Below are 109,322 nucleotides of genomic sequence, written 5' to 3'. Positions count from 1 at the left end.
ACACCCTCCCCTCCCTGGTTTTTCGGGTGGACCTCGCCCCCGAGGCCGTCCCTCTTCCCCCCCCCCCCCCCCCCCCCCCGGTACCTGACGGCGGGTCTGCTCACCAACTACAGCGGGGGCCGCGACGGCCCGCAGGTCGGCGAGAAGTACGCGGTCGAGGGCGCCTGGCCGGTCTTCCGGGCCGAGATGGCCGCCCACGCGCCCGCCCTGGTCGTGGACGACTCCCAGGGCAAGCCGTACGCCCCCGCCCGCGTCCCGAGCCTGCGCAGGCTGCTCGACGCCGGGTACGAGGAGGTGGGCAGGGTGGACGGGGCGGTGCTGTACGCCCGGACTCCGCGTGAATGAGCTGCGGCGGAAGGGGAGTCGGCGGGTGGGCGGCGTTTCACGGCGTTCGCCGCCTTGAGCCTGTCTTCCGGATCGGGCCGGCCCCGGGCCACGGCGCCTGCCGGCCGCCCCGCGTCCCCGGCCAGATCCGGAAGACGGGTTGGTGGCCCCGCGGTCAGCCGAGGAGCGTGCGTGGCCCGGTGACCTCCGCCCCCAGGTCGCCCACACGGCGCCGCAGTTCGCGGTCGGCCGTGACGACCAGGCGGGGACGGCCGGCGTTCGCCGCGGCCAGCTCCACGATCCGGTCGTCGCCGCTGCCGGGCGCCGCCTCCACCCGCACCCCCGGCACGGACTCCACCCCACGGGCGGCGCCCTCCACGACGAGCACGATCTCCACGGCGTCGTCCCGGCCCGGCAGGCCCTCGCGGGCCAGCCGGTCCCGCAGCCGTTCGGCGGCCGCCCTGCGGTCCCGCCACCAGCCGTCGGGCCGGGACCCCACGACGTTCGCGCCGTCGACGATCACGAGCAGAGGGCCGTCCGCGTCCGGGGAGCCGAAGGGGGCGTTCATGGGCTCAGGGTCCCACGCCACCCCGACGGGGCGGGACCCGGCGGTGTTCGGCGGCGGCTTAGAGTGAACCGGTGAACGGCGACTGGCTCCTACGCGGCCGCGACGGCCGGCTCAGTGTCTACCAGCAGTCGGGCGACGCCGTCCTGTGCCGGGCCGAGCGCGGGCCGGGCGGCCCCTGGACGGACCCGCACAAGGTGGGCGGTGACCAGCGGCTCCACCCCGTACTCGCCGTCGGGCAGGGCGCCGACGGCTATGCGCACCTCGTCTCCTGGCGGCCCACGACGAAGGGCGAGTCCGGGCTGGTGCACTCCACCCACTTCCGCCCCCACCTCGCGGCGCTGGACTGGAACCCGGTCGGCCACCCGAACAAGAAGGGCGACCGCACCGGCACGCCCGCCGTCGCCGTCGACGCACAGGGCCGCGCCCATGTCTTCGTGACCGACAAGGGCGGCGGGGTGAGCCTGCTCGCGCAGAAGGAGAAGGGCGGCTGGGAGCCCTGGCGGGACCTGAAGGGCCACGAGGTGCGCGACGGCCTCGCGGCGGTGACGGGGGAGTCCGGCAGGGTCGAGCTCTACGCGGCGGCCCCTGGGGCCGTCCTGCACTGGCGTCAGGAGGAGCCCGGCGCCGAACCGGTCCTCCATGAGGCCCTGGAGACCGGGGTCCGCCCCGGCACCCTGCGGGCACTGGCCACGTCCCCGGACCGCACGACCCTCTTCTACACCGACCAGGCGGGCGACCTGTGCGCCTGGCGCCCCGGTACCAAGCCCGCCACCCTCCTCCCCGCGGCGGGCACGGGGCCGGTCGCGGCGGTCCGCTGCGAACTCGACGGGCACGACTGCACATTGCTGGCCCAGCGTTCGGCGGGCGGCCGCGTCGCCTTCGCCGCCTACCCCACCGAGCTGGAGTCGGCGGGCGCGTGGTGGGCGGAGTCGGGCCCGCGGCTGCCGGTGGACGCGACGGTGTCCCTGACGACGGACGAGGACGACCGGGTGGTCGCGGCAACGCTGTCACCCTCGACCGGCTAACTCCTCCTGACCCGCCGCAAGGACGAGCCCGGGTTGGCCCTGGAGGCGTGGCTGCAGGTCTGAGTGCGCGATGATGACCGCCGTGGACACCGAGACACTCATCGACGCATGGCGGCGCCTCCTCAGCGGCTCAGGGAAGTCCTGGGTGCTCTTCGAGCACGGAACCTGTGTGGTGCTGGAGGAGCCCGAGGGACGCCCGGCCGAGCTGGCCACCGAGATCCTGCGCGAGTTCGGCCCCGTGAGCGTGGGCGGCCCGGCGGGCGACTTCCGCGTGCTCGAACTCAAGAGCGGCGAGGGCTGGCTGGTGACGGGCCATCACCCGGACGTCGTCACCTTCGTCGCGCTCGAGGAGTCCGAGGACCCCTCGCACCTGGCCGTCGGGATCCACGGGCGGTCCAAGCGCGACCGGGACGGCAGGGAACTGCGCGTCGTCCATGTCGAGGACGCCCGTCCGTCCGCTCCCTGAGACGCCGACGCCCGGCGCACCACTCGGTGCGCCGGGCGTCGTACGACCGTACGGAACGGGTTACGCCGGGACGCTCGCCACGCCCGGAGCCAGGAACTTCTTGCCGTTCACGCGCTCCGAGACACCCTCGCGGTCCAGGTACGGCGTGATGCCGCCCAGGTGGAAGGGCCAGCCGGCGCCCGTGATCAGGCAGAGGTCGATGTCCTGGGCCTCGGCGACGACGCCCTCCTCGAGCATCAGGCCGATCTCCTGGGCCACCGCGTCGAGCACCCGCGCCCGCACCTGCTCCTCGGTCAGCACGACGTCGCCCTGCTTCAGCAGCGCGGCGACCTCCGGGTCCAGCTCCGGCTTGCCGCTGTCGTAGACGTAGAAGCCGCGCTTGCCCGCCTTGACGACGGCCGCGAGGTTCGGGGAGACCGTGAAGCGGTCCGGGAAGGCCCGGTTGAGGGTCTCCGAGACGTGCAGGCCGATCGCCGGGCCGACCAGCTCCAGCAGCACCAGCGGGGACATCGGCAGGCCGAGCGGCTCGATCGCCTTCTCGGCGACCTCGACCGGGGTGCCCTCGTCGATGACGTTCTGGATCTCGCCCATGAAGCGGGTCAGGATGCGGTTCACGACGAACGCCGGGGCGTCCTTGGTGAGGACCGCGGTCTTCTTCAGCTTCTTGGCGACGGCGAAGGCCGTGGCCAGCGAGGCGTCGTCGGTCTTCTCACCGCGGACGATCTCCAGCAGCGGGAGGATCGCGACCGGGTTGAAGAAGTGGAAGCCCACGACCCGCTCGGGGTTCTTCAGCTTCGACGCCATCTCCGTCACGGAGAGGGAGGAGGTGTTGGTGGCGAGGATCGCGTGCGCAGGGGCGACCGCCTCGACCTCCGCGAACACCTGCTGCTTGACGCCGATCTCCTCGAAGACGGCCTCGATGACGAAGTCCGCGTCGGAGAAGCCCTCGGCCTTGTCCAGGACACCGGTGACCAGCGCCTTGAGGCGGTTGGCCTTGTCCTGGTTGATCCGGCCCTTGCCGAGCAGCTTGTCGATCTCGGCGTGGACGTAGCCCACACCCTTGTCGACGCGCTCCTGGTCGATGTCGGTCAGCACGACCGGCACCTCGAGGCGGCGCAGGAAGAGCAGGGCGAGCTGGCTGGCCATCAGACCGGCGCCGACGACACCGACCTTGGTGACCGGGCGGGCCAGGTTCTTGTCCGGGGCGCCGGCGGGGCGCTTGCCGCGCTTCTGCACGAGGTTGAACGCGTAGATGCCCGCGCGGAGTTCGCCGCCCATGATCAGGTCGGCGAGTGCCTGGTCCTCGGCGTCGTAACCCTGCTGCAGGTCGCCGTTCTTGGCGGCCGCGATGATGTCGAGGGCGCGGTAGGCGGCCGGAGCGGCCCCGTGCACCTTGGAGTCCGCGATGAAGCGGCCCTTGGCGACGGCCTGGTCCCAGGCCTCGCCGCGGTCGATGACCGGGCGCTCGACCTCGATGTCGCCCTTGAGCACCTGGGCGGTCCAGAGCAGCGACTGCTCCAGGAAGTCGGCGCCCTCGAAGATGGCGTCGGCGATCCCGAGCTCGTGGACCTGCTTGCCCTTGAGCTGCTTGTTCTGGTTCAGGGAGTTCTCGATGATGACCGAGACGGCCTTGTCGGCGCCGATCAGGTTCGGCAGCAGGGCGCAGCCGCCCCAGCCGGGGACCAGGCCGAGGAAGACCTCGGGCAGCGAGAACGCCGGGATCGCCTTGGAGACGGTCCGGTAGGTGCAGTGCAGGCCGACCTCGACGCCGCCGCCCATCGCCGCGCCGTTGTAGTAGGCGAAGGTCGGGACCGCCAGCGTCGACAGGCGCTTGAAGACCTCATGGCCGCCCTTGCCGATGGCCAGCGCGTGCTCGTGCTGCTTCAGCAGCTCGACGCCCTTGAGGTCGGCGCCGACCGCGAAGATGAACGGCTTGCCGGTGATGCCGGCGCCGACGATCTCGCCGTCCGCGGCCTCCTTCTCGACCTGGTCGATCGCGGTGTTGAGGTTCGCGAGCGACTGCGGGCCGAAGGTGGTCGGCTTGGTGTGGTCCAGGCCGTTGTCCAGCGTGATCAGGGCGAAGCGCCCGGCACCGAACGGCAGGTCGAAGTGGCGTACGTGCGCCTGCGTGACGACCTCGTCCGGGAACAGCTCGGCCGCGCCCTTCAGGAGTTCAGCGGTGGTGCTCACTTGTCGCCTCCGTCGAAGTGCGGGTTCTCCCAGATGACCGTCGCGCCCATGCCGAAGCCGACGCACATGGTGGTGAGGCCGTAGCGGACCTCCGGCTGTTCCTCGAACTGGCGGGCCAGCTGCGTCATCAGACGGACGCCGGAGGAGGCCAGCGGGTGACCGAAGGCGATCGCGCCGCCGTACTGGTTGACGCGCGCGTCGTCGTCCGCGATGCCGTAGTGGTCGAGGAAGGCCAGGACCTGGATGGCGAAGGCCTCGTTGATCTCGAACAGGCCGATGTCGGAGATGGACAGACCCGCCTTGGCGAGGGCCTTCTCCGTGGCCGGGATCGGGCCGTAGCCCATGACCTCCGGCTCGACGCCCACGAAGGCGTAGGAGACCAGGCGCATCTTGACCGGCAGGTTGTTCTCGCGGGCGAAGTCCTCGCTCGCGATGATCGAGGCGGTGGCGCCGTCGTTCAGACCGGCCGCGTTGCCGGCGGTGACCCGGCCGTGCACGCGGAACGGCGTCTTGAGGCCCTGCAGGTTCTCCAGGGTCGTGCCCGGGCGCATCGGCTCGTCGGCCGTGACCAGGCCCCAGCCCGTCTCGCCGGCGTCGGCGCTGGTGCGGCGCACCGAGATCGGCACCAGGTCCTGCTGGATCTTGCCGTTGGCGTACGCCTTGGCGGCCTTCTCCTGCGAGCGCACCGCGTACTCGTCGGCGCGCAGCTTGGTGATGTGCGGGTAGCGGTCGTGCAGGTTCTCCGCGGTCATGCCCATGAACAGGGCGGACTCGTCGACCAGCTTCTCGCTGACGAACCGCGGGTTCGGGTCCACGCCCTCGCCCATCGGGTGGCGGCCCATGTGCTCCACGCCACCGGCGATGACGGCGTCGTAGGCGCCGAAGGCGATCGAACCGGCGGTGGCCGTCACGGCGGTCAGGGCGCCGGCGCACATGCGGTCGATCGAGTAACCGGGGACGGACTGCGGCAGGCCCGCGAGGATGCCGGCCGTGCGGCCGAGGGTCAGGCCCTGGTCGCCGATCTGCGTGGTCGCGGCGATGGCGACCTCGTCGATCTTCTTCGGGTCCAGACCGGGGTTGCGGCGCAGCAGCTCCCGGATCGCCTTCACGACGAGGTCGTCGGCGCGGGTCTCGTGGTAGATGCCCTTCGGGCCCGCCTTGCCGAACGGGGTGCGGACGCCGTCGACGAAGACGACGTCCCTGACGGTACGAGGCACGATGGCTCTCCTCCAGGGTGCGGGATGGCACTGCTGCGTTGCGCTGAGCGCGCGCTCAGGGCCCATGCTACTTATGAGTAACGTAGCTGCACAGTCCTGCCGGCTGGAGCGGCGAACGTCACACCGGCGGAGTCGCCGTCGCCTCTCCCGAAGTCGGCACGGGCGTCGGCCTGCCGGCCCGGGCGATACGTGGACCGCTGCCCTGCCCGCGCTCGCAGGATCTTGGCGTGATCTCGACGTCGATGTTCCGCTTCCGGGTCCGCGAGGTGCCCGCTGCGGGCTCTGTCCGCAGCGGGTTCACGCGAGGAGCGACCAGGGAAGCGCGCCCCGAAGGGGGGGCGGGGCTGTGCTGCGCCGACAGGGGCGCCGCCAGGGCCTCTCTTTCGGATCTTGCCGGGCACGCGGGGCCTGGCACGAGCATCTGCCGCGTTGTCGTCACTCGCCGACTCCCCCACGCTCAGTTTTCGCTCGCGGGGGCACCCTCATCCACGCTCGGTTTTCGCTCGCGCGGGGCACCCCCATCGCGTTGACGCACTCCTCCGCCTTGCAGCTGCACGCACCGGACCCCGCTCGGGACGGACACAAGGCGCCGCCGCTCCGAGCCGGCCAGATCCGAAGGAAAGGCCCTTGCTAGGCGCTCTTCGCCGAGAGGGCTGCCACCAGTACCGGCGTCACCAGCTCGACCTGCCACGCGCGGGCGCCGTAGCCCGCGAGCGCGGCCTCGACGGCCGGCGCGTCGGCGGTCGGCGGTTCCCAGCAGATCCGCCGCACGGTGTCCGGGGAGACCAGGTTCTCCTGGGGGGTGTTGAGCCGCTCGGCCAGGGCGGACACCCCGGCCCGCGCCGCGGACAGCCGAGCCGCGGCCGCGGGGTCCTTGTCGGCCCAGGCGCGGGGCGGCGGGGGTCCGGCGACCGGCTGTCCCGGCTGCGGCAGTGAGGTGTCAGGGAGGGCCTTGGCCCGGTCGACGGCCGCCTGCCACTGCTCCAGCTGGCGCCGCCCCGTCCGGTGCCCGAACCCGTTGAGCGCGGACAGCGCGTGCACGTTGGACGGCAGGGCGAGCGCCGCCTCCACGATCGCCGCGTCGCTCAGCACCTTGCCCGGCGAGATGTCCCGGCGCTGCGCGATGCGGTCCCGGGTCTGCCACAGCTCCCGTACGACGGCCAGCTGCCGGCGCCGCCGCACCTTGTGCATGCCGGACGTACGGCGCCACGGATCCTTGCGGGGCTCGGCGGGCGGCGCGGACGCGATCGCGTCGAACTCCTGTTGCGCCCACTCCAGCTTGCCCTGCCGGTCCAGCTCCTTCTCCAGGGCGTCCCGCAGGTCGACGAGGAGTTCCACATCCAGGGCGGCGTAGCGCAGCCACGGCACGGGCAGCGGCCGGGTGGACCAGTCGACGGCGGAGTGCCCCTTCTCCAGGACGAAGCCGAGGACGCCCTCGACCATGGCGCCGAGGCCGACCCGGGGGAAGCCGGCGAGCCGGCCGGCCAGCTCGGTGTCGAACAGCTGGGTCGGCACCATGCCTATCTCGCGCAGACAGGGCAGGTCCTGGGTGGCGGCGTGCAGATCCCACTCGACGCCGGACAGCGCCTGACCGAGGAGGGAGAGGTCGGGGCAGGCGACGGGGTCGATCAGCGCGGTGCCGGCGCCCTCACGGCGCAGCTGCACCAGGTAGGCGCGCTGGCCGTAGCGGTAGCCGGAGGCGCGCTCGGCGTCGACGGCGACGGGGCCCGAGCCGGCGGTGAAGGCGGAGATCACCTCGGCGAGGGTGGCCTGGTCCGCGATCACGGGCGGAATGCCCTCGCGGGGTTCGAGAAGTGGAGTCGGCGCCCCCGTCACAGAAGATCCGGCGTCGTCCGGAGGGGTGCCTCCGGGGGTGCGCAGGGAACTGTCTGCTGCGGTCTCTTGGGCGTCGGTCACCTGTCAAGGGTATCCGTGTGTGGACAGCGCCCGTCGACGGAACGTTCCGTCGACGGGCACCGGGGGGTCGTAAACCAGTCAGGGCGGTGAAACTTCCGCTTCACATGAGTGAACCGGCTCGTCCGCCGGGCGGGACGGCGGAGGGGATCTGGGGCAGCAGTGGAATCAGGGGATGGGATCAGTGGGGGGCGGAGTCAGTGGGCTCAAGAGGGTCAGTGGGTTCAAGGGGGTCAGTGGATGATTCCGGTGCGCAGGGCCACGGCCACCATGCCGGCCCGGTCGCCCGTGCCGAGCTTGCGCGCGATGCGGGCGAGGTGGCTCTTGACGGTCAGGGCGGACAGGCCCATCGAGACGCCGATCGCCTTGTTCGACTGGCCCTCCGCGACCAGTCGCAGCACCTCGACCTCGCGTCCGGACAGCTCCCGGTAGCCGCCCGGGTGGCTCGGGGCACCCGGGGGGCGGCGGTGCATCCGGGCGGCGGCCCCGAGGGGAGTCGCGCCGGGCCGGGCGGGGAGCCCGATGTTCGTCCGGGTACCGGTGACGACGTAGCCCTTGACTCCGCCCGCCAGGGCGTTGCGGACCGCGCCGATGTCGTCGGCGGCGGAGAGCGCCAGGCCGTTGGGCCAGCCGGCGGCGCGGGTCTCGGACAGCAGGGTCAGGCCGGAGCCGTCGGGGAGGTGGACGTCGGCGACGCAGATGTCGCGGGGGTTGCCGATGCGGGGACGAGCCTCCGCGACGGACGAGGCCTCGATGACGTCGCGCACACCGAGCGCCCACAGATGGCGGGTGACGGTGGAGCGGACGCGCGGGTCGGCCACGACCACCATGGCGGTCGGCTTGTTCGGGCGGTAGGCGACCAGGCTTGCGGGCTGCTCGAGGAGAACGGACACCAGGCCTCCTGGGGTGGGGGGACGGGGCCGGCTTGTGGGGAAGAAGCCGGGACGAACCGTGCTTTCAAGGTCACAGTCGTCTTCGGCAGCAAACGCGTCCGCCTTTAGAGAATGATCACGATCTAGTGAGTAACAATCCGTGCAATTCGGACACGCGATCGATCATCCGAAGATCGAGTCGGTTCGAGCTGATGCCATTCGAGTACGGAAAGTGGCCGTATCGACAAAGAGATGGTCAATAGGCCGTCCAGGAGGATTACGCCGGAACGATCCGGGACCGTGTCACCGGGACTGTGGACCCCTGCGCTGCGGCAGGGTCACCACCGAGGCGTCGCCCGGACCGGCCGGGGGCAGCCCGCCGACCTGGGCCAGCAGATCGCACCAGGAGGCCAGGTGAGCCGCGGTGTCGGGCACTCCGCCGAGGCCCTCGCGGGGCGTCCAAGAGGCACGGATCTCGATCTGCGAGGCGGACGGGCGTTCCGCCAGGCCGCCGAAGTAGTGCGAGCTCGCCCGCGTGACGGTGCCGCTCGGCTCCCCGTACGACAGCCCGCGCGCCTGCAGCGCGCCGGTCAGCCACGACCAGCACACCTCCGGCAGCAGCGGATCGGCCGCCATCTCCGGCTCCAGCTCCGCGCGCACCAGCGTCACCAGCCGGAAGGTGCCGTGCCAGGCGTCGTGCCCGGCCGGGTCGTGCAACAGCACCAGCCGCCCGTCGGCCAGGTCCTGGTCGCCGTCGACCACCACGGCCTCCAGCGCGTACGCGAACGGCGCCAGCCGCCGCGGGGCGGGCGTGGGTTCCACCTCGACCTGCGGCCGCAGCCGGCCGGCGCGCAGGGCTTCGACCGCGGCACGGAACGCCGGCGGACCCGAGGCACCGGAGTGCCGGTCCGCCTCCCCGGTGTCCTTCGCGTCGTCCGTTCCGTCAGCGCCGTCCGACATTCGTCCCTGAGCCGCAGCCATGCGGGAAGGGTAAGGGGAAGCGGTGCTCCGTGCTCTGCTAGACACCCCGCTCCGGTGTCGCCGTGCTGTCCGAATACCACCGCCGGACGGGTCGACTTCTGCCGTCCGGCGTCGTGCGAGACTTGCCCCGTGACCGCGAACGACACCCCTTCGGGCAAGCAGCCGACAGCGACGTACGACAGCGCCTTCCTCAGGGCGTGCAGGCGCGAGCCCGTGCCGCACACGCCCGTGTGGTTCATGCGCCAGGCCGGCCGATCGCTGCCGGAGTACCGCAAGGTGCGCGAGGGCATCCCCATGCTCGAGTCCTGCATGCGGCCCGAGCTGGTCACCGAGATCACCCTGCAACCGGTGCGGCGCCACAACGTGGACGCGGCGATCTACTTCAGCGACATCGTCGTCCCGCTCAAGGCCATCGGCCTCGACCTCGACATCAAGCCCGGCGTCGGCCCGGTCGTCGAGCAGCCGATCCGCACCCGCGCCGACCTCGCCCGGCTGCGCGACCTCACCCCCGAGGACGTCCCCTACATCACCGAGGCGATCGGCCTGCTCACCGGCGAGCTGGGTGCCACCCCGCTGATCGGTTTCGCGGGCGCGCCGTTCACCCTCGCGAGCTACCTGGTCGAGGGCGGTCCGTCCCGTACCTACGAGAACGCCAAGGCGATGATGTACGGCGACCCCGAGCTGTGGGCCGACCTGCTCGACCGCCTCGCCGACATCACGGCCGCCTTCCTGAAGGTCCAGATCGAGGCGGGCGCCTCCGCCGTCCAGCTCTTCGACTCCTGGGTCGGCGCGCTGGCCCCGGCCGACTATCGGAAGTCCGTGATGCCCGCCTCGGCGAAGGTCTTCGAGGCCGTCGCGGGGTACGGCGTTCCGCGCATCCACTTCGGCGTCGGTACCGGTGAGCTGTTGCGGCTCATGGGCGAGGCCGGCGCGGACGTCGTCGGCGTCGACTGGCGCGTCCCGCTGGACGAGGCCGTGCGCCGCGTCGGCCCGGGCAAGGCGCTCCAGGGCAACATCGACCCGACCGTCCTGTTCACCGACAAGGACACCGTCGAGGCCAGGGCCCGCGAGGTGCTGGACGCGGCCGCCGGTCTCGAGGGGCACGTGTTCAACCTCGGGCACGGCGTGCTGCCCAACACGGACCCGGACGCGCTGACCCGGCTCGTGGAGTACGTCCACACGCACGGCGCCCGCTGAGCGGATCCGTTCACCACACCTGACGGGGCCGTGCCTGCCTGCCGAACAGCAGGCGGCGCGGTTCCGGCGGGGCCGGGGTGCCGGGCTTGAGCGGCCAGGCCAGCAGCATCCCCACCACGAAGCCGACCACATGGGCCGTGTAGGCCACCGTTCCGGCGCCGGAGACACCGTGGCCGGAGGAGTACACGGCCTGGAGCGCGAACCAGAAGCCCAGCACCAGCCAGGCGGGCAGCCGCAACGGCAGGAAGACCAGGAACGGGACGAGGACCCAGACCCGCGCCTTCGGATACAGCACCAGATAGGCGCCGAGGACTCCGGCGATGGCCCCGGACGCGCCGATCAGCGGGTCGCCCGAGCCGTCGTTGAGCAGCGCGAAGCCGTAGCCGGCCGCGTAGCCGCATATGACGTAGAAGAGGAAGTAGCGGATGTGGCCCATCCGGTCCTCGACGTTGTTGCCGAAGATCAGCAGGAAGAGCATGTTGCCCAGCAGGTGCAGCCAGCCGCCGTGCAGGAACATCGCCGTGAAGACGGACAGGGCCGGATCCTTGTCGTAGGTCGGCGGCGCCACCACACAGCCCGGCCCGTGCGGGCCGAGTCCCACGGCACCCGTCGGGACGACCCGCGGCATCTGATGGTGGATCAACTCCCTCGGCACCGCGGCGTAGTGGTCCATGAAGGCCTGCAGATGACACAGCTGCGCGAGGTCGCTGCCGCCGGCCACGGAACCGGCTGTGCCGGGGGTGGTGAGGAAGACGAGGACGTTGGCGGCGATGAGCGCGTACGTCACATAGGGGGTGCGGCGTGCCGGGTTCACGTCATGGACGGGGATGACCACACAGGAGTAGTGCCCCCGATGCGGCCCGCGAATCGGTGAACGGCTTCGGTCGGGCATGCGTATCTCACGTCAACCGACGTGAGGATCAGGCGATGAGCGAACGAGTTACTCCTCCGATGCATGCCCTGCCCGACGGAGAGGCGGAGATCTCGCTGGTCGTACGGCTTCCCTGGGAGGATGTCGCACGGCTCGGCCAGGAGGCGGGACGGCTGGCCGCGCAGATGCAGCGGCCCGTGACCCTGGACGAGGCCGTGAGTCACCGGCTGCGGTCGGCCCGGCCCGGCGCCGCGCACGCGAAGCCGGCCGGGGAGCAGCCCGCCGCCGCCGTCACCTCCAGCGCTTCCGTGGCGTCCCTGCCCCGACTCAGCGGCACGGCCTAGGTGTATTGACCCGCAGCGTTGTTGACGCGGCTGATGGGCGGGTGTCCGGCCGGTCGGACGGGGGCTGCTCGTCGGTCGGTGGCGGCCGGTCAGGCGGCGACCAGGTCCCCGGTCAGCAGTCGTGGCAGAGGCGCCGGCCGCGCCCAGGGACGGCATCGAGCACATCCATGTCGCCCCCGGCCCCGGAAACGCGGTGATCACGTACTTCCCGCGGGCCCACGACGACCGTACGGCCCTCAGCACCGCCCGGCGTGTGACGGACCGGGCCCTCACCCGGGCGCCGGCCCCGCGGGGCCTGTGACGAGCCGTCGCCTACACGGCGCCCGCGCGTACCTTCGCCGTCGCCTTGCGCGCCGCCACCAGAACCGGGTCCCACACCGGTGAGAAGGGCGGGGCGTACCCCAGGTCCAGGGACGTCATCTGTTCCACCGTCATACCCGCCGTCAGGGCCACCGCCGCGATGTCGACGCGCTTGCCCGCGCCCTCCCTGCCGACGATCTGCACGCCCAGCAGGCGGCCCGTACGGCGTTCGGCGAGCATCTTGACCGTCATCGGGGAGGCGCCGGGGTAGTAGCCGGCGCGGCTGGTCGACTCGATGGTGACGGTCTCGTACTGGAGGCCCACCCGGCGGGCGTCCTTCTCGCGCAGGCCGGTGCGGGCGATCTCCAGGTCGCAGACCTTGCTGACCGCCGTGCCGACCACACCCGGGAAGGTGGCGTAACCGCCGCCCGCGTTGGTGCCGATGACCTGGCCGTGCTTGTTGGCGTGGGTGCCGAGCGGGACGTACTGCTCCTGGCCCGAGACCAGGTTCAGCACCTCGACGCAGTCGCCGCCCGCCCAGACGTTCTCGTGCCCGCGCACCCGCATCGCGAGGTCGGTGAGCAGACCGCCGTGCGCGCCGAGAGGCAGGCCCGCCGCCCGCACGAGCCCGGTCTCGGGGCGCACCCCGATGCCGAGGACGACGACGTCCGCGGGGAACTCGGCGTCCTCCGTGGCCACCGCGCGGACCCGGCCGTCCCCGCCCGTGAGCAGCTTGGTGACCTCGGCGTCGTCCACCATGGTGATGCCCAGGCCCTCCATGGCCCTGTGCACCAGGCGGCCCATGTCCGGATCGAGGGTCGACATGGGCTCCTTGCCGCGGTTGACGACCGTCACCTCGAAGCCCCGGTTGATCAGCGCCTCGGCCATCTCGACCCCGATGTAGCCCGCTCCCACGACCACGGCTCGACGGCCTCGCGTGCGGCCGAGCGTGTCCAGCAGGGCCTGACCGTCGTCCAGGGTCTGCACGCCGTGCACCCCCGGGGCGTCCGCGCCCGGCATGTCGGGTCGGATCGGGCGGGCGCCGGTGGCGATGACGAGTTTGTCGTACGACGTCCAGGACTCCGCGCCGGAATCGACGTCACGCGCGCGTACCCGGCCGCCCGCCACGTCGATCTCCGTGACCTCCGTCCGCATCCGCAGCTCGATGTCCCGCGCGCGGTGCTCCTCGGGCGTGCGGGCGATCAGCCGGGCCCGCTCGGGCACGTCACCGCCGACCCAGTACGGGATCCCGCACGCCGAGAAGGAGGTGAAGTGGCCGCGCTCGAAGGCCACGATGCCGAGTTCCTCCGGCCCCCGCATCCGGCGCGCCTGCGACGCCGCGGACATGCCCGCGGCGTCGCCACCGATCACGACCAGCCGTTCCCTGCCGCTCCGCCCACCACTGATGCTCATACCGACACGCTACGGGCCGAAGCCCTGTCAGCTACGTCCGGGCTCGCTCGGGGAGTCCGGCGCGGGCCGGGCCTGCGGCAGCGGGCCGAGTGCCGTCGTCGCGGGTCCGGGGTCCGCGCGGCGCGGCAGACGCGGTCGTACGACCCGCAGCCACACCAGGACCAGCAGCGCCGCGAGCGCGACGAACGGCAGGGTCGCGCCCAGGGCCAGGGCGATCCAGCGCAGCATCGTGACGAACACGTGCCAGCCGCCCGCCAGCGCGTCCACGAAGCCCGGGGTGTCGTCCCCGGCGTCCCGGTGCACGGGCGTCCCGGTCAGCGACAGGGTGATCGTGGCGAGGCTGGTGCGGTCCTTCAGGGAGGCCTGCCGGGCGAGCAGCGCCTCCAGGTCCGCCTCCCGGCTGCTCAACTCCCCTTCCAGGGTGACGACGTCGCTCAGCTTGGTCGCCCGGCCCATCAGCTCGCGGATCCGGGCCACGCTCGCCCGCTGCGACCTGATCCGGCTGTCCACGTCCACGACCTGGTCGGTGACGTCCTCCGCCTTCGCCGTGCGCTCGACCAGCCTGCCCGAGCCCTGCAGGTCGGCGAGGACCTCGTCGTACTTCGCGGTGGGCACGCGCAGCACGACCCGGGTCCGCTCGTGGCCCTCGGCGTCCCGGCCGGTGCTCTCCCTGCCGACGTAGCCGCCCGCGCTCTCGGCGGTCGTGCGGGCCTCCTCCAGGGCCTTGGGCACGTCCTTGACCTCGACGGTCAGGGAGGCGGTGCGGATGATGGCGCTCGGGGTGAGCTCGGGCGTCCCGCGGGTGGACCCGGTGTCGCCCGCCTTGCCGCCGCCGGCGTCCGCCTGCCGCTGCGCCGCGCCCTCCGCGGCGGACTTGGCGGAGTCGCCGCTCGAGTCGTTCGCGCCGCTGCACCCGGCGAGCGCGAGGGAGGCGGCGAGCAGGAACCCCGTCAGGGCCCGGACGGATCGTGCGGAACGTACGGAACGTGCGGAGCGCGGTGTGCGCATGGGTGGTACCCCCGGGTGACGGTGACCGATGACGTTCCTTCGACGCCGGGGCGGTCCGGGACGTTGGCGGCCGCCGGTTCCGATGCGGTCACGGTCCGGACTCGTCCCGGACACCGGGCCGGACCGGTGGTGTCGGTGGGGTCTGAGAGAGTGGGGCCATGAGCGCAACGGGTACGAGCACGAGGCACGCAGTCGTCGTCGGAGCCGGTATCGCCGGGCTGGCCGCCGCCCACCGGCTGCTCGGGCGTGGCATGCGCGTGACCGTCCTGGAGGCCTCCGACCGGATCGGCGGCAAGCTGCTGCCGGGCGAGATCGCCGGCGTCCGGGTGGACCTGGGCGCCGAGTCGATGCTCGCCCGCCGCCCCGAGGCGGTGGCCCTCGCGCGCGAGGTGGGCCTCGCCGGGCAGCTCCAGCCGCCGGCCACCGCGACCGCCTCGATCTGGACGCGCGGCGCCCTGCGCCCGATGCCCAAGGGCCATGTGATGGGCGTCCCCGGCACCGCGGCGGCCCTGGCCGGTGTCCTGTCCGACGACGGCCTGGCCCGGATCGAGCGCGACACCGAACTACCCCGCACCGAGGTCGGCGACGACGTGGCGGTGGGCGAGTACGTGGCGGCGCGGCTCGGCCGCGAGGTCGTCGACCGGCTCGTCGAGCCCCTGCTGGGCGGTGTGTACGCGGGCGACGCGTACCGCATCTCGATGCGCTCGGCCGTCCCGCAGCTCTTCCAGGCGGCGCTCACGCACGACTCCCTGACGGAGGCGGTCCGCGAGATCCAGGCGAAGGCGGCGGCCCGGCAGACCGGCCCGGTGTTCATGGGCATCGAGGGCGGCGTCGGCAGGCTCCCGCTCGCGGTCGCCGAGTCGGTGCGGGCGCGCGGGGGCGAGATCCTGACCGGGACGCCGGTGCGGGAGCTGCGCCGGGACGGCACGGCGGAACCGGGCGCCGCGGACCGGTCGCCGACGGCGGCGTGGCGCGTCGTGGCCGGTGACCGCGTGCTGCACGCGGACGCCCTCGTCCTCGCCGTACCCGCCCAGGTGGCCGCCGGCCTGCTGCGCGCGCAGGCCCCGGCCGCCGCGAGCGAACTCGCGGCCGTCGAGTACGCCTCCATGGCCCTGGTCACCCTCGCCTACCGCCGGGCCGGCCTCGCCCTGCCCGAGGGAAGCGGGTTCCTGGTGCCGCCCGTCGACGGGCGGACCATCAAGGCCTCGACGTTCGCCTCCCAGAAGTGGGGCTGGATCGCCGAGGAGGACCCGGACGTGGTCGTCCTGCGCACCTCGGTCGGCCGGTACGGCGAGACGGAGGTCCTCGGCCGCGACGACGCCGACCTGGTCGAGGTCTCCCGGCACGACCTGCGCGAGGCCACCGGCCTGGACTCCGTACCCCTCGAGACCCGCGTCACCCGCTGGACCGACGGCCTGCCCCAGTACCCGGTGGGCCACCACGCGCGCGTGGCCCGCATCCGCGAGCACGTCGCCGGGCTGCCCGGCCTCGCCGTGTGCGGCGCGCAGTACGACGGCGTGGGTATCCCGGCGTGCATCGCGAGCGCGTACGCGGCGGTGGACCAACTGGACGGCGACCTGCGCGGTGTCGAGGAGCTGACGGCCAACCCGGTGCAGAGCCTGCACGGCGGAGCGGGAGAATAGGGACCATGAGTGACGACGCCCCCACCACCGAGACCGGCAGGATCCCGAACAAGGGCAAGCTGGCCAAGGACCTCAACGAGGTCATCCGCTACACGCTGTGGTCGGTCTTCAAGCTGAAGGACGTACTGCCGGAGGACCGTGCGGGTTACGCCGACGAGGTCCAGGAGCTGTTCGACCAACTCGCCGCCAAGGACGTGAAGATCCGCGGCACGTACGACGTCTCCGGCCTGCGCGCCGACGCCGACCTCATGATCTGGTGGCACGCCGAGACCAGCGACCAGCTCCAGGAGGCGTACAACCTCTTCCGCCGCACGAAGCTCGGCCGCGCGCTCGAGCCCGTCTGGTCGAACATGGCGCTGCACCGGCCCGCCGAGTTCAACCGCTCGCACATCCCGGCGTTCCTCGCCGACGAGACGCCCCGCAACTACGTCAGCGTCTACCCGTTCGTGCGCTCCTACGACTGGTACCTGCTGCCCGACGAGGACCGCCGTCGCATGCTCGCCGACCACGGCAAGATGGCCCGCGGCTATCCGGACGTCCGCGCCAACACGGTCGCCTCGTTCTCCCTGGGCGACTACGAGTGGATGCTGGCCTTCGAGGCCGACGAGCTGTACCGCATCGTCGACCTCATGCGCCACCTGCGCGGCTCCGAGGCCCGCAGGCACGTCCGCGAAGAGGTCCCCTTCTTCACCGGCCGCCGCAAGTCGGTCGCCGAACTGGTCGCGGGTCTCGCCTAGGCCGACTTGCCCTTCAGGGAGTCCCTCAGGGACGTTCCCGGGGTGCCGGCGGCCGGGGGCTCGGGGGCCGGTTCCGGGTGCGGTGCGCAGGACGCGCGCCGCCCCGGCAGGCGGCCTTCCAGCAGGTAGGCGTCCAGGTAGGCGTTGACGCACCGGTTCGGGCCACCCCCGATCCCGTGCGTGCCCGCGTCCCGTTCGGTCACCAGCACCGAGCCGGCCAGCCGCCGGTTCATCTCCAGCGCGCCCGCGTACGGCGTGGCCGCGTCCCGCTCGGCCGCCAGGATCAGCACCGCCGGCAGCTCACCGGGTCCGGTCCGCACGTCCACCGGCCGCTGCCGGGGCGCCGGCCAGTAGGCGCAAGGCAGGTTCATCCACGCGTTGTCCCAGGTCTCGAAGGGCGCCACGCGCGCCAGCCGCGTGTTGTCGCGGTCCCACATCTTCCAGTCCGTCGGCCAGGCCGCGTCGTTGCACTCGACGGCCGTGTACACCGCGCTGCCGTTCTCGGCCGCGGCTGCCGCCCCCGGGCTCGGCGCGGCCAGCCGGACCAGCGGCTGTGCGTCGCCCTTGAGATAGGCCGACAGCGCGGCGGCCCGGCCCGGCCAGTAGTCGTCGTAGTACCCGGCGGTGAGGAACACGTTCTGCAGCTGCCCGGGGCCGACCTTCCCGCCCGCGGCCCTGGCGGCCAGCCGGCTGCGCACGGTGTCGTAACTGCGCTGCACCTTCGCCGCCGTGTCGCCGAGCCGGTACACGTCGTCGTGCCGGGCGATCCACTCGCGGAAGTCCGCCCAGCGCTCCTCGAACGCGGCCGACTGGTCGAGGTTGTTCTGGTACCAGATCTTCTCCGGGGCCGGGTTCACCGCCGAGTCCAGCACCATCCGTCGCACGTGCGAGGGGAACAGCGTCGCGTAGACCGCGCCGAAGTAGGTGCCGTACGAGGCCCCCACGAAGGTCAGCCGGTCCTCGCCGAGCGCCGCCCGCAGGACGTCCAGGTCGCGGGCGTTGTTGAGGGAGTTGTAGAACCGCAGCTTGCTGCCCGATCGCTGGGCACAGCCGCGCGCGTACGCCTTCGCGTCGGCGATGCGCTGCCGCTTGTACTGCTCCGAGGGGTGCGTCGGCGACTGGGTGGGGGCCCGGAAGAAGTGCTTGGGGTCCACGCACGACAGCGGCGCCGAGCGGTCCACCCCGCGCGGGGCGTAGCCGATCAGGTCGTAGGCGGCGGCGATCCGCTTCCACTCGGGCAGCGCGCCGATCAGCGGGAAGGCCATGCCGGAGGAGCCGGGGCCGCCCGGGTTGTAGACGAGGGCGCCCTGCCGGGGAACCTTCCGCTTGCTGTTGTGCGGGTCCTTGTGGGTGGCCGGCATCCGGCTGACGGTCAGCTTGATCTGCTTGCCGTCGGGGTGCGTGTAGTCCAGCGGGACGCTCACCGTGCCGCACCGCAGGCCGCGCGCGTCCATGCCGGCGGGGCACTTGCCGAAGGCGACGCCTGCGGCACCGGCGCGCGCGGCGGCCACCGCCGCCCCACGCGACTCGGCCGTGCCGGGCGCCCCGGGGGCGCCGCCCGCCGGGGCCGCGGCCAGGGTGGTCACGAGCAAGGACCCGGCGGCCGAGTACAGGGCGGCAGCTCTCATCGCGTATCCCTTCGGTGCACGGAGGCGATGGCACGGCTGCCATCGCCCGGTGATCACAAAAGGGATGTTTCGTTCGGTGATCGGTGAAGGCAAGCACCGCCCGGCGGTGTCGCCGTGAATGCTCCCTGTGCGCCCCGGGAGTGGCCCTACTCCCGCCAGGTCCTGTCGATCTGGTCGCGGTGGGTGAAGGCCGCGCGCAGCTGCGGCTCACCGATCGCGCGGATGCCGCGCACGGCGACGGACGTGAGGAAGGACCGCTCGTCGCCGTCCCGGGCCGGCCGCCGGGTCAGCCCCCCGAGCAGCCGCTGTCCGGCGGGCGAGGCCCAGCGCGAGTAAGGATGCGCCTCGACCCGGGCGATGACCAGACAGCTCAGGGTGAGCGTGAGCGGCAGCGCGAACCACAGCGCGACCAGGTAGCGGGGCATCCCGGTCTGCGCGGGCATCAGCAGCGCGGTCAGGCCCAGCGCGAGCACGGCCAGCGCGGCGGCGCGCACCTGGCGGACCCCGGCCGCCACGGTCGCGTGGGTGCCGTCGGGCACCGCGAGACCCGCGCGCACCAGCCCGTCGGCGAGCCGCCGCACGGCATCGGCACCGGCCGCGGCGGCCCGTACCGGAGCGATCCGCGACTGGCCCTCGGGCCCGATCGCCCCTATGACCGACCGTTCCATCTCGTCGCGCCCCCGGGGGTCCACGACCGTGGCCCATCCGGTGTGCGCGAGCAGCAGCCGCCGTTGACGGGCCATGGAGACCATGGTCAGATCGGCGACCCGCGCCGGACCGCCGGACAGGAACGCCGCCTCGTACAGCGTCAGATCGTGCCCGCGTTCCACGGTGGCGCCGTCCGCGTCGACGGCCGCGGTGCGCACGGCGGCCAGGCACAGCCTGGTGCACGCGATGCCGGCGAGCGCCCAGGCCAGGAGCAGCAGAAGGACCCAGAACATGACGCGTTTCTATGCCAGGCGCCCGGGAAAAACCATGCCCTGTTCACCATCCGGACCCAGTGTGGCCGGTATGTGACGTTCCGCTTCATTCGCAGGTCAGGGGCTGTCCACCTGACGCGGACTGGAGGCGGCGGGCGGCAGTGAGTACGTCGTGGACGGCGAGGGCGCGACCGGCACCGCGGAGCCCGGGTCGACGACCGCAGGCGTGGGCACGGGGGTGGGGGACGCCGCGAGGTCCCGGGCCAGTGCCGAGAAGTCGACGTACCCGGTCGCCTCGAGGATCTTGATGTGGTCCAGTACGGTCGCGTTCGCGTCGTCCGCCAGATCGCGGACCAGCGAGTTCTGGGTGCCGGCGCGGACCTCGGCGACCAGGGAGAACACCCGGCCGTGCGCGAGGCGCAGAATGCCCGCGAACTGCCGGTCGAAGTCCTGTCCGCTCGTGCCGCGCAGAGTGGCGAGCCACTGCCTCTGCTGCTCGTTGGGCTCGTTCGGCAGAGGCACGCCGAGCTGGGAGGCGACGGTGCGGACGTGGGCGTCGAGCGAGGTGTGCCCGTCGACCAGGTGCTGACCGGCCTCGCGCACGGCCTGCGTGGTCCCCTTGCGCTCCGCCAGCTGCCCGGCGGGCAGCTCCCACAGGCCCGCCAGCCGGACCTTGGTGACGAAGTCCCGGTCCCGCGCGGACAGCGGGCCGTACGGGGTCGTCTCGGTCCGCGCGCTCAGCGTGTTCGCGCTGGTCGCGTCCGACCGGTCGGCGTACGACCAGATCGGAAAGAGCAGCGCCGCGGCGGTCGCCGCGAGGCCCACGATGATGAGCCCTGTTCCGCTGAATATGCCTCGGCCCTTGATCGGGGGTCGCGGTCGCATGGTGCCTCCTGCACCGCACCGGGGTGCTTCGGGTGCGGGCTTGGCATATTACTGCGGGGTTCCGGGTGCCTCGGCATCGCATCCTCGAGCTGCCGGACCGGTCATGGGGGGCGGGTGCGCGGGAGTTGGCCGCGCAGTTCCCCGCCCCCTGGGAAGCTGCCGTGCACGTCCGCTGCCAGGCGTCCCCCGCGCCCCGGTCACCCCCTCCGCAGCAGGACCCTCGCCCGGGACGCCAGACCCTCGCGGCGCGGGGCCGGGCCCGCGCGGTCCAGCCACCACTCCCGCAGCCGCCGCCGCGCCCGCGCATCCGCCGGCCGCCCGACCTTCAGCAGGTGCCCCGCGAAGTCCAGTGCGTCCCGCCGGTACCCCCCGCTCATCGGCCGCACCCGGGCGTACTCGAGGAACGCCCCCCGGTACCCCTCCCCGAGAATCACCGGCAACTCGGGCGCCACCTTCGCCACCACGCCCGCCCGCTTCGCCGCGAGCGCACGCGCCTGCACCCCCATCCGCGCCCGGTCGAACCCCTCCGGCACCGGCGTCCCGGCCACCAGCGAGGACAGCACCGCCGCCTGCGCGACGCCGAGCCGCTGCCGGGCCTCGGGCGGGGCCAGCACGGCGACGCCCCCCGACCCGGCCGCGGCGGCGCCCGTCGCCGTACCCTCCGTGCGGGACACCCGCCCCGCCCGTACGGCCCCCCGGATCGCCTCCAGCTCCCGCTCCAGCTCGGCGGGCTCGGGGAAGTCCTCGTCCCGCTCCAGCAGCACCCCGGCCGGCGCCACCCGGGACGCGAGGTCGGTCAGGATGTCCAGCACCGGGCGCGGCACGGGGTGCGCGTGGCTGTCGTGCCAGACGCCGTCGCGCTCGAAGCCCCCCGCGACATGCACGTACGCGAGCGCCTCCAGGGGCAGCTCGGCGAGCGCCTCGGCCGGGTCCTCACCCCGGTTGACGTGGTTGGTGTGCAGGTTGGCCACGTCGATGAGCAGCCGTACCCCGGTCCGCTCGACCAGCTCGGCCAGGAACTGCCCCTCGGTCAGCTCCTCACCCGGCCAGGAGAACAACGCGGCGATGTTCTCCAGGGCCAGCGGCACGGGCAGCGCCTCCTGCGCGATCCGCACGTTCTCGCAGAGCACGTCGAGCGCGTCCCGGGTGCGGGGCACGGGCAGCAGATGGCCCGCCTCCAGATGCGGGGAGGCGGTGAGCGCGCCGCCCGCCCGCACGAACGCGATGTGCTCGGTGACCAGCGGCGCGCCGAGTGCCTCCGCCCGCTCGGCGAGCGTCGTCAGCCGGCCCTCGTCGGGCCGGTCCGCGCCGCCGATGCCGAGGGAGACGCCGTGCGGGATCACGGTCACGCCGCGCTCGCGCAGCCGCAGCAGCGAGTCCGGGAGGTGGCCGGGGCAGACGTTCTCCGCGACGACCTCCACCCAGTCGATGCCCGGCATGCGCTCCACGGCGTCCGCGATCTCCGGCCGCCAGCCGATGCCCGTGCCCAGTCGCCGCATGGCTCCACCCCCTCCTCCGAATGACGGGGGTATGGCCCCGGCGGGCGGCCCCGAACCCCTGCCGGCCCGCCTTCAGAGGAACATTTGAGGTTTTCCGACCCGCCCGCCGGCCCGTCCGTCAACGCCGTACCGGCCACTCCTCCGGGGCCCGGCCCAGCAGGCGCAGCACCTCGTCCAGGGGGCCGGACCCCGCGGGCACGGCGAGCGCCGCGGCGAAGGCGAATCCCGGCCCGCGCCGGGCCGGGTCGGCCGGCACCCGACGGGCCACGGCGAGCGCGGCGTCGAGAACGTGCCCCGGCAGCTCCGGGCGCACCCCGAGGGCCGCGGCGACGTCCCAGGCGTGCACCACGTAGTCGATGAAGTGGAAGCGCATCGCCCGGCGGCCCGGGAAGCTCCCGCCCAGCTCCGGCAGCGTGAACTCGAGCTCGGCCGCGCCGGGTTCGGCGAAGGCGGCGAGCACGGCGGTGGCGGCCGCCCGGTGCACCCGGGCGGGCTCCCGCATGTCCTGCGGCTCCCGCCAGTGCGCCGCCTCGTGCCCGGCACCCCGTGCCGCCGCCGCGAAGCCGAGGTGCTGCGCGGTCATGTGCGCCACGAGCCGCCGCAGGGTCCACCCGGCGCACGGGGTGTCCCGCTCCCAGTCCCGCTCCCGGGCCAGCCCCACCATCCGCACGGCCTCCCGCACGGCGATGCGGTCGAGTTCCACGATGTCGCCTCCGGTGACGGTCATGCGGGGAAGCATAAAACTGTGCGAACGGTCGTGCTAGTTCTTTTCCGTCCGGGGCGGGACCTCAACACGCTTGCCGATCAGAGGACTTCGGGAACCTGCGCCTCTCCCACGGAAAACCTCCGCAGCCGCTCGGCGACGCCCACCCGTGCCCTGCGGTAGGCCGACTCCTCACCGTGCAGTACGGACAGGGCGTTCGCCGTCTCCAGCAACGCCACCAGTTCGAAGGCGAGTTGCCCGACATTCGCATTCGCGCCCAGCTCACCGGCGGCGCGGGCCTCCTCGATGCCGCGCTCCACATGGGCCGACCAGTCGAGCTGGGCGCGGACCACGGCGTCGTGCACCGGGCCGGTCCGCCCGGCGAACTCGGCCATCACGCCGTAGAAGAAGCAGCCGCCCGGGAACACCCGTCCCCGCGAGTACTCGAGCCACAGCTCGCACAGCCGCCAGATCCGTCCGACACCGGCCGGCACCTCGCTCGCGGGCCGGATCACGTGCTCGGCGAAGATCCGCCCCGCCTCCCGCACGGTGGCCAGCTGGAGCTCCTGCTTGGAGCCGAACAACGCGAAGACCCCGCTCTTGCTCAGCTCCAGCTCGGCGGCCAGCCGGCCGACGGTCAGTGCCTCGAGCCCCTCGACCGAGGCGATGTCCACGGTCCGGCGCAACACCAACTGCCGTGTGCGGTTACCCCGTTCGATCCGGCCGTCGAGCCGTGTCACCCGGCACTCCTACCGCAGCGCGGGGTGGTCGGCGACCACCGTGCTGGAGCCCGGGGCGATCTCCGTGAAGCCCGCGTCCCGCACCAACGGCAGTCCGCTGCCGGTCAGCCGGGGCCATTCGGCGGGGTCTGCGGTCCGCACCGCCAGCGGGAAGCCCGCATCGCGCCAGGCGGCACGCGCCTCGTCGGGCAGCGCCCACCAGGCCAGCTGGGCGCCGTGGCCGGCCTGGGCCATCGCCTTCCCGGCCGACATCTCCAGCTCCGGGTTGAACCACAGCACCGGCCCGCTCCGGTCGGCCCGGAGCGGCGGCTCGGGGTCCTCCAGCTCCGTTCCCGACACCTGCAGTCTGGCCAGGTCCTTGGGCCAGCCGTCGAGCGGAACCGGCGGGAAGACCCGCACCTCGGCGGACTTTCCGGTCACCGTGATCCCGGGCAGCGCCTCTGCCCGCCGCCACTCGGCGCCCCGGGCCCGCCGCACGACCTTGCGGATCCGGGCGTCCTCCCAGTCCCGCACGGCCTCGGCCCACTCCCCGTCCCCGGTGGCCCGCTCGTCGCCGAGCAGCAGGAGAACGGCCCGGGCGGCCGTCTCCAGGGCGTCGGTACGGGCGGGCGGAGCGCTCCGCTCGATCCGGACGACGAGGGGCAGCACGAACTGCGGCGCCTCGTCGCGCGGGGTGCGCTCGGCCTGGAAGGGGCTGTCATTCGGGGGCGTGGGAACCTGGCTCACAACAGCCAACCCTAAACGGCGCCGCTCCCCGCCCTTCACCCCGAGCAGGCGGTGCGCTGCGCCTCCTGCCACTCGCAGACGGGGCACAGGGTGATGCCCTTGTACGAGTCCGGGTACTCCGTCGGCTCCTGGCACAGCACGCACGCGGCGTACGGCGGGCCGTCGGCCTTCGGCGGCCGGGTCGCGTCGGCGATCGTGCAGTAGGCCGAGTCGGCCTTGTCGTCCTGGTCGGTCATGTCTTCAGCGTAGGACGGTCACAGGTGGCCGTTGGTCTCGCCGATCAGCTCGGAGACCTTCACCAGCCGGTAGCCCCGCCTGCGCAGCTCGGGTACGACCGCGCGGACGACCCGCTCGGTCGTCGGAGCGGCGCTGCGGGTGCAGTGCATGACGACCACCGACCCTGGCTTCACGCCCTCCAGCACCTGCCGCGTGACCGCGTCGGCGTCCGTGGCGAAGGCGTCACCGCTCACCACGTCCCACTGCACCGCGGTGACCCCGACCGGGCTGAGCGCGCGCAGCGCCTGGCGGTCGTAACAGCCGCCGGGGAAGCGGAAGTACGGCAGCGCGTGGGGCACGCCCGCCTTGCGCAAGGAGGCGTACGCCCGCTCGACGTCCGTGCGCATCCGGTCCGCGCCGACGGTCGGCAGGCCGTAGCAGTCGCCGGTGAACGCGTAGTGGCTGTAGGAGTGGTTGGCCACCTCGAACTGCGGATCGTGGCCGAGGGAGCGGGCCTGGGCCGGGTACTGCTCCGCCCACCGGCCGGTCATGAAGATGGTCGCCGGCACCTTCAGGGTGCGCAGGGTGCCGATCAGGTCCGGGTTGTCGAAGTGCTCCCCGGAGGCGGCGCGGGTCCCCTCGTCGGCGGTCATGTCGGCGTCGAAGGTGAGCGCCACGGTCTTGCCGAGGGTGCGCGGGCCGTGGTCGAACACCGGGGTCAGGCCGCCCGGGCCCGGGGCGAGCACGGGCGGCCGCGAGGTGGACGGGGAGGTGGAGGCCGCGGGCCTGGCGGGGGCCGGCCGCGCGGGGCCGGGGGTGCCCGCGGTACCGCAGGCGGCGAGGGCCGCGCCCAGGGCGCAGACGGCGGTGATACGGCGTGCTAGTGGGATCACCGTACGAAAGTAGGACTTAATGACCAGTTATATGGCGATATCGTGTGTGGCGCGGCGTCACGGTCACTCGCGCGGCGGCCCCTCAGAGATCCCGCTTCTCCAGGGGGCGCAGCGCCGGGCCCTGCAGAATGCTGCCGTCGACGTCGAAGCGTGAGCCGTGGCAGGGGCACTCCCAGGTGCGTTCGGCCCGGTTGAAGGCGACCAGACAGCCGAGGTGGGTGCAGCGGGCGGAGACCGCGTGCAGGACGCCCTCCTCGTCACGGTGCACGGCGAGCCGCTCGCCGCCGGCCCGGACCACCGCGCCCTCGCCGGGCGCCAGGTCGTCGACCGGGGCCGGCGTGCGCAGCCGGTCGCCGACGAAGTGCCGGGCCACCTCGGCCTGCGTCTTGAGCAGTGACGGCGCCTCCCGCAGCACCGACTTCAGCCGGCGCGGGTCGTACAGCTCCTGCCAGGGGCGGTCCCGGCCGGTGATCAGGGCCGTGAGCAGCAGCCCGGCCATGACACCGCCGCTCAGGCCCCAGCCGCCGAAGCCGGTGGCCACATAGGTGTGCCGGGCCCCCGGGTGGAACGGGCCGACCAGTGGCACGGTGTCGGTGGACTCGACGTCCTGCGTGGCCCAGGCGTACTCCGGGGACAGCCCGGGGAAGTGCTTTCCCGCCCACGAGGCGAGCCGGTGGAACCGGGCACGGGTGTCACCGGTGCCCGGCGTGAAGTGCTCGCCGGTGACGACGAGCAGCCGCCGCCCGTCCTCCCCGTACGGCGCGGTGCGCACCGAGCGGGTGTTCTCCTCGGGCGTGATGTACATGCCCTCCGGGTCCGGGCCGTCGCCGAGCGGCCCGGCGACCACCAGTTCCCGGCGCGGGGAGAGGCGGGCGAAGAGCAGCGCGCGGTCGAAGACCGGATAGTGGGTGGCGATCACGACGTCCCGCGCGGTCACCGTCCGACCCGCCTCGGTCGTCAGCCGGCAGGGCTCGCCGCCCTCCGCCAGGCCGACGACCCGCGTCTGCTCGTACACCTGTCCGCCGCGCGCGAGCAGGTCCTCGGTGAGGGCCCGCAGGTACTTCAGCGGGTGGAACTGCGCCTGCCCGCTCACCCGTACAGCGCCCGCCACGGGGAACGGCAGCCCGGTGTCCGTCGTGAACGAGGCCGGCAGCCCCGCCTCCCGCGCGGCCTCCGCCTCGGCCCGCACCTCGTCCACCCGTGCTGGATCCCGGACGTAGGTGTACGCGTCCCGGGTCTCCCACTCGCAGGCGATGCCCAGTTCGGCCACGAGCGCGGCCGCGTGCTCGATCGCCTCGGACTGGGAGCGGGCGTACAGTCGCGCGCCCTCGGGGCCCCGGGTGCGGCGGAGCCGGTCGTAGACCAGGGTGTGCTGGGCGGTCAGCTTGGCCGTCGTGCAGCCGGTGACCCCGGCCGCCACCCGCCCGGCCTCCAGCACCGCCACCCGCAGCCCCGCCCGGGTCAGCTCGTGGGCGGTGCTCAGTCCGGCCATCCCCGCGCCGACGACGGCCACGTCCACGTCGAGGTCGTCCGTCAGGGCCGGGTGCGCCGGTCCCGGAGCCGTCCGCAGCCAGTACGAGTCGGTGATCTGCAGGTTCTCACGCATACCCGCCGGGTACCCCGCCCGGCCCGCCTCACGAGCGCCGCAGCAGCGGCTCCCGGCACTCCGTCACGTCGAAGTCGCCCTTGGACGGCGTCCGTACCGCCCGGTGAGGGTGCCCGTCGCCAGCGTGTGACCGGACAGGGCCCGCAGCAGGTCGGCCGGGGTGGCGTCGGCGGCGAGGTCCGGGGCGCGGTCGGTGGCGTACACGGTGAGGACGTAGCGGTGCGGGCGGTCCCCGCGGGGCGGGCAGGGGCCGCCGTAGCGGGTCCTCCCGAAGCCGTTGCGGCCCTCCCTCGCCCCCCGCGGGCGCTCGCCGGGGCCGAGCCGGACGGTGCGCGGGCCGATGTCCCAGGCCAGCCAGTGCGTGAAGGTGCCGTGCGGGGCGTCCGGGTCCCGCAGCACGAGGGCGAGGGAGGCGGTGCGCGCGGGTACGCCGCCGAGGGCGAGCGGCGGCGAGACGTTCTCGCCGTCGCAGGTGAAGCGGCGCGGGATCGCCCCACCCTCGGCGTAGGCGGAACTCGTCACCGTGAGCCGGTGTGTGGCGGTGGGGGACGGGCCGGAGGGTGCGGCGGCCGAGCCGCTCCCGTCCCCGCATCCCGCTACGACGGCCAACGCGGCCACGGCGACCATCCACCCCTTGCGCATGTCCGTACGCTAGGGCCTCTCTTGCGGATCTCGCCGGGGGCGCGCGGCCCGGCACGCACATCTGCGGCGCCGTCGTCACTCGCCGAGCCTCCGCGTCGACTCCCTCCTCCGCCTTGCAACCGCACGCACCAGAGCCCGCTCGGGCCGGACGGAAGGCGCCGCCGCTCCGAGCCGGCCAGATCCGGAAGAAGGACCTAGCCCGACGCCGGCCCTCCGTCGCCGTCCGGCGGCGTGAGTTGCTGATGGCCTCTCTCCAGGAAGTGCAGCAGTTCCACCGGGATGGGCAGGACCAGCGTGGAGTTCTTCTCGGCCGCCACCGCCATCACCGTCTGCAGCAGCCGCAGTTGTAGCGCGGCCGGCGTGCCCGACATCTGCTGCGCGGCCTCGGCGAGCTTCCTCGAGGCCTGCAGCTCGGCGTCGGCGTTGATGATCCGGGCCCGGCGCTCCCGGTCGGCCTCGGCCTGGCGGGCCATCGACCGCTTCATCGTGTCCGGCAGGGACACGTCCTTGATCTCCACCCGGTCGACCTGGATGCCCCAGCCGACGGCCGGGCTGTCGATCATCAGCTCCAGGCCCTCGTTGAGCTTCTCCCGGTTGGAGAGCAGATCGTCCAGCTCGCTCTTGCCGATGATCGAACGCAGCGAGGTCTGCGCCATCTGGGAGACCGCGAACTTGTAGTCCTCGACCTTCACCAGCGCGCTCACCGCGTCGACCACCCGGAAGTAGACCACCGCGTCCACGCGCACGGTGACGTTGTCCCGGGTGATGCCCTCCTGGGCGGGAATCGGCAGTGTCACGATCTGCATGTTGACCTTGTGCAGCCGGTCCACGAACGGAATCACGAGCCTCAGGCCCGGCGTCCGCACCTCACCCGCGACCCGCCCGAGCCGGAAGAGCACCCCCCGCTCGTACTGCTTGACCACCCGCGCCGCCATCGCCAGGAACACGACGCCGACGCAGATCACCGCCGCAACGGCTCCCAGCAACTCCTGGAGCATGATGACCTCCTCGCACAGAGGCCTGTTTTGTCTGTCGCTGTAACGATATGCCTGGCTCGGGGCGGAAGCCATGGGCCGGCCCGGGGTGCCGAGGGGCGTCGGCGCCCCGGCCCGGGGACGGTGGCCGCACCAGGGGCTCAGCTCCCTGGATGCCGGCCCGTGGGCTACGAGCCGGCCGCCGCGACCGACCCGGCCCGCGCCGGTTTGCCCGCTCCGGCCGGCGCCGGGATGGTGACCTGCACCGGCTCAGTGCCTGCCACGCTGTGCCGCTCGGCCCAGTTCACCAGGGCCGTGCGGCAGGCGTGGTCCAGGTGGTGCAGGCCGGACAGGTCGAGCCGGAGGGGGCGGTCCTGGGGCAGCGACTCCAGGCTGTCGAGGATCTTCGGCAGCCGCAGGAAGGTCGCGTTGCCCGACAGATTCGCCTCGATCGGGCCCGCGCCCTTGTCCACGACCTCCAGCCGGACGTGCGAGGCCTCCCAGGCCGTCTTGACGACCGCCAGACCCAGCCCTATGAGAACGCCCTCGAACATGCTGACCGCCACGATCGACACGGCGGTGACGGCCAGGACCAGCGCCTCGCCCCGGTGCTCCCGCCACAGCACGGCCAGCGCCCGGACCGGCACCAGCTTGGCGCCGGAGTGGATGAGGACGCCCGCGAGAGCAGGGATCGGGATGAGGGCGAGCACGCCCGGCAGCAGGGCGGCGAAGAGGAGCAGCCACACGCCGTGCAGGACGCGGGAGGCCTTGGTGCGGGCCCCGGCCTGCACGTTGGCCGCGCTGCGCACGATCACCGCGGTCATCGGCAGCGCGCCGAGCAGCCCGCAGAGCGTGTTGCCCGCACCCTGGGCGACCAGTTCCCTGTCGTACTTCGTGCGCGGCCCGTCGTGCAGCCGGTCCACGGCCGCCGCGCTGAACAGCGACTCGGCGGACGCGATCAGCGTGAACGCGACGATCGTGCCGAGCGCCCCGACGCCCGCGAGGTCGGCGAAGGCACTCATCGGCGGCGGCTGGACGGAGCCCAGCAGCCCCTTCACCTCGACGGTGGCCACGGGCAGGCCGAGTGCGAGCGCGGCCAGTGTGGCGAGGCCGACGGCGGCGAGTGGACCGGGCACCGTACGCACCTTCGCCGGTGCGTGCTTCCACAGCACCAGCATCGCGACGGTGCCCGCGCACAGGGCGAGCGAGGCGAGCGCCGTCCCGTCGCCGAGGGCGTCCAGGAGCGCCCCCGGCAGCCCGGTCATCTTGCCCAGCCCCGAGTCGGGGGCCTTGGCCGCCACGGCCGGATACAGCTGACCGGCTATCAGGACGAGGCCGATTCCGGCCAGCATGCCCTCCACGACCGAGACCGAGATGGCCCGGAAGTACCGGCCGAGGCGCAGCATGCCCATGAGGACCTGGAGCAGTCCGGTGGCGAGCACGATCACGCCGAGCGCCGGCAGCCCGAACTCCTTGACCGCCTCGAAGACGAGCACCGTCAGTCCGGCGGCCGGCCCGGACACCTGGAGGCTGCTGCCGCGCATCAGCCCGGTGACGATGCCGCCCACGATGCCGGTGACCAGGCCGAGTTCGGCCGGCACCCCGGAGGCGACGGCCACGCCCACGCACAGCGGGAGCGCGACCAGGAAGACGACGAGGGAGGCGGCGAAGTCCTGCTTGAGGTGAGGGAGTCGGGATGTGAGCCTGTTCCTGGTCATCGGCGCGCTCACAGGGCTTCGAAGGTGTCGGTCTGCGGCCGGTGCGCCCGTACGGCGCCGGTGTGGACCTCGTAGTACCAGGCGTGCAGGCCGAGCCGGCCCTCCGTCAGCTTCCGCTCGACACAGGGGTACGAGCGCAGCCGCAGCAGCTGGGTCAGGGCATGGCTCTGGACGCCCTCGGCGACCTCCGGGTCCTCGGCCGCGCCGGCCGGGCGCGGGGCGGCGTGCGCCAGCCAGTCGCGCACGGCGGGTACGGCGGTCAGGTCGTCGCCGCGCACCAGCGCGCCGACCGCACCGCAGTGCGAATGGCCGCAGACGACGATGTCGCGGACACCGAGCACCTCCACGGCATACTCGATGGTGGCGGCCTCGCTGGTGGGGTGCTCCGAGGCGTACGGCGGGACGATGTTGCCCGCGGTGCGCAGCTCGAAGAGCTCGCCCGGGCGGGCGCCGGTGATCAGGGCCGGGACGACCCGGGAATCGGAGCAGGTGATGAACAGCACCTGCGGGGACTGGCCTTCGGCGAGCTCGGCGAACTCCTCAGGGCGCTGTCCGAAGGTACGGGCGTTGTCGATGAGGGGCTGCATGTGTGTGGATTCCTCCTGGCGCGCCGCACCGGCGCGTCGGGCTTGCACGACGTTCGTGGGGGGAGGAGCCGGCTCTCAGCAGCGGAAGACCTGAAGCGCCGCCGGGGAGTGGGCTCTGGAGGATCTCGAGGTCCGGTGGCGCGGGGCACCGGAGGCGGCCGGCGTCTGCGCTTCGGCCGCCTGCCGGGATATGGGCAGGCGGTCCGGCGCCCACCCGGAGGCGGAGCCACGCTGCCGGTCGCGGGTGTGCGGAACACCCGCGGGCGAACGGCCCGGGTCGCACGCCTGCTGTGCGAACGATGTTGTTCCGACCTCGGTCTTGGCCTTCGCCTCACTGAGCGTATGCGCGGGTGCGAAGGTTCCGTCGATCGCGAAGAGTGGCAGGGCGAGCAGGGCCACTGCGAGGAGGGAGAGCAGGGTCCTGGCCGTCTTACCTCGGAACATGCACCCTCCTCCCAGGAGTTGACACCTCTCGCACGCACCAAGCATTGGTCAATGGTTGGTCAAGAAACACGTTAACCCTGCAAAGTCCTTTGCAGGGTTAACTGGGCGTTACGAGCGGAAAAGAGCGTGAAAAGTGTCGTTCGGGTGGCGTGAAACGGCTCTTGACTACGACCCGACGAGACCCTTCGCGTCCCGGGCGAGCGCGGTGAGCCGGGATATCGCGCGGAAGTACTTCTTGCGGTAGCCGCCGTTCAGCATCTCCTCGCTGAACAGCCGGTCGAACGGCAGCCCCGAGGCGAGCACCGGCACCTCACGGTCGTACAGACGGTCCGCCAGCACCACGAGACGCAGCGCCGTGGACTGGTCCGGCACCGGCTGGACATCGGTGAGGCACACCGCCTTCAGGCCGTCCGTCAGGGCGCCGTACCGGCTCGGGTGCACCTTGGCCAGGTGCTCCAGCAGATGCGGGAAGTCGTCCAGGGAGGCGCCCGCGGTGGCGTACGCCGCCTTCGTCACCTCTTCGTCGGAGAACGGCGCCGGAGCCTCGGGGAGTCCGCGGTGGCGGTAGTCCTCGCCGTCGATGCGCAGGGCGCGGAAGTGGGCCGACAGGCCCTGGATCTCGCGCAGGAAGTCGGCGGCCGCGAAACGGCCCTCGCCGAGCTTGCCGGGCAGCGTGTTGGAGGTGGCGGCGAGCGCCACGCCCGCCTCGACCAGCTTGCCGAGCAGGGTGGAGACGAGCACGGTGTCGCCGGGGTCGTCCAGCTCGAACTCGTCGATGCACAGCAGGCGGTGGCCGCTGAGCGTTCGCACGGTCTGCTGGAAGCCGAGCGCGCCGACCAGGTTGGTCAGCTCCACGAAGGTGCCGAACGCCTTGAGCGCGGGCTCGGCCGGGGTGGCGTGCCACAGGGAGGCGAGCAGGTGGGTCTTGCCGACGCCGTAGCCGCCGTCCAGGTACACACCGCGGGGGCCGGCCGGGGTCTTGGGGGCCTTGGCCCTGCCGAACCCGAGGAACCCGCGCCGGCCGGCGCCGGAGGCGTGGGCGCCGCCCAGTCCGGCGGCGAAGCCCTCCAGCACCCGCACGGCCTCGGTCTGGCTGGGCTGGTTCGGGTCCGGGATGTACGTGGCGAAGCGCACCGAGTCGAAGCGCGGCGGCGGCACCATCTCGGCGACCAGCCGGTCCGCGGGCACGTGTGGCTCGCGGGAGCACAGGGACAGCGGGCCCGCGTCGGTGAGAGGGCTGGGACCGGGGGTTGCGGTGGAGGACGACACGGTTACCCATGCTAAGCGCCGTGTCACACTGCACGACATGCGACGCCTGTTCCCTGTGACCTACGAAACAGCAGCCCAGGCCTCTGGCGGGGGCCCCGAGGGGCAGGGGGTGAGTGGGGCCGCCGGTGCCGATGCGGCACACGCGCCCGGGGGGACCGCGGGCGCGGACGCGTCGGTGGCCCGTGAGTGGAGCCTCGCCGAGCTGGCCGCCGCCTACGCCTATCCGGAGCCGCGACCCACCGCCGGCGTCCCGCAGCCGTGGCTGCGGGCCAACATGGTCTCCACCCTCGACGGCGCGGCCCAGCACGAGGGCCACTCCCAGCCCATCTCCAGCGCGGCCGACATGCGGATCTTCGGCACGCTCCGCGCCCTCGCGGACGTGATCGTGGTGGGCGCGGAAACGGCCCGGCAGGAGGGGTACCGCCCCGCACGCGCGCGTGCGGAGTTCGCGGAGGCCCGGGCGGCCGCCGGACAGGGCGCGGCCCCGGCGATCGCGATCGTCACCGCCGGCCTGGAGCTGGACTTCTCCCTTCCGCTGTTCACCTCGCCCCTGGTGCCCACCCTGATCCTGACCGGCGCCGCCGCGGCCCCCGACCGGGTCGCCGCGGCCGAGAAGGCGGGCGCGTGGGTGGTCGTCGCCGGGGAGGGCATGGGGGTCGATCCCGTGCGCGCGGTACGCGCTCTCGCCGACCTCGGGCACACCCGGCTGCTCACCGAGGGCGGGCCACGGCTGCTGGGCCAGCTGGTGGCCGCGGAGGTGCTCGACGAGTTGTGCCTGACCGTCTCGCCGATGCTCACCGCCGGGGACGCGCAGCGCATCGCCGGAGGGCCCTCCCTCACCGTTCCCCGCCGCTTCGAACTGGTGTCCCTCCTGGAGGAGGAGGGATTTCTGTTCAGTCGTTACCACCGGTCCTGACATCGGGCGGAATCTGCCGTTCCGTTTAGCTTTCGGCGGGCACACTAGGTCCGGCACTACCCGTGCGATCACGGGGCAGGATGGTTTCCGCAGGGGCCCTGCCCGGGCCCACGGAGGAGAGAGGCGTCTGGTGTTCACAAGCGTTCTGATGATCGAGAAGGCCCTGACGTCCGCCGACGTGGAGTTCGTCACCACCTTGCACGGGGAGGAGTCGGTCGCCTTCCACGTCCTGCTCCAGCCGCGGGGCGACCAGGCCGACCGCCTGCTGCGGGCCATCGACGACATCGCGCTCGGCGAACTGGAGGAGGCCCGCCACGAGGGCGCGACGCCCGAGGGCGAGGAGGCGCAGAGCGTCGGGCAGCAGGCTCTCGAGGTGTCCCTGACAGCCCTGCGGGCCGCCGGCAGCGAGGCCGAGGGGCGGTTGGTCGAGGCACATCCGCTGGACGCGCTGAAGTCCCTGGTCGCCGAGGTGGGGGCCGACGAGGTGATCGTGCTGACCGATCCCCACTACGTGGAGGAGTTCTTCCACCGGGACTGGGCCTCCCGGGCCCGGCACAAGGTGGGGGTACCGGTGCTGAAGCTGTTCTCGCACACCAAGGCCTAGCCGTACCGGGGGGCGGGTGCCGGTGCGCCGGGGGCCGGGGCCGAGCGCATAGGCTAGGGCTGCTCAGCCCCGTACCGGATCTTATGGAGACACGCATGGCACCCGGCCTTCCCACCGCCATGGACCGACCGCACTTCATCGGCATCGGCGGCGCCGGGATGTCGGGCATCGCCAAGATCCTGGCCCAGCGCGGGGCCGCGGTGGCCGGCAGTGACGCCAAGGAGTCGGCGACCGCCGAGGCACTGCGGGCGCTCGGCGTGACCGTGCACATCGGCCACGCCGCCGAGCACCTGGCCGACGACGCGAGCTGTGTCGTGGTGTCCTCCGCGATCCGTACGGACAACCCCGAGCTGGCCCGCGCCGCCGAGCTGGGGATCCCCGTGGTGCACCGGTCCGACGCGCTGGCCGCGCTGATGGAGGGGCTGCGGCCCATCGCCGTGGCCGGCACGCACGGCAAGACCACCACGACCTCGATGCTGGCCGTCTCCCTCTCCGAACTGGGCCTGCGCCCGTCGTACGCCATCGGCGGCGACCTGGACGCGCCCGGCTCGAACGCGCTGCACGGCGAGGGCGACATCTTCGTCGCCGAGGCCGACGAATCGGACCGCAGCTTCCACAAGTACGCGCCCGAGGTCGCCATCGTCCTCAACGTCGAGCTGGACCACCACGCCAACTACGCCTCGATGGACGAGATCTACGAGTCCTTCGAGACCTTCGCCGGAAAGATCGTGCCCGGCGGCACCCTGGTGATCTCCGCCGACCAGGAGGGCGCGCGGGAGCTGACACGGCGCCTGGCGGGCTCGGTGCGGACCGTGACCTACGGCGAGGCCGAGGACGCCGACGTGCGGGTCCTGGCCGTCGTACCGCAGGGGCTGAAGAGCCAGGTCACCGTGGTGCTGGACGGCCAGGAACTGACCTTCGCGGTCTCCGTGCCCGGCCGGCACTACGCGCTCAACGCCGTCGCCGCCCTCACCGCCGGTGCCGCCCTCGGTGTCCCGGCCGCGGAGCTGGCGCCCGCGCTCGCCGCCTACACCGGCGTCAAGCGGCGCCTGCAGCTCAAGGGCGAGGCGGCCGGTGTGCAGGTGATCGACTCCTACGCCCACCACCCCACGGAGATGACCGCCGACCTGGAGGCCATGCGCGCCGCCGCCGGGGACTCCCGGATCCTCGTCGTCTTCCAGCCGCACCTGTTCTCCCGCACCCAGGAGCTGGGCAAGGAGATGGGCCAGTCGCTCGCGCTCGCCGACGCCTCGGTCGTGCTCGACATCTACCCGGCCCGCGAGGACCCGATCCCCGGGGTCACCAGCGAGCTGATCATCGACGCCGCCCGCGCGGCGGGCGCCGACGTCACCGCCGTGCACGACAAGGCGGAGATCCCGGCGGTGATCGCGGGAATGGCGAAGCCCGGTGATCTCGTTCTCACCATGGGCGCGGGCGACGTGACCGACCTGGGCCCGCAGATCCTGGACCGCCTGTCGCAGCAGTAGAGGGGCTGAGGCTCATGTCGTACGACGTCGAGAAGCCGGACGAGGAGTGGCGCGCGGAGCTGACCCCGGCGGAGTACGCCGTCCTGCGCCAGGCCGGCACCGAGCCGGCCTTCACCGGTGAGTACACCGACACCAAGACCAAGGGCGTCTACTCCTGTCGCGCCTGCGGTGCCGAACTGTTCACCTCCACGACCAAGTTCGAGTCGCACTGCGGCTGGCCGTCCTTCTACGACCCGAAGGACACCGACGCGGTCGAACTGATCGAGGACCGTTCCCACGGCATGGTCCGCACCGAGGTCCGCTGCGCCCGCTGCGGCTCCCACCTCGGGCACGTCTTCGAGGGTGAGGGTTACCCCACCCCCACCGACCAGCGGTACTGCATCAACAGCGTCTCGCTGCGGCTCGAGCCGGACGAGGCCTGACACCTCCGGGTCCCAGGGGGCGGCCGGGACACCAGTGACTGGTGCCCGGCCGGCTCCGATTTGAGATTCTGTGAGGGTGATGGGTGTCGCGCGCTGGATCCAGGCCCGTCGCAGGTCCCTGTCGCTCGACGGCCACCGCCGGGGGGAAGGGACCGGCGAGCCGGAGAGCGACGCGGTGCGGCTGGCCGAGCTGCGCACCGTCGCCGGCGGCATCGGCACCACGCTCGACGAGGACACGACCTGCGCCGAGCTGACCCGAGCCGCCGTACGGCTGTTCGGCGGCGCCGCCGCGGTCATGCGCCGCACCGGCAAGACCGTCTCCGGGTACGAGGCGATCCACGGGGCCGCCGACGTACTGCCCGACGCCCGATGGGTCACTGCCGTGGCCCGGGAGGCGGGCTTCCCGGCGGCCGACAGACGGACCGAGCCGTGGATCGAGCACCCGCCCGGCGCACGCGACCGCAGCGCGCTCTGCGTGCCCCTGACCAGCGGCCCCGACCAGTACGGCGTCCTCGTCTCGGCCCGGCGCGGAACGGCGTTCACCCGGGCGGAGGCCGAACGGCTCGCTCTCCTCGCCGAACGCGCCGCCTCCCACATCCGGCACGCCCGCTCCTACGACCAGGTCAACCGCACCGCCGGCGACCTGCAGCGCGCCCTGCTGGCGGAGCCCGGCCGGCCGCACCCGAACCTGGACGTCGCCATCCGCTACCTGCCGGCCGGCAGCAGCCGGGTGCTGGTCGGCGGCGACTGGTGCGAGACCGTACGGCTCCACTTCGGCCGGACCCTGCTGGTCGTGGGCGACGTGATGGGCCACGGCCTGGAGGCCGCCGTCGACATGAGCGCCTACCGTTCCTCGCTGCGCTACATCGCCTCCGCCGACCTGCCCCCGCACCGGGTGCTGCGGCAGATGGACGACATCGCCTCCATGGAGGGTGACCGACGTCCTGCCACCTGTCTGCTGGCGCGGGCCGACCCCGGCCGGGGCCAGGTCACGCTGTCCAGCGCCGGCCATCTGCCGCCCGTGCTCATCGACCGGGACGGCCGGACCGCGCCGCTGCCCGTCCCGGTCGGCCCGCCGCTCGGCACCGGCTTCGGCGGCTACGAGTCGGCCACCCACGAGCTGGCCCCCGATCAGACCCTGGTGCTCTTCACCGACGGCCTCGTGGAGCGCCGAGGCGAGGACATCGACAGCTCCCTGGCCCGGCTGTCCGGCCTCCGCTTCACCACCGGCGACGGCGTCGACCACGTCCTGGACACCATCCTCACCCGTCTCGACGCGCGGCACGCGGAGGACGACGTGGCGGTCCTCGCGGCGCGGCCGCACCTGCGCCAGGGGCCGGTCGACGCGGAGGAGGACGCCCAGGCGGTGGGCCGCTGAGCCCCGATCCGGCCCGTGGGCTCGGCTCCCTCCGCTCAGGCGCCCGCGTGGACCAGCGCGGCCCAGGTCCAGGGGTGTTCCGGGTCGGCCGCGCGCAGGGTCCGTACGGTGTGATGGAGGGCGAGGGCCGCGGGCAGGGGACGCGGGTCCGGCAGGGCGGGCGCCAGTGCGCGGTGGAAGGCGGCCGCCGCGTCGGCGGCGAACGCGTCCCCGACCTCCCACAGGGTGGCCACCGACTGGGTGTAGCCGGCCAGCTGGAAGGCGGAGGCGAGGTGGATCACCTCGTCGACGAGCGCGGGCGCCGAGCTGCCCCGGGCCGTCCCGCAAGCCGACAGATAGGCCAACTCTGCCGACTCCAGTCGCAGTTCGGCGATGTCCCCGATGAGCAGGTCGCCGTCGGCGAGCAGCAGCCGGCCGGCGGCCGTGTCCTCGGGGTCGCTGTCCGCGTGACAGGCGAAGTGCACCACGGCCGCGTCGAGCACCGCCGTGCGCACCGCCTCCCGGGTGGCGGCCGGTCCGATCAGCGGGGTGCCGCCGCCCGCCGCGACCGCGGCCGTGGCCTCGGCGACCGTCCGGGCCAGCGGCGCCTGCCCGGTCGTCTCGGGCATGGCCACGGCGAGCACACCGCGCCGGCCGGGGTCGGCGCGCCGGCGGGCCCGGCTGAACAGCAGGGCCCGCAGCGTCGGCGTGTAGGAGCAGGCCACCCGGTCGAGGACCGCCGCGCCCGCCCGTGCGCCCGGACCGTGATGCCCGGCGGCGTGCAGCGGGAAGGAGTTGAGCACCCCGGACGGGGACCACCACAGCCGCGGCCAGGGCTCACCCGGCTCCGGCGGACCGGTGAACCCCAGAGCGTCCAGGACCGGTTCGGCCAGGACGTCCCACAGCCAGGACAGCGTGCCGGTGAAGATCTCCCGGGCCTGCTCGTAGAGCGGATCGCGCGGCCCGGCGGTCAGCACCTCGACGGCCAGCCGGAAGGACTCGGCCTGCGCCGCGAGGTCGGAGGCGTACAGCCGGGGCAGTCGCACCGTGCGCAGCCCGTCCGCGCCGAGCGCGAGGGCGTCGCAGCGGCGCGGGTGGACGTTGACGCTCACCACGGGGCCCTCCGCGGCGGCGGGCAGCAGGTCGTCCAGGCCGAGCGGCAGCGGCGTGAGGAACCGCTGGAAGCCCGGGCGCTGCTGGAGTTTCGTGATCAGCCTGGCCGCCTCCTCCTGTGCGACCCGGTACCGTTCCGCCTCCTCGTCGCTGGGCCAGCGGCCGGGCTCCATGTGCCGCCGCAGTCCGCGCAGGCCGTCCAGCGCGGCCCGGAGCCGGGCGTGCAGGCCGGCGTCGGCGCCGTGCAGCACGGACAACTCACGGCGGGCGTTGAGCGCGGTGGACAGCAGGTGGGCGCGGCCGTCCTCGAGGTTCTCCAGGGCCCCCACGGGGTCGCGGTCGTCGAGGGCCTTGGCGGCCTGGTCCGAGGCCAGCCGGGTGATCAGGCTGGGCGACTGCCCGGCCGGCCCGGGCCCGGGCCGCTCGGCGCCGAGCAACTGGGTGTTGCGGATGCGGGAGTTCACCGCCGACGTCCACTGCGACAGCAGCATCACGGTGCGCAGGTCCGGGTCCGGTACGGCGGTCAGCTCGCGGGCGATCCCCTCGGCCTCGGTGAAGTCCGCCTCCTCGGACCACAGCGCGTACCGGATGAACAGCGACACGGCCAGGGACGTCCGCGTCTCGTCGTGCTCCCGGGTGCCGGGTGCCAGTTCCGGGAGCCTGCGCCGGGCGCCCCGTACGCCTCCCTCCAGGTACTGGAGCTGGTCGAAGGGCGACTCCGACGCGTAGGCCAACGCCGTGTAGCCGCCGAAGAGTTCGGGGGTGAGGCCCATCTCCCGCATGCGCCGCGGCAGGTCCTGGAGCATCTCCCGCAGCAGCGGCAGTGAGGCCCGCATCCGGGCGAGCCTGGCCTCGTCCGCGTCGGGTTCGTGCATCAGCTTCGCCAGGTTCAGCATGGCCTGCCCGTCCTGCACCAGGCGGTACTCGCGGGAGTCCGGCGCCAGCCGGGGCAGCAACCGCTCGTGCAGGTCGAGGAGTTCGTCGAGCGGAGCGGTGTCCACCGGTTCCGGCGGCACCGGTTCCGGTTCGTCGGCGGTGCCGGCCATGAACGCGGCGAGGGCCTGTGCGCGTTCGTCCTCGGGCAGCCTGGCGATGCGCCGCAGCTCCAGTTCGGCGGCCTTGGTGATGACGTCGTGGAGGGAGACCTCCTCCGGGTAGCCCAGCAGCAGCGTGCCGAAGTCCATCAGCTCCTGGCTCCGGCTGCCGCCGCCCTGCGGGCCCATGCCGAGCAGGCGCATCACCGCGCCGATGGGATGGCCCTCGCCCTCGCCGGACAGCGCGGACCGCATGAGGGCGTCGATGGCGTCCGAGTCGGTCTCCTGCTCGGGGCTGAGGTCCGCACGGGAGGACAGCTCCCCCTTCAGCACGGCCGCCCGGTACATCAGCCCTTCGGCCCGCGCGGTCCGCTCGGCGTCCCCGGCGAACACCGCGTCGGCGCCGCCCAGCAGGTCGATGGCCTCCTGCGGTCGCCGCGCGGCGATCAGGCTGTCGGCCAGCCGCAGCATGACGTCCGCACGCTCGGGGTGCCCCGCGGACGTCAGGCCGAGCAGCCGGCGCAGCACCTCGGCGGCCTCCCCGGCCTGGGCGGCGGACCGCGTCCGGTCGCCCGGGAGCAGGCCGATCAGGAGGGCCTCGGCCAGCCGGTCGAGGCGGCCCCGGAGCGCCTCCGTGTCCTCGGCCGGGGTGAGGTCGAGGGAACGCCGGAGCGCGGCGACGGCCTCGTCGCGTACCTGCGGCGCCACCTCCTCGCCCGCGCCGGCGCTGAGGGCGTACGCGGTGAGGGCGTAGCCGAGGTCGGAGTGCATCTGCGCCACGTTCTCGTCGGCCGGGCCGGCGCTCCGGGTCGCGGTCCGCAGCAGCTCGGCCGACTCCGCCAGCAGGGCGCGGTCCTCCCGCGCGCCTGCCCAGGCCAGCAGCGCCAGTCCCAGCCCGTTGGCGCAGCGGGCGTGGTTGGGGTGGCCCGGGGGAGTGCCGGCGAACGCCGTGCGCAGGACGTCGACGGCCTCGGCGAGCCGCTCGCGGCCCTCCTCGCCCCGCACGGAGCCCAGCAGCAGCGCGTAGCCGAGGTTGCAGCCGGCCAGCGCCCGGTCGTGTCCGTCGGGCGCGAGGTACGGCATGGCCCGGCGGGTCAGCCGGGCGGCCGCCTCCCAGGCCTCGGGCCAGGCCAGCACGATGCCCAGCTCCAGCAGCAGCATGCCCACGTTGGAGAGGGCCGCCGCATGCTCGTGGACGACGGCCTGCGGCTCCTCGGGGCGCCGGCCCTCGGGGCCGAGCAGCTCGTCCAGCCCCGCGCGCAGCGGCGGCGGCAGGACGTCCGGGGTGCCGGGCAGATGACAGTGGAACGGGGCGAGCAGCAGCAGGCCGTACCGGCCGTCCTGTTCGGCGGCCGGTGCCTCGCGCCGGTCGTCGGCGCGGATCAGCAGCGCCACCCCGAGCGTGTACGCAACCTCCTGGTCGACGTCGTACGCGCCGTCCGGGCCGGTGCCCACCAGGTGCCGCAGCAGCGCCTCGGTCTCGGTACGCGCCTCCTCGGTGTGCAGCGCCGCGGTGCCGCCCGGGCCGCCGAGCCCGTCCAGCCGCGCGCGCACCGTGCGCAGTAACCGTTCCCGCTCGCTCTGCCGGTCCTCACCGGCCGGCTCCTGTTCCCAAGCCGTGTCCGTCGCCATGTTCCGCACCTTTCGGCCCCGCGCATCGGGGGCCCGTCACCTGTGCCGTGGGCCGGCCCCCTTGCGGAAGCGCTCGGTGACCGCCGGTCCGATGCTCACCCGCACCGGACGGGTCTCCGGGTCGAACCGCTCGAACAGTTCCGGCAGATGGACGTCCACGGCCGACTCCACCAACTCCGCGTATCCGTCGGCGCTTTCGCGCCCGCGCCGCCAGGCCACCAGGCCCGCGCCCGCCCCGGCGACGGCGGCCGGCCACCACACCGCGCCCAGCAGCACGTAGAGCACCGCCCAGCCGCCCAGGCGCATCGCCTCGTCCAGCCGTTGCCGGGACTCGGTGAGCGGCAGCCGGGTGGAGTCCGGCAGCAGCAGCCACAACCGGGGCCAGGTGTCCGCCAGTTCGACCCGGTACTCCTTGCGGATCCGCACCGCGGGGGCCCGCAGCCGGTCCCCGGTCCAGGTCGGGCAGCCCGGCCGGACCACCGCCACCTCGTTGCGCGCCGCCTCCGTCGCACCGAGTCCGCCCGTGCCTTCGGCGCGCCGGCAGGCCTCGTCGCGGTCGTCCCAGGCGCGCCGGCGCCGCTCGGTGAGCCGGTCCGCGAGCCCGCCGAACGGAGCCGGCCAACTGCCCCGCAGCGCACGCTCGTACGGTCCCGCCAGCGCGTCGGCCAGCAGGGCGGCGGCGAAGGACACGGCCAGCACCCCGAGCAGCAGCACCGCCGTACGCGTCGAACCGGACCCGTCGGCGGTCAGTGTCCGCAGCCGATGCCGCAGCAGCCCGAGGTCCGACCAGTGCCGCTGGCCCAGTGTCAGGGCGACGGCCGCGAGCGCGGTGAACACCAGCCCGGGCAGCACCAGCGCCGCCGCCCAGCGCTCGGCCAGCTTCCGGCCCATGTCCGTGACCAGCCCGGTGAGCATGCCGGGCCGCTCAGCTCTCGGCGTCGAAGCGCAGGGCCAGGTCGAACACCTCGCACACCGGCAGTTCCCGGTCCGCCCGCCGGCGCTCGCGGCGGGCGCACACCCCGCGCGGGCAGACGTGCTCGCCGGGCACCGCGTGCGGGCCGTCGTCGGCCACCGTGGTCGGCAGCGACGATCGCGGCGCTCCCGGTCCCTGACCCTCCGGAGCCGTACCAGCGCGCAGCAGGCCCAGTTCGGACAGGTACTCCTCGACCGGCTCACCGTCCCGGGCGGCTCGCACGGCCCGGTCGATCAGCAGCCGTTTCACCGCCCCCACCGGGCCCCGGTGCATCCGGCGGAGCCGGGGCAACTGGTCGCAGAGCAGCGCGACTTGTTCATCGCGGTCCTGAAGTGACGACACATCAGTCATGGTAGTCGGATCCTCTACGCTTGATCCCGTGATCGGCCCGACGGGCACCGACGACCGCGGGAGCGGCTCAGCGGACGGGGGTACGGGTGGACGTCCTGCTCGGCGCCGGGGACGGGGAGGACGCCGCACGGACCGCGGCCGCGCCCCCCGCCCCGTCCACTGTGCGCGCGCCCGTGCCCCGCGCCACCTTCCGCCGGGACCTGCGCACGGTGCAGAACCGGCTGTGGGCCGCCGCCGGTGCCGGGGCGGGCGCGCTGGTGTGCTGTCTGTCCGCCGACGGCGCACGCGCGGTGGGGGCGCCCAGACCCGTGGTCGCCGAGAGCGTGCTCGGCGCGGCCGTCCTCGCCCTGCTCTGCCTGCGCCTGCTGCTCACCTCGCTGCTGCCGGTCGCGCTCACCGTCGACACGACGGGCCTCGAATGGCGCGGCCCGCTGCGCAGGCTGCGGCTGCCCTGGGCCGACATCGACCGGATCTGTGTGATCCCGGCCGCCGACCGGCGCCTGCTGCGCACCGGCCACCGCTTCCCGGAGCAGCTGCTGCTGCGCACGAGCGCACCGGCCGCCCGGCGCAGGCCCGGACCGCTGTTCCGGGCGATGGAGCCGACGCCCCGCTGGGACCGGGGCTGGGACGGCCTCACCGTCGACCTGCGCCTGCTGGACGCCGACCCGGCCGCTCTCGACCGGGCGTTCGAGGCGCACGCCGGGCCGCGCTGGCGCCGCACCGGACCGCCCCCGGACGGCTCAGGCCATCGGATTCCGGGCCGCCTGCGCTCCCCGCTCGCCGCCCGCCTCGCGCACCAGGGCCGGCGGCTGTCGGTCGCCGTGTGGCTGCTGTGCTGTTGGGGGTACGGCTGGCACAGCTCGATCCGCCCTGGCGCCGGCCCGCACTGGCCGTACCTGGGCGCCGCGGTCGCCGCCCCCGCCGTCGTCCTGCCGGCGGCGGCGCTGCTCGACCGGCTGCTCGGCAGGCGGTGCTCCCTGCATCTGGACCCCGGAGGGCTCCGGCTGCGGGTCGGCGCGGACGAACGGACGCTGCCCTGGGCCGCGTCGACCGCCATGGAGATCGAGTCCCCGCCCGGCGCCACCGGCGACCGCCGCCCCCGCTGGACCCTCCTCGCCCACTTCGCACCGGCCGCGACCCCGGGTTTCCAGGCCGCGGCCGACGGCACCGTCCAGCCCCTCCTGCCTCTCCCGCCGCCCGTCGCCGAACCGCTGCGGGGCTGCTTCCGTACGGTCCCCGGCGGCCCGCTGGAGATCGTGCCCGTGCTGGCGGGCCCGGCCGGCGAACCCCACGGACTCTCCGTCCATCCCGAACAACTCGCCCACCTCCTCGGCACCTACGGCGTCCGGGTCGCCGGACCGGCGCGCGGCAGCGAGTCCGCCCGCCGCTGGAGCGGCCCCGCCCTCGGTCCCGTGCCCCCGCCCCCCGACCCGCCGCCCCCGCCGCCCGCCTCCCGCACGGCCGCCGTAGGTGAGGTCCGGGTGCTGCGGGTGGCGCGCACCGCGACCCGCGGGCACCGCTCGATCGCGGCGGCGCTGCGCGCTCACGGCGGCGACGGTCCCGTCTGCGTCCTGGTCGAACCGGGCCGCTACCCCGAACCCCTCGTCCTGAAGGGTGATGTGGAGATCCGTGCCGTCCGGGGGCCGGGCACCGTGACCGTCGAGCGCCCCACCGAGACCGCCGTGAGCGTGACCGGCACCGCCGTGCTGACCGGGCTCACCGTCGTCGCCCGCGGCAAGGCCGCCGTGGCGGTCGGTTCCGGCCGGGTCGCCCTGCGCGACTGCCGGCTGACCGGAAGCGCCGGAGCGCTCGCGCTCAGCGCCACGGCCGGCACCGAGGTCACCGTCGTCGGTGGTGAACTCACCGTCGGGGGTGCCGCGTTGAGCGGGGCCCGCGCCGACTTCCTCGGCACCCGGTTCCACGAGGCCGAGGCGGACGCCCTTGTCGTCGCCGACGGCGCCCAGGCCGAGGTGACCGGCTGCTCCTTCGCCGGCACCCGGGGCGGCGCCGTCCACGTCACCGGCGCCGGCAGCCGGGTCCGTGTCACCGACTGCGCGTTCACCGGCACCGGGGGCCACGGCGTCCTCGCCGACCGGCACGGCGAGGCCGAGGTGCGCGCGTGCCGGTTCCTGGACCTCGCCGGAACCGCGCTCGGCTTCCGCGACCAGGGCCACGGCACCGTCGTACGCGCCCGGGTGAGTGGCGCGAACGCCGGAGCGGTCGTCGCGGGCGGAGCCGATCCCACGCTGCGCGACTGCGTCTTCGAGGGCTGCCGGGCCGTCGGCGTCCGGGTGACCGAGGAGGGTGTGGTCCGGCTGGAGGACTGCTCCTTCGCCCGCGCCTCCAACGCCGCCCTGCACGTCGACCAGCGGGGCAGACTGCGCCTCGAGGGCTGCCGGGTCGACGGTGCCCGCAAGGGGGTGGTCGTGGAGAACGGCCATGCCGTCCTCGCCCGCCTCGAGGCCCGCGCGCTGACCGAGTCCGCGGTGCGGCTGTGCCAGGACGGCACCGTCGAGGTCACCGGACTTCGCGCCGAGGACTGCCGCTACGGCGTGTACGCCTCCGACACCGGCTCGGCCGGCGAGGTCACCGGAGCGGTCCTGCGCGGCATGGGGGACAGCGGGCTCGTCCTCACCGGATCCGCCCGGCTCACCGTCCGCGACGTCCGGGTCGAAGGCAGCCTCGGCGACGGCTTCTTCGTCCGCGACACCGCGGACCTGACCGCGCACGGCTGCACGGTCGAACGGGCCGGACGGCACGGCGTCCACCTCATGGACAGCGCCGCCCTGACCGCCGGGAACCTCACCGTGACCGGCGCCGCGTCCCACGGTCTCCTGGCCGCGAACAGCAGCCGCTTCGACGTCCGCGACAGCGCCCTCACCGGCAGCGGGGCCGACGGTCTGCGCGCCGACAGCGGTGCCGGCGGCCGGGTCCGCGACAGCAGTGTCACCGGCAGCCACGGCGAGGCCGTTTCCGGCGAGGGGACCGTGCACCGCGCCTCGGTGACCACCGACGAACGGCCGCCCACGGCCCCACCCGCCGCGGCGGACCCGCGCGCCGAACTCGACGCCCTGATCGGCCTGTCCGAGGCGAAGCACCAGGTCCGCACCCAGGCCGACCTGCTCCGGCTCGCCGGACTGCGCCGCGAGGCCGGGCTGCCCGAGCCGCCCGGCGGCCGCCACCTGGTCTTCTCCGGGCCGCCGGGCACCGGCAAGACGACCGTGGGCCGCCTCTACGGCCGCATCCTCGCCGACCTCGGCGTCCTGGCCGACGGCCGGCTGGTCGAGGTGCACCGCAGCGACCTGGTCGGCCAGTACCTCGGCTCCACAGCGCTGAAGACCCGCGACGCCTTCGACAGCGCCCGTGGCGGAGTCCTCTTCATCGACGAGGCCTACAGCCTCTCCCGTCGCTTCGGGGTCGGACACGACTTCGGCCAGGAGGCCATCGACGAACTGACCAAGCTGATGGAGGACCACCGCGACGACGTCGTGGTGATCGCGGCCGGCTACCCGGTGGAGATGGAGGAGTTCCTCACCGCCAACCCGGGTCTCGCCTCCCGCTTCTCGCGGACGGTGACCTTCCGGCCGTACGAGCCCGAGGAACTGGTGCGGATCGTACGGCACTTGGCCGAGCGGCACGGGTTCGAACTGGATACGGGAGTGGACGAGCTGCTGCTGACCCGGTTCCGGGCCCGGGCGGGCGCGCGGGAGCCCGCCAACGGACGGGACGCACGGACCCTGTTCGAGGAGATGGTGGAGCGGATGGCGGTGCGGCTGGCGGCGGTGGAGCGGCCGGGGCATCAGGAGTTGCTGGTGTTGCGCGGGGACGATCTGCCGTAGCCCTGGCAGGAGTTCGAGCGGCCGGCGGATGCCGTCGGGAGTCGCTGGTTGGCCTGTTCCCGGCGGACGCCCATCTTTCGCAACCCCGACGATTGAGTAACCATGAAGAGGGACGCGTGTGCTGTCGGCAAAGAGGGGGACGGGCCGTGGATCTGTCGGCACCCGATGTCGAGACCGAGTTGGTGGATCTCTCGGAAGTGCCGTTGGCGGCCGTCGGTTCCCTCGCGTCCGCCGGACTGCGCGAGCAGGCCCGCCGTCTGCTGGCTCTGGTCGACTCCCCGCCCACGCTGAGCTCGGCGTCGAACGCCGGGAGTGGTTGCTGACATGCTCCTGGCCGGCTGATGGTGAGGAGACGCCGTGTCGGATGACGGGCCCGTGGTGCACCGCTCGGGGGCCGGGTCCGATTCCGGACAGATCCGGACCGGTGCCCCACGTCACCGGCTGACCGTGACCCACTTCCAGCAGCTCGCGCAGGGCGGTGGTGACCGCGACGCCGTCGCGGCCCTGAGGACGGCACAGCGCAGCCGGCGGCTGATCCTGCTGCGGGCCCTGGTCGAGATCGCCGACCGCCACTCGCCGGACGACCGGGCACTGCCCTCGGCACAGACGGCCTGGCACCTGCTGGCCGAGGCCGAGGCGGCGGACCGGGCGGCGGTGGAGGCGGTGCTGCTCCATCCGCCGGTGGGGAGCTGGCTGGCCCGGACCCTGCGCGGACTGCGCGCCGACTCCGGGGGCGGGCCGGCGCAGGACATGTGGCGGGACACCGCGCAGGTGCACGCCCTGGCCGCGGCGGCGGCTCTCGCGGCCGGCATCCCGTTCCGGGCCCGCGTCCCGGTCCTCGGCACGGGCGTCCTGTTCCCCGCGCTCGGATGGGCCGAGCTGCCCTCCGAGGCCCCGCTGTCCGTCGCCGAGGCCTTCCGGGACACCGGAGGCGCCGGAGTACGCTGGACCGCCGGGACGCTGCCGCTGCCCGACGATCTCGGCCGTGACGCCCCCGGCTGGCGGGCGCTGCGACGGCTGCGCTCGACGGACGCCGAGGTGCCCGGCGCCCTGGTGCTGGAGGACCTCGACCACTGGCGGCACTACCTGCGCCGGCTGCCCGTCGGCCGGCTGGGCGAGGACGAGGTGGTCCGCTGGCGCGGCCTCTACGAGGCCGCCTGGCGGTACGTGGCCGCACAGCACCGCGTCGACCCGGCCGGTGTCGCGGACTGCCTGCTCGCACTCACCCCACTGCCCGATCGCAGTCCCGCGGACCTCTTCAGCGGCAGCGCCCCCGAATCGTACGGGGGCGTCTTGATGAGCAGGCCGGCCCGGCCGCTCGACCTCGCCGCGGCCCTCGTCCACGAGGCCCAGCACATCAAGCTCAGCGCCCTGCTGGATCTCGTCACCCTGCTGCGCGGCGGCCTGGAGGAGACCCATTACGCGCCCTGGCGTGCCGACCCCAGACCGTTGCGCGGGATCCTGCAGGGTGTCTACGCCTTCCTGGGCGTGGCCTCCTTCTGGCAGGCCCTGCGCGAGGGCACCGGTTTGTCCCGTGCCCAACGCGCGGAGGCCGACTTCGAGTTCGCGCTGCGCCGGGGACAGGTGGAGGAAGGGCTGCGCACCCTGTGGTCCGAGGCCTCCCTGACCGAGCTGGGCGAGCAATGCCTGCGAGGGGGCGAGCACACGCTCACGGCCCTGCTCAAGGAACCGGTGCCAGTCGCAGCGGCCCTGGCCGCAGCGGAGGCGCGCGACGACCACCGGATGGTGTTCCGCCTCTCCCAGTTGAGCTGTGACCCGGCCCAGGTGCGTGCCTGGGCCGACGCCCTGGAGGCCGGGCAGCCGCCGCCGTGCCACCCGGAGGTCCGCCCGCTGCCCGGACCGCTCGCCCCCGAGGTCCGCACCCGGCTGGTCCGCATCCGCTTCGGCGACCCGGAGCGCTTCGCGCACCTGCGCGAGGACCCGGCGACCCTGGCCGGCGCCTCGCCGACGGACTACGCCTGGGCGTCCGGCGACCGCACCACCGCGCTGGCCGGCTACCGACGTCTGCTCACCGAGAACCCCGGCGACCCGCTCGCCTGGGCCGGACTGGGCCTCAGCCTCCCCGCGGGGCCGCCCCGCGACGCCCTGCTGGACCGCCCCGAGCTGGTGGCCGCCGTACACCGGGAACTCCTGCGCCGGGGCCGCCCCCAGGCACCCGAGACGGTGGCCACCCGGATCGCGGAAGCGGCGGGCCTCGGCGGCGGGACCGACTGACACGGTTGCCTGGTGCAGCCCGCAGCCCGCAGCCCGCAGCCCGCAGCCCGCAGCCGCCCGGGCGGGGACCGTGCCGCCGCGCCAGCGCCGATTGCTCGCCGAGGACCCGGCGTTCCGGTCGCCCGGGCCACACGGCCGGCACGGCTGACACGGTTGCCCGGCCGGGAACCGCACTGCCGTGTCGGCCCGCTACCGCCGTCTTCTCACCGAGAGCCCAAGTGGCCTGGGCGGGGCCGGGCGCAAGCCTGCCCGGGGGGCCGCCCCGCGACGCCCTGCTGGACCGCCCCGAGCTGGTGGCCGCCGTACACCGGGAACTCCTGCGCCGGGGCCGCCCCCAGCCCCCCGGGACGGCAGCCGCCCGGATCGCGGAAGCGGCGGGCCTCGGCGGCGGGGCCGGGTGACGCGGCTGCCCGGTCTGCCCGGTGCAGCCACGCAGCCCCCGCCTCCCGGCCGAGGACCGCACCGCCGCGCCGGCCGGCAAGCCCCTCTGCTCGCTCGAGGACTCCGGCGCCCGGTCGCCCGGTCGACCGACCCGGTTGCCGTTGCAGCCCCGCAGCCCCGTAGCGCCCGGCCGCCCGCCCGGCCGGGTTCAGCGGTGTACCTCCACGTCGCAGTCCGCGCGCATGCCGCGGGCGCAGCCCACGGTGGCCGGGTGGCTGTTGCCCAGGACGGCCCGGTAGCGCTCCAGGGTGTCGGCGTGCGTGCGCTGGGCCTCCTCGCCCCGGCCGAGCGCACGCAGATCGAGGGACAGGTTCATCGAGCACGCCAGGGTGGACGGGTGGTCGTCCCCCAGCTGCGCCCGGCACAGCGGCAGCGTGCGCTCGTCGATCCCGACCGCCTCCGCGTAGTCGGCGAGGGCGTAGTGGTCGCTGGCCAGGTTGATCGCGATGCCGAGCGAACCGGGGTGTTCCTCGCCGAGGGCCGTGCAGTGCGCCTCGTACGTGTCCTTGTCCGCGGCCAGCGCCTCGTCCACCTCGCCGATCAGCCGCCGCGTCACCGACAGGTCCGCCGCGGCCGCGAGGGCGTAGGGGTGCCGGGCGCCCAGCAGGTCCCGCAGTGTGTTCAGGCACTGGACGCCGACGGCACGGGCGCGCTCGAGGTCGGCGTTCTGCCGCAGGTCCATGGAGAGGTTGAGCACGGTCGCCGCCACGTTCAGGTTCCGCTCGCCGAACTTGCTCCGGTACAGCCGCAGCGTCTCCTCGTTCAGCTCCAGCGCTCCGGCGTGGTCACCGGCCTTGCGGCGGGCCACGGCCAGCGTGCGGGCGGCGATCAGACTCACCGGGGCGGCGCGGTCCTTGATGACGTGCCGGACGCGCTGCAGGGTCTCCTCCTGCATCTCCCGGCTGCGCAGGTAGTCACCGGACTCCCGCACGTCGATGGAGAGGTTGCTGTTGATGAGCAGGGTCAGCAGCGCATCGTAGCCGAGGGACCGGTTGGCCGCGTCCCGCGCCTGGGTGTCGATGTCCCGGGCCTGGGTGTACTTGCCGACCAGCCGCAGGGCGAGGGCGTAGTCGTTGGCGGCGGCCAGGAGCGTGGGGTCACCGTCCTCGAAGACGCGGACGGCGCGGCGCCAGCGGTCCTGCTCCAGTTCCACCGAGGTCCCGAAGTCGCCCCGGATCTGCGTGCTCTGGGACACCGAGCCGATGGCGGCGAGGGTGTCGGGATGGTCTTCCCCGACGCTTTCCCGCAGCAGGCGCAGGCTCTTGTCGTTGAGCTCCGAGGCCTGGCTGAAGTGGCCCAGGGCGCGCAGTGTGTGGGCGAGCGTGCCGGCCACGTTGAGCGTCTGCAGATCGGTCTCGCCGCGCCGGGCGGTCCAGGCGTCGACCACCTCACGGCCGTACTCCGCGCAGGTGAGGTGGTCGCCCGAGACGTGCAGATAGCGGATGAGGTTGACCACCATGTCCCGCACCCAGCCGTCGTCGCAGTCCAGGGCGCGCGAGAAGCGGGCGTGGACCAGCAGCTCCGCGTACCGGGGCCAGTTCACGGCCGCCACGTCCACCGGGTCGTAGTTGGCGAGCAGGACGTGCGCGGCGTGGCGCATGTCGGCCTGCTCCTGCGGGGACATCCGGCCCACCAGCACGGCGCGCACCAGGCGGTGCATCTGGATGGTGCCGTCCCGGTGGTTGATCTTGATCAGGGAGTACCGGTTGATCTCCCGGATCGCCTCGCCCAGTCTGACCGGGCTGCGCAGCACCTGGGTGAGTTCCGCGGGGAGTTCGACGCCGCGCACGCCGGCGAAGATGCGCCGGGGGATCGGCTCGGGCGCGAAGAAGCTGCAGACCTGCAGGAGTTGATGGGCTCCGGGATGCCGGTCGGCCAGCCGGCCGAGCGACATGTTCCAGGCGGCGGCGACCGGTTCCGGGTAGTCCACGGGGACGCCTGCGGCGAGCAGTTCGCTGCGCTGGGAGTCCAGGTCCGCGCGTTCGTCCTCGAAGATGTGCAGGTACTCGTCCACCGGCATACCGGTCTCGGACAGCCAGGCGGCGGCCTGCTCCAGGGCGAGGGGCAGGTTGCCGAGTGCCTGGGCGATCCGGGCCGCCTGCTGCCGTTGCAGCTCCGGACCGCGCCGGGCGAGCAGCTCGATGCTCTCCTCGGTGGTGAACACGTCGATGTCGACCGTCCGCGCGATGCGGCCCCACTGTGCGTTGCGTGAGGTCACGAGGATCCTGCCGGTGTTCTGGGCGGGGAAGAACCGCCTGACCGCGTCGGGGTCCTCCGCGTTGTCGAAGACGAGCATCCAGCGCCGGTAGGGGCGGCCCGAACCCAGCGTGGCGAGCACCGTCGCGATGGTGATCTCCTGCTCACCACCCGTCTCCAGACCGAGTGCCGCCCCCAGCTGGGTCAGCGACTGCCGGATCTGCTCCGGGCGCTCGGCGGAGATCCACCAGATGACGTCGTATTCCTGCGCGTGCTGATGAACGTATTCGATGGCGATCTGGGTCTTCCCGACGCCGCCCAGGCCGTGCAGCGCCTCGGGCAGAACGGCGGTCGCCCCCTCGGTGGTCAGTCTTTGGTGGAGCGCCGCCAGTTCTTTCGCCCGCCCGGTGAAGCTGGGGTTCCTGGGCTGGACATTCCAGATGGCGGGATCTCCGGCCCGACGCTCCTCCGTCGGCGGCGAGCTCCGGACGAGGGGGACTGACACTGGTGCTCCCTTTATCGAAGTATCGGATTCATCGGGTACGTCGCGTATCTCCCCCGGTTGCGCATCCGGGGTGCGGTCGCTCGCCGCTCCGGCCTGGGGCCGATCGGAGCTGGGATTGCGTCCATTGGTCACGTTTATCACCTCAGACTGGTCGGTCTGGGCCGAGAGGGCGGACGTGGACTGCTCCAGGCGGCTGCGGAGCAAGCGCGATGACTCCAAGTAGGGGCCGCTCAGTGCCCTGGTCACCTTCACCTGAACGTGGGCGTAGGGAATCAGCCGTTCGGGTAACGGGGAGTCCGAGGGCGATGCCCGCGGGTCGTCCAGCAGCGCCCCGAGCTCCCTCAGGGGCTGCCAGGTGCGGCCCAGCCGTTCCATGGTGCTGCGCAGCAGATACCGGGTCTCGTCCCTCGACCCCGCGGCGGACAGCATCAACTCGCGGACGCCGTCGTGGAATTCGTAGGCGATGTCCAGTTCGTCGAGGGGGTCGGTGCCGACCCGGCGCAGCAGGCCGCCCAGCATGACCTCGGCCAGTTCGCCGGGTCCCGTGCCGGCCCCGCTGGTGTGGAGCACGTGCTCCATGGTGGGGATGTTGAGCGGAATGGCGGCCAGTCGTGCGGCGAGGTCCCAGGCCGCCGGGCTCGCGTCGGCCCGGAACCGCGACACCCGCTCCACCGGATCCCGCGGCGGGGCCTCGGCGTCGGCCGGCTCCTGGTGCCGGCCCTCGCCCGGAGAGGTCACCCAGAGGTCGTGGGCGCCGGTCGCCAGGCCCGTCGCCAGCCGGGCCCAGCGGCCGAGCCACGCCGGGGCCAGCTCCAGGACCGGGACGACCGCCGCGTCCGCCGCCGTGCCGCCCCGTACGTCCCAGGAGCTGTTGGGGGCGCCTGGCCCCGGCACCCGCACCCGGGCCAGGCGGGCGGGCAGCCCGGTGCGGTGCCACACCGCTTCGTTCAGTACGTTGACCACGGCCACCGAGGCATGACGGGCCCAGTCCCCGAGCAGGCGGGCCGCCCGTGCGCTGCGCCAGCCGGCCCCCACGCCGTCGGTCACCAGCAGCACCACCAGGCGGCCACGGTCGGGCTTGCGTACGGTCAGCGGCGAGTGGCCGATGCGCCAGGGCGGATCCGCCTCCGCCATCCGGTCGCCGTCGACGGTGTGCACGCGGATGTCCCGGAACGCTCCGGTATGCCGCAGGACCTGCTCGAACTCGGCCACCGTGCGTCGCCAGACGGTCATCGACGAGCTGACGTCGGCGACCAGCACGGCGTCCATCCACCGGTCCCGCAGCGGCCGGAACTGCGGAATCCAGCGGAGGCTCAGCGCCGTGGACTCCGCCGTCGCATCCTCGTCCAGCTCGGCCTGCGTCACCGACGCGGTCGTCCGCTTGAAGGGACGTAAGGCCCGGACGAGTTCACGCGCCCGGATCGGGGGCCACGCCGCGCGGTGGACGGGCGCGGGCGTGCCGAAGTCGGAGGGTACGTTCGCGGGCGCCGAGGCGACCGGGGCACCGAGCAGTGCGTCGGCACGCGCGGTCCCGCCGGGATCCGGAGAGTACGCCCCCGGGGCGCCCGGATCCGCGGCATCGCCCCGTTCCGGCGGCGAGGAGGATTCCGGAGCGCCGGGCTCCTCCTCCGGCCCGGCGTCGGCCGGGGGCGGATCGGCAGCCTTCGGCTCGGAGCCGGTCGGCGCCGAGCCGTCCGTCCGGTGCTCTCCGGGGCCGTCGCCCGCCCCGCCGGCCAGCAGGAGCAACGCGTCGGCGATCTCGGACCAGGAGGCCCCGAACGACTCCCGGCCCGCGGGGGCGGGTTCGGTGCCGCCGCCGTGCGTCACGTCTCTCTCACGCCGTCGAGTCGGTGCCAGACGGCGCGCAGCAGTGCCTCCCAGTCGGCGCCACGGGAGTACGCGCCGGACGTGGCGAGCCAGATGGAGTTGAGCAACTGGTCGGTGGCCAGGCCGTTCTCCTGGGCGCTGCGCTCGGCGAACAGCCGGATGAGCTCCGCGACCCGCGGGTCGTCGTCCTGCGAACCGAGGTGCGCGGCCACGATGTCGGCCAGCCGGTCCCGCTCGGGCTCCTTGACGTGCAGGTGCAGGCAGCGACGCAGGAAGGCGGGCGGGAACTCGCGTTCGTCGTTGCTCGTGATCACGACCAGCGGGAACTCCCGGCACCGGATGCGGCCGTCGCGGATCCGCACCGTGCGGTCGGGGTCGTCGGACCGCACCTCCACCACCGGCTGGTGGCCGCGCAGCCGGGCCAGCTCGGGAACGGCGAACTCGCCCGCCTCGAAGACGTCGAGCAGGTCGTTGGGCAGGTCCATGTCGCTCTTGTCGAACTCGTCGACCAGCAGCACCCTGGGCAGCGCGTGGGGCAGCAAGGCCGTGCCCAGCGGGCCGAGTTCGAGGAACGCGCCGATGTCCGAGGTCGGGGAGCCGCCGCCGCCGGGCGAGACGCCCGCGGCCTCCGTGGCCCGGGCGTCCGAGGTGGCCGCCGCGTGGATCCTGCCCACGGCGTCGTACCGGTACAGGCCGGACGACAGGGTGGTGCGGGAGGTGATCGGCCACCGCAGGACCCGTCCCAGTCTCAGCTCGCGGCTGATGCGGTAGGCCAGCGACGACTTGCCCGTGCCGGGCCGGCCCGTGACCAGCAGGGGGCGGCGCAGGATCAGCGCCGCGTTCACCAGGTCGACCTCGGTCGGGTCGGGCACCATGCCCTCGCGGGTGGCGCCGAGCCGGCGCCTCAGTTCGGCCTCGTCCTGCGGCGGCGCGGGCGGCTCCAGGGACGCACCCGCCCCGTCGGCCCCGGCTCGGGACGCGGAACTCCCCGTGAACGTCCGCCACGGCGGAGCCTTGGGCAGTACCTCGGCGAGCTCGATGTCGCGCAGGGGCAGGCCGGTGCCCCGGTAGATCCACCAAGGCCGCGGAAAGCGCGCGGAGGTGGCCCCCGTGCCGTTCCCCTCGAATTGGGCAGCGCCGGTCATCGACCGTCCACCCCCTGGTCCGGTCCCGTCAACGGCTGAGGGCTCTCGACCGGCCTCGTCGGGTCGTCCCACAGGAGTACCAGGTGGTGCCCCGGATGATCGTCGCGGCCGGTCAAGGAACCCCCGTGGGCTTCGGTTCGCAATTCTGTCACGGCTTCGCGGAGACCAGGAAGGTCGCGTAACAAGCCGTATACGCTCTCGTCGGGCTGAACAACGCCCTGTTGTGCCCTCACGTCACGCATCTCCCGTGAATCCCATACGAGGGCGGGCACCCCGCACCGCAGCGCGACCAGTGCCTCCTGCGCCCCCTCGGTGGACACCTCCGGCGGCCTGGAGAGGACGAGGCAGCCGACCGACCGGTCGCCCTTCAGCCGGGCGTCGAGCCCGGAGATGTCCCCGCACCGGGGGTCCTCCGGCCGCCGCCCGCCCACGACGAGCGGGCGGGCGAGTTCGTCCGTGACGGCCGCCCACCGCTGCTTCCACGCCCGGTGCCAGCGGGGTGTCCGGCTGCGCAGCAGGCTCCGTACGACCACGCAGTAGCCCACGCTCAGGTACGACACCGGGTCGCTGTCCAGTTCGGTGCGGAAGCGGTGCACGGGCAGCGTCAGGTCGTCCGGGCCCAGCAGGAATTCCACCCGGATGCGGTCGGCGTCCCGGGCCCAGTCCTCGTCGGCCTCGAACACCAGCCGCTCGACCTCCCGCTCCGCCTCGGCCAGCGTCACCTCCACGCTCCTCTCCTGCCGGGGGCGCCAGGAATCAGGGTCGTCCGGGTCGTAGTGGCGCCAGGAGGTGAGCAGGTAGCGCCCCGGTTCCTCCCGGCGCAGCAGCCGGACGACCAGGTAGGCGTTGCCGGGCTCGGGGGTGCGGGCGTAGGCCGCCTGCTGGCGCAGGCTGCGCAGCTCCGTGAGCAGCGACAGGCCCTGGGCCTGGGAGTCGTTCCAGGACCGCAGCGCGAAGCTGCGGTCGTGCGGGGCCTCGGCGGCCAGGTACTCGACGAAGGCGAGCGTGGGCGGCAGCCCGTCCGGGCGGGCGTTGAGCCGGCCGAGCCCCTCGAAGGCGCTCCAGGCGTCGGGGTACGCGGGGACCGGCCGCAGGTCGCCGACCGCTCTTCGGCACAGCGAGGGCAGGTTGGGCGGCGCCAAGCCGTCGAGCAGCGGCCGCAGCGAGAGGACCTCGTCGACCGGGAGGGCGGGATCGGCCAGCAGGTTGTCGGACAGCGCCCTGAGCTCGTCCACGTCCTCGTCGAACACCGAGAGCGCCTCCAGCAGCGCCCGCATCGTCCGCGGGTTCTCCAGGCAGACCGAGGCCAGTTCGAGGAGGAAGTAGTGCGCCACGTCGTACTCCCGGACCGGTGGAGGAGTGCCGAGCTCCTTGGCCATGAGCCGCAGGCACAGCGCCCTGGAGCTGCGCTCCTGTAAGCTGGCACACTTGCCCAAGGCTTCCGCAAACTCCCGTACGAGTCCGAGACCGCCGCCCCCGTAGGCAGTCATTCCTCATCCCTTCGTGGCCGTGAACTCTTCCACAGCCGTCGCCCTCCGCCAAGCGATTCGAGTGAATGCCGGGCAACTGTTCACCTCGCCAAGTGCGTTTCGTATCAGATGAGTTGATGTCGCGTCAGATAGAGCCGCACCTCCTCCACGGCGGGGGTGGCGGGCCACAGGGCGTCGAGGGCCTCCATGAGCGCCGGCCAGCCCAGCGCCGACTCGCAGGTGCGCAGCAGGGAGAGTGCCTCCAGGCGGCCGCTGTGCTGACGGCTGGTCAGGGTTCCGATCCCCGGCAGTGCGTCCAGGAGTTGCTGCCAGGCGGCGGGGGAGGAGATGCCCGGCACGGCGAGCAGCAGGGTTGCCAGCTCGCCCAGTTGACGGATCGACAGGGCCTCCCGGGCTGCCGCGCCGTGGCGCGGTGCGTCCAGGGTGGCGAGCAGTTCGAAGGCGAAGGCGGCCGCGTGCCGGGCGGCGACCGGCTGCCAGCGGGCGTCGTGGGTGGGGTCCTTGTCGCCCAGCAGGTCCGAGACGCCCCGGACCACGAGGGCCTGCACCCGCGGGTTGATCCGGGCCGCCGTGAGCAGGCCGAGGCCCTCCATCTCCACGGCCAGGGTGTCACCGGCCACCTCGCGCAGCAGCCTCCCGGACGCGGACTCGGCGTGGGCGACCACCTTCGCGCCGGCGGCCAGCGCACCGACGTACGCGGCCGGGGACTCGGCGGGCGGCGGCGCGATACGGCTCTGCCAGCGCCGGTCGGCCGCGACCAGGCGGGCCCGCTGCACCAGGGCGAACGCGGACGGCCAGGACTTGATCCGGGGGCGGAAGGCGTCCCGCTCGTCCCGGCCGCTCTCGTAGCCGTGGACCGTGTCCGCCACGACCACGTCGCCGAGCCGCGCGTCCCCGCGGCCGCCCGCGACCCCGACGAAGAGCAGGACCGCGGGACGCAACCCGGCCACCGCCCGCTCGGCGAGTGCGGCCGCGAGCTCGTTGCCGGGCCCGGCCAGCTGCACGCCGACGGTCAGCCGGCCGTGGTCCCCCGGGAAGTGGCCGATCTCGTAGACGGCGCCGTCGGCCGTGTGCCTGCGCCGGCCCGGTCCGAGATGGCCGACGACGGCCAGGTACTCGGTCTCGACGGCCGTCAGCACGAACGCGTCGACCTTCTCCGCCTGCACAGACCGCCCCCTCGCCATGCCCCGGACCCTCCATGGTGCGGGATGCGGCGGGCCAGGGGAACCGCTACGGCCGGCTGCCTGGGACTTCCCGCCAAAGTGCTGAAACACTCGCGGTCTAGACTCTCCCGGCAACGGCCCAGGCTCTGCCAAAACCGAAGGGTACGCGGCGTTTTGATACGGATAGACTCAGTCACCAAGCGGTACCCGGACGGCACGGTGGCCGTGGACCGGCTGTCGTTGGAGATACCGGACCGTGCGATCACCGTCCTCGTCGGCCCTTCCGGCTGTGGCAAGACCACGACTCTGCGGATGATCAACCGGATGGTGGAGCCCAGCGAGGGCAGCATCCTCCTCGACGGCCAGGACATCCGGCAGCAGCCGGTCAACACCCTGCGCCGGTCGATGGGGTACGTCATCCAGAACGCCGGTCTCTTCCAGCACCGCACCATCGTCGACAACATCGCCACGGTGCCCCGCCTGCTCGGCGCGAGCAGGCAGAAGGCGCGGGCGCGGGCCGCCGAGCTGATGGAGCGGGTCGGCCTCGACGCCTCGCTCGCCAAGCGGTACCCGTACCAGCTCTCCGGCGGCCAGCAGCAGCGCGTCGGCGTGGCCCGGGCGCTCGCCGCCGACCCGCCGGTGCTGCTGATGGACGAGCCCTTCTCCGCCGTCGACCCGGTGGTCCGCAAGGGACTCCAGGACGAACTGCTCAGACTTCAGGGCGAGTTGGGCAAGACGATCGTGTTCGTCACGCACGACATCGACGAGGCCATCAAGCTGGGCACGATGGTCGCCGTACTGCGCACCGGTGGCAGGCTCGCCCAGTTCGCCCCGCCGGCCGAACTGCTCAGCGCGCCCGCCGACCCCTTCGTGGAGGACTTCCTCGGCGCCGACCGCGGCATCCGCAGGCTGTCCTTCTTCCCTTCCGCCGAACTGGAGTTGCAGACCGCCCCCGTCGTCGCCATCGACGCGGGCGCGGAGCGGCTCGCCGCTCACGGCACGGCCCCCTACCTCCTCGTGACCGACGTCGACGGCAAACCCCTCGGCTGGGGCGAGCCGGACGGCCTCACCGCCGGGGAGATCGACCGGGACCGACTGCTGCCGTTCGGACGGCCGTTCGTACCCGGCAAGGACTCGCTGCGCACCGCGCTCGACGGTGCCGTCCTGTCGCCGACCGGCTGGGCCGTGGCCGTGAACGACGAGGGGCGCGCCGTCGGCGTCGTGTCCCAGCAGGTCATCGGCGAGGCGATCCGGGCCGCGCACAGCCGGGTGGCCGACCGTGCCGACGCGAAGGCGGCGCGATGAGCGGCTTCTTCGACATCCCGAGCGACCTGCAGCACGGCTACTTCGGCCTGATCGGCCTGCACCTGCGCGAAGCCCTGCTGCCGGTGCTCGCCGGGCTGCTCGTCTCGCTCCCGCTGGCCCAGCTGTGCGTGCGCTTCCGCTGGCTCTACGCGCCCGTGCTCGGCGTGACCGTCGTGCTGTACGCCATCCCGTCCCTGGCCTTCTTCGTCGTGCTCATCGACTACACCGGCCAGACCGAGACCACGGTGATGATCCCGCTCGCCGTGTACAGCCTGGTGGTGCTCGTCCCGGCGATCGTGGACGGCGTCCGCTCGGTGCCGGAGGAGACGCTGGCCGCGGCCACCGCCATGGGCCTCGGACCGGTACGCCGTTATCTGCAGGTCCAGCTGCCCATCGCCGTACCCGCGATCATCGCCGGCCTGCGGGTGGCGACCGTGTCCAGCATCTCCCTCGTCAGCGTCGGCATGCTCATCGGCAACCAGGGGGCCCTCGGCAACCTGCTCAACGACGCGAACATCTACCACCGGCCCGAACTCGCCGTGACCTCGGTGCTGACCATCGCGGTCCTGGCGATTCTCGCCGACGCCGTGCTGATCCTCGTACGCCTCCTGCTCACCCCCTGGATGCCGAGGAAGGGCGCCGTCCGGTGAACGTACTGAACTTCGTCCACGCCTTCCTGAGCGACAGCGCCCACTGGCACGGCTACGACGGCATCCCAACCCGGGTCGGCGAGCACGTCCGGTACACCCTGGAGGCCCTCGCGATCGCCGCCGTCGTCGGACTGCCCGTCGGCCTGTTCACCGGGCACACCGGGCGCGGCGGGAACCTGCTCGCCCTGGTCGCCACCGCGGGCCGGGCGCTGCCCAGCTTCGGCCTGCTGGTGCTGCTGTTCATCTGGCTCGGCTTCGGCCTGCTGCCGGTGATGATCCCGCTCGTGGCGCTCGCCGTACCGCCGATCCTGGTCACCACCTTCGAGGCGATCCGCTCGGTCGACCCCTCCCCGGTCGACGCCGCGCGGGGCATGGGGATGTCCGAGTCACGGGTGCTGTTCCAGGTGGAGATCCCGGTCGCCCTCCCACTGATCCTCAGCGGCCTGCTCACGGCCACCGTGCAGATCGTCTCCACCGCCACCATCGCCGCGTACATCAGCCTCGGCGGCCTCGGCCGGTACATCATCGACGGCCTCTATCAGAAGGACTACGAGAAGGTCGTCGGCGGCGCCACCCTGGTCGCCGGGATGGCGCTCGCGACCCTCGCGCTGTTCTGGCTGGTCGGCCGGCTGACGGTCTCGCCCGGGGTGCGCCGGAGCGGCTGAGATCAGCCCTCGGTGCGGGCCAGCGCCAGTTCGAGCACGACGAGCAGCGCGTCCCGCACCGAGCCCCGCTCCCTGGCGTCGAACACCACGACCGGGACACCCTCGGAGACGTCCAGGGCCCAGCGGACCTCGTCCACGGAGTGCTCCACCTTCCCGTCGAAGGCGTTGACCGCCACGGCGAACGGGATGCCCTTGTGCTCGAAGTAGTCGACGGCCGCGTAGCAGTCGTCCAGACGGCGGGTGTCGACGACCACGAGACCGCCGACCGCACCCTCCACGATGTCGTCCCACATGAACCCGAACCGCTCCTGCCCGGGCGTGCCGAACAGGTACAGCTTCAGCGTCGGGTCGATGGTGATGCAGCCGAAGTCCATCGCCACCGTGGTGGTGGTCTTGCGCGGGGTGTGCGTGAGGTCGTCGACGCCCGCCGCGACCTCGGTGATGGACGCCTCGGTGGTGAGCGGCTCGATCTCCGATATCGAGCCGACGGCGGTGGTCTTGCCCACGCCGAAGCCGCCCGCGACCACCATCTTCACCGGCAGCGGCGGCCGTACGGCGGCGTGCGCGGCCGCGACCGGGGTGAGCGGTTCAGTCGGTGTCACTCGGTACCCCTCGGGAGTCGGTGACGGCCCGGAGGCCGTCGATAACCCTGCGCAGGACGGAGGCGTCGTGGGTGGCTTCGGCGTCGGGCAGGTAGACCGCGAGCTGCCCCGCGTCGCGCAGGTCTTCGGCCAGGACGCGGACCACGTTGAGGTGCAGCCGCAGCCGGGCCGCGAGTTCCGCGATCGACTGCGGCAGCCGGCAGGCGGCGACGATGTCGTACCGCTCGAAGGAGAGCCGGGCGAGCGCGTCGAGACCGGCGGCGGTGGCCACCACCTGGGTCTCCAGGGGCATCGACCGGCCGGAGGCGGCGTCCGCCACCCGGCCGGCGGTGACCAGGAACGGCCGTACGGCGGGGGCGGGTCCGACCGGGTCGGGGCCCGGGGGCGGGGTGCCGTCCGCCATGGCTGTCCACTCCTCCTCTGCGGTGGGCGCCTCAGCGCGTGGCGCCGACGCTGTTCTTCAGCTCCAGCACGAGCTGCGGGCTGAGCGCGGCACCGGCGCGGTTGGCGAACAGCGTCATCTCGTAGGCGATGTTGCCGAGTTTGGCGTCCTTGTCGGCGACCACGCCGAGGACCGCGCCGCTGCCGATCGCGGAGACGATGACATGGCCGCCCTCCAGATCGATGATGACCTTGTTCAGGCCGCCCAGGCCGTAGTTGCCGGAGGCGCCGGCGGCCAGGCTGGTGATGCCCGAGACGATCGCGGCGAGCCGCTCGGAGTGGGCGCGCTCGCGCAGCTCCGACACGGCGATCAGCAGCCCGTCGGAGGAGACGGCGATCGCGTCGACGACGCCCGCGGTCTCGGTGGCGAATCGGTTCAGCAGCCAGGTGAAGTCGGCCGCGGCTGCCTGCAGGTCGGTCGGCGTGGTGCCGTCCGTCGGGGTTTCACCTGTCGACGTGCTCACTGCTCGGCTCCTTCCGGAAGGTGGTTCTGGTCGTGCGATGGGGTCGTCGTCGTGCTCTCGAGGCGCGGTCGCGCGTGGTTGCCGGTCTCGCTGTCCCGGTGAGCGCGTGCCACCGCCGCCTCGAACTCCTCCAGCGCGCTGCGCTCCGCCTCCGCGTCCCGGGTGCGGACCGCATCCGGCACGGCCTGCGCGGCCCCGGCGGTCGTACCGAGCGTGGCCCCGCGGACCCGGCGGCGCAGCGGGCGGGCGGTGCCGGAGGAGACGGGCTGCGGCCGGCCGGTGCCGGCTGCCCCGCGCGGGAGGCGGCGGGGCAGCTCACCGGCGGGCTCGGCCGGCCGGCCGGGGGAGTCGGAACGTACCGGCCCTGAGGCGGCGTCGGCGGTCGCCGGTGCCACGGCGAGCGGGGTCGCGGGCGGCTCGGTCACCGGGCTCAACGTCAGCAGCAGCGAGGCCGGGAGCGTCACCTCCGCGGTCACACCGCCGCCCGGCGTCCGGGTCAGCTCGACGCCGATCTCCCAGCGGCGGGCCAGCGCGCCCACCACGAACAGGCCCAGCACCTTGGTCGGGACCAGGTCCAGACGTTCACGGCGGATCAGCCGGGCGTTCTCCTCGGCGAGCCGCTCGGCACTCATGCCGAGCCCGTGGTCGGTGACGACGACGTGGGCGCCGTCGGCGCCGGAGCGCACGGTCACCTCCACCGGGCTGCCCTCGGGCGAGAACGACACCGCGTTCTCCAGGAGTTCGGCCGTCATCAGCGTGAGGTCGCCGATGATGTCCGGCTCGACCGTGGCGTCCGAGGCCGCGTAGAGCCGGACCCGCTGATAACCCTCGATCTGCCCGAGCGCGGCCCGTACGACGTTGGAGAGCGTCGTGGGGGCGCCGTCCAGCGCCGTCTCCCGGATGCCCGCCAGCAGCATCAGGCTGTCGGCGTTGCGTCGCAGGCGTACGGCGATGTGGTCGATGGAGTAGAGGCGCTCCAGCAGCGCCGGGTCGGTCTCGCCGCGCTCCACCGCGTCGATCAGGGCGAGTTGGCGCGTGGTCAGGTTGCTGACACGGCGGCCGACGTTGCCGAACATCTCGGCGGTGTTGCGGCGGCTGAGCACCTGGCGTGCCAGCAGGGCCGCCGCGGTGGTCTGCACCCGGTTGAAGGCCTCGGCCAGGTCGCCGATCTCGTCGCGTGCGGTGACCGGCATGTCCCGCAGCCGGGGCGGCCCGTCGTCCTCGGCGTCGTCGTCGGCCACCCGGGCCAGCTCGCGCCCCGCGACCTCCTCGACCTCCCGCGCGGCCTCGGTGAGCGCCTGCACGGGCCGGACCACCGAGCGGCGCACGAGCACCGCGAAGGCGATCCACAGCGCGAAGCCGATCAGGGCGCCGTACAGCAGCAGACCGGCCCGCCACTGGGCGGAGGCGGCGTCGTCGTCGGCACGGTCGGCGATCTGGCCGATCAGCGAGGTGGTGATCCGCAGCCGGGCGGCGGCCTGGTCGGGGTAGGCCGGGTAGTCGGCCAGCGCGTCCTGGACCGCCCGGCGGATCTCCTCCCGCGACCCGGCCTCCAGTTGCGTGGGATCGATCTGCAACTCGGCGAACGACTGCGCGATCTTCAGCTGGGCGGGGGAGCGGTCGATGCCGGCCAGCTGCTGGGCCTGGCGCTCGGCCGCGAACCGGGAGAAGCGCTCGCTCTGGTGGCGGTAGAGGTCGTAGGAGCCGACCGCGTTGGTGAACTCGATCAGCGCGTTGGGGTCCCCGGTGCTCGCCGAGAACACGCTGGTCTCGAAGGCGCCGTGGGCGGCGTCCGCGCGCAGCAGGGAGTCCAGCAGGTTGCCGGTGAAGGTGGACGCGAGCGTGGTGTTGCGGTCCAGCCCGAGACCGTCGATGAGGCCGCCCGCCGCATCCGTGTAGGCGGGGTCGATGTTGTCGGCCGGCAGATAGCCACGCTCGACGCTCTGGCGCAGGCTGGACAGGGCGTCGACGTCTTTCAGGGCCCGTGCCCCGGCGTCCGGCATCCGGTCGCCGAAGGTCTCGCGCACCTGCCGGGCCTGGGCGTCCACCGCGTGCTGCGCCGCGCGGTAGGCGGCGAGCGAGGGCTTGGAGTAGCCGGACTCGAAGCGCGCGGACAGCAGGATCGCCTGCTGGTGCTCGGCCTCCACACGGTCGACCAGCCGGGCCATCTGCGCGCTGTCGCGCACCATCCGGGCCGCCGACTCGGCGCTGTCGGACTGCTGGACCAGGTCGGTGACGAGGTACCACAACAGGACGGCGACGACGGCGAGCGGGATGCCGACGAGCAGGTTGAGCTTGCGCCGGAAGGGCCAGCGGTCGGCGAAGCCGCGCGCTGCGCTGCGTACCGGGGCATGCCGGGCGGGCGCGTCCACCTCGTTCGTGGACACCGGGCCTCCTTCGTGAGGTGCCTTTCGGCGGAAGCGGGCCCCGTGCACCGCTGTGACCGATATCGACTGCCGCGAGACTACCGTCTTCCCGAAGCATCGATCTGCTGGGTCTTTATCAAGAATCCGTTACAAGACGCTTCCAACTGGTCGCAGATCGAAGCCAATCGGTGATCTGGAGGCACTTGACTGACAGAGAACCGGCTGGATTGGATCAGTGAGTGACTCACAACAACCGCAGCAGCAGGTCAATCCGGAGGAACCGAGGCGCGGCGGCGGTCGCCCTCGCGGCGGCGACGGCCCTGCTGGCGGGCTGTAACTCCTCCGACGACAAGGGGGGCAACTCCCTTTCGGACAGCAAGGCGAGCGGCGACAGCGTCGTCGTCGGCTCCAACAACTTCGCCGAGAGCATCCTCCTCGCCGACATCTACGGCGAGGCCCTCAAGGCCAAGGGAATCAAGGTCACTTACAAGCCGAACATCGGCAGCCGTGAGACCACCTACGGTCTGCTCAAGAACGGGTCCATCTCCGTCCTGCCCGAGTACAACGGCGCGCTGCTGGCCTACCTCGACCCGAAGGCGGCCCCGACGTCCGCCGAGGAGACCACGTCGGCCATCGAGGCCAAGCTGGACTCCAAGCTGGCCCTGCTCAGGTTCTCGCCCGCGCAGGACAAGGACTCGATCACGGTCAACGCGGCCACCGCGAAGAAGTACAAGCTCACCGGGAAGTCGTCCATCGCCGACCTGAAGGACGCCGCGAAGGACCTGGTCATCGGCGCCTCGCCGGAGTTCCAGACCCGCCGGCAGGGCCTGGTCGGCCTGAAGTCCGTCTACGGCCTGCAGTTCAAGTCCTTCAAGGCGCTGGACGCGGGCGGCCCGCTCACCCAGGCGGCGCTGAAGAAGAACGCGGTGCAGGTCGCGGACATCTTCACCACGGACCCGACCATCTCCAAGGAGAAGTTCGTCGTCCTGCAGGACCCGAAGAACCTCTTCGGCTTCGAGAACGTCCAGCCGCTCGTCTACAAGAGCGCCCTGAACCAGAAGGGCACCGAGGCGCTCGACGCCGTCTCCGCCAAGCTGGACACCGCCACCCTGCTGGACCTGGACACCCAGGTGCAGTCGGAGAACAAGGACCCGCTGGACGTCGCCAAGGCCTGGCTGAAGTCCGCCGGTCTCGGCTGACCGACCGTCCGCGGCGCGGAAACGACGGCGGACACGACGACGCGGGTGCCCCGAAGACCGGGACACCCGCGTCGTGCCGCCCCCTGAACCCGCCCTCTCCGACGGCCGTGTGGAGGCCGCGGCGGCCTAGACTGACCCCCGGACACGCACGGAACACAGCGAGGCACGGCAGGAGGACGGCGACCATGGCGACGGCGCCCGGCACGGGCCGTGAGGACCCCTCGGCCGAGGTGCTCACCGAGGCGGCCGCGGCCTTCGGACTGCTCGCCTCGCCCGCCCGGCTGCACATCGTCTGGGCGCTGGCCCACGGGGAGAGCGACGTCACCGGGCTCGCCGAGCGGGTCGGCGGCGCGCTGCCCGCCGTCAGCCAGCACCTGACCAAGCTCAAGCTGGCCGGTCTCGTCCGCTCCCGCCGCGAGGGCCGCCGCCAGGTGTACTTCGTGGACGCCGGGGAGCAGGCCGCCGTCGTGGACGTCGTACGCCTCCTCGTCGGCCGGCTCGTCGAGCATGAGGCGTCCACCGCGGTCCCGGCCCCCCGCCTGCGCGGTCTGTGAGTCCGTGACCGACACCGCGCTCACGCTGCTGCGGCGGCTGGAGACCGGCCCGCGCGGACTCACCGACGACGAGGCCGCCGCCCGGCTCGCCGCCGTGGGCGAGAACACCCCGCCCCGCACCCGCGCCCCCTCCTGGGCCCGGCGGTGCGCCCGCGCCCTGCGCGACCCGTTCACCGCCGTGCTGCACACCCTCGGTCTGGTCTCGGCGTTCGTCGCCTCCTGGGGCACCGCCGCCGTCATCCTCGCCCTGGTCGCGGTCAGCTGCGCGCTGCGTGCCGCCGGCGAGCGCCGCGCCGACCGCTCCCTGGCCGCCCTGCGTGAGCTGGTCGCCGGCACGGCCACCGTGCTGCGCCGCGCCGACGACCGCGCCGAGCCCCGCGCCCGCGAGATTCCGGTCGCCGACCTGGTGCCCGGCGACGTCGTACGGCTCGGCCCCGGCGACCTCGTGCCGGCGGACGTACGGCTGCTGCGCGCCTGCGGCCTGACGGTGCGCCAGAGCGCGCTCACCGGCGAGTCCGCGCCCGTCACCAAGTCCCCGGCCGACGTGACCGGCCCGCTCGCCGAGTCGCACCTCTGCTTCCAGGGCAGCGACGTCGTGACCGGCAGCGCCACCGCGGTCGTCGTGCGGACCGGCCCGCGCACCCGGTTCGCAGCCGCCCAGCGCCCGCCGGAACAGCCGGAGCCGAGCGCCTTCGACCGGTCCGTGCACGGGATCTCCTGGGTGCTGGTCCGCTTCGTGCTGCTCACCCCGCCGCTGGTCCTCATGGCGGGCGCCGCCCTGAGCGACCGGGGCCTGGAGACCCTGCCGTTCGCCGTCGCGGTGGCCGTCGGGCTCACCCCGGAGATGCTCCCGGTGATCGTCACCAGCTGTCTGGCCCGGGGTGCGGCCCTGCTCGCCCGCACCCACCGGGTCGTCGTACGGCGGCTGCCCGCGCTGCACGACCTCGGTGCGATCGACGTGCTGTGCCTGGACAAGACCGGCACGCTCACCCAGGACCGGCCCGTCGTCGCCCGCTCGCTCGGACCGGACGGCGGGGACGACCCGGACGCGCTGCGCTGGGCGGCCGTCGCCGTCTGGTGGACCCTGCAACTGGCCGAACCGCCCGCCCCGGACGCCCTCGACGAGGCCCTGCTCGCCGCCGCCGGACCCGTCGGCGAGGAGTACGACGGCCTCGCCGCCCTGCCCTTCGACCCGGCCCGGCGCACCGCGACCGCCGTCGTCGCCGGTGACCTCGGCCGGCATGTCGTGGTCACCAAGGGCGCGGCCGAGGCCGTGCTGGACCGCTGCGAGCTGCCGGAGACCGAACGCCGGCGGCTGCTCGCGCTCGCCGCGCGCGAGGCGGACGCCGGCCTGCGCGTCCTCGCCGTCGCCACCGCCGACCTCCCCCGCGCCCGCCCTCGTCCGGGCGGGGCGACACCCACCGGGGCCGCCGACGAGCACGGCCTCACCTTCCGCGGTCTGGTCACCTTCCGCGACGAACTCGCCCCCGGCGCCGCCGAGGCCCTGCACGCCCTCATGGGCCTCGGCGTCACCGTCCACGTCCTCACCGGCGACCACCCGGGTACGGCGGCCCGCGTCTGCCGTGATCTGGGTCTGGAGCCGGAGCGGGTCTCGGCGGTAGCCCGCTGCACCCCCGAGGACAAGGCGCGTATCGTCGCCGAACTGCGCGCGGCCGGGCACACCGTCGGCTTCCTCGGCGACGGCGTCAACGACGTGCCCGCGCTGCTCGCGGCCGACGTCGGCCTGGCCCCGTGCCGCGCCGTGGACGTGGCCCGCGAGAGCGCCGACGTGGTGCTCGCCGGCAAGGACCTCACCGCGATCGGGCACGCCGTCACCGCCGGCCGGCACAGCGGCGCCAACATCGCCTCCTATCTGCGCGTCACCCTCTCCTCCAACCTCGGCAACGTCATCGCGATGCTTGCCGCCGGACTGCTGCTGCCCTTCCTGCCCATGCTCCCGGTCCAGGTGCTCGCGCAGAACCTGTGCTTCGACGCCGCCCAGTCGGCCTTCGCGTACGACCGTCCCGGCGCGGGCGCGCTGCGCCGGCCGACCGTGCTGCGGCCGCCGTCCTTCTTGCGGTTCCTCACCGGTTTCGGCGCGCTCAACGCGGTCGCCGACCTCGCCACCTTCGGCGTCCTCGCGCTCGCTCCGCACGGCCCCGACGCCCCGGACGACCAAGCGGTGTTCCACTCGGCCTGGTTCACCGAGAACCTGCTCACCCAGGCCCTGGTGATGCTGCTCCTGCGCACCGGCCGGCGCATCGCCGGGGACCGCCGGCCCGGCCCCGTCGGCTGGGCGGCGGCAGGGCTCGCCGTCGCCGGCCTGCTGCTGCCGGCCTGCCCGCTCGGCGCGGCCCTCGGCATGACGGCGCTGCCCGCCGTCCACCACCTGCTGCTCGTCGCCGTGCTGGGCCTCTACGCCCTCGCCCTCACCGTGGCCAAGGCACGCCACGACCGGCGTGAGCCCAAGGCCGCTCGCTAGGGCGGGCCGTCCGATCCGATGCACCGGCCGGGTTGTACAGTTGCGCAATATAGCAATCGTGTTGAGCGGTCCTGGAGCATGCGAGCCCACGGCCGTCGGGAAGCAACGAGAGAAGAACGAGAGAAAGAGGAGGGGGCGGTCATGCTCCGCAACGGACTCGAGCCCTGGCACCTGTTGATCGTCGCGGTCGTGTTCCTCGTGCTGTTCGGCTCCCGGAAGCTGCCGGACACCGCCCGGGCACTGGGCAAGTCCATGCGCATCCTCAAGAGCGAGGCGAAGGCGATGAAGGACGAGAACGGCGCACCGGCCGCCGCGGGACCTGGCACCGGCACCGCATCGGTGGTGGAGCCGGCGGAGATCCGCACCGCGTCGGACGCCTAGTCGGTTTCTTTCCGATCGTCTCGCCGAACAGGTGACGGCCGTTCAACCTGACGGCGTGGCCGAGGACCACACGCCCATCCACTGCTCGGCGCCCCACTCCTCGAACCGTTGCACCTCGGTGAACCCCAGCTTCGCCGCGAGGCGCATCGAGCGGTCGTTGGCGGTGTGGGTGCAGAGCACCACCGGCTCGCCGGGAAGGGCGGCGGTGAACCAGCCGAGCACCGCCGCGCACGCCTCGGCGGCGTACCCGCGTCCCCATGCCTCCGGCAGGAACAGGTAGCCGAGCTCGGCCTCCCCGGCATCCGGACGGACTTGACTCCGGCGCTCCGCGTCGCGCCGGTTGAGCTCGACGGTGCCGATCATCGCTCCGTCGAGCTCGATCACGAAAAGGCCGGGGCGCCGCCCGGGCACCTCGGGCACCGCGCGTTCGAGTTCATCGCGCGGTCGAGGGCCACCGAGGTGGGTGCCCACCTCCGGCGATGCGAACAGCTCGATGAACGCCGCACGGTCCCGGGCCTCGGACTCGCGGAGCACGAGCCGCTCGGTCTTGATCGGGGCAGGTGGCCAGGCGACGGGTCCGAGCCCAGTCATGGCGGGCAACCTATCGCACACCCGTGAGAGTGATCCGAAAGCAGAGGCCCGGGTCGTGCCTGCACGGATCAGGCCGACTCGGCGGTCCACGGCCAAACGGCCTCGCGGCCGGCCTCGATGAGGCCGACCATCCGGAACGCGGCGTCCGTGAGGCCGCCGAAGGTGTGCCGGTGCGGGCCCGTTGGGCCGTGGGCGGGCCGGTACCCCGCCAGGTTCCAGGTGTAGACGGGGATGTCGGCCGGGACCGGTTCGGCCGGCCCGCCGGGGCCGTGGGGGGCGGCCTGCTCGTCGGTGACGATCAGGACCCGGTCGTGCTTCCGGTAATGGGTCCGCACCGCCTTCGTGGTGTGGGTGCCTCCGAGACGGTGGAACCGTTTCAGCACCTCGAGCACCGGCTCGCCCGGCTCGAACGGCACCTCCGCGCTGTTCCAGCCGAACTCCACCAGGTCCGCCTGCTCGGCACGCATGGCCAGCGCGGCACCGAACACGGCCGCCGCGTCCGCCCGAGTCAGCTGGGACCGCTCGGAGACGGTGTCCCAGAACATGGAGTCGGACCGGTCCACCAGGATCAGAGTCCGGCCGGGCAGTGGCGGTACGTTGGCCAGGGAGTGGCCCAGTGCCCGTTCCAGCGCTGTCGCCCAGCGCTGTGACGGCGCGTGCTGGTGGGCGGCCAGGTAGCGGAAGGGGAACTGCCGGGACCGGGCGACCTCGGAGGCGTCCGCGAGCCGTGCGGCGACCCGGGCCGCGACTTCGTCCGAGACCCCCGCCTCGTCGAAGTTCCGTAGGTTCCGCAGGAGCGCCATCGGCGCCATCGTGGGGATCACCGCTTCCCAGACAGCGGCGTCCATCGGTCCGTGGAGCCAGCCCGCCAGGGCCTCCCACGTCATGCCTGCCGCGGTCAGCAGCCCGGAGCCGTCCGGCCCGGTCACCACCGCCCGCCGCTCGTCCGCAGCCGACTCCATCAGCGCCCGGTGGGCGGTCAGCAGGTGGTCGGAGGCCGGCGGAACCGCCTGCTCCGGGTGGTGGCGGCGGTCCAGGGCGTGCCGGAAGAGCGCACCCTGCCAGGGCTTGTCAGGGGCGGGGGAGGCGTGCACCAGGTTGAGCACGTCGCCGAAGCGGAAGCCCTTGGACGCGGTGTCGTACTTGAGCAGGGACCGGGACGTGTACAGCCGGCGTACGCCGTCGGCGATGCCCCGCTTCACGGGCTGCGGCACCTTCCGGCCGTGCACCGAGATCCAGTGTGCGAGCAGTTCGCCGGGCTCGTCGGCGCGCTGGAGCACCGAGTCGACCACGGACCGGTTGGACGGGCCTCCGGACTCCCCGGCCTCGAGCCGGGCGTGCACGTATGCGGCGGCGCCCACCAGGGACGCCGTGCGCATGTTGCCCTCGCCGCGAAGCCAGCGCAGCAGGCCGGCCGTCCACACGGGGTCCTGGAGGGCGAGTTCACCGACGAGACGGGCGTACCGGTCGTCCCGCTCCTCACCGGTCTCGTAAAAGGTCCGCTGGGAGACGAAGTTGCCGACAGCAAGGAGGAAGAGCTCCTCGCGGGGCTCCCGGACGAAGGCCGGGCCGCCCTCGTAGGTGCGGAGGTCCGGCCTGGCGGACCCGTGACGGAGCCGTGGTGGGGGCAGGGAGCGGGCGGCCGCCGAGACGTGCGGGGCCACGAGCATCTCGGACCAGATCTTGGAGACGCGTGGGGTGTGACGAGGCAGCGAATCCCCCCGGATTCAAAGGATCGGACGGCCCCGGCCAAAAGGTCCGACGGGGCGAAGACGCCCGCGCCTGCCGAGATCAAAGGGGCGGCGGCGTCACTTGGTTGTCAGAAGGAAGTAGCCGCAGCCGAGCGCATCGGAGGCGCGGTCGCGACGCCAACGTACAAGTGCCAGTGGGCCGCACACCAGCGAATTAACGCAGGGGGGCCGGCATTTACCGGGCCGGCAGGCGCCTGGGCCGCTTCTTGTGGAGCACTTCACGGAGCGGAACGATGTCAGCCATGACCTCTGGAGAACCGTCCACCGGTCCCTCGAATGCCCCCACGAACGAGCTCATCGCGTGCCCCTGCTGCTTCCAGCGGACGCTGGAGGAGCGGGCGAACTTCGAGATCTGCCCGGAGTGCGGCTGGGAGGACGACGGGCAGGATGACGTGGACGCACATGTCGTCCGGGGCGGGCCCAACGGCCGGCTGAGCCTGACGCAGGCCCGGTTGGACCACTTGGAGGAAGTGGCCGAGGCGTGCGACGAGTCCATGACGCGCGGCGGGGAGGGGCTGTGGTTGTCCGAAGCGCGCCGTCGGGTGCCGGACTTGGCCGACCAGGGCAGCGTCCGGCACCGCTGGATTTCGTTGTCAGGCCTCCTCAGGCCGGTTCGCCCGACTCTTCTGTCAGGGCCTGCGCCGCGGCCCGCGCCTGTTCGCGGCGCCCGCGGCGGCTCATCCGGGGTTCCTGGTCGGGCAGCCAGCCGAAGGTGAGGCAGCTGCCGGTGGCGCCCAGGAGGAGGCCGATGAAGAAGCCACCCAGGTTCGAGGTGAGCCAGGTGCCCAGGGAGACCAGGATGCCGGTGAGGGAGTAGAAGAGGCGCTGGCCGGGGTTGAAGAGGATCAGCAGACCCAGCAGGACCATGAGCGTCGGCAGCAGATAGCCGGCCAGGCCCTGCATGCCGATGTGCATCACGACCTTCAGCGAGGCCTTCTCGGTGAGCAGGATCTCGCCGCCGCCGAGGGCCAGCAGCAGCCCGCCCCAGAACGGCCGGCGGGCCCGCCATCCGCGGAAGGCGGGCCTCAGTCCCTGACCTGGACGCTCCGGCATCGGGTCAGCAACCCGAGTCGCTGAAGCGGAGCCTGAGCCCCGGCAGCTTGAACACGCCAGCAGTAGTGGCGTAGTTGGTCTGCCGCAGGTTGCCGATGTGGACGGTGTCGGCCTGCTGGCTGAAGACGCCGATCGGGCCCTTCGCGTTCGCCTTGCTGAGCGTGCTCGCGTCGTTGCCGATCTCGATGTTGTCGAACGCGGCGTCACCCGACAGTTCGGTCGAGTCGGTGGTGAGGTCGCTCGCCTTCACCTTCTGATCGCCACCACCCGCGGTGATGAGCAGGTTGGTGCCGCCGAGGTCCACGCTCTGGCACAGCTTGGTGAGCGTGGCGTTCTTGATCGCGGAGGTGACGACGAGGACCTGGCCGCCGGTGTCACCGGCGTTCGGGCTGCCGTCCGCCATGTTGTCGAGCCCGCCGAACTGCTCGAAACCGGTGCCGTTGAGTTCCGTCGCCGTGACCGTGAACGGCATGCCCGAGATCGCGAACTGCACACCGAGCGCCCCCTCCGCGGTGAGGATCGCGAGGCCCGCGGCGACCAGGGTGGCGGGCACCGCCATGACCGCGGCCCTGCGCAGCCGGACCCGGCCCCGTCTCCCACCGCCGGTGGCGGTCCCGGACGCGGCCGGAGCTTCGGAAGGGGAATCGCTTTCCCGGTTCTCGGGTGTGTTGTCGGCGGACGAGAGGTCCGGGGACGAGGCCATGTCTGCTCCCATGGGCATAGATCAATGCGGATTGGGCTTCAGTGGCGCGGTGTCCTGGCGCGGACAGCGGCTGCCGCGGACGCCTCCTCGCACTCCCGGCGGATGCAAGGGCTTTCTCGTTACGCGGCAGTAGCCTTCGAGGAAGTTACCGCCGGTTACTTTGGGGGGTCAAGGGAGTTGTGAAAAAAGGGTGTTGGATGTGCGTGCACGTCGGCGAACCCGGTCGGGAAGCGGTGTCAGGGGAGTCGCGTTGAGCAGCAACTCCCTTGTCACGTATTGACGTTGACGGTTGATCAGGTCTACAACTCTGCCTGGCTTCCTCGGATCCGTGGCGCCGGATCCAGCCGAGCGGCATCGGCCGCGTCTCCCGGCCTTTCTCGGTAACCGCTCCGCCACCAGTGCGGCACCGGCACGGTTCGCTTCCCCCCTCGGTCCGTGCCCGGCCGCCCCCTGACCGGCCCGGCCGGAGGTCTTCCCCCGAGGCCTTCGGCCGGTGCCCGGCCGGCCCCGTCGCCGGTCCGCCACGTACGGAGAAGGCGTTACGGACCGGCGACGGCGGCACCCCCGCCCGGTGCCGCGCCCTGCGTAATCGCCCCACACGCACACCTTCCTGCCCCCCCACACGGCCGCCCCCCTATTACCGCCACCCCCACACGCCCCCCCCACGCCGTCATCCCTGACCCCCACACACGCACACGCGAGCACCCCCACCTCGCCACCCCCCACTCACGTTGCCCCCCCACCCCAGAAGAGAGGCACCCGCATGCGTACGCGCTCCCTCCTCGCCCTCGCCGGAACCGTCACCGCGCTCACCGTCGCCGTCGCCGTACCCGCCTCCGCGGACGGAACCGCCGTCCTGACGACGGGCGGCGTCGGCGGCACCGCCGCCGCGGTCGGCGACACGCTGACCGCGCCGCTGGCCGCCGGTACCTCGGCCACGCTCTACTCCAGCGCGACCGGTACCAGTGGAGTCACCTGTACGTCGTCGCAGTTCACCGCCGCGGTCACGGGCAACCCGACGGCCCCCGGCACGGCCACCGAGTCGGTCACCGGGCACACCTTCGACAGCAGCAGCTGCACCAGCAACGTCACCGGTGTGCTCGGCGTCAGCGGCATCACGGTCGACAACCTGCCCTACACCGCGACGGTCGCCTCCGACGGCACCCTCACCGTCCTGCCGGCCAGCGGTTCCACCATCCAGACCACGGTGAAGCTGCGCACCCTGCTGGGCACCATCACCTGCGTCTACCAGGCGCCGAGCCTGACCGGGAAGGCCGACAACAGCGACAGCAGCATCACCTTCACCAACCAGCAGTTCACCAAGAGCTCCGGTTCGTCGCTGTGCTTCGCCAGTGGCTACTTCACCGCCAAGTACGCCCCCGTGACCGACGCGGGCGCCCGGCTCTACGTCAACTGACTCGCAGGCAGGAGAACTTCAGCGTCGGCGTAGACGCAGCACGAAGGCGGCGCCCCCGGTGAGCAACAGCACCGCGGCGGCGCCGCCCGCCAGCAGGGGGGCCGAGGGACCCGCGTCCGCGCGGGTGGTCTCGGCCACCGGCGTGCTGTCACCCGGAGCCGTTTCCGCCGAAGTCCCCTTCTTCTCGGCGGTGGCCGGACTCGCCGCCGAAGGCCGCGCGGTCGCCGTCCGCGCGGGCCGCGCACTCGCCGGCGCGTGCGAGGCGGCCGCCGTCTTCGCGGGCCTGGCCGCGGCCGCTTCCGGGAACACCACGTCGGAGCACGAGTAGTACGTGTCCGGCGTGCTGCTGTTCTGCCAGATCGTGTACAGCACCTGACGGCCCGTACGGTCCGTCGGCAGGGTCGCCCGGATGTGGTACGCCCCGTTCGTCAGCGGCGGGTCCGTGACCTGCGCGAAGGGGCGGGTGGGCAGGTCGGACCAGTTCAGCGGCCTGGCCGGGTCGTAGCCGGGCTTGGTGAGGTAAAGCCGGAACGTACCCGTGTGCGCGATCGTCGAGGCGTACGTCATCGTCAGCCGCCCGCCCGGGGTCAGCTTCGTCGCCGGCCAGTCCCGCCGGGCCAGGTCGAGCCCCCGGTAGGCGGGCAGGTTTCCGCTGCACAGCCTGCCGTCCGGGATCACCTGCCGGTCCCGGCCCGCCACGTCGGCCACGCGCAGGTTGTCCCACGCGGTGAAGGGGGCGCCGTTCGCGGCGATCGCCGACCTGCAGGCGGCCGACCGGTTCGCGCTGCCGCCCTCGGGGGAGCAGGCGTACACCCTGCTCACCGGGTCCGTGGGGGCGCCGTGCGCCTGGGCGGGCCCCGCCGTCCACGGCAGGAGCAGGAGCGGGGCCGCCGCAGCGGCCGCCGTCACGATCAGGCGGGCGGTCGTCCGAGTCATCCGGGACGTCTCCTCGGCAGGCGCGGGAACGGGGTCTGCCGCGTTCAGTACGGGCCACATGCCCTCCGCGTTCACCCGCTCGGCACCCCTCTGCGGATCCGGTGCGGGGCACGGACCGGTCAGGCGGTTTTGAACAGCGCCCCCGTGCCGCGCCCGCTCAGTGTGCCGGATGCCTCGCGTCGGAGTGCCAACGGCCGGGCGATTGTTCCTTCTTGGCTTCCGGAAACGTTTCTGTGCGGGAGAGGGCGTGCGTTGTGACGCCATCCGTTTGCGAAACGTCAGGTCCCGGGGATCTCTCGCACGGGCGCGCGACGGGCCTCGGATTTCCCTGTCCGACCCCCCGACTCTCTTTGCTGCCCGGTGAGTTATCGTATGCGTGGGGTCAAAACAAACCGCGTGTCCCGTTCGGAAGAGCGGCGAGGAGGGGTGAGCCGATGGCGAGGCAGTTACGCGCTGAGCAGACCCGGACGACGATCATCACGGCCGCCGCCGATCTGTTCGACCGGCAGGGCTACGAGTCCACCAGCCTGAGCGACATCGTCGGCCACGCGCAGGTCACCAAGGGGGCGCTGTACTTCCACTTCGCCGCCAAGGAGGACCTGGCGCACGCCATCCTGGAACTCCAGGCCAAGGCGTCACAGCAGGCGGTGGCGGACGTCGAGGGTCGGGGCTACTCCTCGCTCGAGGCTCTGATGCGCGCCACGTTCGCCGTCGCCCGGCTGGCCGTGGACGACCCGGTGCCGCGCGCCGGACTGCGCCTCGCCACCGCGGACGTCGTGGTACGGCCGCCGTTGAGGCACCCGTTCAACGAGTGGCTGGAATTCGCCACTCGTAAGTTCGGCGGTGCCGTCAAGGAGGCCGATGTGCATCCCGAGACCGACGCCGGTGTCGTCGCCCACTCCCTCGTCTGCTTCTTCGTCGGCACCCGGGTCGCCGGCCGCTCGCTCGAACCTGTCGGACGGCTGCCCCGCAGGGTCGCCGAGATGTGGCATCTGATGGTCCGGGGCCTGGTGCCGGTGCACCGCCGCCCCCGCTATCTGGCCCTCGCCACGCAGCTGGAGCGGGAGATCAGAACCTGCTGAACCGCGCGATACGGTGACGGGCATGCCCGACACCCCCTCCGCGCCCGTGATCCTCGGCGACGAACCCGGCTCGTTCCCGCACAGCGTGCTGGCCGAGCGGCACCCCGCGATCATCCAGCAGGTGCGGGAGGCCTTCCCGTACGGTCCCGGGCAGCACCGCGCGCTGGACGAGCTGCTGGAGAGCTGCACCGGGGGCGTGATCGAGCCGTTGCCCGAGGACGCGGGTGACCGGGAGCTGTGGCGCGCCTGGGGGCTGGACGACCGAGCCGGGCGCTCCTGGTTCGACGTGCCGTGGCTGTGGTCCGAGAGCTACTTCTACCGCCGGCTGCTCGACGCCGTCGGCTACTTCGGCCCGGGCGCCTGGCAGGGCATCGACCCCTTCCGCCCGTTCAAGCGTGCCGAGCTCGACGCCCCGGAGACCGGTGAGGAGCTGGCCGCGCTCGACGCGCTCCAGGACCGGCCGGAGCGGGAGCGGGCCCTCGCCCTGCTGCACGGCTCGCTCTGGGGCAACCGCGCCGACCTCGGCTTCCGCCTGTCCGCCGAGGGTGCCGAGGCCGCGGAACCGGTTCCCGCACTGGTCGCCGACGACAGCGAGACCCTGTGGTCGCTGCTGCCGCCCTCCGGTACGGGCACGCTCGTCCTCGTCGCGGACAACGCGGGCCGCGAACTCGTCCCCGACCTGCTCCTGATCGCCCATCTCCTCACCGAGGGGCGGATCGGCCGGGCGGTCCTGCACGTCAAGCCGTACCCGTACTACGTCTCCGACGCCACCACCGCCGACGTGGTCGACGCGCTGCGGCGCCTCGTCGCGGCGCCGGGCGCGGCCGCCGGGTACGGACGCGTGCTCTGGACGGCCATGGCCGACGGCCGCCTCACGGTACGTGCCCACCCCTTCTCCTGCGCCCCGCTGCCGTATGCCGACCAGCCGGACGACCTGCGTGCGGAGTTCGCCGCGGCCGCGCTGACCTTGGTCAAGGGAGACCTCAACTACCGCCGCCTGGTGGGCGACCGGCTGTGGCCGCCCACCACCCCCTTCCACGAGGTCACCGCGTACTTCCCCGGCCCGGTCGCCGCCCTGCGCACCCTGAAGTCCGACGTGATCATCGGCCTGACCGCCGCCACCGAGACCGCCCTGGTCGCCGCGGAGGGCCGGCGCTGGCGCACCGGCGGCACGCACGCGCTGATCCAGGTCAACGCCTCACGTCAGGTGCAGAGGCAGTGATTTGAGGCCGTTGATGAAGTTGGACACGAGCCGCCCGGGCGGTCCGGCGAGGCGCGGACCGGGCAGTGCACGCAGCATCTCCTCGTGGAGCAACCGCAGTTGCAGCCGGGCGAAATGGGCACCCAGGCACACATGAGGGCCGTCCCCGAACGACACGTGCGGGTTGGGAGTGCGGGCGAGGTCCAGCCGGTCGGGTTCGGCGAAGACCCGCTCGTCACGGTTGGCCGAGGCGTGGAACACCACGACCTTGTCGCCCGCCCGGATCCTGCGGCCCGCCAGCTCGGTGTCCTCGGCGGCCGTCCGGCGGAAGGTCAGTACGGGCGGATGCCAGCGCAGCAACTCCTCCACCGCGGAAGCGACTCCGACCTTCCCGGCGCGCAGCAGCTCGTACGCCCGCGGATGCTCGGCCAGGGCCAGCAGCCCGCCCGGGGCCGCGCCGCGCACGGTGTCGTTGCCGGCGACGGTGAGCAGGAAGAAGAACATCTCCAGTTCGACGCCGGCGAGTTCCGCGTCGTGGGCCAGCGTCGTGAGGATGTCGTCCGCGGGATACCTGCGTTTGTACGCGGCCAGCTGCCGGGCGTAGTCGAACATGTCCCGCAGCATCGCGGGGGAACGCGGGTTCACCGGCTTGCCCGCCTCGTCCAGCACCGGAGCACCGGCCTCGTCGGGGTCCTGGTAGCCGATGACCCGCTGCGTCCAGTGCAGCAGCAGCCGCCGGTCGCTCTCCGGCACACCCAGCAGATCCGCCAGATTGAGCAGGGCGTACTCGTCGGTGACGGCGGCCACCACATCGATCGTGCCGTCGCCCGACCGGGCCTCGTCCAGCGCCCGGGCGAGCAGGGTGCGGGCCCGCTCGCGCGCGACGGCCGCGAACCGGTCGACGCGCCCCGGAGTGAACGCACGGCTCACCAGACGCCGCAACCGGCCGTGCCCCGGTGGGTCCTGATTGAGCATCATCCGCCGGATGAACGGCAGATCGTCGGGGTCGGGGTCGCGGATCTGGGTCGCCCCGATGTACGAGGAGTACGTCGCCGAGTCCTTGAGCACGCGCACCACGTCGGCGTGCCGGGTCACCGCCCAGAAGCCGGGCCCGGCCGGCCAGCCCAGCACCTCGGGCTCTTCCTGCCGCACCACCGGGTGGTGGTCGCGCAGCACCCGGTAGTCGGCGTACGGCACCCCGGCCGCGTACCGGCGCGGGTCGAAGACGTCCGGCACCGATGGCGCCTCGCGTACGCTCACGCCGGCTCGCCCTCGTCGGCGGTCTCCGCCCGCAGGAAGTCCTCCACCGTGCGGATCAGCTCCAACGGGGTCTCGTCCATGGCGTAGTGCCCGGCGCACGGCAGGACGGCGAGCCGGCCGCGCGGATACCAGGACATCCAGGTCTCCCGCAGCAGCGCCGGGGACAGCGCCGGATCGAGTTCCCCGGCCACCGCCAGCGCGGGCACCTCCGAGCCCTCGACGTCCGCGCGGAAGTCGTCCCCCGCCCAGGAGTCGAGCCAGGCACGGAAGGCCTTCGCGTCGCTGCGCTCCAGCGAGCGGTCCACCATCCGGTCGAGCCAGGCCGCGGGACGGTGGCCACCGGTGGTGAAGTCGATGATCGCGCGCCGGTTCTCCGGCCTGTGCGCGGCGTCCGCGAACAGCACGCCCTGCTCGCCGGGCAGCGGCAGCCCCGAGGCGGGCACGGGGGAGACACCGACGATCCGGCGCAGCCGGTGCGGGGCGACGGACAGCAGCCGCTGTGCCACCGCGCCGCCCATGGAGTGCCCTATCACCGAGAACCGCTCCCAGCCCAGCCGGTCGGCCAGCTCCACCAGGTCCACGGCCGCCTCGGTCGTCGTGTACGAGCCCACGGCGTCCCGTGCCTCGCCGTAGCCGCGCAGGTCGACCAGCGCGTAGGTGAGGGCGGTGCGGTCGAGATCCGGCAGGACGGCCGCGTAGGCGGACCGGTCGGCGAACCAGCCGTGCACGGCGAACACCTTGTGGGCGCCGTCGCCGTGCACCTCATGGGGCAGCACGAAGGAGGTCATGCGCCTACCGTGGCCCCCGGGCGGGGGCTCGGCAAGGGTGCGTACGGGGCATACCCACGGGCGCCCTGGTGTTGTATCAACGCCACGGAGTGCCGGGGAAGTTCGCCGTTTCGACGTGATTCACGCGATGGTGTGATCATGAACCGCGCGGCGGATGGCCCCTCCGGACCCCGGGTAGGGCCCGGCCATGACGCAGCCGTTCGAACTCCCGCACTTCTACATGCCGTATCCCGCGCGGCTCAACCCCCATGTCGACGGGGCGCGTGCCCACTCGACGGCGTGGGCGCGCGAGATGGGCATGCTGGAGGGCTCCGGGATCTGGGAGCAGGCCGACCTGGAGGCGCACGACTACGGGCTCCTGTGCGCGTACACCCACCCCGACTGCGACGGACCTGCGCTCTCACTGATCACCGACTGGTACGTCTGGGTGTTCTTCTTCGACGACCACTTCCTGGACATGTACAAGCGCACCCCGGACCGCGCCGCCGGCAAGGCCCACCTGGACCGTCTGCCGCTGTTCATGCCGTTGGACCCCACGACCCCCGTGCCGAAGCCGGAGAACCCGGTCGAGGCGGGCCTCGCCGACCTGTGGGCGCGCACGGTGCCGTCGATGTCCCCCGACTGGCGCCGGCGCTTCTCCGTCGCCACCGAGCACCTGCTCAACGAGTCCATGTGGGAGCTGTCCAACATCAACGAGGGGCGGATCGCCAACCCGGTCGAGTACATCGAGATGCGCCGCAAGGTCGGCGGCGCCCCCTGGTCGGCGGGGCTCGTGGAGTACGCGACCGCCGAGGTGCCCGCCGCCGTCGCCGGGACCCGGCCGCTCCGGGTGCTCATGGAGACGTTCTCCGACGCGGTCCACCTGCGCAACGACCTCTTCTCGTACCAGCGGGAGGTCGAGGACGAGGGTGAGAACAGCAACGGCGTGCTCGTGCTGGAGACGTTCTTCGGCTGCACCACCCAGGAGGCCGCCGAGACCGTCAACGACATCCTCACCTCGCGCCTGCACCAGTTCGAGCACACCGCCCTCACCGAAGTGCCCGCCGTCGCCCTGGAGAAGGGGCTGCGGCACGACGAGGTCGCCGCGGTGGCCGCCTACACCAAGGGACTCCAGGACTGGCAGTCCGGCGGCCACGAGTGGCACCTGCGCTCCAGCCGCTACATGAACGAGGGCGCGCGCTCCGGCTCGCCCTGGCAGCTTCGAAGCGGCCCCGGCACCTCCGCCGCCGACGTCGGCGCCCTGCTCGCCTCGGCCGCCGCCGAACGTCTGCGCGCCTACTCCCACCTGCCGTTCCAGAAGGTCGGCCCGTCCCGGCTGCCCGACTTCCACATGCCGTTCGCCCTCGAGTTGAGCCCGCACCTCGACGCCGCACGCCGCAACCTCGTCACCTGGTCGCACCGCATGGGCATCCTCAGGGAGGGCGTCTGGGACGAGGACAAGCTCGCCGCCTGCGACCTCGCCCTCTGCTCCGCGGGCCTGGACCCGGACGCCACCCCCGAGGCCCTCGACCTCAGCGCGCAGTGGCTCGCCTGGGGCACGTACGGCGACGACTACTACCCCCTGGTCCACGGGCACCGCCGGGACCTGGCCGCCGCCCGCCTGACCACGGCCCGGCTCTCCGAGTGCATGGCCGTGGAGGGCGCGCCGGCCCTGGTCCCGGGCAGCGCCATGGAGCGCGGGCTGATCGACCTGTGGACGCGTACGACGGCGGAGATGACCGTCGAACAGCGGCGCACCCTGAAGGCGGCCGTGGACAGGATGACCGAGAGCTGGGTGTGGGAGCTGTCCAACCAGCTGCAGAACCGCGTCCCCGACCCGGTCGACCACCTGGAGATGCGGCGCTCGACCTTCGGCTCCGACCTCACCCTGAGCCTGTGCCGCATGGGCCGTGGACCCGCGGTCGCGGCCGAGGTGTACCTCAGCGGTCCGGTGCGCTCCCTGGAGAACGCGGCCGTCGACTACGCCTGCCTCGTCAACGACGTCTTCTCGTACCAGAAGGAGATCGAGTACGAGGGCGAGATCCACAACGCCGTCCTCGTCGTGCAGAACTTCTTCGGCGTCGACCATCCGACCGCCCTCGGCGTCGTCCACGACCTGACGACCCAGCGCATGCGGCAGTTCGAGCACGTGATCGCACACGAACTGCCCGTCCTCTACGACGACTTCCAGCTGTCCGCGGAGGCACGCGCGGCCATGGACGGCTATGTCCTGGATCTGCAGAACTGGCTGGCGGGCATCCTGCACTGGCACCGGGAGGTCGACCGCTACAAGGCCGCGTACCTCGCCCGCCGTACCCACGGCTTCCTGCCCGACCGTGCGCCCGCCGCGCCGGCGCTCTCCCCGCGCTGAGGGGGCGAGGGTCACACGGGCTGAGCCGTCCCGGCCGCCGCGTGCTCGACCGCGGCTCGCGCCAGTGCCCGTACGACGGGGTGCGGGCGCGAGCCGTCTCCGGACAGCTCCGGCTGGAACAGGATGGCCTGTGCCTCGCCGACCTCGCCGACGCCCGGTGGCTCGACGCGGCCCTGCCGCTCGCCCACCTGCGCACCGCCGACGGCGGCGGCGCCTTCCGCCCCTGCCTGCGCTACGAGGGCACTGATCCACGCACCCTCACCGCACTCACCGCCGCGGGCCACGGCCTCACGCTGCTGCCCCGCTCGACGGCGACAGGCGTCCCGGGCACGGTCGCCGTACCGCTCGGCGCACCGCGGGTCGTCCACCGCACGGAACTCGTGCACGGCGGTGCGCCCGGCGGAGCGGCGGCCGAGGTGGTGCGAAGGCTGGTCCGCGCGGGCTGACGGTCGCGGGCGTCCACGGTGCGCGGTGCCCCCACGGCCATGACTACCCTCCGCCACCCTTCGGCCAGTCTCACTCGTTCGTGTCTCGTCGTGGACCGGCGCCCCGGGTAGACCACCTGCCGGAGGCGAGCGAACCATGGAACAGACTGCGTTGCGTCCCAAGCCGATGCCCGGTCAGGAACGGGGGGAGAAACGGGGAGAGAGCAGCACGACCGACACCGTCCGGCGTCCGCACGCCGCGCGCCGGCGCGGCCGTCGGATCAGGACCGTGCTGGTCGGGCTGTTCACCGGCACCGTCCTGGTGCTCTGCGGGGTAGGCCTCGGCACGGTCGGCGCCACGGTGATCGGCATGAGCAGGCTGGCCGAACTGCGAGGCCAGGTCCCACCGCCAGGCCCCTCGGCCCACCCCGCTCCCTCCGCCTCGCAGGGCGGCCCCGCCGAGGCTCCGGCCGGCGCCACCCTGGGCGTGGAGGCCGTGGACGCGGGGAAGCCCGGCGCCCTGGTGGTGGGCGTCCACGTGCCCGGCCCCGGCTACACGGCGGGCCTGGTCCGCGGCGACGTCCTGCTGCAGTTCGGCGGCGCCCGCGTCGACACGGCCGCCGACCTGGCCCGAGCCGTCGCCCACGCCCGCCCCGGAACCGGGGTGACCCTCACCGTGCGCCACCGCAGCGGCGGCTACCAGCAGCTGACGGTCGTTCCGGGCGTGGTGACCTGAGAGGATCCGGGAAGCCGTCCCACGGGATCCGGAAACCCGTTGGTCGCACCCCGCCCCACGCGCCATGATGGCCCCATGCCGCGCCTCCTCCCGGCGGTCCCCGCCCGTGGGACCCCGCGACCGGCTCGCGCCGCCCTGCCCGGCCGGGCAGGATGCTGCCCGAGACCGCTTCGCACCCTCGACCGCGCTCGGAGGCCCGGATGACCGGTAGTACGCCCGCGCCCTTCACCGCCGACGACTACGGGGCCCGTATGGAGCGTGCCGCGCGCTCCGCCGCCGACGCCGGCCTCGCGGGACTGCTCGTGGCCCCGGGACCGGACATGGTGTGGCTGACCGGCTACACGCCCACCGCGGTCACCGAACGGCTCACCGTGCTGGTCCTCACCCCCGACCGCGACCCCGTGCTCGTCGTGCCCACCCTGGAGGCGCCGGACGCCGAGCACGCGGTCGGCGCGTCCGCACTCACCCTGCGCGACTGGACCGACGGCAAGGACCCCTACGCCGTCACCGCCGCCCTCCTCGACGACCGCGGGCGCTTCGTCATCAGCGACAACACCTGGGCGATGCACCTGCTGGGCCTGCAGCGCACCCTGCCCGACAGCACCTACGCCTCCCTCACCGACGCCCTGCCCATGCTGCGCGCCGTCAAGGACGCTGCCGAACTGGAACTCCTGGCAGCCGCCGGAGCGGCTGCCGACGCGACGTTCGAGGAGATCCGGAAGGTTCCCTTCGCCGGGCGCCGCGAGTCCGACGTCGGCCACGACCTCGCCGACCTGCTGCGCCGCTTCGGGCACTCCCAGGTGGACTTCACCATCGTCGGCTCGGGCCCCAACGGCGCCAACCCGCACCACGAGGTCGGCGACCGCGTCATCCAGCGGGGCGACATGGTCGTCCTCGACTTCGGCGGTCTCAAGGACGGGTACGGCTCCGACACCACCCGCACGGTCCACGTGGGCGAGCCGACCGAGGAGGAGCGCACCGTCCACGACATCGTGCGCGCCGCACAGGAGGCCGGTTTCCGGGCCGTGCGGCCGGGCGTGGCCTGTCAGGAGGTCGACCGCGCCGCCCGCGCGGTGATCACCGAGGCGGGCTACGGCGAGTACTTCATCCACCGCACCGGGCACGGCATCGGCGTCACCACGCACGAGCCGCCGTACATGATCGAGGGCGAGGAGCAGCCCCTGGTGCCCGGCATGTGCTTCTCCGTGGAACCCGGCATCTACCTGCCCGGCCGCTTCGGGGTGCGCATCGAGGACATCGTCACGGTGACCCCGGACGGTGGCCGCCGCCTCAACGACACCACCCGTGAGATGGTCATAGTGGACTGACAGGACCAGGAGACACACCCTCGACGACCTCCCGGAACGGCTGCACGCGACCCATGACCCAGGCACCGACACCCACCGCGGACACCGTCCGCAGACTGGTCCGTTCGCTGCTCAAGGAGAGCAAGGGGACCGCGAACGGCACCGAGGGACCCGACGTCCGGCCCGTCGCCGAGGGCCGGGAGCACACCTGGTGGGTCGGCACCCGCCATGTGCTGCGCCTCGCCCCCGACCGCGACGCCTCGGCCCGGCGCCGCCGGGAACTGCGCCTGCGCGACCTGGTCCGCCCGCACGTGCCCGTCGCCGTCCCCACCAGCGTCGCCCACGGCGACTGGGCGCCCGGCCTCGCCTACACCCTCGACACCTTGGTGCCCGGCGGCACCGCCGACGAGCACGACGTCTCCGCCGTCGGCGAGGCCGACCTCGCGGGGCTGCTCGGCGGGCTGCGCGACGTGCCCGTCCGGCAGGTCGAGACGCTCGGCGTGCCGCGCACCGCCCCGCGCTCCCTGGAGGCGCTGCGCCGGATGGCCGTGCACTCGGCCGAACGGCTCGCCGCCGCCGACGAGTTCGACGCCGCCCGGCTGCACCAGCTCACCCCGCCCGGTGCCGCGCAGCTCGCCGCGCAGACCGGCACCGCCGTCCTCACCCACCACGGCCTCACCGGCGAGCACGTGGTGGTCAGTGCCGACGGGCGGGTGCGGGGCGTACTGGACTGGACCGAGGCGGCCCTCGGGGACCCCGCCGAGGACATCGCCGGGCTCGCCGTCGCCGTCGGCTCCCCGGCGGCCGTGCGCGCCGCCACCCTGGCCGGCTACGGCGCCCGCCCCTGCCTGCGCGGTCTGTGGCTCGCCCGCTGCGACACCGTCATCCGCCTCGCCGACCACCTCGAAGGCCGCGCCACCGGCTCCCTGCCCCTGCTGCGGGTCCAGCTGCGGCGGGTCTGGGAGCCGATCCTGCTGGAGCGGGTGACCGAGTTCAAGGACGACGAGACGGAGCCCTAGGGTTCGTCCAGGCGTCGCTCAGGGCTGGACGAAACCAGGGTTCGCCCGGACGTCGATCAGGGCTGGACCAGCACCACGCACGACTCCCCGGGCACCTGCAGCAATCCGTCCGGACCGGGGGCCTCCACCGGGTCCCAGGCCGCGAGGACCTGCGCCGGGCGGGTGCCCAGCGGGATCGCCGCCGGCTCCTTCCCCAGGTTCACCGCCACCCGCACGTCCCCGCGCCGGAACGCCAGCCAGCGACCCTCCTCGTCATGGGCGACCTTCGTGTCGGCCAGGTCGGGATCGGTGAGGTCCGGCTGTTCCCGGCGCAGTGCGATCAGCCGCCGGTACCAGTCCAGCACGCGCGCGTGGGGCTCCCGTTCCGGCTCCGACCAGTCCAGGCAGGACCGGTCCCTGGTCGCCGGGTCCTGCGGGTCCGGTACGTCCTCCTCGGCCCACCCGTGCTGCGCGAACTCCCGCCGCCTGCCCCGCCGTACCGCCTCGGCCAGCTCCGGGTCCGTGTGGTCGGTGAAGAACTGCCAGGGCGTGCCGGCCGCCCACTCCTCGCCCATGAACAGCATCGGCGTGAACGGCGCGGTCAGGGTGAGTGCGGCCGCGCAGGCCAGCAGACCGGGGGAGAGCAGGGCCGAGAGACGGTCGCCCTGTGCGCGGTTGCCGACCTGGTCGTGGGTCTGGCTGTAGCCCAGCAGCCGGTGCCCGCCCACCCGGGCCCGGTCCAGCGGCCGGCCGTGACCACGGCCCCGGAAGGCCGAGTAGGTGCCGTCGTGGAAGTAGCCGCCGGTGAGCGTCTTGGCGAGCGCGGCGAGGGGGGCCCGCGCGAAGTCGGCGTAGTAGCCCTGGGACTCGCCGGACAGCGCGCTGTGGACGCAGTGGTGGAAGTCGTCGTTCCACTGCGCGTGCGCCCCGAGGCCGTTCTCCGCGCGCGGGGTGATGATCCGCGGGTCGTTCAGGTCGGACTCGGCGATCAGGAACAGCGGGCGGCCGAGTTCGCCCGCCAGGCCGTCCACGGCCGCCGAGAGCTCCTCCAGGAAGTGGCACGCACGCGTGTCGTGCAGCGCGTGCACCGCGTCCAGGCGCAGCCCGTCGATCCGGTAGTCCCGCAGCCAGGCCAGCGCGCTGCCCAGAAGAAACGCGCGCACCTCGTCCGAACCGGGCGCGTCCAGGTTCACCGCGGCGCCCCACGGCGTGTGGTGCGTGTCCGTGAAGTACGGCCCGAACAGCGGCAGATAGTTGCCCGACGGGCCCAAGTGGTTGTGCACGACGTCCAGCACGACACCCAGGCCGAGTCCATGCGCGCGGTCCACGAACCGCTTCAGCGCCTCGGGGCCGCCGTACGGCTCGTGCACGGCCCACGGCGACACCCCCTCGTACCCCCACCCGTGCCGCCCCGGGAAGGGGCAGAGCGGCATCAACTCCACGTGTGTGACACCCAGTTCCACCAGATGCTCGAGACGCCCGGCGGCGGCGTCCAAGGTGCCCTCGTGGGTGAACGTGCCCACGTGCAGCTCGTAGAGCACCGCTCCCGGCAGCTCCCGCCCCGTCCACGCGGTACGCCATGCGTACCGCCCGTGGTCGACGACCGCGCTCGGGCCGTCGGGACCGTCCGGCTGGCGGCGCGAGCGCGGGTCCGGCAGCACCGGACCGTCGTCCAGCGCGAATCCGTACCGCGAGCCGTCCCGTGCCTCGGCCTCCCCCGTCCACCAGCCGGCGCGCTCCGGAACACGTTCCAACGCGCGCGTGGCGCCGTCGCAATGGAGCGTCACTCGGTCTGCCTGCGGTGCCCACACCTCGAACTGCACGGACGGTTCCCCTTCGTCTGCTCACCGTGATGTAGTCCGTCCATGGTGCCGCGAAAGCGATCAATCCGCTTTCGAATCCGTCCTTTCCCGGCGGGTGTCGTGGAAGTACGCGGCCATGGGCACCGTTTTCCCCGTTTCTGGACACCGGGGGTTCACAGACCCGACAATCACCAGCGTGACGTCGTCCTTCGAGTTTCCCACCTATCCCGCGCGGCTGTCCGACGCGGAGCGCGACAAGGCGCTGCAGGTGCTGCGAGACGGCGTCGCCATGGGCCGGCTGTCGCACGACACCTTCGTGCGCCGCATGGAACTGGCCCTCGCCGCGCGCCGCGCCGACGAACTCGCCGCCCTCACCGCCGACCTGCCCCGCGAGAACCGTTTCTCCCGGGCGGTCCTCGGCACCGTCGAAGCCGTCTCCGGGTTCACCGTGCGGCTGCGCCGGGCCTGGCAGGCCGAGCGGCTGCCCAAGCTGCTGCTCCCGCAGGCGGCGGGCGGCCATCCGCTGCGCATAGGCCGCGACCCGGCGAACGGGCTGCGCCTGAACCACGAGACGGTCTCCCGCGTGCACGCCGAACTCCGCCGCCAGGGCGGCCTGTGGATCCTCAGGGACCTCGGCTCCACCAACGGGACCACGGTCAACGGCCGCCGGGTGGTCGGCGCCGTCGTGGTTCGCGAGGGCGACCAGGTCGGCTTCGGGCGGATCGCCTTCCGGCTGGCCACCCGCTGAGACACGCCCGCACGGGCGTACCGGCGCACGGCCGTACGCCCCGGCGGTCCCGTTCGGGTGAGCCGGGGTGGGGAAGGCGGCCCGTCGTGCCGATGCATCGGGAATGACGTACATCAACCGAGCGACAGCGGCCGCCGGCGCCCTGCTGGCCGCCGCCGGACTCCTTGCCGCGGGCCCGGCCCAGGCGGCTCCCCGGGACAGGCTTCCAGGCTCCTGGCTCTACCTCACCGTCACCCGCGGCGAAGCCGGCTCCGGCACCACGCGGGGCACGCTGCTGCTGTGCGAGCCGCCGCTGGGCCACCCGCACGCGGCCGAGGCGTGCGCCGAACTCGCGGCCGCCGGCGGTGACATCGCCCGCATCCCGCACGACAAGGACGTCTTCTGCCCGATGATCTACGCCCCCGTGACCGTCCACGCGCGCGGGCAGTGGAAGGGACGGCCGGTCGTGTACCAGGAGACGTACTCCAGCCGGTGCGTCATGAGCGTGCGCACAGGCTCGGTCTTCGCCCTGGACCGCTGACCCGGCTCCCCGCGGGCGCGGGGCGGGAAGGCCTCACGCCGCCTGTTCCCGCGCCTGCTGGGCCGCCACCAGGACCGTCCGGGACTGGTGCTCCACCTGGTGCTCCAACGGCACCCAGCGGGCCCGGAAACGCTCCGCGAAGGCCGCGCACCAGGAGGCGACGAGCTGTTCGAGTCCGGGTGCCGCCCGGTCGTCCGTCTCCTGCAGCACCCGCAGCAGCATCGCCGCCGCCCGCAGCGGCAGCCGCCGCCCGAATGCGTCCACGCTGCCGACGTACGCCATCGTCGTGCCGGCCGGCGGCGTGTGGATCCAGTCCTGCGCCAGGCCCGGTATCAGCTCCAGCGCCCACCGCGCGGCCCGCAGCAGCGGCCCGTCCGCGCCCTCCAGCCGGGGCAGCGACCCGGCGAGCACCCGCTCCACCTCCAGCGCGTCCCGCAGCAGCCGCTGTGCCAGGCGCCGCATCGCCGCCGCCGGCGCCGGGTGCGGCGCCGGGTCGTCCACCAGGTCGCTGGCCCACATCGGCACCTCCACCACCGCGGTCAGACCGCCGTAGCGGTGCGGGTGGTACCAGGTGCTGTGCCGTGCGTCGTCCGGCAGGCTCGGGTAGGCGACGCCGGTCCCCGGGCCCGGCATCACATGCACCCCGGGTCCCGAGGCCGGCCAGCCCGCGGCGTCCGCGGCGCCCGTCTCCACCGGAATGTGCAGCTGCGCCGCCGACTTGGCGAACGGCTCGGCGAGTCCCGGCACGTCCTTCGTCAACTGAACCCAGCTGCCGCCCAGGTCGGTGCCGTGCAGCGTCACCTGCAGATAGGGGCGCAGCTCGTCGATCACCCCGGTGAGCGCCCGGGTCTCGGGCGGCAGCCGGTCCGGCGGAAGCACCGCCGGCGACCACTCCGGCTGCTCCGCGCCCGTCGGCCGGTAGAAGCCGAGGTGGTAGTCGAGCAGGCTGCGCGGCGCCGGGGTCACGTGCAGGCTCGCGCCGTCCGGGTCCGCGCACAGCAGGAAGTGCCAGGAGGTACCGCTCCGCAACTCCCGCTCGGCCGACACCCGTTCGGCAAGCACGCGGAGGGTGGAGCCGCCCGCGGGTTCGTTGGCGTGGGCGCCCGCCACCACCAGCACCGCCCGGCCGGCGTGCCCCACCGAAAGCAGGTGCAGGGGCCGGCCGGCCCGTGAGACGCCCACCTGTCTGAGCGAACACAGCCCCGGTTCCCGAGCGGCCAGCGCCCTTGCGGTGGCAACCAGTTCGGGAACGCTGGGGTAGCGCTGCTCCGGCAGGAGACTCACCCCCGATTTGTCCGCCCTGCTTCGCCCTCCAAGTGCCGCACGGCGTGGGTGAACTGTCAAGCATCCGGCGGGGGAGGCTCCAGGGGGCGCCCGGACGCACACACCGGTGGCCGCCGCAAGCGCTGCGCTCCGTGCGCTCACTGCCGATGCGGGCCACGTCCCGCGAGCAGGGCGGGCCGCGTCACTCCTCGGACCCGGTCCGCTCCAGCAGCGCCACCGGCAGCCGCTCGAACAGGTCCGCCACGCGTGCGTGCCCGGTGAACTCCCGGCCCGGGGTCAGCACGTCCGCCCACCGCCCGGGCGGCAGCTCCAGCCCCGTCTCCCGCCAGCCGCCGGACTCCGCCAGCCGCAGCGACAGCCGGGTCACCGCCGTGACCACCTCGCCGGAGCGCGCGAACGCCACACAGTGCTCCGCAGCCGGCCCGTCCGCGGTGAGCGGGTCGTACGTCGCCGACGCGCCGAAGGCGCCGGGCCGCCGGGCGCGCAGCCGCAGCGCCGCCGCCGTCAGGGCGTCCTTCTCGCCGGGCGCCGCGGCGGGGAACGACACCGGCCGCCGGTTGTCCGGGTCCACCAGCGCCCGGTACTCGCTCTCCGTGCCCTGGTACACGTCCGGCACCCCCGGCATCGTCAGCTGGACCAGCGCGGTGCCCAGGACGTTCGCCCGGATGTGCGGCTCCAGCGCCTTGCGGAAGGCGGCCACGCGCTCGCCGGGCGGACCGCACGGCCCGGCCGCGACGAAGGCCGCCACCGCCTCCTCGTACGGCGGCTCCTGCTCCGTCCAGCTCGTGTACATGCCCGCCTCGCGCACATGCTTCAGCAGCGCCCCCTGGATCCGTTCCTCCTCCGCCGGCCCCAGCCCGAACACCGTCTGCCAGGCGGCCCAGGCCAGCTGCCCGTCCGGCACGCCCTCCTCGGGAAGGGTCACTTCGGCGAGCAACCCGGCCCAGCGGTCCGGGCATTCGGTGAGCACGGCCAGCGCCGCGCGCACATCGGCGCTGCGCTTGGTGTCGTGGGTGGAGACGACCGTGCCGGTGAGCGGCCAGTCGCGCTGCACGCGCGCGCAGTACGCGTGGAAGTCCTCCGGGGCCACCCCGGGCGCGCCCGGATCGCCGCCCACCTCGGCCGCCGACAGCAGCGGCACATAGCGGTAGAACGCCGTGTCCTCCACGGCCTTGGCGCGCAGCGCTGCCGCGGTCTGCGCGAACCGGGTCCGGAACTCCACCTTGTCGGCGTGGTCCGGTGCCGACCCGTCGCCCGGCTCCTCGACCAGCAGCCGGCGCACGATGTCGACGGCGTCGGCCTCCTCGGGCACCACGAAGGCCAGCCGGGCCTCCCCGGCGGCCGCCTCGGTGACGACGGCGGACGCGTCACCGGAGGCGTACGGCCGGTACACCGGCAACCGGACCAGCAACTCCTCCAGAGCGGTGCGCAGCGCCCAGGGCGCCCGGTCGCGCAGCGAGAGGTCCGGGGCGGCGGCGCACAGCCGGGCGGCCACCCGGGTGAGCCGGTCGGTCTCGGTGGCCAGCTCGTGCGTGAGCACCTTGTAGGCGGCCCGCCGCGCGGTGGCGTCCCAGTTGCCGCCCCGGTCCGTCTGCGGCGCCGCGAACGCCCGGTACCGTCCGAGCAGTTCGTACGCCCCGGTGCGGTCCGTGAACACGCCGTCGACCTGGCGCAGGGCGTCGTAGCCCGTGGTGCCCGCGACGGGCCAGGAGGAGGGCAGGCGCTCGCCGTCGGCGAGGATCTTCTCCACGACGGTCCAGCGCCCGCCGGTCGCCGCGTGCAGCCGCTCCAGGTAGCCGTCGGGATCCGCGAGACCGTCGGGATGGTCGATCCGCAGCCCGTCGACCACGCCCTCGCGCAGCAGCTGGAGGACCTTGGCGTGGGTGGCGTCGAACACCTCCGGGTCCTCCACGCGCAGCCCGATCAGTTCGGAGATGCTGAAGAAACGACGGTAGTTCAGCTCGGTTCGGGCCAGCCGCCACCACACCGGGCGGTACCACTGGGCGTCCAGCAGCAGGGGCAGCGGCAGGTTCTCGGTGCCCGCGCGGAGCGGGAAGGCGTGGTCGTGGTGGCGCAGCACGTCTCCGTCGACCACGAGGTGGTCCAGTTCCGCCCCGACCGGGCCACCGAGCACGGGCAGCAGCACGCGGCCGCCCTGCGCCTCCCAGTCGATGTCGAACCAGCGTGCGTAGGGCGACTCCGGCCCCTCGCGGAGCACCTCCCACAGGGCGCGGTTGTGGCGGGGCACCATGGCCATGTGGTTCGGCACGATGTCCACCACCAGACCCAGGCCGTGCTCCCGCGCGGTGTCCGCCAGCGCGCGCAGGCCCTCCTCACCGCCCAGTTCCTCGCGCACGCGCGCGTGGTCCACCACGTCGTAGCCGTGCATGGAGCCGGGGACGGCCTCCAGGACGGGGGAGAGGTGCAGGTGCGAGACGCCGAGCGACGCCAGATACGGTACGGCCGCGGCGGCGGCGGCGAACGGGAACGCGGGCTGGAGTTGCAGCCGGTAGGTGGCCGTGGGCACCTCCGGTCCGGGTCGCGCAGAAGTCATGGAAAGCTACGTACCCAGCCCGCCGTCTTTCGTGTCATCGACCCCTGCACGGACCCACGCACGCGTGTCTGGCTTCGAGCGATGGGAACACATGAGCGGTCCCGGACACGGCATGGACGACGCGGCGCGCTGGGCACGTATCGCGAGGTGATCGGCCTGACCGGGCCGCTGCTGCCGTGCCTGTCGTTCCTGGGACGGCTGCCGACCGCCACCATCCAGTTCGGCAGCGTGCTGCTCGTCGCCCGCACGAGCGGTTCGCCGGCCGCCGCCGGCCTGACCGGCGGTGCGCTCGCCCTCGGCCAGGTGGCCTGCGGCCCGCTGGTGGGGCGGCTCGCGGACCGGCACGGCCAGCAGACGGTCGTCCTCGCGTTCTCGCTCGCCGACGCGTTCGCCGTGGCCGGCCCTGGTCACCGGTGCCCTCGCCGGCCTGTCCACGGCCGCGCCGGCCGTCCTGGGGGCCGCGGCCGGTGCCACCGTGCCGCTCGTCGGCCCGCTGGCCCGCACCCGCCTGGTCGCCCTCGTCCGCCGCGCGGGCGCCCCCGAGCCCGTCGTCGGCGGCGCGCTCTCCTTCGAGAGCACGGCCGCGTTCGCGGCGGCGAGCACGGCGGTCGTGCTCGCCTGCGCCGTCGGGCTGACGGCACGCCCGACGGCGTACCGGTCACCGGCCGAACCCGCCCGACGCGCGCGGGTGCGCGACGCACGGCCCCGCCAGGAGGCCGGTCCGGACAGAAGGTAGCGCCGCTCCTCCGGACCGGAGATGCGGCCCCGTCGCGGCTGGGCCACGGCGGTGTGCCGCTCACTCGGTGCGCTCGTCCGGACCACGCTGCGGCACGGTTCAGCGGCCGTGGCCCGGCCCGGCTCCCTACGCCGGCCGCTGCAGCACCGTCAGGCTGCGGTCCGGCAGGGTGAGACGGTCACCGGCCGCCACCTTCGCGCCCGTGCCCGGCGGCACCCCGTCCGGGCGGGCCGTGTCGACGACCACCTGCCACTGCCGGCCGTGGTCGACCGGCACCAGGAAGCCCAGCGGGTCCGGCGAGGCGTTGAACATCAGCAGGAAGGAGTCGTCGGCGATCCGCTCCCCGCGCGGACCGGGCTCGGAGATCGCGTTTCCGTTCAGGAACACCGTCAGCGCGGACGCCTGCGCCGAGTCCCAGTCCCGCTGGGCCATCTCGCCGCCCTCGGGGGTGAACCAGGCGACGTCGGACAGCTCGTCGTGGGTGCCCTCCACCGGGCGCCCGTGGAAGAAGCGACGGCGCCGGAAGACCGGGTGGTCCCGGCGCAGCCACACCATCGCGCGGACGAACTCCAGCAGGTCGCTGCCGTCCTCGGGCCAGTCCACCCAGGACAGTTCGTTGTCCTGGCAGTAGGCGTTGTTGTTGCCGGTCTGGGTGCGGGCGAACTCGTCGCCGTGGCTGATCATCGGCACGCCCTGGGACAGCATCAGCGTAGCGAGGAAGTTCCGCATCTGGCGGGCGCGCAGCCCGAGCACGTCCGGGTCGTCGGTGTCGCCCTCCACGCCGCAGTTCCAGGACCGGTTGTGGCTCTCGCCGTCCCGGTTGTCCTCACCGTTGGCCTTGTTGTGCTTCTGGTCGTACGAGACGAGGTCGTGCAGCGTGAAACCGTCGTGGCAGGTGACGAAGTTGATGGAGGCGAGCGGGCGGCGGCCGTCGTCCTGGTAGAGGTCCGAGGAGCCGGTCAGCCGCGAGGCGAACTCCGCGAGCGCCCGCGGCTCTCCCCGCCACAGGTCCCGGACGGTGTCCCGGTACTTGCCGTTCCACTCGGTCCACAGCGGCGGGAAGTTGCCCACCTGGTAGCCGCCCTCACCCACGTCCCACGGCTCGGCGATCAGCTTCACCTGGGAGACCACCGGGTCCTGCTGCACCAGGTCGAAGAACGACGACAGCCGGTCCACCTCGTGGAACTGCCGGGCCAGCGTGGCCGCGAGGTCGAAGCGGAACCCGTCGACGTGCATCTCGGTCACCCAGTACCGCAGCGAGTCCATGATCAGCTGGAGCACGTGCGGGGACCGCATGAGCAGCGAGTTCCCGGTGCCCGTGGTGTCCATGTAGTAGCGCGGGTCGTCCGCGAGACGGTAGTACGAGGGGTTGTCGATGCCCTTGAAGGACAGCGTCGGGCCCAGATGGTTCCCCTCGGCGGTGTGGTTGTAGACGACGTCCAGGATGACCTCGATGCCGGCCTCGTGCAGCGCCCGGACCGCCGACTTGAACTCCAGGACCTGCTGGCCGCGGTCGCCCCAGGAGGCGTACGCGTTGTGGGGGGCGAAGAAGCCGATGGTGTTGTAGCCCCAGTAGTTGTTCAGGCCCATGTCGACCAGCCGGTGGTCGTTCACGAACTGGTGTACGGGCATCAGCTCGAGCGCGGTCACGCCCAGCTTGGTCAGGTGTTCGATGATCGCCGGGTGCGCGAGCGCCGCGTACGTGCCGCGCAGCTCCTCGGGCAGCCCCGGGTGGCGCATGGTCAGGCCCTTCACATGGGCCTCGTAGATCACCGTGTGGTGGTAGTCGGTGCGCGGCGGCCGGTCGTCGCCCCAGTCGAAGTACGGGTTGATCACCACCGAGGTCATGGTGTGCGGCGCCGAGTCCAGGTCGTTGCGCCTGTCCGGGGCGCCGAAGTGGTAGCCGTACACCTCCTCTCCCCACCGGACGGCCCCGCTGATCGCCTTCGCGTACGGGTCGAGCAGCAGCTTCGCCGAGTTGCAGCGCAGCCCGCGCCCGGGGTCGTCCGGGCCGTGCACCCGGAACCCGTACCGCTGTCCCGGCATGACGCCCGGCACGTACGCGTGCCGCACGAACGCGTCGCTCTCGCGCAGTTCCACCGCCGTCTCCGAGCCGTCGTCGTGCAGCAGACACAGCTCTACTCGGTTCGCGGCCTCCGTGAAGACCGCGAAGTTGGTTCCGGCGCCGTCATAGGTTGCGCCGAGCGGATACGCCTCTCCAGGCCAGACCTGCATGGACACGACTCTTCCAGGTGTGCCGCCCCGCTGGGGCGGCGTTGGCCACGAGTCTCCCCGAAAGTGAGGGAACCTCCTGTGACTTACGCCCCTCTTACCGGCCGACCAGTGCATACGGCGACTTGTGTACCCGCCGTGTGCCGAACCAGTGGGGCAACACGTACTCCCGGGGACCATGGGGGAGTAGGGGGAAGATGTGCGCGAGATAGTGCACCGCCATCTGGGCAAGGTGGTGGCCGGTGCGGCCCTGGCGGTGGCCGGGACCGCCGCGATGGTCGCGATCACCCTGCCGGGCACGGCAGGGGCGGACGAGACGGGAGGAAGCAAGGGCGGCGGCCCCCAGGCCGCGCAGCAGGCGGGCCAGGGGCCCGACGGGGCTCCGCCTGGCGTGGTGGAGCAGGCGCCGGCCGAGGGGAAGAAGGGCACGGGCCGCGACCCGCTGACCGACGACGAGATCCAGCGGGTCGCGAAGATCGCCCTGAACCAGCAGCTGCTGCACACGGGTGAGAACGTCGACGGCGGCCGCGGTCCGCAGCGCCTGAGCGTCGACCTCGCCGACCCGGAGGCGGACGAGCTGGACGACCCGAACGCGCCGCGCCGGGCGGACGTGACGTTCTACGACTACAAGACCGACACGCTGGTCACCAAGACGGTCGATCTGGAGACCGGCAAGGTCGAACAGACCGGCACCCAGCACGGTGTCCAGCCGCCGCTGAGCCGCGCCGAGAACGCCGAGGCGGCCAAGCTGCTGATCGCCGACCCGCTGGGCGCGGGCCTCAAGGCGGACTACAAGGACGCCACCGGCCATGAACTGACCTCGCCGGGCCAGCTGCTGCTCAACGGCGCGGTCTTCCGTGCCACTCCGGGCGGCCAGCCGGCGGAGCTCGACAAGTGCGGCGAACACCGCTGCGTGCGGCTGTTCCCGAAGGTCAGGAACGGCCCCTGGATCGACGCCCGGTGGCTGGTCGTCGACCTGAGCGCCCGGAAGGTCGCCAAGCTCGACCGCCACTGAGCCGCAGTCGCCCGTTCGCTTTTCCAACTCGCTTTCCTGCAAGGGAGCCACTTCGTCATGCCCGCGAACAGAATCAGTCGTGCACGCGCGCGTGCGGCGGTCGGCGTCGGCGTGGCCGCGCTGGCCGCCGGTGCCACGGCCGGCGCCGGACCGGCCGTCGCCCAGCCCAAGGCCGCCCCCGCCGCGGCCGCCGACTGCAGCACCGCCTACAAGATCGAGCAGAAGCTCTCAAGCGGCACCACCTGGCGCATGTGCTATCGCTACGACAGCAAGGCCGGACTCGTCCTGGAGAACGTCTCCTACCAGCCCAAGGGCGAGCCGAAGCCGATCAAGGTGCTCAACAGCGCCCGCCTCGCCCAGATCGACGTCCCCTACGACGACGGCAGCGTCGAGTACGACGACCTGACCGGCTTCGGCTTCGCCCAGGGCCTGGTCAACCTGGCGCCCGGCGAGTGCCCCGGCGGCACCATCAAGACCATCCACGTCCCGGAGGCCTGGGACCCGGAGCACGCCGACGTCAAGGGCCTGTGCACGACCACGCGTTCGCGCGGCCACGCGTACCGCATGCAGGGCGACAGCGCGAACAAGGTCTTCCAGGCGCAGGGCAAGGACCTGCTCGTCTACACGGTCAACCAGGTCGGCTGGTACGAGTACATGACCGAGTGGCGCTTCCAGGACGACGGCACCGTCAACATGAACGTCGGCGCCACCGGCAGCCTCTCCTACGACGACTACGACGCCGGCGACGGTCGCGGCTGGCCCATAGGCAAGGGCGCCAAGGCCTACGCCACCAGCCACAGCCACAACGTCTTCTGGCGGCTGGACTTCGGCCTCGACGGCTCCTCCAAGACCAAGGTCGAGCAGTACGACTCCGCCGTCACCGCCCCGGCCCACGGCCAGCAGGCGCCCACCAACAAGACCACCCGCACCAACGTCACCAAGGAACTCGCGGGTGACTACAAGACCTACCGCTGGTGGCGGATGGTCAGCGCCACCGGCAAGAACAAGGACGGGCACGCCCGTTCGTACGAGATCGTCCCCGGGCCCACCACGAAGTACCCGGGCCGCAGCTTCACCAAGCACGACGTGTACTTCACCGAGTACAACAAGTGCGAGCAGTTCGCCAGCAACAACCCCGGTGCCTGCCCGGCCGGGTCGGGCAAGTCCGTGGACAAGTGGGTCAACGGCCAGACGCTCACTCACCCGGTCGTCTGGATGAACGTCGGCTTCCACCACATCGCCCGGGACGAGGACCAGCAGCCCATGCCGATCCACTGGCAGGGCTTCGCCATCGCCCCGAGGGACGTCACGGCTATGAATCCGCTCACTCCCGACGAGCTGGCATGGCAGAACGGCCACTGGCGGCCGCGTAGTTGAGAAACCGACCTGTCCATCCGGCTGCATCGCCGACCGCTCCCGGAGTACCCTTCCTTGATCGTTGAGACGGGGAAGGCCCAGGGTGGCGGAAGGCGGTGCACGGGTGGGCTCGGGAGGGCTGGAGCTGCCCCCTGGTGACGAGGGTCACGAGGGGAACTCCACAGACGTCCCGCCCGGCGCGGTGTCCCTGGCCCGCCCGATGGACGCCACGGGCTCCATCGGGCCGGAACTGGACTGGGACGCCGACGCCTGGCTCGAGGTGCGCACGCGCGCCCAGCGGGCGGGCCGGGCCTACATCTGGCTGAACCTCGTCGAACAGCGGCTGCGCGCGGTGGTGGCCGCCGTGCTGCGCCCCATCTACGAACCCGTCCACGGCGACGAGTGGGTGGTGGCCGCGGCCGGACCCGCCGGGCAGGAGTGGGTGCAGCGGGCGGTAGCCGTCCGCGAGGTCAGCCGCCGCAAGGGCTATCTGCTCGACCCGGCCGACGACAACGTGCTCAGCTTCCTCACGCTGCCGCAGCTGCGCGAGCTGATGGTGCAGCACTGGCCGTGCTTCGAGCCGTACTTCGACGAGCGCCGCGACCTCGAACTCGCCCTGGACGAGCTGGAGGTGACCCGCAACGTCGTCTCCCGCAACCGGGCCCTGTCCGGGGCGGTCCTGGACCAGGCCGAGCGGGCCTCGGCCCGGCTGCTGGAGATGCTCGGCGCGGGCGGCGACGTGCCCTCCGCGCGCCGGCTGCCGGTCGACGCGGTCGAGGACCTGGTCGGCGACCGGTACGCGGACGTCGTGGCCGTCCACGCCGACCGGGTGCGGCTCATGCGCCAGTTCCCGGCCGAGGACCTCTTCGGGGGCGCCCGCCGGGTCGACGCCATCGGCATCGGCCTCAACCTGCTGGTGCAGAACTTCTCCGGGCGCCGGCTGGTCCGGCTCGCCGAGTCCGGCTGCCGGGTGCGGCTGCTCTTCCTCAACCCCGCCTCCAGCGCGGTCAAGCGTCGCGAGCGGGAACTCGGCATGAAACGGGGCGAACTGAGCCGGTCCGTCGAGATGAACATCCTGCACATGCGCCGGGTGCGGTCCCGGCTGCGCGATCCCGGCGCCTTCGAGATCCAGGTCTACGACGAGACGCCCCGCTTCACCGCGTACCTGGTGGACGGGGACGGCGCCGACGGCATCGGGGTGGTGCAGTCCTATCTGCGCGGAGCGCGCGGCATGGAGTCGCCGGTGCTGGTGCTGCGGGGCGGCAGCCGGCTGGTCAAGTCGGACGACGTCGGCGAAGCCGGACTCTTCCCGACATACCGCGAGGAATTCGAGCTGGCTTGGGCGGATTCACGCCCGGTGTCCTGAACTGTCCACCCCGGCAAGCGGAACGCGGTCCTCGGATTGTCAGTGCCGCGTGCGAGGGTGGAGGCCACTGGGGGAAAGCACCACCAAGAAGGGGGGCCGCCCATGGGCTGGCACCGGGAGCTGCTGATCGGCTTCGACCTGGAGACGACCGGGACCGATCCGCGTGAGGCGCGCATCGTCACCGGCGCGGTGATCGAGGTCAGGGCCGGTGAGCCCATGGGGCGCCGGGAATGGCTGGCGGATCCGGGCGTGGAGATCCCGGCCGACGCGGTGGCCGTGCACGGCATCAGCAACGAACGCGCGACCGCCGAGGGCCGGCCGGCCGACGAGGTCGCCGACGCCATCGCGGAGGTCCTGGTCTCCTACTGGCGGACGGGTGTCCCGGTGGTCGCCTACAACGCGGCCTTCGACCTCACCCTGCTCTCCGCCGAACTGCGCCGGTACGGACTGCCGTCGCTCTCCGACCGGCTGGGCGGCCTCGCCCCGGCGCCGGTCGTCGACCCCTACACCATCGACCGCTGGGTCGACCGCTACCGCCGCGGCAAGCGGAACCTGGAGGCGGTCTGCGCCGAGTACGGCATAGTCCTCGACGCGGCCCACAACGCCTCGGCCGACGCCCTCGCGGCGGCCCGCCTCGCCTCCGCGATAGCCGCCCGCCACCCGAAGATCGCGTCCCTGGGCCCGGCGGAGCTGCATCTGCGTCAGATCGAGTGGTACGCGGGGTGGGCGGCGGACTTCCAGGCGTTCCTGCGCCGCAAGGGAGACGCGCAAGCGGTGGTCGACGGGATGTGGCCCCTGCGGGAGCTGTCCGAGAGCCGGCCCGCGCAGTCCGCGTAGCGGACGGCTGGGCGGTCTCAGAACGGATACCAGCGCACCGTCTCGTCCCCGTCCCGCAGCGACGCCACCCGGCGCTCGAACTCGGCCAGGGCCTTGGGGCTGCTCGGCGCGTGCTGGGCCACCCACGCACAGCTGGCGGTCTCGCGAGCCCCGCGGAGCACCCCGCAGCCCTCCCACTCCCGCACGTCCCAGCCGTAAGTCTCCGCGAAGGAGTCGTACGCCTCGGCGGGCAGGCCGTAGCGGTCGCGGGAGAGTGCCATGACCACCAGGTCGTGCTCGCGCAGGTCGGCGGAGAAGGTCTCCAGGTCGACGAGGACGGGGCCGTCGGGGCCGACGTGCACATTGCGGGGCAGCGCGTCGCCGTGGATCGGCCCCGGCGCCAGACGGGGCGTCAGCGCGGCCGCGGCGGCGGCGAAACCGTCCCGGCGCTCGCGCAGGTAGGCGGCGTCCCCGGGGGCGATCGCCGCACCCGCGAGCCGCAGCCAGCGTTCCACGCCGCCCAGCAGATCGCGGGGCGGCAGGGCGAAGGGAGGCGAGGGGAGTGCGTGCACGGTCCGCAGCAGCCTGGCCAGATCCCGCGGCTCGGCCGGTCGTACCGGGTCGGGCAGCCGGTGCCACACCGTCACCGGGTGCCCCTCCACCAGCAGCGGCTTCGGCTCGGCCGCCCGCACGGCGGGGACCTCCGCCGCGGCCAGCCAGCCGGCGATGTCCAGTTCGCGCCCGGCCCGGTCGAGCAGCTCGGCGTCGCGGCCCACCTTGACCACCAGGTCACCGGCGGCGAACACCGCGTTCTCACCGAGGGCGAGGAGCCGCGCGTCCCGAACCGGGCCCGGCAGCACCCCCGCCGCGGCCAGTACGTCCCGCGCCCGTGCCTCGTCCATCGTCCGCCTCCGTGCCGTCTTCCCACGCCGTGCGTGTCCGGTCTTCGGCCAGTCTCGCATTCGTACAGGTCGGACCGTGTGCGCGGTCCCTTGACGAGGTACCAGGCCTTCACGACCATGAACACGCCAACCCGGAGCAGGCAAAGGGGCTGATTCCGTGACATCAGCGGCGACATCAGTGGTGACGCCGGCGGCCGAGGCGAGACGGCGGACCGGGGGTGCCGCCGGTCACGGCGCCTGGTTCCTGGTCCTGCCGGCTCTGATCCCGATCCTCGTCCTCAGTGCTGGTCCGCTGCTGTACGGCATCCTGCTGGCGTTCACGGACGCGCAGTCCGGCCGGACGGCCGCCACCCAGTGGATCGGCGGCCTCAACTTCCGGGACCTGCTGCACGACACGCTGTTCTGGGAGTCGTTCCGCATCGGCCTGGTGTGGGCGGTGGGCGTGACGGTGCCCCAGTTCCTGCTGGCCCTCGGTCTCGCCCTCCTGCTCAACGAGGAGTTACGGCTGCGGTGGCTCGCCCGCGCCCTCGCGATCGTCCCGTGGGCCATGCCCGAGGTCGTCGTCGGCGTCATGTGGCGGCTGGTGTACAACCCGGACGCGGGCGTCCTCAACGAGACCCTGCACGACCTGGGTCTCGGCGACGGCCGGGACTGGCTGAGCGGCCTCGCCACCGCGCTGCCCGCCGTCATCGTCGTCGGCGTGTGGGCAGGCCTGCCGCAGACCACGGTCGCCCTGCTCGCAGGGCTGCAGAACACCCCGCCCGAACTGCACGAGGCGGCGGCCGTGGACGGCGCCGGCGCCTGGCGCCGCTTCCGCGCGGTGACCTGGCCCGCCCTGCGGCCGGTGGCCCTGTCGATCACCGCCCTCAACCTGATCTGGAACTTCAACTCCTTCGCCCTGGTGTACGTGCTCACGAACGGCGGGCCCGGCGGAAAGACCCGGCTGCCCATGCTGTTCGCCTACGAAGAGGCCTTCCGCTACGGCCAGTTCGGCTACGCGGCGGCGATGGGATGCGTCATGGTCGCGGTGATCTCGATCCTGCTCGCGGTGTTCCTGGCCGGCCGGCTGCGGGGCGGTGAGGACGCGTGAGGCCCCGCCCCGCGGCCCGCGCCGGTCAGTACGCGGCCCTGCTCGCCTATCTCGTCTTCCTGGCCTTCCCCCTCCTGTGGCTGCTGTCCACCGCGTTCAAGTCACCCCGTGAACTGGGCAGCCTGCACCCCACCTGGATCCCGCGGCACCCCACCCTGGACAATTTCCGGCAGGCCTTCGACGAGCAGCCGCTGCTGCACGCCGCCCTCAACTCGCTGCTCGTCGCGGCGGGGGCCGCCGCCGTCGCCGTACTGATCGCGACGCCTATGGCGTACGCCATGGCGCGGCACCGGTCCCCGCTGTCCAGAGCGGCGAGCGGATGGGTCGTGGTCAGCCAGGCGTTCCCGTTCGTGCTGGTGATCATCCCGCTGTTCCTGGTGCTGAAGCGGCTGCGGCTGATCGACTCCCTGCCGGGGCTGGTGCTGGTGTACGTGGTGTGGGCGTTGCCGTTCGCGCTGTGGATGCTCGTCGGCTACGTCAGGGCCGTGCCCGCCGAACTGGAGGAGGCCGCGGCCGTCGACGGGGCCGGGCGGCTCAGAACCCTGGTTTCGGTGACGGCGCCGCTGCTCGCGCCGGGGATCGCGGCGACCGCGCTGTTCGCGTTCGTCACGGCGTGGAACGAGTTCTTCTTCGCGCTGGTACTGCTGAAGAGCTCCGGGAAGCAGACCCTCCCGGTCGTTCTCACCCACTTCATCGGCGCGGAGGGGGCCGCGGACCTCGGCCCGCTCGCCGCGGCCGCTTTCCTCGCCACCCTGCCCTCGCTGGCCGTCTTCGCCCTCGTCCAGCGCCGGATCACGGGCGGCCTGCTCGCCGGGGCGGTGAAGAGCTGATGCGGACCCGGATCACGACGGCACTCGTCGTTCTCCTGCTCCTCCTCGCGGGCTGCTCCTCGCGGGAGCACGGCGACGGCGGCCCGATCACCCTGCGCTTCGAGTCACTGGCCTGGCAGCAGGAGTCCGTGACGGCCAACAGGGAACTGGTCGAGGAGTGGAACGCGGCCCATCCGGACGTCAAGGTCGAGTACGTCCAGGGCAGTTGGGACAGCGTCCACGACCAGCTGCTCACCTCCTTCGAGGGTGGCGAGGCCCCGGACGTCATCCACGACGCCTCCGACGACCTCACCGACTTCGCCTACGGCGGCTATCTCGCCGACCTCACCGAACTGCTGCCCGCCCGGCTCAAGTCCGGCATACCGGAGCGCAGTTGGGAGACGGCGACCTTCGGCCGGGGGATCTACGGCGTGCCGTTCCTGCAGGAACCCCGGGTGCTGATCGCCAACTCGGCCTGGCTGCGGGCCTCGGGGGTACGGATTCCCACCCCCGCACATCCGTGGAGCTGGGCGGAGTTCCGGCAGGCGGCGAAGCGGCTCAGCGGCAATGGGAAGTACGGCGTCGCCTGGCCGCTGAAGGAGCCCGTCAGCGCCACGCTCAACCTGTCCCTCTCGGCGGGCGGCCGGCTCTTCCAGCGGGGCGCCGACGGCAGGGTGACCGTCCGGTTCGAGGCCGGTGACGCGGTCGTGCCCCGTACCGTCCACGACCAGGTCGCCACCGACCACAGCGCGCCGGCCTCGACGCTGGGCAGCGGCGGCTCGGACACGCTGCCCGGCTTCTTCGGCGGCCGGTACGCGATGGTCCCGCTGGGCTTCTCCTACCGCCAGCAGATCGTCCAGCAGGCCCCGAGGGGCTTCCACTGGGAGGTGCTGCCCGCCCCGGCGGGCGCCGACGGGCTCACCCAGGGCGTCAGTCCGCAGACCCTGTCCGTCGCCGCCGACTGCCCGCACAAGAAGGAGGCCGCCGAGTTCATCGACTTCCTGCTGCGGCCGAAGAACATGGTGCGCCTCGCCCTGGGCGACTGGATGCTGCCCACCGGCACCGAGGCCCTGAAGGACCCGGCCCTGCGCACCGCGAAGAACGGCTGGGCCACCGGCACCGCCCTGGCGGCCCACCTGCGGCCGGCGCCCGCCCAGTCCGTGCGCGGCTACCCGGAGTGGAAGGACAAGGTGGCCACCCCGGCCTTCCAGGAGTACTACAGCGGCGCGATCGGCCTGGACGAGTTGCGCGGACGCCTGGAGAAGGACGGCAACCTGGTGCTGGCCCGGTACCAGCGATGACCCCAGTGCCGTAAATCGATTGTACGAGACGTATCGTCTCGCTTAGCTTCGAAGGCATGACCGCTCGCACCGGACCCGCACACCTCGCCATGTTCTCCATCGCCGCCCACGGCCATGTGAACCCCAGCCTGGAGGTGATCCGCGAACTCGTCGCCCGGGGCCACCGGGTCACCTACGCCGTCCCGCCCGCCTTCGCCGAGAAGGTGGCCGCGACCGGCGCCCGGCCCGTGCCCTACGCCTCCACGCTGCCCGGACCGGACGCCGACCCGGAGGCCTGGGGGACCACCCTGCTGGACAACGTGGAACCGTTCCTGGACGACGCGATCCAGGCACTGCCGCAGTTGATCCGGGCCTACGAGGGCGACGAGCCCGACCTCGTCCTGCACGACATCGCCTCCTACCCGGCCCGCGTCCTCGCCCACCGCTGGGGCGTCCAGGCGATCTCCCTCTCACCGAACCTCGTCGCCTGGGACGGCTACGAGGAGGAGGTCGCCGAGCCCATGTGGGCGGAGCCGAGGAAGACCGAGCGGGGGCGGGCCTACTACGCCCGCTTCTCGGCCTGGCTGGCGGAGAACGGGATCACCGAGCACCCCGATCCGTTCGCCGGCCGGCCCGCCCGCTCCCTCGTCCTCATCCCGAAGGCGCTCCAGCCGAACGCCGACCGGGTCGACGAGCGTGTCCACACCTTCGTCGGCGCCTGCCAGGGCGACCGCGCCGACCAGGGAGACTGGCAGCGGCCCGCCGACGCCGAGAAGGTGGTCCTGGTCTCCCTCGGTTCGGCCTTCACCAAACAGCCCGCCTTCTACCGCGCCTGCCTGCGCGCCTTCGGTGACCTGCCCGGCTGGCACCTCGTCCTGCAGATCGGCAGGCACGTCAGCCCCGCCGAGCTGGGCGACGTACCGGTGGGCGTCGAAGTGCTGGACTGGGTACCGCAGTTGGCGGTGCTGCGGCAGGCCGACCTGTTCGTCACGCACGCCGGTGCGGGCGGCAGCCAGGAAGGCCTGGCCACCGCCACGCCGATGATCGCCGTACCGCAGGCCGCCGACCAGTTCGGCAACGCCGACATGCTCCAGTCCCTCGGCGTCGCCCGCCGCCTGTCCACCGAGGAGGCCACCGCCGACCGGCTCCGCGAAACCGCCCTCGCCCTCGTCGGTGACCCGGAGCCGGCCCGGCGGCTGAAGGAGATCCAGGCGGAGATGGCCGAGGAGGGCGGTACCCGGCGGGCCGCCGACCTGATCGAGGCCGAACTGACCGCGAGCCGACGGCGGTAGACACCGGCCGGCCAGGCGGCCAGAGGGGCGCGACGGCGGTGCCCCGCCGCGGCCGGAGGTGCGCGGCAGTCGCGTGCCTGGTCCGGACGACCAGAGGTACGGCCGATGGCCCGCCGGTTCCCACGGGAACCGGCGGGCCATCGTGCTCAACGGGCGGAATCAGACGCTCAGCCGCTCACCCTCACCGCGCACCGGGGCCGCCGCGACCGGCTCCGGCGACTCGTCGTGGGTGAGGTCCGGCAGCCGGTGCAGCCACTTCGGCAGGTACCAGTTGCGTTCGCCGAGCAGCGCCATCACGGCCGGCAGCAGCACCCCTCGGATGACGGTCGCGTCGATGAGGACGGCGGCGGCCAGTCCCACGCCCATCTGCTTCATGGACTGCATGGACAGGGTGCCGAAGATCGCGAACACGGCGACCATGATGACGGCGGCACTGGTGACGACCCCGGCCGTGGTGACCACCCCGTGCTGGATCGCCTCCTTGGTGCTGCGGCCGCGCATCCGCGCCTCGCGGATCCGGGAGACGACGAACACGTGGTAGTCCATGGACAGGCCGAACAGGATCACGAAGAGGAACAGCGGCAGCCAGGTGACGACCGCGCCGACGCCCTCCGCGCCCACCAGCGAGGCACCCCAGCCGTGCTGGAAGACGGCGACGAGGATGCCGTAGGCGGCGCCCACCGACAGCAGGTTGAGCACGATGGACGTGATCGCGACGGTCAGTGAGCGGAACGACAGCAGCATCAGCAGGAAGGCGAAGACGACCACGAACGCGAAGACCGGGACGACGGAGCCGAGCAGCTGGTCGTTGAAGTCCTTGTTGCCGGCGACCTGTCCGGTGACCGGCGCCTGGACTCCCTCGACCTTGCCGAGGGTGGCGGGCCGGACCTCGTCGCGCAGCTTGTCGAGGCTCTTGACCGCCCGGTCCATGTCGGAGCCGCCGACCAGCGGTACGGAGATCAGGGCGATGTTCTGTGCCTCGTGCAACTTGATGTCGACGGGGCCGCGCGAGGCGCCCGAGGAGATCGCCCGCTGCTTGAAGTCGGCCAGCGCCCGCCGCACCTCGGGTGCCTGGATGTCCCTGGCCTTCACGACCACCTGGGCCGGTTCGGAGCCGCCCGGGAACGCGTCGTTGATGCGGTTGTAGGTCTGCACGATCGGCAGCGAGTCGCCGAACTCCTGGTCCAGCGTGAGCTGCTGGGTCTTCATGCCCAGCGCGGGCGCGGCCACCGCGAGCAGCGCGCCGGCCGCCACGAGCACGGATACCAGCGGCTTGGCCAGCACGCCCCGCAGCACGGCGGTCCAGAACCGGCTTCCCTCGTCCGTCCGGTGCTTGCGGCGCCGGCCCAGGAACGGGAGCCGGCCCTTCTCGACCCGCTCGCCCAGCAGCGACAGCAGCGCGGGCAGCACCGTCACCGAGCCGACCATGGCGACGGCCACCACCATCAGCGAGGCCAGACCCATCGCCTCGAAGGTGGCGAGACCGGTGAACAGCATGCCCGCCATCGCCACGCAGACCGTGACACCGGAGACGATGACCGCACGGCCGCTGGTGGCGGCGGCGATCCTGAGCGCGGTGCCCGCGTCCCGCCCCGCGTCCCGCTCCTCGCGCTCGCGGCGCAGGTAGAACAGGCAGTAGTCGACGCCGACGGCCATGCCGACCAGCAGCATCACGGAGTTGGCGGTGTCGCTCATCGGCTGCAGATGGCTGACCAGGCCCATCAGACCCATCGTCGCCATGATCGCGGTGACCGCCAGCGCCACCGGCAGCAGCGCGGCGACCAGCGCGCCGAAGGCGATCAGCAGGATGCCGAGGGCCACCGGCACCGCCGAGTACTCGGCCTGCTGGAAGTCGTTGCCGAAGGCGTCGTCGTACTGCTTCTTCATGCTGGCGCCGCCGATCTCCGCGATCCGCAGCGAGCCGTGGCTCTTCTGCACCCCGGCCACGGCGTTCAGCACCGGCTCGACCCGGTCGGCGGCAGTCTTCGCGTCGCCGCGCATGTCGAACTGCACCAGCGCGCTGCGGCCGTCCCGGGAGATGGTGCGGGTGTCGTACGGCGAGGTCACGTTGGTGACCCGGCCGGTGTCGCCGACGGCCTTCACGACATCGGTGACGGCGGCCCGGAACTCGCCGCTCGTGGCCTTCACCGTGCCGTCCTTGGCCTGGATCAGGACCGTCTCCCCGGCCGGCTGCTCGATGCCCGCATCGTCGATGATCCGTGCGGCGGTGTGCGTCTCGCCCTTGAGCTGGTCGTTCTCGTCGACGTCGACACGGCCGGCCGCCGAGCCGAGTCCCATGGCCAGCACGACGAACAGCACCCATATGCCGACGGCGGCCCAGCGGTGCCGGGCGCTCCAGCCGCCGGCGCGGGCGGCCAGGCCCCGCACGCGCACGTCCGTGTTTCCCATGACGGGATGTCCCCCTCGTGTGCGGTGACGGCCCCTTGCCGCCACGTCTTCGGTTGCTCGACTTCGACGGTATGGGCCGGGTGAGGACGTCTCGTCGTGCTGCCCGGTGACGTGCGAAGCGCCCGGCTCACCGCTGGGGAGGACCACGGCCCCCTACATCTATCGGGGTTCCCGCGAGGTGATCTCGGGGGCGGTCGGAGGCAGGGCCCTGGTGTCCGATCCGCCGACAGAGATCCACTTTGTGATTACGAAAGGTTGTTGAACAAGTCACAGCTGCGTGTAGGAGTTGATCCGCACCCTCCACATCGGACAGAGTTTCGCGCAACCCGGCACACGTCCGGGCGCGGCCGTCGTGCCCACCCCCACGGGGCACGACGGCCGCTCTAAGGTGGCCGGATGACGACCTATGCGGCGCTGCTGCGCGGAATCAACGTCGGCGGCAGCAAGAAGCTCCCGATGGCCGAACTGCGCACGCTCATGACCGGACTGGGTCACGACGGCGTGCGGACCCATCTGCAGAGCGGCCAGGCCGTGTTCACCACCGATCGCGGCGACGAGGATTCCCTGGCGGCGGAGTTGGGCCGGGCGATCGAGGAAGGGTTCGGCTTCCCGGTCGACGTGATCGTGCGCGATCACGCCTATCTGCGGGCGGTGGCCGAGGCCTGCCCGTTCCCGGCAGCCCAACTCGAGGCGAAGCAACTGCACATCACCTACTTCTCCGCACCGGTCGTCCCGGAGCGTTTCGCGGAGATCGACACCGAGGCGCATCTGCCCGAGGAGTTCCGCCTCGGCGACCGCTGCCTGTACCTGTACGTCCCGGACGGACTCGGCCGGTCCAAGCTCGCCGAGGTCCTGTCCCGGCCGCGGATCAACAAGGGCGTGATCGCCACCAGCCGGAACTGGAACACGGTCCTGAAACTGGTCGAGCTGACCGCTCCGCAGGACTGACGGCACGGACCGCCCGCCCGTGTGCGAGGCTCTGCCCCATGCGCTACATCATCATCGGGGCAGGCGCGGTGGGCGGCACCGTCGGCGGACGGCTGGCCGGGGCCGGGCACGAGGTGGTACTCGTCGCACGTGGCCGGCACCTGACGGCGCTCGGCGAGCGGGGGCTGCGGCTGCGGGTGCCGGAGGGCGAGCTGACGTACCGGCTGCCCGCCGTCGACGGGCCGGGCCCGCTCGGCGAGCTGCGCGCCGACGACGTCCTCGTCCTGGCCGTGAAGACGCAGGACACCGTGGCCGCCGTGGAGAGCTGGGGCGGGGCGCCGGTGGCGGGCGGCGGGACCGCGGCCGAGCGGCTGCCGCTGGTGTGCCTGCAGAACGGGGTGGAGGGCCAACGGCTGGCCCTGCGCCGCTTCCGGCGGGTGTACGGCGTCTGCGTCTGGCTGCCCTCGACCTTCGTGGAACCCGGCATCGTCTCCGCGGGCGGCGTCCCGCTCACCGGCATCCTGCACCTCGGCCGGTATCCGCACGGCACCGACGACACCGCCCGGCGTATCGCCGCCGACCTGGACCTGTCGGGGTTCGAGGCGCCGGTCGTACCGGATGTGACCCGCTGGCAGTACGCCAAGCTCCTGACCAACCTCGGCAACACCCTGCAGGCGCTGAGCGGTCCGGACGACGGGCAGGAGGGCCGGGCGGCACTGGGCGAGCGGGTGCGGGCCGAGGGGGAGGCGGTGCTCGACGCCGCCGGGATCGCCTGGGTGAGCGCCGAGGAGGAGAAGGCGGCGCGCGGCGACAAGGTCATCCAGGTCCCGCTCGACGGGGCCCCGCGCGGCGGCGGCTCCTCCTGGCAGTCCCTCGTCCGGGGCACCGGCACCATCGAGGCGGACCACCTCAACGGCGAGATCGTCCTGCTCGGCCGGCTGCACGACGTACCGACCCCCCTGAACGAGCTGCTGCAGCACCTCGCCAACCGGTTCGCGCGGGAACGCCGGCCGGCGGGTTCCCTGCCGGTGGCGGAGCTGGTGCGGTTGGCGGAGGAGGCGGTGGGGGCGGGCCGCTGAACGGGTGGGCCCAAGAGGGTCGAGGCGGGTGACCCGGTGGCCGTGACGGGTCGGGGTCGGCCGCCGACCCGGCGGACGTGGAGGGGTTGAGGCGGGCCGTTGGGCGAGCTGCTGCAGCACCTCGCCAACCGGTTCGCGCGGGAACGCC

The 109,322-nt window shown here is 73.1% G+C and carries 93 protein-coding genes and 2 pseudogenes; 46 read left to right on the top strand and 49 right to left on the bottom strand.

Features of this window, described 5'->3' with window-relative positions; genetic code table 11:
* A pseudogene (locus AC07CM_RS33665) lies at positions 1-345 on the top strand (glycosyltransferase); the annotation flags it as partial.
* A 154-nt stretch (positions 346-499) separates the two neighbouring features.
* On the opposite strand, the gene AC07CM_RS33660 reads toward AC07CM_RS33665, so the two are convergent.
* Positions 500-892: a PIN domain-containing protein gene (locus AC07CM_RS33660; RefSeq protein WP_478880266.1), complete on the bottom strand. Its 393-nt coding sequence runs from the start codon at positions 890-892 to the stop codon at positions 500-502.
* Between the two features lie 71 nt (positions 893-963).
* On the opposite strand from AC07CM_RS33660, the pseudogene AC07CM_RS33655 reads away from it, so the two are divergent.
* Both AC07CM_RS33655 and AC07CM_RS33650 read left to right on the top strand, forming a co-directional pair.
* Positions 964-1,980, top strand: a pseudogene (locus tag AC07CM_RS33655) (PLL family lectin).
* A 10-nt stretch (positions 1,981-1,990) separates the two neighbouring features.
* Positions 1,991-2,383, top strand: coding sequence for a hypothetical protein (locus AC07CM_RS33650; RefSeq protein WP_478880287.1), 393 nt, complete (start codon positions 1,991-1,993; stop codon positions 2,381-2,383).
* Between the two features lie 60 nt (positions 2,384-2,443).
* On the opposite strand, the gene AC07CM_RS33645 is transcribed toward AC07CM_RS33650, so the two are convergent.
* From AC07CM_RS33645 to AC07CM_RS33625, 5 genes are all read right to left on the bottom strand, one after another.
* Complete coding sequence (locus tag AC07CM_RS33645; protein ID WP_478880265.1) at positions 2,444-4,573, bottom strand: 3-hydroxyacyl-CoA dehydrogenase NAD-binding domain-containing protein; 2,130 nt, start codon at positions 4,571-4,573, stop codon at positions 2,444-2,446.
* Positions 4,570-5,790, bottom strand: coding sequence for a thiolase family protein (locus AC07CM_RS33640; RefSeq protein WP_478880264.1), 1,221 nt, complete (start codon positions 5,788-5,790; stop codon positions 4,570-4,572). The genes AC07CM_RS33645 and AC07CM_RS33640 overlap by 4 nt, the downstream gene beginning before the upstream one ends.
* A gap of 630 nt (positions 5,791-6,420) precedes the next feature.
* Entirely contained in the window at positions 6,421-7,707 is a 1,287-nt protein-coding gene (locus AC07CM_RS33635; protein WP_478880263.1) for a ribonuclease D, read from the bottom strand.
* 230 nt (positions 7,708-7,937) lie between these two features.
* On the bottom strand, positions 7,938-8,597 hold the full coding sequence (locus AC07CM_RS33630) for a response regulator transcription factor (RefSeq protein WP_350833577.1): 660 nt from the start codon (positions 8,595-8,597) through the stop codon (positions 7,938-7,940).
* Between the two features lie 282 nt (positions 8,598-8,879).
* The gene (locus tag AC07CM_RS33625) at positions 8,880-9,557 is read right to left on the bottom strand and encodes a DUF3000 domain-containing protein (protein ID WP_478880262.1); all 678 of its coding nucleotides are present in this window, start codon (positions 9,555-9,557) and stop codon (positions 8,880-8,882) included.
* A gap of 129 nt (positions 9,558-9,686) precedes the next feature.
* Here AC07CM_RS33625 and hemE point away from each other — a divergent pair, with 129 nt between their 5' ends.
* The gene (gene hemE / locus AC07CM_RS33620) at positions 9,687-10,754 is read left to right on the top strand and encodes a uroporphyrinogen decarboxylase (RefSeq protein ID WP_478880261.1); all 1,068 of its coding nucleotides are present in this window, start codon (positions 9,687-9,689) and stop codon (positions 10,752-10,754) included.
* A 10-nt stretch (positions 10,755-10,764) separates the two neighbouring features.
* Here hemE and AC07CM_RS33615 read toward each other — a convergent pair whose 3' ends face one another.
* Positions 10,765-11,589 carry a rhomboid family intramembrane serine protease gene (locus AC07CM_RS33615; protein WP_478880260.1) on the bottom strand — a complete coding sequence of 275 codons (825 nt, stop codon included), beginning with the start codon at positions 11,587-11,589 and terminating at the stop codon, positions 10,765-10,767.
* Positions 11,590-11,681: 92 nt separating this feature from the next.
* Here AC07CM_RS33615 and AC07CM_RS33610 point away from each other — a divergent pair, with 92 nt between their 5' ends.
* Both AC07CM_RS33610 and AC07CM_RS33605 read left to right on the top strand, forming a co-directional pair.
* Positions 11,682-11,969: a hypothetical protein gene (locus AC07CM_RS33610; RefSeq protein WP_478880259.1), complete on the top strand. Its 288-nt coding sequence runs from the start codon at positions 11,682-11,684 to the stop codon at positions 11,967-11,969.
* Between the two features lie 121 nt (positions 11,970-12,090).
* Positions 12,091-12,270, top strand: a complete 180-nt coding sequence (locus AC07CM_RS33605; protein WP_478880258.1) for a hypothetical protein — start codon at positions 12,091-12,093, stop codon at positions 12,268-12,270.
* An 11-nt stretch (positions 12,271-12,281) separates the two neighbouring features.
* Here AC07CM_RS33605 and AC07CM_RS33600 read toward each other — a convergent pair whose 3' ends face one another.
* Together AC07CM_RS33600 and AC07CM_RS33595 are read right to left on the bottom strand one after the other, a co-directional pair.
* Positions 12,282-13,682 (bottom strand): FAD-dependent oxidoreductase, encoded by a 1,401-nt coding sequence (locus AC07CM_RS33600; protein ID WP_478880257.1) that lies wholly within the window; start codon positions 13,680-13,682, stop codon positions 12,282-12,284.
* 27 nt (positions 13,683-13,709) lie between these two features.
* Positions 13,710-14,690, bottom strand: a complete 981-nt coding sequence (locus tag AC07CM_RS33595) for a DUF4349 domain-containing protein (protein WP_478880256.1) — start codon at positions 14,688-14,690, stop codon at positions 13,710-13,712.
* A 158-nt stretch (positions 14,691-14,848) separates the two neighbouring features.
* Between AC07CM_RS33595 and hemG the strand changes: the two genes are divergently transcribed.
* A complete protein-coding gene (gene hemG / locus AC07CM_RS33590; RefSeq protein ID WP_478880255.1) occupies positions 14,849-16,333 on the top strand; it encodes a protoporphyrinogen oxidase in 1,485 nt (494 codons plus the stop codon).
* A 5-nt stretch (positions 16,334-16,338) separates the two neighbouring features.
* Complete coding sequence (hemQ, locus tag AC07CM_RS33585) at positions 16,339-17,070, top strand: hydrogen peroxide-dependent heme synthase (protein ID WP_478880254.1); 732 nt, start codon at positions 16,339-16,341, stop codon at positions 17,068-17,070.
* Here the strand turns inward: hemQ and AC07CM_RS33580 are convergent.
* The 16 genes from AC07CM_RS33580 to zapE form a co-directional block, all read right to left on the bottom strand.
* Positions 17,067-18,698 (bottom strand): alpha/beta hydrolase, encoded by a 1,632-nt coding sequence (locus tag AC07CM_RS33580; RefSeq protein WP_478880253.1) that lies wholly within the window; start codon positions 18,696-18,698, stop codon positions 17,067-17,069. The two genes, hemQ and AC07CM_RS33580, sit on opposite strands and share 4 nt — an antisense overlap.
* A 146-nt stretch (positions 18,699-18,844) precedes the next feature.
* Complete coding sequence (locus AC07CM_RS33575) at positions 18,845-19,639, bottom strand: TIGR04222 domain-containing membrane protein (protein ID WP_478880252.1); 795 nt, start codon at positions 19,637-19,639, stop codon at positions 18,845-18,847.
* A gap of 96 nt (positions 19,640-19,735) precedes the next feature.
* On the bottom strand, positions 19,736-20,503 hold the full coding sequence (locus tag AC07CM_RS33570; protein ID WP_478880251.1) for a DUF4142 domain-containing protein: 768 nt from the start codon (positions 20,501-20,503) through the stop codon (positions 19,736-19,738).
* Between the two features lie 197 nt (positions 20,504-20,700).
* Positions 20,701-22,002: an MbnB/TglH/ChrH family RiPP precursor modification enzyme gene (locus AC07CM_RS33565; RefSeq protein WP_478880250.1), complete on the bottom strand. Its 1,302-nt coding sequence runs from the start codon at positions 22,000-22,002 to the stop codon at positions 20,701-20,703.
* A gap of 118 nt (positions 22,003-22,120) precedes the next feature.
* Entirely contained in the window at positions 22,121-22,729 is a 609-nt protein-coding gene (locus tag AC07CM_RS33560; RefSeq protein ID WP_478880249.1) for a TIGR03086 family metal-binding protein, read from the bottom strand.
* A gap of 77 nt (positions 22,730-22,806) precedes the next feature.
* A complete protein-coding gene (locus tag AC07CM_RS33555; protein ID WP_478880248.1) occupies positions 22,807-23,445 on the bottom strand; it encodes a TetR/AcrR family transcriptional regulator in 639 nt (212 codons plus the stop codon).
* Between the two features lie 9 nt (positions 23,446-23,454).
* Positions 23,455-24,171, bottom strand: a complete 717-nt coding sequence (locus tag AC07CM_RS33550; protein ID WP_478880247.1) for a peptidyl-tRNA hydrolase — start codon at positions 24,169-24,171, stop codon at positions 23,455-23,457.
* A 35-nt stretch (positions 24,172-24,206) separates the two neighbouring features.
* Entirely contained in the window at positions 24,207-24,407 is a 201-nt protein-coding gene (locus tag AC07CM_RS33545; protein WP_478880246.1) for a hypothetical protein, read from the bottom strand.
* Positions 24,408-24,425: 18 nt separating this feature from the next.
* Positions 24,426-25,280 (bottom strand): polysaccharide deacetylase family protein, encoded by an 855-nt coding sequence (locus AC07CM_RS33540; protein ID WP_478880245.1) that lies wholly within the window; start codon positions 25,278-25,280, stop codon positions 24,426-24,428.
* A gap of 82 nt (positions 25,281-25,362) precedes the next feature.
* Positions 25,363-26,886 (bottom strand): FAD-dependent oxidoreductase, encoded by a 1,524-nt coding sequence (locus AC07CM_RS33535; protein ID WP_478880244.1) that lies wholly within the window; start codon positions 26,884-26,886, stop codon positions 25,363-25,365.
* A gap of 63 nt (positions 26,887-26,949) precedes the next feature.
* Positions 26,950-27,528: a YbhB/YbcL family Raf kinase inhibitor-like protein gene (locus AC07CM_RS33530; RefSeq protein ID WP_478880243.1), complete on the bottom strand. Its 579-nt coding sequence runs from the start codon at positions 27,526-27,528 to the stop codon at positions 26,950-26,952.
* A gap of 194 nt (positions 27,529-27,722) precedes the next feature.
* On the bottom strand, positions 27,723-28,526 hold the full coding sequence (locus AC07CM_RS33525) for a slipin family protein (RefSeq protein ID WP_478880242.1): 804 nt from the start codon (positions 28,524-28,526) through the stop codon (positions 27,723-27,725).
* A 164-nt stretch (positions 28,527-28,690) separates the two neighbouring features.
* Complete coding sequence (locus tag AC07CM_RS33520) at positions 28,691-30,220, bottom strand: SulP family inorganic anion transporter (RefSeq protein WP_478880241.1); 1,530 nt, start codon at positions 30,218-30,220, stop codon at positions 28,691-28,693.
* Positions 30,221-30,228: 8 nt separating this feature from the next.
* A complete protein-coding gene (locus tag AC07CM_RS33515; RefSeq protein WP_478880240.1) occupies positions 30,229-30,807 on the bottom strand; it encodes a carbonic anhydrase in 579 nt (192 codons plus the stop codon).
* Between the two features lie 75 nt (positions 30,808-30,882).
* On the bottom strand, positions 30,883-31,251 hold the full coding sequence (locus AC07CM_RS33510; RefSeq protein ID WP_478880239.1) for a hypothetical protein: 369 nt from the start codon (positions 31,249-31,251) through the stop codon (positions 30,883-30,885).
* Between the two features lie 165 nt (positions 31,252-31,416).
* Positions 31,417-32,520 (bottom strand): cell division protein ZapE, encoded by a 1,104-nt coding sequence (gene zapE / locus AC07CM_RS33505; protein ID WP_478880238.1) that lies wholly within the window; start codon positions 32,518-32,520, stop codon positions 31,417-31,419.
* Between the two features lie 37 nt (positions 32,521-32,557).
* Here zapE and AC07CM_RS33500 point away from each other — a divergent pair, with 37 nt between their 5' ends.
* The 5 genes from AC07CM_RS33500 to AC07CM_RS33480 all read left to right on the top strand — a co-directional run bounded on the left by AC07CM_RS33500 (position 32,558) and on the right by AC07CM_RS33480 (position 37,327).
* Complete coding sequence (locus AC07CM_RS33500; protein WP_478880237.1) at positions 32,558-33,436, top strand: pyrimidine reductase family protein; 879 nt, start codon at positions 32,558-32,560, stop codon at positions 33,434-33,436.
* A 130-nt stretch (positions 33,437-33,566) separates the two neighbouring features.
* Positions 33,567-34,040, top strand: a complete 474-nt coding sequence (locus AC07CM_RS33495; RefSeq protein WP_478880236.1) for an indole-3-glycerol phosphate synthase — start codon at positions 33,567-33,569, stop codon at positions 34,038-34,040.
* A gap of 95 nt (positions 34,041-34,135) precedes the next feature.
* Entirely contained in the window at positions 34,136-35,527 is a 1,392-nt protein-coding gene (gene murC, locus AC07CM_RS33490; RefSeq protein WP_478880235.1) for a UDP-N-acetylmuramate--L-alanine ligase, read from the top strand.
* A gap of 14 nt (positions 35,528-35,541) precedes the next feature.
* Entirely contained in the window at positions 35,542-35,949 is a 408-nt protein-coding gene (gene msrB, locus AC07CM_RS33485) for a peptide-methionine (R)-S-oxide reductase MsrB (protein ID WP_478880234.1), read from the top strand.
* A gap of 79 nt (positions 35,950-36,028) precedes the next feature.
* Positions 36,029-37,327: a PP2C family protein-serine/threonine phosphatase gene (locus AC07CM_RS33480; protein WP_478880233.1), complete on the top strand. Its 1,299-nt coding sequence runs from the start codon at positions 36,029-36,031 to the stop codon at positions 37,325-37,327.
* 35 nt (positions 37,328-37,362) lie between these two features.
* Here AC07CM_RS33480 and AC07CM_RS33475 read toward each other — a convergent pair whose 3' ends face one another.
* The 3 genes from AC07CM_RS33475 to AC07CM_RS33465 are packed head-to-tail and all read right to left on the bottom strand — an operon-like array spanning position 37,363 to position 42,400.
* Entirely contained in the window at positions 37,363-41,085 is a 3,723-nt protein-coding gene (locus AC07CM_RS33475) for a CHAT domain-containing protein (RefSeq protein ID WP_478880232.1), read from the bottom strand.
* A 36-nt stretch (positions 41,086-41,121) separates the two neighbouring features.
* Complete coding sequence (locus AC07CM_RS33470; protein ID WP_478880231.1) at positions 41,122-42,000, bottom strand: hypothetical protein; 879 nt, start codon at positions 41,998-42,000, stop codon at positions 41,122-41,124.
* 10 nt (positions 42,001-42,010) lie between these two features.
* Complete coding sequence (locus AC07CM_RS33465) at positions 42,011-42,400, bottom strand: hypothetical protein (protein WP_478880230.1); 390 nt, start codon at positions 42,398-42,400, stop codon at positions 42,011-42,013.
* A 95-nt stretch (positions 42,401-42,495) separates the two neighbouring features.
* Between AC07CM_RS33465 and AC07CM_RS33460 the strand changes: the two genes are divergently transcribed.
* From AC07CM_RS33460 to AC07CM_RS33445, 4 genes are all read left to right on the top strand, one after another.
* Positions 42,496-46,248, top strand: coding sequence for a right-handed parallel beta-helix repeat-containing protein (locus AC07CM_RS33460; RefSeq protein WP_478880229.1), 3,753 nt, complete (start codon positions 42,496-42,498; stop codon positions 46,246-46,248).
* Between the two features lie 146 nt (positions 46,249-46,394).
* Entirely contained in the window at positions 46,395-46,571 is a 177-nt protein-coding gene (locus AC07CM_RS33455; RefSeq protein ID WP_478880228.1) for a hypothetical protein, read from the top strand.
* A gap of 34 nt (positions 46,572-46,605) precedes the next feature.
* On the top strand, positions 46,606-48,483 hold the full coding sequence (locus AC07CM_RS33450; RefSeq protein ID WP_478880227.1) for an HEXXH motif domain-containing protein: 1,878 nt from the start codon (positions 46,606-46,608) through the stop codon (positions 48,481-48,483).
* Positions 48,484-48,701: 218 nt separating this feature from the next.
* Complete coding sequence (locus AC07CM_RS33445; protein WP_478880226.1) at positions 48,702-48,884, top strand: hypothetical protein; 183 nt, start codon at positions 48,702-48,704, stop codon at positions 48,882-48,884.
* A gap of 188 nt (positions 48,885-49,072) precedes the next feature.
* Here the strand turns inward: AC07CM_RS33445 and fxsT are convergent, their stop codons facing one another.
* From fxsT to AC07CM_RS33425, 4 genes are all read right to left on the bottom strand, one after another.
* Positions 49,073-53,452, bottom strand: coding sequence for an FxSxx-COOH system tetratricopeptide repeat protein (gene fxsT / locus AC07CM_RS33440; RefSeq protein ID WP_478880225.1), 4,380 nt, complete (start codon positions 53,450-53,452; stop codon positions 49,073-49,075).
* The gene (locus AC07CM_RS33435) at positions 53,449-54,597 is read right to left on the bottom strand and encodes an AAA family ATPase (protein ID WP_478880224.1); all 1,149 of its coding nucleotides are present in this window, start codon (positions 54,595-54,597) and stop codon (positions 53,449-53,451) included. The genes fxsT and AC07CM_RS33435 overlap by 4 nt, the downstream gene beginning before the upstream one ends.
* A complete protein-coding gene (locus tag AC07CM_RS33430) occupies positions 54,594-56,087 on the bottom strand; it encodes a VMAP-C domain-containing protein (RefSeq protein WP_478880223.1) in 1,494 nt (497 codons plus the stop codon). Before AC07CM_RS33430 ends, AC07CM_RS33435 begins: the two co-directional genes overlap by 4 nt.
* A gap of 104 nt (positions 56,088-56,191) precedes the next feature.
* Complete coding sequence (locus tag AC07CM_RS33425; RefSeq protein WP_478880222.1) at positions 56,192-57,253, bottom strand: phosphorylase family protein; 1,062 nt, start codon at positions 57,251-57,253, stop codon at positions 56,192-56,194.
* 171 nt (positions 57,254-57,424) lie between these two features.
* On the opposite strand from AC07CM_RS33425, the gene AC07CM_RS33420 reads away from it, so the two are divergent.
* From AC07CM_RS33420 to AC07CM_RS33410, 3 genes are read left to right on the top strand one after another with little or no spacing between them, the layout of a single operon-like run.
* Positions 57,425-58,555 (top strand): ABC transporter ATP-binding protein, encoded by a 1,131-nt coding sequence (locus AC07CM_RS33420; RefSeq protein ID WP_478880221.1) that lies wholly within the window; start codon positions 57,425-57,427, stop codon positions 58,553-58,555.
* Positions 58,552-59,205: an ABC transporter permease gene (locus AC07CM_RS33415; RefSeq protein ID WP_478880220.1), complete on the top strand. Its 654-nt coding sequence runs from the start codon at positions 58,552-58,554 to the stop codon at positions 59,203-59,205. The genes AC07CM_RS33420 and AC07CM_RS33415 overlap by 4 nt, the downstream gene beginning before the upstream one ends.
* The gene (locus AC07CM_RS33410) at positions 59,202-59,870 is read left to right on the top strand and encodes an ABC transporter permease (RefSeq protein WP_478880219.1); all 669 of its coding nucleotides are present in this window, start codon (positions 59,202-59,204) and stop codon (positions 59,868-59,870) included. Before AC07CM_RS33415 ends, AC07CM_RS33410 begins: the two co-directional genes overlap by 4 nt.
* 2 nt (positions 59,871-59,872) lie before the next feature.
* On the opposite strand, the gene AC07CM_RS33405 is transcribed toward AC07CM_RS33410, so the two are convergent.
* From AC07CM_RS33405 to AC07CM_RS33390, 4 genes are read right to left on the bottom strand one after another with little or no spacing between them, the layout of a single operon-like run.
* On the bottom strand, positions 59,873-60,472 hold the full coding sequence (locus tag AC07CM_RS33405) for a GTP-binding protein (RefSeq protein ID WP_478880218.1): 600 nt from the start codon (positions 60,470-60,472) through the stop codon (positions 59,873-59,875).
* On the bottom strand, positions 60,459-60,875 hold the full coding sequence (locus AC07CM_RS33400; RefSeq protein WP_478880217.1) for a DUF742 domain-containing protein: 417 nt from the start codon (positions 60,873-60,875) through the stop codon (positions 60,459-60,461). The genes AC07CM_RS33405 and AC07CM_RS33400 overlap by 14 nt, the downstream gene beginning before the upstream one ends.
* A gap of 31 nt (positions 60,876-60,906) precedes the next feature.
* Positions 60,907-61,377, bottom strand: coding sequence for a roadblock/LC7 domain-containing protein (locus AC07CM_RS33395; protein ID WP_478880216.1), 471 nt, complete (start codon positions 61,375-61,377; stop codon positions 60,907-60,909).
* Positions 61,374-63,764 (bottom strand): HAMP domain-containing sensor histidine kinase, encoded by a 2,391-nt coding sequence (locus AC07CM_RS33390; protein ID WP_478880215.1) that lies wholly within the window; start codon positions 63,762-63,764, stop codon positions 61,374-61,376. The genes AC07CM_RS33395 and AC07CM_RS33390 overlap by 4 nt, the downstream gene beginning before the upstream one ends.
* A 218-nt stretch (positions 63,765-63,982) precedes the next feature.
* Here AC07CM_RS33390 and AC07CM_RS33385 point away from each other — a divergent pair, with 218 nt between their 5' ends.
* The 4 genes from AC07CM_RS33385 (at position 63,983) to tatA (ending at position 68,359) form a co-directional block, all read left to right on the top strand.
* Entirely contained in the window at positions 63,983-64,942 is a 960-nt protein-coding gene (locus AC07CM_RS33385) for an ABC transporter substrate-binding protein (RefSeq protein ID WP_478880214.1), read from the top strand.
* Between the two features lie 185 nt (positions 64,943-65,127).
* The gene (locus tag AC07CM_RS33380) at positions 65,128-65,496 is read left to right on the top strand and encodes an ArsR/SmtB family transcription factor (RefSeq protein WP_478880213.1); all 369 of its coding nucleotides are present in this window, start codon (positions 65,128-65,130) and stop codon (positions 65,494-65,496) included.
* Positions 65,450-67,978: an HAD-IC family P-type ATPase gene (locus AC07CM_RS33375; RefSeq protein ID WP_478880212.1), complete on the top strand. Its 2,529-nt coding sequence runs from the start codon at positions 65,450-65,452 to the stop codon at positions 67,976-67,978. The genes AC07CM_RS33380 and AC07CM_RS33375 overlap by 47 nt, the downstream gene beginning before the upstream one ends.
* 141 nt (positions 67,979-68,119) lie before the next feature.
* On the top strand, positions 68,120-68,359 hold the full coding sequence (tatA, locus tag AC07CM_RS33370; protein WP_478880211.1) for a Sec-independent protein translocase subunit TatA: 240 nt from the start codon (positions 68,120-68,122) through the stop codon (positions 68,357-68,359).
* A gap of 42 nt (positions 68,360-68,401) precedes the next feature.
* On the opposite strand, the gene AC07CM_RS33365 is transcribed toward tatA, so the two are convergent.
* Together AC07CM_RS33365 and AC07CM_RS33360 are read right to left on the bottom strand one after the other, a co-directional pair.
* Complete coding sequence (locus AC07CM_RS33365; RefSeq protein WP_478880210.1) at positions 68,402-68,950, bottom strand: GNAT family N-acetyltransferase; 549 nt, start codon at positions 68,948-68,950, stop codon at positions 68,402-68,404.
* Between the two features lie 68 nt (positions 68,951-69,018).
* On the bottom strand, positions 69,019-70,620 hold the full coding sequence (locus AC07CM_RS33360; RefSeq protein WP_478880209.1) for a TROVE domain-containing protein: 1,602 nt from the start codon (positions 70,618-70,620) through the stop codon (positions 69,019-69,021).
* A gap of 314 nt (positions 70,621-70,934) precedes the next feature.
* Between AC07CM_RS33360 and AC07CM_RS33355 the strand changes: the two genes are divergently transcribed.
* Complete coding sequence (locus AC07CM_RS33355) at positions 70,935-71,417, top strand: CPCC family cysteine-rich protein (protein WP_478880208.1); 483 nt, start codon at positions 70,935-70,937, stop codon at positions 71,415-71,417.
* Here the strand turns inward: AC07CM_RS33355 and AC07CM_RS33350 are convergent.
* Together AC07CM_RS33350 and AC07CM_RS33345 are read right to left on the bottom strand one after the other, a co-directional pair.
* A complete protein-coding gene (locus AC07CM_RS33350) occupies positions 71,305-71,754 on the bottom strand; it encodes a DUF6114 domain-containing protein (protein ID WP_478880207.1) in 450 nt (149 codons plus the stop codon). The genes AC07CM_RS33355 and AC07CM_RS33350 overlap by 113 nt on opposite strands.
* 4 nt (positions 71,755-71,758) lie before the next feature.
* Entirely contained in the window at positions 71,759-72,457 is a 699-nt protein-coding gene (locus AC07CM_RS33345; protein ID WP_478880206.1) for a DUF6230 family protein, read from the bottom strand.
* Positions 72,458-73,220: 763 nt separating this feature from the next.
* On the opposite strand from AC07CM_RS33345, the gene AC07CM_RS33340 reads away from it, so the two are divergent.
* Positions 73,221-73,874, top strand: coding sequence for a Tat pathway signal sequence domain protein (locus tag AC07CM_RS33340; RefSeq protein ID WP_478880205.1), 654 nt, complete (start codon positions 73,221-73,223; stop codon positions 73,872-73,874).
* An 18-nt stretch (positions 73,875-73,892) separates the two neighbouring features.
* On the opposite strand, the gene AC07CM_RS33335 is transcribed toward AC07CM_RS33340, so the two are convergent.
* Complete coding sequence (locus AC07CM_RS33335; RefSeq protein WP_478880204.1) at positions 73,893-74,810, bottom strand: lytic polysaccharide monooxygenase; 918 nt, start codon at positions 74,808-74,810, stop codon at positions 73,893-73,895.
* 434 nt (positions 74,811-75,244) lie between these two features.
* Between AC07CM_RS33335 and AC07CM_RS33330 the strand changes: the two genes are divergently transcribed.
* Positions 75,245-75,892 (top strand): ScbR family autoregulator-binding transcription factor, encoded by a 648-nt coding sequence (locus AC07CM_RS33330; protein WP_478880203.1) that lies wholly within the window; start codon positions 75,245-75,247, stop codon positions 75,890-75,892.
* 22 nt (positions 75,893-75,914) lie between these two features.
* Entirely contained in the window at positions 75,915-77,114 is a 1,200-nt protein-coding gene (locus tag AC07CM_RS33325; protein ID WP_478880202.1) for a damage-control phosphatase ARMT1 family protein, read from the top strand.
* On the opposite strand, the gene AC07CM_RS33320 is transcribed toward AC07CM_RS33325, so the two are convergent.
* Entirely contained in the window at positions 77,091-78,353 is a 1,263-nt protein-coding gene (locus tag AC07CM_RS33320) for a cytochrome P450 (RefSeq protein ID WP_478880201.1), read from the bottom strand. The two genes, AC07CM_RS33325 and AC07CM_RS33320, sit on opposite strands and share 24 nt — an antisense overlap.
* Positions 78,350-79,141 carry an alpha/beta fold hydrolase gene (locus AC07CM_RS33315; RefSeq protein WP_478880200.1) on the bottom strand — a complete coding sequence of 264 codons (792 nt, stop codon included), beginning with the start codon at positions 79,139-79,141 and terminating at the stop codon, positions 78,350-78,352. Before AC07CM_RS33315 ends, AC07CM_RS33320 begins: the two co-directional genes overlap by 4 nt.
* Positions 79,142-79,328: 187 nt before the next feature.
* On the opposite strand from AC07CM_RS33315, the gene cyc2 reads away from it, so the two are divergent.
* The 5 genes from cyc2 (at position 79,329) to AC07CM_RS33290 (ending at position 84,978) form a co-directional block, all read left to right on the top strand.
* The gene (cyc2, locus tag AC07CM_RS33310; RefSeq protein ID WP_478880199.1) at positions 79,329-81,491 is read left to right on the top strand and encodes a germacradienol/geosmin synthase Cyc2; all 2,163 of its coding nucleotides are present in this window, start codon (positions 79,329-79,331) and stop codon (positions 81,489-81,491) included.
* 41 nt (positions 81,492-81,532) lie between these two features.
* Positions 81,533-81,937, top strand: a complete 405-nt coding sequence (locus tag AC07CM_RS33305; RefSeq protein WP_478880289.1) for a hypothetical protein — start codon at positions 81,533-81,535, stop codon at positions 81,935-81,937.
* A gap of 136 nt (positions 81,938-82,073) precedes the next feature.
* Positions 82,074-82,652, top strand: a complete 579-nt coding sequence (locus tag AC07CM_RS33300; RefSeq protein WP_478880198.1) for a PDZ domain-containing protein — start codon at positions 82,074-82,076, stop codon at positions 82,650-82,652.
* A gap of 200 nt (positions 82,653-82,852) precedes the next feature.
* Positions 82,853-83,980, top strand: a complete 1,128-nt coding sequence (locus tag AC07CM_RS33295) for an aminopeptidase P family protein (RefSeq protein WP_478880197.1) — start codon at positions 82,853-82,855, stop codon at positions 83,978-83,980.
* Positions 83,981-84,033: 53 nt separating this feature from the next.
* Positions 84,034-84,978 carry an aminoglycoside phosphotransferase family protein gene (locus tag AC07CM_RS33290; RefSeq protein ID WP_478880196.1) on the top strand — a complete coding sequence of 315 codons (945 nt, stop codon included), beginning with the start codon at positions 84,034-84,036 and terminating at the stop codon, positions 84,976-84,978.
* Positions 84,979-85,034: 56 nt separating this feature from the next.
* On the opposite strand, the gene treZ is transcribed toward AC07CM_RS33290, so the two are convergent.
* Positions 85,035-86,780, bottom strand: a complete 1,746-nt coding sequence (gene treZ, locus AC07CM_RS33285; protein WP_478880195.1) for a malto-oligosyltrehalose trehalohydrolase — start codon at positions 86,778-86,780, stop codon at positions 85,035-85,037.
* A gap of 175 nt (positions 86,781-86,955) precedes the next feature.
* Between treZ and AC07CM_RS33280 the strand changes: the two genes are divergently transcribed.
* Positions 86,956-87,507 (top strand): FHA domain-containing protein, encoded by a 552-nt coding sequence (locus AC07CM_RS33280; RefSeq protein WP_478880194.1) that lies wholly within the window; start codon positions 86,956-86,958, stop codon positions 87,505-87,507.
* 103 nt (positions 87,508-87,610) lie between these two features.
* Positions 87,611-88,027 (top strand): SSI family serine proteinase inhibitor, encoded by a 417-nt coding sequence (locus tag AC07CM_RS33275; RefSeq protein ID WP_478880193.1) that lies wholly within the window; start codon positions 87,611-87,613, stop codon positions 88,025-88,027.
* 33 nt (positions 88,028-88,060) lie between these two features.
* On the opposite strand, the gene AC07CM_RS33270 is transcribed toward AC07CM_RS33275, so the two are convergent.
* A complete protein-coding gene (locus tag AC07CM_RS33270) occupies positions 88,061-89,311 on the bottom strand; it encodes a M14 family zinc carboxypeptidase (protein ID WP_478880192.1) in 1,251 nt (416 codons plus the stop codon).
* A gap of 181 nt (positions 89,312-89,492) precedes the next feature.
* Positions 89,493-91,865, bottom strand: a complete 2,373-nt coding sequence (treY, locus tag AC07CM_RS33265) for a malto-oligosyltrehalose synthase (protein WP_478880191.1) — start codon at positions 91,863-91,865, stop codon at positions 89,493-89,495.
* 283 nt (positions 91,866-92,148) lie between these two features.
* On the opposite strand from treY, the gene AC07CM_RS33260 reads away from it, so the two are divergent.
* Complete coding sequence (locus tag AC07CM_RS33260) at positions 92,149-92,601, top strand: hypothetical protein (protein WP_478880190.1); 453 nt, start codon at positions 92,149-92,151, stop codon at positions 92,599-92,601.
* Between the two features lie 126 nt (positions 92,602-92,727).
* Here AC07CM_RS33260 and glgX read toward each other — a convergent pair whose 3' ends face one another.
* Entirely contained in the window at positions 92,728-94,836 is a 2,109-nt protein-coding gene (glgX, locus tag AC07CM_RS33255) for a glycogen debranching protein GlgX (protein WP_478880189.1), read from the bottom strand.
* A 196-nt stretch (positions 94,837-95,032) separates the two neighbouring features.
* Between glgX and AC07CM_RS33250 the strand changes: the two genes are divergently transcribed.
* The 4 genes from AC07CM_RS33250 to AC07CM_RS33235 all read left to right on the top strand — a co-directional run bounded on the left by AC07CM_RS33250 (position 95,033) and on the right by AC07CM_RS33235 (position 99,407).
* Positions 95,033-95,848: a Tat pathway signal sequence domain protein gene (locus tag AC07CM_RS33250; RefSeq protein ID WP_478880188.1), complete on the top strand. Its 816-nt coding sequence runs from the start codon at positions 95,033-95,035 to the stop codon at positions 95,846-95,848.
* 57 nt (positions 95,849-95,905) lie between these two features.
* Complete coding sequence (locus AC07CM_RS33245; protein ID WP_478880187.1) at positions 95,906-97,225, top strand: copper amine oxidase; 1,320 nt, start codon at positions 95,906-95,908, stop codon at positions 97,223-97,225.
* Positions 97,226-97,328: 103 nt separating this feature from the next.
* Entirely contained in the window at positions 97,329-98,570 is a 1,242-nt protein-coding gene (locus AC07CM_RS33240) for an SAV2148 family HEPN domain-containing protein (RefSeq protein ID WP_478880286.1), read from the top strand.
* A gap of 102 nt (positions 98,571-98,672) precedes the next feature.
* Positions 98,673-99,407, top strand: coding sequence for an exonuclease domain-containing protein (locus AC07CM_RS33235; protein WP_478880186.1), 735 nt, complete (start codon positions 98,673-98,675; stop codon positions 99,405-99,407).
* A 17-nt stretch (positions 99,408-99,424) separates the two neighbouring features.
* Here the strand turns inward: AC07CM_RS33235 and AC07CM_RS33230 are convergent, their stop codons facing one another.
* A complete protein-coding gene (locus AC07CM_RS33230) occupies positions 99,425-100,288 on the bottom strand; it encodes a phosphotransferase enzyme family protein (protein ID WP_478880185.1) in 864 nt (287 codons plus the stop codon).
* 181 nt (positions 100,289-100,469) lie between these two features.
* On the opposite strand from AC07CM_RS33230, the gene AC07CM_RS33225 reads away from it, so the two are divergent.
* The 4 genes from AC07CM_RS33225 to mgt are packed head-to-tail and all read left to right on the top strand — an operon-like array spanning position 100,470 to position 104,759.
* Complete coding sequence (locus AC07CM_RS33225) at positions 100,470-101,378, top strand: carbohydrate ABC transporter permease (protein WP_478880285.1); 909 nt, start codon at positions 100,470-100,472, stop codon at positions 101,376-101,378.
* Complete coding sequence (locus AC07CM_RS33220) at positions 101,375-102,208, top strand: carbohydrate ABC transporter permease (RefSeq protein ID WP_478880184.1); 834 nt, start codon at positions 101,375-101,377, stop codon at positions 102,206-102,208. The genes AC07CM_RS33225 and AC07CM_RS33220 overlap by 4 nt, the downstream gene beginning before the upstream one ends.
* A complete protein-coding gene (locus tag AC07CM_RS33215; RefSeq protein ID WP_478880183.1) occupies positions 102,208-103,488 on the top strand; it encodes an ABC transporter substrate-binding protein in 1,281 nt (426 codons plus the stop codon). Before AC07CM_RS33220 ends, AC07CM_RS33215 begins: the two co-directional genes overlap by 1 nt.
* 56 nt (positions 103,489-103,544) lie before the next feature.
* The gene (gene mgt, locus AC07CM_RS33210; protein WP_478880182.1) at positions 103,545-104,759 is read left to right on the top strand and encodes a macrolide-inactivating glycosyltransferase; all 1,215 of its coding nucleotides are present in this window, start codon (positions 103,545-103,547) and stop codon (positions 104,757-104,759) included.
* Positions 104,760-104,918: 159 nt separating this feature from the next.
* On the opposite strand, the gene AC07CM_RS33205 is transcribed toward mgt, so the two are convergent.
* On the bottom strand, positions 104,919-107,168 hold the full coding sequence (locus AC07CM_RS33205) for an MMPL family transporter (RefSeq protein ID WP_478880181.1): 2,250 nt from the start codon (positions 107,166-107,168) through the stop codon (positions 104,919-104,921).
* 396 nt (positions 107,169-107,564) lie between these two features.
* On the opposite strand from AC07CM_RS33205, the gene AC07CM_RS33200 reads away from it, so the two are divergent.
* Positions 107,565-108,116, top strand: a complete 552-nt coding sequence (locus AC07CM_RS33200; protein ID WP_478880180.1) for a DUF1697 domain-containing protein — start codon at positions 107,565-107,567, stop codon at positions 108,114-108,116.
* 38 nt (positions 108,117-108,154) lie between these two features.
* Positions 108,155-109,174, top strand: a complete 1,020-nt coding sequence (locus AC07CM_RS33195) for a ketopantoate reductase family protein (protein ID WP_478880179.1) — start codon at positions 108,155-108,157, stop codon at positions 109,172-109,174.
* The last annotated feature ends 148 nt before the right edge of the window (positions 109,175-109,322 follow it).

This window comes from Streptomyces sp. NPDC044061 (assembly GCF_056434305.1).
Note: the sequence above shows the minus strand (reverse complement) of the source record. Positions and strands in the feature narration are given on the sequence as shown.

Coding starts and splice junctions, on each gene's coding strand:
- AC07CM_RS33525 (WP_478880242.1), bottom strand. CDS start 28,526: ATGCTCCAGGAGTTGCTGGGAGCCGTTGCGGCGGTGATCTGCGTCGGC.
- AC07CM_RS33575 (WP_478880252.1), bottom strand. CDS start 19,639: ATGTTCTGGGTCCTTCTGCTGCTCCTGGCCTGGGCGCTCGCCGGCATC.
- AC07CM_RS33380 (WP_478880213.1), top strand. CDS start 65,128: ATGGCGACGGCGCCCGGCACGGGCCGTGAGGACCCCTCGGCCGAGGTG.
- AC07CM_RS33195 (WP_478880179.1), top strand. CDS start 108,155: ATGCGCTACATCATCATCGGGGCAGGCGCGGTGGGCGGCACCGTCGGC.
- AC07CM_RS33535 (WP_478880244.1), bottom strand. CDS start 26,886: ATGCGTGAGAACCTGCAGATCACCGACTCGTACTGGCTGCGGACGGCT.
- AC07CM_RS33415 (WP_478880220.1), top strand. CDS start 58,552: ATGAGCGGCTTCTTCGACATCCCGAGCGACCTGCAGCACGGCTACTTC.
- AC07CM_RS33350 (WP_478880207.1), bottom strand. CDS start 71,754: ATGCCGGAGCGTCCAGGTCAGGGACTGAGGCCCGCCTTCCGCGGATGG.
- AC07CM_RS33205 (WP_478880181.1), bottom strand. CDS start 107,168: ATGGGAAACACGGACGTGCGCGTGCGGGGCCTGGCCGCCCGCGCCGGC.
- AC07CM_RS33400 (WP_478880217.1), bottom strand. CDS start 60,875: ATGGCGGACGGCACCCCGCCCCCGGGCCCCGACCCGGTCGGACCCGCC.
- hemG (WP_478880255.1), top strand. CDS start 14,849: ATGAGCGCAACGGGTACGAGCACGAGGCACGCAGTCGTCGTCGGAGCC.
- AC07CM_RS33430 (WP_478880223.1), bottom strand. CDS start 56,087: ATGACTGCCTACGGGGGCGGCGGTCTCGGACTCGTACGGGAGTTTGCG.
- AC07CM_RS33625 (WP_478880262.1), bottom strand. CDS start 9,557: ATGGCTGCGGCTCAGGGACGAATGTCGGACGGCGCTGACGGAACGGAC.
- AC07CM_RS33325 (WP_478880202.1), top strand. CDS start 75,915: ATGCCCGACACCCCCTCCGCGCCCGTGATCCTCGGCGACGAACCCGGC.
- glgX (WP_478880189.1), bottom strand. CDS start 94,836: ATGCAGGTCTGGCCTGGAGAGGCGTATCCGCTCGGCGCAACCTATGAC.
- AC07CM_RS33335 (WP_478880204.1), bottom strand. CDS start 74,810: ATGACTCGGACGACCGCCCGCCTGATCGTGACGGCGGCCGCTGCGGCG.
- AC07CM_RS33330 (WP_478880203.1), top strand. CDS start 75,245: ATGGCGAGGCAGTTACGCGCTGAGCAGACCCGGACGACGATCATCACG.
- AC07CM_RS33595 (WP_478880256.1), bottom strand. CDS start 14,690: ATGCGCACACCGCGCTCCGCACGTTCCGTACGTTCCGCACGATCCGTC.
- AC07CM_RS33230 (WP_478880185.1), bottom strand. CDS start 100,288: ATGGACGAGGCACGGGCGCGGGACGTACTGGCCGCGGCGGGGGTGCTG.
- cyc2 (WP_478880199.1), top strand. CDS start 79,329: ATGACGCAGCCGTTCGAACTCCCGCACTTCTACATGCCGTATCCCGCG.
- AC07CM_RS33530 (WP_478880243.1), bottom strand. CDS start 27,528: ATGCGCAAGGGGTGGATGGTCGCCGTGGCCGCGTTGGCCGTCGTAGCG.
- AC07CM_RS33470 (WP_478880231.1), bottom strand. CDS start 42,000: ATGCTCACCGGGCTGGTCACGGACATGGGCCGGAAGCTGGCCGAGCGC.
- AC07CM_RS33435 (WP_478880224.1), bottom strand. CDS start 54,597: ATGACCGGCGCTGCCCAATTCGAGGGGAACGGCACGGGGGCCACCTCC.
- AC07CM_RS33200 (WP_478880180.1), top strand. CDS start 107,565: ATGACGACCTATGCGGCGCTGCTGCGCGGAATCAACGTCGGCGGCAGC.
- AC07CM_RS33480 (WP_478880233.1), top strand. CDS start 36,029: ATGGGTGTCGCGCGCTGGATCCAGGCCCGTCGCAGGTCCCTGTCGCTC.
- AC07CM_RS33315 (WP_478880200.1), bottom strand. CDS start 79,141: ATGACCTCCTTCGTGCTGCCCCATGAGGTGCACGGCGACGGCGCCCAC.
- AC07CM_RS33475 (WP_478880232.1), bottom strand. CDS start 41,085: ATGGCGACGGACACGGCTTGGGAACAGGAGCCGGCCGGTGAGGACCGG.
- AC07CM_RS33510 (WP_478880239.1), bottom strand. CDS start 31,251: ATGTTCCGAGGTAAGACGGCCAGGACCCTGCTCTCCCTCCTCGCAGTG.
- AC07CM_RS33295 (WP_478880197.1), top strand. CDS start 82,853: ATGACCGGTAGTACGCCCGCGCCCTTCACCGCCGACGACTACGGGGCC.
- AC07CM_RS33345 (WP_478880206.1), bottom strand. CDS start 72,457: ATGGCCTCGTCCCCGGACCTCTCGTCCGCCGACAACACACCCGAGAAC.
- AC07CM_RS33355 (WP_478880208.1), top strand. CDS start 70,935: ATGTCAGCCATGACCTCTGGAGAACCGTCCACCGGTCCCTCGAATGCC.
- AC07CM_RS33275 (WP_478880193.1), top strand. CDS start 87,611: ATGACGTACATCAACCGAGCGACAGCGGCCGCCGGCGCCCTGCTGGCC.
- AC07CM_RS33245 (WP_478880187.1), top strand. CDS start 95,906: ATGCCCGCGAACAGAATCAGTCGTGCACGCGCGCGTGCGGCGGTCGGC.
- AC07CM_RS33570 (WP_478880251.1), bottom strand. CDS start 20,503: ATGCGACCGCGACCCCCGATCAAGGGCCGAGGCATATTCAGCGGAACA.
- AC07CM_RS33600 (WP_478880257.1), bottom strand. CDS start 13,682: ATGAGCATCAGTGGTGGGCGGAGCGGCAGGGAACGGCTGGTCGTGATC.
- AC07CM_RS33580 (WP_478880253.1), bottom strand. CDS start 18,698: ATGAGAGCTGCCGCCCTGTACTCGGCCGCCGGGTCCTTGCTCGTGACC.
- AC07CM_RS33610 (WP_478880259.1), top strand. CDS start 11,682: ATGAGCGAACGAGTTACTCCTCCGATGCATGCCCTGCCCGACGGAGAG.
- AC07CM_RS33660 (WP_478880266.1), bottom strand. CDS start 892: ATGAACGCCCCCTTCGGCTCCCCGGACGCGGACGGCCCTCTGCTCGTG.
- msrB (WP_478880234.1), top strand. CDS start 35,542: ATGTCGTACGACGTCGAGAAGCCGGACGAGGAGTGGCGCGCGGAGCTG.
- AC07CM_RS33520 (WP_478880241.1), bottom strand. CDS start 30,220: ATGACCAGGAACAGGCTCACATCCCGACTCCCTCACCTCAAGCAGGAC.
- AC07CM_RS33565 (WP_478880250.1), bottom strand. CDS start 22,002: ATGCGGCGACTGGGCACGGGCATCGGCTGGCGGCCGGAGATCGCGGAC.
- AC07CM_RS33560 (WP_478880249.1), bottom strand. CDS start 22,729: ATGACCGTCACCGGAGGCGACATCGTGGAACTCGACCGCATCGCCGTG.
- mgt (WP_478880182.1), top strand. CDS start 103,545: ATGACCGCTCGCACCGGACCCGCACACCTCGCCATGTTCTCCATCGCC.
- AC07CM_RS33235 (WP_478880186.1), top strand. CDS start 98,673: ATGGGCTGGCACCGGGAGCTGCTGATCGGCTTCGACCTGGAGACGACC.
- AC07CM_RS33300 (WP_478880198.1), top strand. CDS start 82,074: ATGGAACAGACTGCGTTGCGTCCCAAGCCGATGCCCGGTCAGGAACGG.
- AC07CM_RS33545 (WP_478880246.1), bottom strand. CDS start 24,407: ATGACCGACCAGGACGACAAGGCCGACTCGGCCTACTGCACGATCGCC.
- AC07CM_RS33215 (WP_478880183.1), top strand. CDS start 102,208: ATGCGGACCCGGATCACGACGGCACTCGTCGTTCTCCTGCTCCTCCTC.
- hemQ (WP_478880254.1), top strand. CDS start 16,339: ATGAGTGACGACGCCCCCACCACCGAGACCGGCAGGATCCCGAACAAG.
- tatA (WP_478880211.1), top strand. CDS start 68,120: ATGCTCCGCAACGGACTCGAGCCCTGGCACCTGTTGATCGTCGCGGTC.
- AC07CM_RS33340 (WP_478880205.1), top strand. CDS start 73,221: ATGCGTACGCGCTCCCTCCTCGCCCTCGCCGGAACCGTCACCGCGCTC.
- AC07CM_RS33515 (WP_478880240.1), bottom strand. CDS start 30,807: ATGCAGCCCCTCATCGACAACGCCCGTACCTTCGGACAGCGCCCTGAG.
- AC07CM_RS33365 (WP_478880210.1), bottom strand. CDS start 68,950: ATGACTGGGCTCGGACCCGTCGCCTGGCCACCTGCCCCGATCAAGACC.
- treY (WP_478880191.1), bottom strand. CDS start 91,865: ATGACTTCTGCGCGACCCGGACCGGAGGTGCCCACGGCCACCTACCGG.
- AC07CM_RS33375 (WP_478880212.1), top strand. CDS start 65,450: ATGAGGCGTCCACCGCGGTCCCGGCCCCCCGCCTGCGCGGTCTGTGAG.
- AC07CM_RS33290 (WP_478880196.1), top strand. CDS start 84,034: ATGACCCAGGCACCGACACCCACCGCGGACACCGTCCGCAGACTGGTC.
- AC07CM_RS33650 (WP_478880287.1), top strand. CDS start 1,991: ATGACCGCCGTGGACACCGAGACACTCATCGACGCATGGCGGCGCCTC.
- murC (WP_478880235.1), top strand. CDS start 34,136: ATGGCACCCGGCCTTCCCACCGCCATGGACCGACCGCACTTCATCGGC.
- AC07CM_RS33500 (WP_478880237.1), top strand. CDS start 32,558: ATGCGACGCCTGTTCCCTGTGACCTACGAAACAGCAGCCCAGGCCTCT.
- AC07CM_RS33360 (WP_478880209.1), bottom strand. CDS start 70,620: ATGCTCGTGGCCCCGCACGTCTCGGCGGCCGCCCGCTCCCTGCCCCCA.